Origin of the sequence: Micromonospora sp. WMMD723, assembly GCF_049863385.1 — a bacterium.
Taxonomy (GTDB): domain Bacteria; phylum Actinomycetota; class Actinomycetes; order Mycobacteriales; family Micromonosporaceae; genus Micromonospora; species Micromonospora wenchangensis.
Genome location: NZ_JBMKNR010000001.1, coordinates 517,731 through 630,612, shown reverse-complemented (window position 1 = coordinate 630,612; position 112,882 = coordinate 517,731). Strand labels below are relative to the sequence as shown.

At 72.8% G+C, this 112,882-nt stretch carries 104 protein-coding genes, 3 tRNA genes, 2 rRNA genes and 4 pseudogenes (2 of these 113 only partly in view); 60 read left to right on the top strand and 53 right to left on the bottom strand.

Going from position 1 to position 112,882, the window contains the following annotated elements:
- A protein-coding gene (locus tag ACN261_RS02885) for a SpoIIE family protein phosphatase (protein WP_425848265.1) crosses the window boundary here: on the bottom strand, nt 1-179 show its beginning. The gene continues 1,498 nt to the left of window position 1, outside the view; the window shows 179 of its 1,677 coding nt (coding positions 1-179); its start codon is at nt 177-179; its stop codon lies beyond the left edge, outside the window.
- A gap of 129 nt (nt 180-308) precedes the next feature.
- Nucleotides 309-1,571: an ROK family protein gene (locus tag ACN261_RS02880; protein WP_357927961.1), complete on the bottom strand. Its 1,263-nt coding sequence runs from the start codon at nt 1,569-1,571 to the stop codon at nt 309-311.
- Between the two features lie 73 nt (nt 1,572-1,644).
- On the opposite strand from ACN261_RS02880, the gene xylA reads away from it, so the two are divergent.
- The 3 genes from xylA to ACN261_RS02865 all read left to right on the top strand — a co-directional run bounded on the left by xylA (nt 1,645) and on the right by ACN261_RS02865 (nt 5,868).
- The gene (gene xylA, locus ACN261_RS02875) at nt 1,645-2,832 is read left to right on the top strand and encodes a xylose isomerase (protein ID WP_282267598.1); all 1,188 of its coding nucleotides are present in this window, start codon (nt 1,645-1,647) and stop codon (nt 2,830-2,832) included.
- Nucleotides 2,833-2,843: 11 nt separating this feature from the next.
- Nucleotides 2,844-4,304, top strand: coding sequence for a xylulokinase (gene xylB, locus ACN261_RS02870; protein ID WP_421483835.1), 1,461 nt, complete (start codon nt 2,844-2,846; stop codon nt 4,302-4,304).
- 151 nt (nt 4,305-4,455) lie between these two features.
- A complete protein-coding gene (locus tag ACN261_RS02865; protein WP_421483834.1) occupies nt 4,456-5,868 on the top strand; it encodes an MFS transporter in 1,413 nt (470 codons plus the stop codon).
- A 663-nt stretch (nt 5,869-6,531) separates the two neighbouring features.
- Here ACN261_RS02865 and ACN261_RS02860 read toward each other — a convergent pair.
- The 5 genes from ACN261_RS02860 to ACN261_RS02840 form a co-directional block, all read right to left on the bottom strand.
- On the bottom strand, nt 6,532-8,205 hold the full coding sequence (locus ACN261_RS02860; protein ID WP_421486907.1) for a glycoside hydrolase family 13 protein: 1,674 nt from the start codon (nt 8,203-8,205) through the stop codon (nt 6,532-6,534).
- A gap of 47 nt (nt 8,206-8,252) precedes the next feature.
- Nucleotides 8,253-9,326, bottom strand: coding sequence for a LacI family DNA-binding transcriptional regulator (locus ACN261_RS02855; protein WP_421483833.1), 1,074 nt, complete (start codon nt 9,324-9,326; stop codon nt 8,253-8,255).
- Between the two features lie 69 nt (nt 9,327-9,395).
- Nucleotides 9,396-10,361, bottom strand: a complete 966-nt coding sequence (locus ACN261_RS02850) for a carbohydrate ABC transporter permease (RefSeq protein ID WP_422754885.1) — start codon at nt 10,359-10,361, stop codon at nt 9,396-9,398.
- A 1-nt stretch (nt 10,362) separates the two neighbouring features.
- A complete protein-coding gene (locus tag ACN261_RS02845; protein WP_425848261.1) occupies nt 10,363-11,412 on the bottom strand; it encodes a carbohydrate ABC transporter permease in 1,050 nt (349 codons plus the stop codon).
- A gap of 76 nt (nt 11,413-11,488) precedes the next feature.
- On the bottom strand, nt 11,489-12,829 hold the full coding sequence (locus tag ACN261_RS02840; RefSeq protein ID WP_204928095.1) for an ABC transporter substrate-binding protein: 1,341 nt from the start codon (nt 12,827-12,829) through the stop codon (nt 11,489-11,491).
- Nucleotides 12,830-13,105: 276 nt separating this feature from the next.
- Here ACN261_RS02840 and ACN261_RS02835 point away from each other — a divergent pair, with 276 nt between their 5' ends.
- Nucleotides 13,106-13,876 (top strand): peptidoglycan DD-metalloendopeptidase family protein, encoded by a 771-nt coding sequence (locus tag ACN261_RS02835; RefSeq protein ID WP_425848258.1) that lies wholly within the window; start codon nt 13,106-13,108, stop codon nt 13,874-13,876.
- A gap of 37 nt (nt 13,877-13,913) precedes the next feature.
- Here the strand turns inward: ACN261_RS02835 and ACN261_RS02830 are convergent, their stop codons facing one another.
- The 5 genes from ACN261_RS02830 to ACN261_RS02810 form a co-directional block, all read right to left on the bottom strand.
- Nucleotides 13,914-14,408: a TspO/MBR family protein gene (locus tag ACN261_RS02830; protein WP_421483830.1), complete on the bottom strand. Its 495-nt coding sequence runs from the start codon at nt 14,406-14,408 to the stop codon at nt 13,914-13,916.
- Between the two features lie 149 nt (nt 14,409-14,557).
- A complete protein-coding gene (locus ACN261_RS02825; protein WP_007464364.1) occupies nt 14,558-14,701 on the bottom strand; it encodes a GPGG-motif small membrane protein in 144 nt (47 codons plus the stop codon).
- A 42-nt stretch (nt 14,702-14,743) separates the two neighbouring features.
- The gene (locus ACN261_RS02820; RefSeq protein WP_357927978.1) at nt 14,744-15,469 is read right to left on the bottom strand and encodes a metallophosphoesterase family protein; all 726 of its coding nucleotides are present in this window, start codon (nt 15,467-15,469) and stop codon (nt 14,744-14,746) included.
- A 10-nt stretch (nt 15,470-15,479) separates the two neighbouring features.
- Nucleotides 15,480-15,746 carry a hypothetical protein gene (locus ACN261_RS02815; RefSeq protein WP_204928092.1) on the bottom strand — a complete coding sequence of 89 codons (267 nt, stop codon included), beginning with the start codon at nt 15,744-15,746 and terminating at the stop codon, nt 15,480-15,482.
- A complete protein-coding gene (locus ACN261_RS02810) occupies nt 15,743-16,348 on the bottom strand; it encodes a nucleotidyltransferase (RefSeq protein ID WP_421483829.1) in 606 nt (201 codons plus the stop codon). The genes ACN261_RS02815 and ACN261_RS02810 overlap by 4 nt, the downstream gene beginning before the upstream one ends.
- 154 nt (nt 16,349-16,502) lie before the next feature.
- Here ACN261_RS02810 and ACN261_RS02805 point away from each other — a divergent pair, with 154 nt between their 5' ends.
- The 4 genes from ACN261_RS02805 (at nt 16,503) to ACN261_RS02790 (ending at nt 20,735) form a co-directional block, all read left to right on the top strand.
- Nucleotides 16,503-17,243 carry a dTMP kinase gene (locus ACN261_RS02805; protein ID WP_425848253.1) on the top strand — a complete coding sequence of 247 codons (741 nt, stop codon included), beginning with the start codon at nt 16,503-16,505 and terminating at the stop codon, nt 17,241-17,243.
- Nucleotides 17,244-17,391: 148 nt separating this feature from the next.
- Nucleotides 17,392-18,306, top strand: coding sequence for a MurR/RpiR family transcriptional regulator (locus ACN261_RS02800; protein ID WP_204928089.1), 915 nt, complete (start codon nt 17,392-17,394; stop codon nt 18,304-18,306).
- The gene (gene murQ, locus ACN261_RS02795) at nt 18,303-19,277 is read left to right on the top strand and encodes an N-acetylmuramic acid 6-phosphate etherase (RefSeq protein ID WP_421483827.1); all 975 of its coding nucleotides are present in this window, start codon (nt 18,303-18,305) and stop codon (nt 19,275-19,277) included. The genes ACN261_RS02800 and murQ overlap by 4 nt, the downstream gene beginning before the upstream one ends.
- A 468-nt stretch (nt 19,278-19,745) precedes the next feature.
- On the top strand, nt 19,746-20,735 hold the full coding sequence (locus ACN261_RS02790) for a sigma-70 family RNA polymerase sigma factor (RefSeq protein ID WP_211291410.1): 990 nt from the start codon (nt 19,746-19,748) through the stop codon (nt 20,733-20,735).
- A 96-nt stretch (nt 20,736-20,831) separates the two neighbouring features.
- Here ACN261_RS02790 and ACN261_RS02785 read toward each other — a convergent pair whose 3' ends face one another.
- Nucleotides 20,832-21,815: an NlpC/P60 family protein gene (locus ACN261_RS02785; protein WP_425848250.1), complete on the bottom strand. Its 984-nt coding sequence runs from the start codon at nt 21,813-21,815 to the stop codon at nt 20,832-20,834.
- A 482-nt stretch (nt 21,816-22,297) separates the two neighbouring features.
- Here ACN261_RS02785 and ACN261_RS02780 point away from each other — a divergent pair, with 482 nt between their 5' ends.
- Complete coding sequence (locus ACN261_RS02780) at nt 22,298-22,813, top strand: DUF6232 family protein (protein ID WP_421483825.1); 516 nt, start codon at nt 22,298-22,300, stop codon at nt 22,811-22,813.
- Nucleotides 22,814-22,893: 80 nt separating this feature from the next.
- On the opposite strand, the gene ACN261_RS02775 is transcribed toward ACN261_RS02780, so the two are convergent.
- Complete coding sequence (locus tag ACN261_RS02775; RefSeq protein WP_425848247.1) at nt 22,894-23,223, bottom strand: DUF3817 domain-containing protein; 330 nt, start codon at nt 23,221-23,223, stop codon at nt 22,894-22,896.
- A 24-nt stretch (nt 23,224-23,247) separates the two neighbouring features.
- Nucleotides 23,248-23,667 (bottom strand): hypothetical protein, encoded by a 420-nt coding sequence (locus ACN261_RS02770; protein ID WP_421483823.1) that lies wholly within the window; start codon nt 23,665-23,667, stop codon nt 23,248-23,250.
- Nucleotides 23,668-23,821: 154 nt separating this feature from the next.
- On the opposite strand from ACN261_RS02770, the gene ACN261_RS02765 reads away from it, so the two are divergent.
- The 3 genes from ACN261_RS02765 (at nt 23,822) to ACN261_RS02755 (ending at nt 25,063) form a co-directional block, all read left to right on the top strand.
- Complete coding sequence (locus ACN261_RS02765; RefSeq protein WP_421483822.1) at nt 23,822-24,142, top strand: DUF6158 family protein; 321 nt, start codon at nt 23,822-23,824, stop codon at nt 24,140-24,142.
- Nucleotides 24,142-24,459 (top strand): hypothetical protein, encoded by a 318-nt coding sequence (locus ACN261_RS02760; protein WP_421483821.1) that lies wholly within the window; start codon nt 24,142-24,144, stop codon nt 24,457-24,459. The genes ACN261_RS02765 and ACN261_RS02760 overlap by 1 nt, the downstream gene beginning before the upstream one ends.
- A gap of 61 nt (nt 24,460-24,520) precedes the next feature.
- A complete protein-coding gene (locus ACN261_RS02755; RefSeq protein ID WP_421483820.1) occupies nt 24,521-25,063 on the top strand; it encodes a DUF1360 domain-containing protein in 543 nt (180 codons plus the stop codon).
- Nucleotides 25,064-25,129: 66 nt separating this feature from the next.
- Here ACN261_RS02755 and ACN261_RS02750 read toward each other — a convergent pair whose 3' ends face one another.
- Genes ACN261_RS02750 through ACN261_RS02740 form a run of 3 tightly spaced genes read right to left on the bottom strand, consistent with a single transcriptional unit; the run spans nt 25,130 to nt 26,751 of the window.
- Entirely contained in the window at nt 25,130-25,339 is a 210-nt protein-coding gene (locus ACN261_RS02750) for a hypothetical protein (RefSeq protein WP_421483819.1), read from the bottom strand.
- A gap of 28 nt (nt 25,340-25,367) precedes the next feature.
- A complete protein-coding gene (locus ACN261_RS02745; RefSeq protein ID WP_421483818.1) occupies nt 25,368-25,610 on the bottom strand; it encodes a hypothetical protein in 243 nt (80 codons plus the stop codon).
- A 37-nt stretch (nt 25,611-25,647) separates the two neighbouring features.
- Entirely contained in the window at nt 25,648-26,751 is a 1,104-nt protein-coding gene (locus tag ACN261_RS02740) for a 3-deoxy-7-phosphoheptulonate synthase (protein ID WP_421483817.1), read from the bottom strand.
- 314 nt (nt 26,752-27,065) lie between these two features.
- Between ACN261_RS02740 and ACN261_RS02735 the strand changes: the two are divergent.
- The 9 genes and pseudogenes from ACN261_RS02735 (at nt 27,066) to ACN261_RS02695 (ending at nt 36,122) form a co-directional block, all read left to right on the top strand.
- Nucleotides 27,066-27,958: pseudogene (locus ACN261_RS02735) on the top strand (alkaline phosphatase PhoX).
- 62 nt (nt 27,959-28,020) lie between these two features.
- Nucleotides 28,021-28,236, top strand: coding sequence for a hypothetical protein (locus ACN261_RS02730; protein ID WP_425848241.1), 216 nt, complete (start codon nt 28,021-28,023; stop codon nt 28,234-28,236).
- Nucleotides 28,237-28,314: 78 nt separating this feature from the next.
- Nucleotides 28,315-29,607, top strand: a complete 1,293-nt coding sequence (locus ACN261_RS02725) for a M16 family metallopeptidase (RefSeq protein WP_421483814.1) — start codon at nt 28,315-28,317, stop codon at nt 29,605-29,607.
- Complete coding sequence (locus ACN261_RS02720; protein WP_421483813.1) at nt 29,604-30,950, top strand: M16 family metallopeptidase; 1,347 nt, start codon at nt 29,604-29,606, stop codon at nt 30,948-30,950. Before ACN261_RS02725 ends, ACN261_RS02720 begins: the two co-directional genes overlap by 4 nt.
- 247 nt (nt 30,951-31,197) lie before the next feature.
- On the top strand, nt 31,198-32,223 hold the full coding sequence (locus ACN261_RS02715) for an aspartate-semialdehyde dehydrogenase (protein WP_088642711.1): 1,026 nt from the start codon (nt 31,198-31,200) through the stop codon (nt 32,221-32,223).
- 64 nt (nt 32,224-32,287) lie between these two features.
- Nucleotides 32,288-32,704, top strand: a complete 417-nt coding sequence (locus tag ACN261_RS02710) for a CBS domain-containing protein (protein ID WP_421483812.1) — start codon at nt 32,288-32,290, stop codon at nt 32,702-32,704.
- A gap of 160 nt (nt 32,705-32,864) precedes the next feature.
- A complete protein-coding gene (locus ACN261_RS02705; RefSeq protein ID WP_421483811.1) occupies nt 32,865-33,236 on the top strand; it encodes an SCP2 sterol-binding domain-containing protein in 372 nt (123 codons plus the stop codon).
- Nucleotides 33,236-35,296: a glycogen debranching N-terminal domain-containing protein gene (locus tag ACN261_RS02700; RefSeq protein ID WP_421483810.1), complete on the top strand. Its 2,061-nt coding sequence runs from the start codon at nt 33,236-33,238 to the stop codon at nt 35,294-35,296. Before ACN261_RS02705 ends, ACN261_RS02700 begins: the two co-directional genes overlap by 1 nt.
- A gap of 76 nt (nt 35,297-35,372) precedes the next feature.
- On the top strand, nt 35,373-36,122 hold the full coding sequence (locus ACN261_RS02695) for a lysophospholipid acyltransferase family protein (RefSeq protein ID WP_421483809.1): 750 nt from the start codon (nt 35,373-35,375) through the stop codon (nt 36,120-36,122).
- Nucleotides 36,123-36,623: 501 nt separating this feature from the next.
- Here ACN261_RS02695 and ACN261_RS02690 read toward each other — a convergent pair.
- The 8 genes from ACN261_RS02690 to ACN261_RS02655 form a co-directional block, all read right to left on the bottom strand.
- Nucleotides 36,624-37,352 carry a hypothetical protein gene (locus ACN261_RS02690; RefSeq protein ID WP_421483808.1) on the bottom strand — a complete coding sequence of 243 codons (729 nt, stop codon included), beginning with the start codon at nt 37,350-37,352 and terminating at the stop codon, nt 36,624-36,626.
- A 75-nt stretch (nt 37,353-37,427) separates the two neighbouring features.
- On the bottom strand, nt 37,428-38,144 hold the full coding sequence (locus ACN261_RS02685) for a response regulator (RefSeq protein WP_421483807.1): 717 nt from the start codon (nt 38,142-38,144) through the stop codon (nt 37,428-37,430).
- Complete coding sequence (locus ACN261_RS02680; RefSeq protein ID WP_425848233.1) at nt 38,114-39,367, bottom strand: hypothetical protein; 1,254 nt, start codon at nt 39,365-39,367, stop codon at nt 38,114-38,116. The genes ACN261_RS02685 and ACN261_RS02680 overlap by 31 nt, the downstream gene beginning before the upstream one ends.
- Nucleotides 39,357-40,550 carry a sensor histidine kinase gene (locus tag ACN261_RS02675; protein ID WP_425848230.1) on the bottom strand — a complete coding sequence of 398 codons (1,194 nt, stop codon included), beginning with the start codon at nt 40,548-40,550 and terminating at the stop codon, nt 39,357-39,359. The genes ACN261_RS02680 and ACN261_RS02675 overlap by 11 nt, the downstream gene beginning before the upstream one ends.
- A 155-nt stretch (nt 40,551-40,705) precedes the next feature.
- Nucleotides 40,706-41,554, bottom strand: a complete 849-nt coding sequence (locus ACN261_RS02670) for an alpha/beta fold hydrolase (RefSeq protein WP_421483804.1) — start codon at nt 41,552-41,554, stop codon at nt 40,706-40,708.
- Nucleotides 41,551-42,090, bottom strand: a complete 540-nt coding sequence (locus tag ACN261_RS02665; protein ID WP_425848228.1) for a DUF4240 domain-containing protein — start codon at nt 42,088-42,090, stop codon at nt 41,551-41,553. Before ACN261_RS02665 ends, ACN261_RS02670 begins: the two co-directional genes overlap by 4 nt.
- A 121-nt stretch (nt 42,091-42,211) precedes the next feature.
- The gene (locus ACN261_RS02660) at nt 42,212-42,409 is read right to left on the bottom strand and encodes a DUF397 domain-containing protein (RefSeq protein WP_425848225.1); all 198 of its coding nucleotides are present in this window, start codon (nt 42,407-42,409) and stop codon (nt 42,212-42,214) included.
- The gene (locus tag ACN261_RS02655) at nt 42,406-43,290 is read right to left on the bottom strand and encodes a helix-turn-helix domain-containing protein (RefSeq protein WP_425848223.1); all 885 of its coding nucleotides are present in this window, start codon (nt 43,288-43,290) and stop codon (nt 42,406-42,408) included. The genes ACN261_RS02660 and ACN261_RS02655 overlap by 4 nt, the downstream gene beginning before the upstream one ends.
- Nucleotides 43,291-43,587: 297 nt before the next feature.
- On the opposite strand from ACN261_RS02655, the gene ACN261_RS02650 reads away from it, so the two are divergent.
- A complete protein-coding gene (locus tag ACN261_RS02650; protein WP_421483800.1) occupies nt 43,588-43,764 on the top strand; it encodes a hypothetical protein in 177 nt (58 codons plus the stop codon).
- Between the two features lie 5 nt (nt 43,765-43,769).
- Nucleotides 43,770-44,057: pseudogene (locus ACN261_RS02645) on the top strand (hypothetical protein); the annotation flags it as partial.
- Nucleotides 44,058-44,189: 132 nt separating this feature from the next.
- On the opposite strand, the gene ACN261_RS02640 reads toward ACN261_RS02645, so the two are convergent.
- On the bottom strand, nt 44,190-45,143 hold the full coding sequence (locus ACN261_RS02640) for a ketopantoate reductase family protein (protein ID WP_425848222.1): 954 nt from the start codon (nt 45,141-45,143) through the stop codon (nt 44,190-44,192).
- Nucleotides 45,144-45,220: 77 nt separating this feature from the next.
- Here ACN261_RS02640 and ACN261_RS02635 point away from each other — a divergent pair, with 77 nt between their 5' ends.
- The gene (locus tag ACN261_RS02635) at nt 45,221-45,790 is read left to right on the top strand and encodes a TetR/AcrR family transcriptional regulator (protein ID WP_421483798.1); all 570 of its coding nucleotides are present in this window, start codon (nt 45,221-45,223) and stop codon (nt 45,788-45,790) included.
- Nucleotides 45,791-45,956: 166 nt separating this feature from the next.
- On the opposite strand, the gene ACN261_RS02630 is transcribed toward ACN261_RS02635, so the two are convergent.
- Both ACN261_RS02630 and ACN261_RS02625 read right to left on the bottom strand, forming a co-directional pair.
- Nucleotides 45,957-47,378: a hypothetical protein gene (locus tag ACN261_RS02630; RefSeq protein ID WP_425848221.1), complete on the bottom strand. Its 1,422-nt coding sequence runs from the start codon at nt 47,376-47,378 to the stop codon at nt 45,957-45,959.
- A 201-nt stretch (nt 47,379-47,579) separates the two neighbouring features.
- Nucleotides 47,580-47,652 (bottom strand) — tRNA-Arg (locus tag ACN261_RS02625).
- A gap of 151 nt (nt 47,653-47,803) precedes the next feature.
- On the opposite strand from ACN261_RS02625, the gene ACN261_RS02620 reads away from it, so the two are divergent.
- The gene (locus ACN261_RS02620; RefSeq protein ID WP_425848218.1) at nt 47,804-48,577 is read left to right on the top strand and encodes a hypothetical protein; all 774 of its coding nucleotides are present in this window, start codon (nt 47,804-47,806) and stop codon (nt 48,575-48,577) included.
- Nucleotides 48,578-48,669: 92 nt separating this feature from the next.
- On the opposite strand, the gene ACN261_RS02615 is transcribed toward ACN261_RS02620, so the two are convergent.
- Together ACN261_RS02615 and ACN261_RS02610 are read right to left on the bottom strand one after the other, a co-directional pair.
- Complete coding sequence (locus ACN261_RS02615; protein WP_425848217.1) at nt 48,670-49,737, bottom strand: alpha/beta hydrolase; 1,068 nt, start codon at nt 49,735-49,737, stop codon at nt 48,670-48,672.
- Between the two features lie 162 nt (nt 49,738-49,899).
- Complete coding sequence (locus ACN261_RS02610) at nt 49,900-50,322, bottom strand: HPF/RaiA family ribosome-associated protein (protein ID WP_421483793.1); 423 nt, start codon at nt 50,320-50,322, stop codon at nt 49,900-49,902.
- Between the two features lie 396 nt (nt 50,323-50,718).
- On the opposite strand from ACN261_RS02610, the gene ACN261_RS02605 reads away from it, so the two are divergent.
- The 3 genes from ACN261_RS02605 (at nt 50,719) to ACN261_RS02595 (ending at nt 54,456) form a co-directional block, all read left to right on the top strand.
- A complete protein-coding gene (locus ACN261_RS02605; RefSeq protein WP_425848214.1) occupies nt 50,719-51,627 on the top strand; it encodes a single-stranded DNA-binding protein in 909 nt (302 codons plus the stop codon).
- Between the two features lie 160 nt (nt 51,628-51,787).
- Nucleotides 51,788-52,915 (top strand): cobalamin biosynthesis protein, encoded by a 1,128-nt coding sequence (locus ACN261_RS02600; protein WP_425848212.1) that lies wholly within the window; start codon nt 51,788-51,790, stop codon nt 52,913-52,915.
- Nucleotides 52,912-54,456: a cobyric acid synthase gene (locus ACN261_RS02595; protein WP_421483791.1), complete on the top strand. Its 1,545-nt coding sequence runs from the start codon at nt 52,912-52,914 to the stop codon at nt 54,454-54,456. The genes ACN261_RS02600 and ACN261_RS02595 overlap by 4 nt, the downstream gene beginning before the upstream one ends.
- Nucleotides 54,457-54,675: 219 nt before the next feature.
- Here the strand turns inward: ACN261_RS02595 and ACN261_RS02590 are convergent, their stop codons facing one another.
- Nucleotides 54,676-55,077 (bottom strand): rhodanese-like domain-containing protein, encoded by a 402-nt coding sequence (locus ACN261_RS02590; RefSeq protein ID WP_421483790.1) that lies wholly within the window; start codon nt 55,075-55,077, stop codon nt 54,676-54,678.
- Between ACN261_RS02590 and ACN261_RS02585 the strand changes: the two are divergent.
- The 4 genes and pseudogenes from ACN261_RS02585 to ACN261_RS02570 form a co-directional block, all read left to right on the top strand.
- Nucleotides 55,076-55,814: pseudogene (locus ACN261_RS02585) on the top strand (uridine kinase family protein); the annotation flags it as partial. The gene ACN261_RS02590 and the pseudogene ACN261_RS02585 sit on opposite strands and share 2 nt — an antisense overlap.
- 134 nt (nt 55,815-55,948) lie before the next feature.
- On the top strand, nt 55,949-57,301 hold the full coding sequence (locus ACN261_RS02580) for a dipeptidase (RefSeq protein ID WP_421486906.1): 1,353 nt from the start codon (nt 55,949-55,951) through the stop codon (nt 57,299-57,301).
- A gap of 129 nt (nt 57,302-57,430) precedes the next feature.
- Nucleotides 57,431-57,637, top strand: a complete 207-nt coding sequence (locus ACN261_RS02575; protein WP_088646578.1) for a hypothetical protein — start codon at nt 57,431-57,433, stop codon at nt 57,635-57,637.
- A 101-nt stretch (nt 57,638-57,738) separates the two neighbouring features.
- Nucleotides 57,739-59,322, top strand: coding sequence for an ATP-dependent DNA ligase (locus ACN261_RS02570; RefSeq protein WP_425848210.1), 1,584 nt, complete (start codon nt 57,739-57,741; stop codon nt 59,320-59,322).
- A 22-nt stretch (nt 59,323-59,344) separates the two neighbouring features.
- On the opposite strand, the gene ACN261_RS02565 is transcribed toward ACN261_RS02570, so the two are convergent.
- Nucleotides 59,345-60,211: a hypothetical protein gene (locus tag ACN261_RS02565; RefSeq protein ID WP_425848208.1), complete on the bottom strand. Its 867-nt coding sequence runs from the start codon at nt 60,209-60,211 to the stop codon at nt 59,345-59,347.
- 508 nt (nt 60,212-60,719) lie between these two features.
- A complete protein-coding gene (locus tag ACN261_RS02560) occupies nt 60,720-61,535 on the bottom strand; it encodes an SURF1 family cytochrome oxidase biogenesis protein (RefSeq protein ID WP_421483787.1) in 816 nt (271 codons plus the stop codon).
- 129 nt (nt 61,536-61,664) lie between these two features.
- Between ACN261_RS02560 and ACN261_RS02555 the strand changes: the two genes are divergently transcribed.
- On the top strand, nt 61,665-63,095 hold the full coding sequence (locus ACN261_RS02555) for a cobyrinate a,c-diamide synthase (protein WP_421483786.1): 1,431 nt from the start codon (nt 61,665-61,667) through the stop codon (nt 63,093-63,095).
- 42 nt (nt 63,096-63,137) lie between these two features.
- Here the strand turns inward: ACN261_RS02555 and ACN261_RS02550 are convergent, their stop codons facing one another.
- Complete coding sequence (locus tag ACN261_RS02550) at nt 63,138-65,270, bottom strand: transglycosylase domain-containing protein (protein WP_425848205.1); 2,133 nt, start codon at nt 65,268-65,270, stop codon at nt 63,138-63,140.
- Nucleotides 65,271-65,437: 167 nt separating this feature from the next.
- On the opposite strand from ACN261_RS02550, the gene cobC reads away from it, so the two are divergent.
- From cobC to cobA, 3 genes are read left to right on the top strand one after another with little or no spacing between them, the layout of a single operon-like run.
- On the top strand, nt 65,438-66,571 hold the full coding sequence (gene cobC / locus ACN261_RS02545; protein WP_421483784.1) for an Rv2231c family pyridoxal phosphate-dependent protein CobC: 1,134 nt from the start codon (nt 65,438-65,440) through the stop codon (nt 66,569-66,571).
- Nucleotides 66,571-67,740, top strand: a complete 1,170-nt coding sequence (locus tag ACN261_RS02540; RefSeq protein WP_425853554.1) for a nicotinate-nucleotide--dimethylbenzimidazole phosphoribosyltransferase — start codon at nt 66,571-66,573, stop codon at nt 67,738-67,740. Before cobC ends, ACN261_RS02540 begins: the two co-directional genes overlap by 1 nt.
- Nucleotides 67,737-69,056 carry a uroporphyrinogen-III C-methyltransferase gene (cobA, locus tag ACN261_RS02535; RefSeq protein WP_421483783.1) on the top strand — a complete coding sequence of 440 codons (1,320 nt, stop codon included), beginning with the start codon at nt 67,737-67,739 and terminating at the stop codon, nt 69,054-69,056. The genes ACN261_RS02540 and cobA overlap by 4 nt, the downstream gene beginning before the upstream one ends.
- Nucleotides 69,057-69,152: 96 nt before the next feature.
- On the opposite strand, the gene otsB is transcribed toward cobA, so the two are convergent.
- Together otsB and ACN261_RS02525 are read right to left on the bottom strand one after the other, a co-directional pair.
- Nucleotides 69,153-71,714 (bottom strand): trehalose-phosphatase, encoded by a 2,562-nt coding sequence (gene otsB, locus ACN261_RS02530; RefSeq protein ID WP_421486904.1) that lies wholly within the window; start codon nt 71,712-71,714, stop codon nt 69,153-69,155.
- Nucleotides 71,715-71,755: 41 nt separating this feature from the next.
- A complete protein-coding gene (locus ACN261_RS02525) occupies nt 71,756-73,156 on the bottom strand; it encodes an alpha,alpha-trehalose-phosphate synthase (UDP-forming) (RefSeq protein WP_088646585.1) in 1,401 nt (466 codons plus the stop codon).
- Nucleotides 73,157-73,498: 342 nt separating this feature from the next.
- Between ACN261_RS02525 and ettA the strand changes: the two genes are divergently transcribed.
- The 4 genes from ettA (at nt 73,499) to ACN261_RS02505 (ending at nt 77,029) form a co-directional block, all read left to right on the top strand.
- Nucleotides 73,499-75,175 (top strand): energy-dependent translational throttle protein EttA, encoded by a 1,677-nt coding sequence (gene ettA, locus ACN261_RS02520; protein WP_425848201.1) that lies wholly within the window; start codon nt 73,499-73,501, stop codon nt 75,173-75,175.
- A 2-nt stretch (nt 75,176-75,177) separates the two neighbouring features.
- Nucleotides 75,178-75,624, top strand: coding sequence for an acyl-CoA thioesterase (locus ACN261_RS02515; RefSeq protein ID WP_421483781.1), 447 nt, complete (start codon nt 75,178-75,180; stop codon nt 75,622-75,624).
- Complete coding sequence (locus tag ACN261_RS02510) at nt 75,621-76,316, top strand: hypothetical protein (RefSeq protein WP_421483780.1); 696 nt, start codon at nt 75,621-75,623, stop codon at nt 76,314-76,316. Before ACN261_RS02515 ends, ACN261_RS02510 begins: the two co-directional genes overlap by 4 nt.
- A 131-nt stretch (nt 76,317-76,447) precedes the next feature.
- A complete protein-coding gene (locus ACN261_RS02505; RefSeq protein WP_421483779.1) occupies nt 76,448-77,029 on the top strand; it encodes a YbjN domain-containing protein in 582 nt (193 codons plus the stop codon).
- 39 nt (nt 77,030-77,068) lie between these two features.
- On the opposite strand, the gene ACN261_RS02500 is transcribed toward ACN261_RS02505, so the two are convergent.
- The 3 genes and pseudogenes from ACN261_RS02500 to ACN261_RS02490 all read right to left on the bottom strand — a co-directional run.
- Complete coding sequence (locus ACN261_RS02500; RefSeq protein ID WP_421483778.1) at nt 77,069-77,491, bottom strand: globin; 423 nt, start codon at nt 77,489-77,491, stop codon at nt 77,069-77,071.
- A 51-nt stretch (nt 77,492-77,542) separates the two neighbouring features.
- Nucleotides 77,543-78,910, bottom strand: coding sequence for an MFS transporter (locus ACN261_RS02495; RefSeq protein ID WP_421483777.1), 1,368 nt, complete (start codon nt 78,908-78,910; stop codon nt 77,543-77,545).
- Between the two features lie 511 nt (nt 78,911-79,421).
- Nucleotides 79,422-80,357 (bottom strand): annotated as a pseudogene (locus ACN261_RS02490) (mechanosensitive ion channel family protein); the annotation flags it as partial.
- A 376-nt stretch (nt 80,358-80,733) separates the two neighbouring features.
- Between ACN261_RS02490 and ACN261_RS02485 the strand changes: the two are divergent.
- Nucleotides 80,734-81,279, top strand: coding sequence for an HNH endonuclease (locus ACN261_RS02485; protein ID WP_088646592.1), 546 nt, complete (start codon nt 80,734-80,736; stop codon nt 81,277-81,279).
- A gap of 131 nt (nt 81,280-81,410) precedes the next feature.
- Here the strand turns inward: ACN261_RS02485 and ACN261_RS02480 are convergent, their stop codons facing one another.
- The 3 genes from ACN261_RS02480 to ACN261_RS02470 all read right to left on the bottom strand — a co-directional run bounded on the left by ACN261_RS02480 (nt 81,411) and on the right by ACN261_RS02470 (nt 83,355).
- The gene (locus ACN261_RS02480; protein ID WP_425853553.1) at nt 81,411-82,235 is read right to left on the bottom strand and encodes a class F sortase; all 825 of its coding nucleotides are present in this window, start codon (nt 82,233-82,235) and stop codon (nt 81,411-81,413) included.
- 48 nt (nt 82,236-82,283) lie between these two features.
- Nucleotides 82,284-82,808, bottom strand: coding sequence for a hypothetical protein (locus ACN261_RS02475; RefSeq protein WP_425848196.1), 525 nt, complete (start codon nt 82,806-82,808; stop codon nt 82,284-82,286).
- Between the two features lie 103 nt (nt 82,809-82,911).
- Nucleotides 82,912-83,355: an Lrp/AsnC family transcriptional regulator gene (locus ACN261_RS02470; RefSeq protein WP_422754960.1), complete on the bottom strand. Its 444-nt coding sequence runs from the start codon at nt 83,353-83,355 to the stop codon at nt 82,912-82,914.
- A gap of 147 nt (nt 83,356-83,502) precedes the next feature.
- On the opposite strand from ACN261_RS02470, the gene ACN261_RS02465 reads away from it, so the two are divergent.
- Nucleotides 83,503-84,405 (top strand): tryptophan 2,3-dioxygenase, encoded by a 903-nt coding sequence (locus ACN261_RS02465; protein ID WP_421483775.1) that lies wholly within the window; start codon nt 83,503-83,505, stop codon nt 84,403-84,405.
- A 97-nt stretch (nt 84,406-84,502) separates the two neighbouring features.
- On the opposite strand, the gene ACN261_RS02460 is transcribed toward ACN261_RS02465, so the two are convergent.
- The gene (locus ACN261_RS02460; RefSeq protein WP_425853552.1) at nt 84,503-85,441 is read right to left on the bottom strand and encodes an alpha/beta hydrolase; all 939 of its coding nucleotides are present in this window, start codon (nt 85,439-85,441) and stop codon (nt 84,503-84,505) included.
- Nucleotides 85,442-85,846: 405 nt separating this feature from the next.
- On the opposite strand from ACN261_RS02460, the gene ACN261_RS02455 reads away from it, so the two are divergent.
- Nucleotides 85,847-86,131: an aa3-type cytochrome oxidase subunit CtaJ gene (locus tag ACN261_RS02455; RefSeq protein ID WP_088646597.1), complete on the top strand. Its 285-nt coding sequence runs from the start codon at nt 85,847-85,849 to the stop codon at nt 86,129-86,131.
- Nucleotides 86,118-86,531: a DUF5130 family protein gene (locus tag ACN261_RS02450; RefSeq protein ID WP_219464342.1), complete on the top strand. Its 414-nt coding sequence runs from the start codon at nt 86,118-86,120 to the stop codon at nt 86,529-86,531. Before ACN261_RS02455 ends, ACN261_RS02450 begins: the two co-directional genes overlap by 14 nt.
- Before the next feature lie 105 nt (nt 86,532-86,636).
- Here the strand turns inward: ACN261_RS02450 and ACN261_RS02445 are convergent, their stop codons facing one another.
- Entirely contained in the window at nt 86,637-87,200 is a 564-nt protein-coding gene (locus tag ACN261_RS02445) for a Uma2 family endonuclease (RefSeq protein WP_425848193.1), read from the bottom strand.
- A gap of 84 nt (nt 87,201-87,284) precedes the next feature.
- On the bottom strand, nt 87,285-89,831 hold the full coding sequence (pepN, locus tag ACN261_RS02440; RefSeq protein ID WP_425853551.1) for an aminopeptidase N: 2,547 nt from the start codon (nt 89,829-89,831) through the stop codon (nt 87,285-87,287).
- Nucleotides 89,832-90,053: 222 nt separating this feature from the next.
- Between pepN and ACN261_RS02435 the strand changes: the two genes are divergently transcribed.
- The 3 genes from ACN261_RS02435 to ACN261_RS02425 all read left to right on the top strand — a co-directional run bounded on the left by ACN261_RS02435 (nt 90,054) and on the right by ACN261_RS02425 (nt 92,552).
- A complete protein-coding gene (locus ACN261_RS02435) occupies nt 90,054-90,677 on the top strand; it encodes a DsbA family protein (RefSeq protein ID WP_357928069.1) in 624 nt (207 codons plus the stop codon).
- 113 nt (nt 90,678-90,790) lie between these two features.
- On the top strand, nt 90,791-91,993 hold the full coding sequence (locus tag ACN261_RS02430; RefSeq protein WP_421483771.1) for a DUF1015 family protein: 1,203 nt from the start codon (nt 90,791-90,793) through the stop codon (nt 91,991-91,993).
- A gap of 73 nt (nt 91,994-92,066) precedes the next feature.
- Complete coding sequence (locus ACN261_RS02425) at nt 92,067-92,552, top strand: ribose-5-phosphate isomerase (RefSeq protein ID WP_088647123.1); 486 nt, start codon at nt 92,067-92,069, stop codon at nt 92,550-92,552.
- A gap of 63 nt (nt 92,553-92,615) precedes the next feature.
- On the opposite strand, the gene ACN261_RS02420 is transcribed toward ACN261_RS02425, so the two are convergent.
- A complete protein-coding gene (locus ACN261_RS02420; protein ID WP_421483770.1) occupies nt 92,616-92,945 on the bottom strand; it encodes a hypothetical protein in 330 nt (109 codons plus the stop codon).
- A 123-nt stretch (nt 92,946-93,068) separates the two neighbouring features.
- On the opposite strand from ACN261_RS02420, the gene ACN261_RS02415 reads away from it, so the two are divergent.
- Both ACN261_RS02415 and ACN261_RS02410 read left to right on the top strand, forming a co-directional pair.
- Nucleotides 93,069-93,608 (top strand): hypothetical protein, encoded by a 540-nt coding sequence (locus ACN261_RS02415; protein WP_421483769.1) that lies wholly within the window; start codon nt 93,069-93,071, stop codon nt 93,606-93,608.
- A 277-nt stretch (nt 93,609-93,885) separates the two neighbouring features.
- Nucleotides 93,886-94,683 (top strand): serine protease, encoded by a 798-nt coding sequence (locus tag ACN261_RS02410; protein ID WP_421483768.1) that lies wholly within the window; start codon nt 93,886-93,888, stop codon nt 94,681-94,683.
- Between the two features lie 129 nt (nt 94,684-94,812).
- On the opposite strand, the gene ACN261_RS02405 is transcribed toward ACN261_RS02410, so the two are convergent.
- Entirely contained in the window at nt 94,813-97,851 is a 3,039-nt protein-coding gene (locus ACN261_RS02405; RefSeq protein WP_425848189.1) for an Hsp70 family protein, read from the bottom strand.
- Nucleotides 97,852-98,009: 158 nt separating this feature from the next.
- On the bottom strand, nt 98,010-98,849 hold the full coding sequence (locus ACN261_RS02400; protein ID WP_425848187.1) for a DUF3152 domain-containing protein: 840 nt from the start codon (nt 98,847-98,849) through the stop codon (nt 98,010-98,012).
- Between the two features lie 140 nt (nt 98,850-98,989).
- Between ACN261_RS02400 and ACN261_RS02395 the strand changes: the two genes are divergently transcribed.
- The 3 genes from ACN261_RS02395 (at nt 98,990) to ACN261_RS02385 (ending at nt 101,053) form a co-directional block, all read left to right on the top strand.
- Nucleotides 98,990-99,487: a SigE family RNA polymerase sigma factor gene (locus tag ACN261_RS02395; RefSeq protein WP_421483765.1), complete on the top strand. Its 498-nt coding sequence runs from the start codon at nt 98,990-98,992 to the stop codon at nt 99,485-99,487.
- Nucleotides 99,484-100,230 carry a hypothetical protein gene (locus ACN261_RS02390; RefSeq protein ID WP_425848184.1) on the top strand — a complete coding sequence of 249 codons (747 nt, stop codon included), beginning with the start codon at nt 99,484-99,486 and terminating at the stop codon, nt 100,228-100,230. The genes ACN261_RS02395 and ACN261_RS02390 overlap by 4 nt, the downstream gene beginning before the upstream one ends.
- A 151-nt stretch (nt 100,231-100,381) precedes the next feature.
- Nucleotides 100,382-101,053 (top strand): SMI1/KNR4 family protein, encoded by a 672-nt coding sequence (locus ACN261_RS02385; protein WP_425848182.1) that lies wholly within the window; start codon nt 100,382-100,384, stop codon nt 101,051-101,053.
- Between the two features lie 103 nt (nt 101,054-101,156).
- Here the strand turns inward: ACN261_RS02385 and ACN261_RS02380 are convergent, their stop codons facing one another.
- The 3 genes from ACN261_RS02380 to ACN261_RS02370 all read right to left on the bottom strand — a co-directional run bounded on the left by ACN261_RS02380 (nt 101,157) and on the right by ACN261_RS02370 (nt 102,293).
- Nucleotides 101,157-101,504 carry a hypothetical protein gene (locus tag ACN261_RS02380; RefSeq protein ID WP_425848179.1) on the bottom strand — a complete coding sequence of 116 codons (348 nt, stop codon included), beginning with the start codon at nt 101,502-101,504 and terminating at the stop codon, nt 101,157-101,159.
- Nucleotides 101,505-101,665: 161 nt separating this feature from the next.
- Entirely contained in the window at nt 101,666-102,130 is a 465-nt protein-coding gene (locus tag ACN261_RS02375) for a hypothetical protein (protein WP_425848178.1), read from the bottom strand.
- Between the two features lie 89 nt (nt 102,131-102,219).
- Nucleotides 102,220-102,293: transfer RNA gene (locus ACN261_RS02370), tRNA-Gly, on the bottom strand.
- Between the two features lie 290 nt (nt 102,294-102,583).
- Between ACN261_RS02370 and ACN261_RS02365 the strand changes: the two genes are divergently transcribed.
- From ACN261_RS02365 to ACN261_RS02340, 6 genes are all read left to right on the top strand, one after another.
- Nucleotides 102,584-102,657, top strand: a tRNA-Pro gene (locus ACN261_RS02365).
- 155 nt (nt 102,658-102,812) lie between these two features.
- Nucleotides 102,813-104,165 carry a trigger factor gene (gene tig / locus ACN261_RS02360; protein ID WP_421483760.1) on the top strand — a complete coding sequence of 451 codons (1,353 nt, stop codon included), beginning with the start codon at nt 102,813-102,815 and terminating at the stop codon, nt 104,163-104,165.
- 171 nt (nt 104,166-104,336) lie between these two features.
- Nucleotides 104,337-104,978, top strand: coding sequence for an ATP-dependent Clp protease proteolytic subunit (locus ACN261_RS02355; protein WP_067310650.1), 642 nt, complete (start codon nt 104,337-104,339; stop codon nt 104,976-104,978).
- 10 nt (nt 104,979-104,988) lie between these two features.
- Nucleotides 104,989-105,651, top strand: a complete 663-nt coding sequence (locus tag ACN261_RS02350) for an ATP-dependent Clp protease proteolytic subunit (RefSeq protein WP_030333536.1) — start codon at nt 104,989-104,991, stop codon at nt 105,649-105,651.
- A gap of 214 nt (nt 105,652-105,865) precedes the next feature.
- Nucleotides 105,866-107,161 (top strand): ATP-dependent Clp protease ATP-binding subunit ClpX, encoded by a 1,296-nt coding sequence (gene clpX / locus ACN261_RS02345; protein WP_357928115.1) that lies wholly within the window; start codon nt 105,866-105,868, stop codon nt 107,159-107,161.
- Nucleotides 107,162-107,452: 291 nt separating this feature from the next.
- On the top strand, nt 107,453-108,250 hold the full coding sequence (locus tag ACN261_RS02340; protein WP_421483759.1) for a carbon-nitrogen hydrolase family protein: 798 nt from the start codon (nt 107,453-107,455) through the stop codon (nt 108,248-108,250).
- A 22-nt stretch (nt 108,251-108,272) separates the two neighbouring features.
- Here ACN261_RS02340 and ACN261_RS02335 read toward each other — a convergent pair whose 3' ends face one another.
- Nucleotides 108,273-108,497 (bottom strand): hypothetical protein, encoded by a 225-nt coding sequence (locus ACN261_RS02335; RefSeq protein ID WP_421483758.1) that lies wholly within the window; start codon nt 108,495-108,497, stop codon nt 108,273-108,275.
- Between the two features lie 671 nt (nt 108,498-109,168).
- Here ACN261_RS02335 and ACN261_RS02330 point away from each other — a divergent pair.
- Together ACN261_RS02330 and ACN261_RS02325 are read left to right on the top strand one after the other, a co-directional pair.
- Nucleotides 109,169-110,683, top strand: a 16S ribosomal RNA gene (locus ACN261_RS02330).
- A 390-nt stretch (nt 110,684-111,073) separates the two neighbouring features.
- Nucleotides 111,074-112,882, top strand: a 23S ribosomal RNA gene (locus tag ACN261_RS02325); it runs 1,304 nt beyond the window's last position.
- The 16S and 23S rRNA genes sit together here, the layout of an rRNA operon.

Below are 112,882 nucleotides of genomic sequence, written 5' to 3'. Positions count from 1 at the left end.
GTGACCCGCCCGGCCCGGTCGGTGGTGACCACCGCCTCGGCGAGCCCGTCGAGCAGTTCCCGGGCGAGCTGCGGGTCGGCCGGCAGCGGGCCGTCCGGCGACGGGTGGGCCGGGGCGGGGGAGACCTGTCCGCCTCCGCTCACCGGGCCGGCGTGCCCGTCCCGGTGGGTCGTCGTCACCGCCGGTCGCCGGGCGCGTCGGTCTGTCGACCTCTGCGCATGCTGGGAGTGCTCTCCTCGGTAGGAATTCGTTGCCTCAGGGAAAGCGTACCGAGGTGGGCCGACGATCGGCCAGCGCGGAACCGGGGGTCATCCCGGGCGGGAGAGCCAGCCGGACGGCCGGGCGATGATCCGGCGTACCACCGCGCCGGCCCCGCCGACGGCGGCGGACTCGGCCCCGAGCGCCGCCGGACGGACGGTCACCGGGGACCACCCGCTGGTGAGCACCCGGGCGTCGAGTTCGGCCAGCACCGGCGGGCACAGCCACTGCGCTAGGGTCGCGTATCCGCCGCCGAGCACGACAGTGTCCAGGTCGAGCAGGTTCACCACCCCGGAGACGGCCACCCCGAGCGCCGTGCCGGCGGCGTGCAGCGCATCGAGCGCGGCCGGGTCGCCGGAGCAGGCCAGGTCGGCCAGCCGGCGGGCGGCGGTATCGGCCGGCAGGTCCACCCCGGCCAGCCCGGCCGCGACCAGCACGGCCTCCTGCCCGGCGTACGTCTCCAGGCAGCCGCGTGCCCCGCAGCGGCAGGTGGGGCCGCCCGGATCGACAGGTACGTGACCCAGTTCGCCGCTCCACCCCCGGGAGCCCCGGAACAGCGCCCCGTCGAGCACGATCCCGGCGCCGATGCCGATCTCGCCGGAGACGTGCAGGAAGCTCTGCGGGCCGCCGGGGCGGGCGTGCAGCTCACCCAGTGCGGCGAGGTTCGCCTCGTTCTCCACCACCAGCGGCGGCACCCCGTCGACCGGGTCGGTGAGGGCGGGGTGGTCGGCGAGCAGGGCCGGCACGTCGACGTCGCGCCAGCCGAGGTTGGGGGCGAGCCGGACCAGGCCGCGCGCGTCGACCAGCCCCGGCACGGCCAGCGCCGCCCCGGCCAGGCCGAGCCCGGCGGCGTCGGCGGCGGTTCGCGCCCGGCGGGCCAGGGCGACCAGGTCGGTGAGCGCGTCGGCGGGGGAGAGGGGGCGCAGGTCGACCCGGCGCACCTCGTGGTGCCGGACGGCGCCGGTGAGGTCGACCACGCAGGCGGCGAGGTAGTCGACGTTGACCTCCAGGCCGAGCCCCGCCGGCCCGGTGTCGCCGAGCAGCAGTCCCCGGGCGGGGCGGCCGGCGCCGGTGCGGGGCGCGGGGTCGGCCTCGGTGACCAGCCGGCCGGCGATCAGGTCGTCGACGACGGCCGACACGGTGGCCCGAGTCAGGCCGGTGTCGGCGGCGATCTCGGCCCGCGACGGCGGCCGGCCGGTGCTGGCGATCCGCCGCAGCACCACGGCGAGGTTGAGTTCGCGCAGGCTTCCCTGGCGGACCGCGCCGACGGTCCGGGTCTCGGTCACCCCTTGACAGTGCCACAGCACGGCCATTTAATTCAACCACTGAACAAATTGCGGGCGACACACCCACCGCCACCACCATCATCACCACCGGAGGTCTGCCATGGCACCCCGTCCCACCCCCGCCGACAAGTTCTCCTTCGGGCTCTGGACGGTGGGGTGGCAGGCCCGTGACCCGTTCGGCGACGCCACCCGCCCCGAACTGGACGCCGTCGAGGCCGTGCACCGGCTCGCCGAGCTGGGCGCGTACGGCATCACGTTCCACGACGACGACCTGATCCCGTTCGGCGCCGACAACGCCGCCCGGGAGGCGCAGCTCGCCCGGTTCCGCAAGGCCCTCGACGAGACCGGCCTGGTCGTGCCGATGGTCACCACCAACCTCTTCACCCACCCGGTGTTCAAGGACGGCGGCTTCACCAGCAACGACCGTGACGTCCGCCGCTACGCGCTGCGCAAGGTGCTGCGCAACGTCGACCTCGCCGCCGACCTGGGCGCCAAGACCTTCGTCATGTGGGGCGGCCGGGAAGGCTCCGAGTACGACGTCGCCAAGGACATCCGGGCCGCGCTGGACCGCTACCGCGAGGCCGTCGACGTGCTCTGCCAGTACGTCGTCGACCAGGGCTACGACCTGCGGTTCGCCATCGAGCCCAAGCCGAACGAGCCGCGCGGCGACATCCTGCTCCCCACCGTCGGGCACGCCCTGGCGTTCATCTCCGAGCTGGCCCGCCCCGAGATGGTCGGCCTCAACCCGGAGGTCGGGCACGAGCAGATGGCCGGCCTCAACTACGCCCACGGCATCGCCCAGGCGCTCTGGCAGGGCAAGCTGTTCCACCTCGACCTCAACGGCCAGCGCGGCATCAAGTACGACCAGGACCTGGTCTTCGGCCACGGCGACCTGATGAACGCGTTCGCCCTGGTCGACCTGCTGGAGAACGGCGGCCCCAACGGTGGTCCGGCGTACGACGGCCCGCGTCACTTCGACTACAAGCCCTCCCGCACCGAGGACATCGCCGGGGTGTGGGCGTCGGCCGAGGCCAACATGGCGACCTACCTGCTGCTCAAGGAGCGGGCGGCGGCGTTCCGGGCCGACCCGGAGGTGGTCGAGGCGCTCGCCGCCAGCAAGGTCGGCGAGCTGGCCAGCCCGACGCTGGGCGAGGGTGAGGGCTACGCCGGGCTGCTCGCCGACCGGTCCGCGTTCGAGGAGTTCGACGTGGACGCGACGGCCGCGAAGGGCTTCGCCTTCGTCCGGCTCAACCAGCTCGCCGTCGAGCACCTGCTCGGCGCGCGCTGAGGCGGCCCGGCATGCCGCTCGTCGCCGGGGTGGACTCGTCCACCCAGTCCTGCAAGGTGGTGATCCGGGACGCGGAGACCGGCGCGCTGGTCCGTGAGGGCCGCGCGCCGCACCCGGACGGCACCGAGGTCGACCCACGGGCCTGGTGGGATGCCCTGCTGGCCGCCGTCGAGGCGGCCGGCGGGCTGGCCGACGTGGCGGCCGTGTCGGTCGCCGGTCAGCAGCACGGCATGGTCTGCCTCGACGAGGTGGGCGAGGTCGTCCGGCCGGCGCTGCTGTGGAACGACACCCGGTCCGCCGACGCGGCCCGGGACCTGATCGCCGAGGCCGGCGGTGGGGAGACCGGCCGCCGGTTCTGGGCCGACGCGGTGGGGCTGGTCCCGGTGGCCAGCTTCACCGCCACCAAGCTGCGCTGGCTGGCCCGGCACGAGCCGGAGCACGCCGCCCGGGTCGCCGCCGTCTGCCTGCCGCACGACTGGCTGACCTGGCGGTTGGCGGGTGCCCCCGGCCTGGCGGCGCTGCGCACCGACCGGGGTGACGCCAGCGGCACCGGCTACTGGTCCCCGGTGACCGGGCAGTACCGTCCCGACCTGCTGGAGAAGGCGTTCGGTCGGGTCGTCGAGGTGCCCACGGTGCTCGGTCCGGCCGCGCAGGCCGGCGTGCTCGACCCGGCCGTGCTCGGCGACGGCCGGGCGGTGCCGGGCGGGGACGTCCTGCTCGGCCCCGGCACCGGGGACAATGCCGCCGCCGCGCTGGGGGTCGGTGCCGGTCCGGGCGACGTGGTCGTCTCGATCGGCACCTCGGGCACGGTCTTCGCGGTGGCGGACACGCCGGCCGCCGACGCCGGTGGCGCGGTGGCCGGGTTCGCCGACGCGACCGGCCGGTTCCTGCCGCTGGTCTGCACGCTCAACGCGGCCCGGGTGCTCGACTCGGCGGCGACGCTGCTCGGCGTCGACCTCGACACCCTGTCCGAGCTGGCGTTGAGCGCCCCGCCCGGGGCCGACGGCCTGGTCATGGTGCCCTACCTGGAGGGTGAGCGGACCCCGGACCGCCCCACCGCCACCGGCTCGGTGCACGGCCTCACCCTGCGTACCGCCACCCCGGCGCACCTGGCCCGGGCGGCGGTGGAGGGGATGCTCTGTGCGCTGGCCGACGGACTCGACGCGCTGGTCGCCCAGGGCGCGACGGTCGAGCGGGTGATCCTGGTCGGCGGCGGCGCCCGCTCGGCGGCGGTCCGCCGGATCGCGCCGCAGGTCTTCGGCCGTCCCGTGGTGGTGCCCCCGCCCGGGGAGTACGTCGCCGACGGCGCGGCCCGCCAGGCCGCCTGGGTCGCCCTGGGCGGCGCGACGCCGCCCACCTGGGAGCCGAAGGACACCGAGGAGTACGCGGCGGAGCCCGTCCCCGCCATCCGCCAGCGGTATGCCGAGGCCCGCGACCACACCCTCGACCGGGTGGCCGTGCCGGGGGAGTGACCCACCCGACCGACGATGTCGGCCGGTGACCGGCGCACGGGGGCCGGTCACCGGCCGACGGCCGGTCCCGCCCCGCGTGGCCCGGCCCGCGTGGCCCCGCCCGGCGGGGGTGCCCGTCGGGTCGGGAGGCGCACCTGGTTGGCTGCCGGACATGACCGGCAGCAGGATCTCCCGGCGCGGGAACGCGGCGCACCGCCTCTACAGCGTCGTGGTGTTCGTGGTGCTCGCCTCCCTGGACAACGTGGCGATCGGCCTGGTGCCCCCGCTGTACGGGCCGATCTCCGGGGCGCTGGGCGTACCGCAGCGGATGCTCGGCCTGGTCACGGCGGTGAGCTTCCTGGTCAGTGCGGTCGCGGCGGTGGCCTGGGCGTACGTCGGCGACCGGACCAACCGCAAGCCGCTGCTGATGGTCGGCACGCTGGTCTGGGCGGCCGGCACCGGGGGCAGCGCGTTCGCCACCGGCTTCCCGACGTTCCTCGCCGCGCAACTGGTGGCCGCGGTCGGGTTGGGCGCGGTCGGCTCGGTCGGGTTCTCCGTGGTCACCGACCTGATCTCCCCGCGCCGCCGGGGGCTGGTGATGAGCTTCTGGGGGCTGTCGCAGGGGGTCGGCACCCTGGCCGGGACGCTCACCGGCGGGCTGCTCGGCGCGACCGACTGGCGACGCCCGTTCCTGCTGCTCACCGTCGTCGGTCTGGGCGCGACGGTCGCCTATCTGCTGACCTACGACATCCGGCGCGGGCAGAGCGAACCGGAGCTGGCCGCGGCGATCGAGGCCGGCGTCGAGTACGACTACCGGATCACCCGCTCCGACCTGCCGCGCATCCTGGGCCGACGGACCAACCGGTGGCTGATCCTGCAGGGCCTCACCGCGCAGGCGGCGTTCGGTTCGCTGGTGTGGCTGCCGGTGCTGTTCGCCGAGCGGGCGCAGGAGCAGGGCTACTCGACGGCGACGGCGGTCGTGGTGGGCAGCGTCTTCGCCACCCTGTTCCAGCTCGGTGGGGTGTTCTCCATCGTCGGCGGGCTGGCCGGGGACGCGCTGCAACGGCGTACCCCCCGGGGCAGGGCGCTGGTCGCGGCGGTCGGCGTGCTCGCGGCGCTGCCGTTCTACCTGGTGTTGTTCTTCGTGCCGATCCGGATCGACGTGCCCGACGGCGGCGGCACCGGTGCGGTGGTGGGTGCCGTGCTGGCCAGCGTGGTGACCGAGCCGACGGTCGGGCTGAGCCTGCTCACCGCCGTCGTCGCGTTGGCGTTGACCTCGGCGAACTCGCCGAACTGGTTCGCCCTGATCGCCGACGTCAACCCGCCGGAGCACCGGGGCACCGTCTACAGCCTGGGCAACCTGGTCAACGGGGTCGGCCGGGCCGCCGGCAACGGGCTGGTCGGCGCGGCCTTCCACGCGCTGCGGGCGGCCTTCCCGCCGCCGCTCAACTACGCCGTCGGGCTGGCCGCGTTCCAGCTCTTCTTCATCCCCACCGGGCTGATGTACTGGCTGGCCTCCCGCACGTCGCCCGGCGACATCGCCGCCGTGGGTGACCTGCTGCACGACCGCGCCGACCGCCACTGACCTGCTGGTGCCGGCCCCGCCCCGGGCTGGTTCTGCGCCGGTTGGTCTCGCGTCGGTTGGTCTGACGTCGGGTGGGTGTCGTACCGGGCTGCCCGTTCCCGCATCGACGGTCGCCATGCGGGCGTCCGTGCTGTCAGCGCCTGTCGCCTGTGCGCAAGCTCCTTGTGCCGCCCCCGTCCGGCGCAACTGGTAGCTGTCGCTGTCGGGGATGGATACCTCGGTCGGGTCCTTTCGAGCTGATGACGCCAACGAATCACCGCCAGGGGCGGGATCGGGTACGACCGAACCACCGCCCCGGGGAGACGGCTCGCCGCAGATCCGGGTCGCCGGTGACCTCACCCCGTGAATCGTTGACGCCATCAGCTCGAAAGGACGCGAAGAGCATTACCAAGGTCGCCGTGTCCCTCCGGGGCCTGCCGCCAGCCTCACACCGGTCCCGGCACGCCCCCGGCATCAGCATCAGGAACCCCGCCACCCCGCCACCCCTGCCACCAGGCCACCCCTGCCACCCCGGCCCGGTCCGGTCCGAAGTCCGGTCTGAACCGACCCTCGGTCCGAACTCCACCCCGGCCCGGTCCGAACCCACCCCGGCCCGGGTCCGAACTCCGGCCCCGGACCGGCTGGGCGCCGGGGCCGGGGCCGGAGTTCAGGGCCGGGGGTGGGTCAGGAGTGCCGCACCCAGACCGTGACGTCGGTGGGGACCCGACCGTCGGCGTCCAGCGGCGCGCTGCTGTGCAGCAGCTCCCCGGCCGGCGGCGGCACCGCGGCCGTGCCGAAGTTGGTCAGCACGGTCAGCCCGCCGTTGCGGAAACTCAGCACCTCGTCGCCCGAGGAGAGCCACTCCAGCGTCCCCCGACCCAGGGCGTGCTCGCGGCGCAGCCGCAACGCGGTCCGGTAGGTCTCGTACGTCGAACCGGGCACCCCCCGCTGCCGGTCCAGGGCGTACTCGGCCCACAGCGGCGGCTGCGGCAGCCAACTGGCGTCGGCCGGGCCGAAGCCGTACGACGGGGCGTCGGCCTCCCACGGGATCGGCACCCGGCAGCCGTCCCGACCGCGCTGGGTGTGGCCGCTGCGTTCCCAGGTCGGGTCCTGCCGGGACTCGTCGGGCAGCGTGGTGTGCTCCGGCAGCCCCAACTCCTCACCCTGGTAGAGGTAGGCCGAGCCGGGCAGGGCGAGCATCAGCAGGGTGGCCGCCCGGCCCCGGCGCAGGCCCAGCGCGGCGTCCGGCTGGGGGTCGCCGATGCCGATGCCGTTGGGCCGCCCGCCCTGGGCGGACAGCCCCAGCCGGGAGGCGTGCCGGATGACGTCGTGGTTGGACAGCACCCAGGTGGTGGGGGCCCCGACCGCGTCGGTGGCCTCCAGCGAGCGGGTGATCACCGCATACTGGGCGGGAGCCGTCCAGGCGGCGAGCAGGTACTCGAAGTTGAACGCCTGGTGCATCTCGTCGGGGCGGACGTAGCGGGCGATCCGTTCGGCCGGCTCCACCCACGCCTCGGCGACAAGGATCCGGTCGCCGTCGTAGGAGTCCAGCACCCGCCGCCACTCGCGGTAGACCTCGTGGACGCCGTCCTGGTCCCACATCGGCGGGCGCGGCTTGTCCGCCTCGTTGCCGGAGAGGATCTCCTGCGGCTCCTCCCAGTTGGCCAGGTCGGCCTGCTTGATCAGGCCGTGCGCCACGTCCACCCGGAAACCGTCGACGCCCCGGTCCAGCCAGAACCGGAGCACGTCGAGGAACTCGGCGCGGATCTCCGGGTTGTCCCAGTTGAGGTCCGGCTGGGCGGTGTCGAACAGGTGCAGGTACCACTGGCCGGGCCGGCCGTCGGGCTCGACGAGCCGGGTCCAGGCGGGGCCGCCGAAGACGCTCTGCCAGTCGTTGGGGGGCTCCGCACCGTCCGGGCCGAGACCGTCGCGGAAGATGTACCGGCCCCGCTCGGGGCTGCCGGGGGCGGCGGCGACGGCGGCCCGGAACCACCGGTGCGCCGACGAGGTGTGGTTGGGGACCAGGTCGACGATGACCCTGAGACCCTTCGTGCGGGCTTCGGCGATCAACCTGTCGGCGTCGGCCAGGCTGCCGAACAGCGGGTCGACGTCACGGTAGTCGGCGACGTCGTAGCCCGCGTCGGCCTGCGGCGACGGGTAGAACGGCGACAGCCAGACGGCGTCGACACCCAGCTCGGCCAGGTGACCGAGCCGGGCGGTGATGCCGGGCAGGTCACCGATGCCGTCACCGTCGGAGTCGGCGAAGGAACGCGGATAGATCTGGTAGATGACGGCCTCGGTCCACCATCCGGGTGCCACGCCCACGGACTGTTCCTGCTGCCTCGCGTCGGTGTTCAGAGCCTTCTCCCTGTGTCGAGCCGGTCGAGCCGTGCGGTCGAATCCGTTCAGTTTGCCCGGGGCGGGCCGGTCGATTCCCGTACCACCAGGCGAGTGGGCAGGATCACCGGCGGGTGCGGCGCGGGGGCGTCCGCCCCGGCTGCGCGCGGGGCCGGCACCCGGCCGGCGTCCGGCTCGGCGGCGGCGACGCCCAGCGGGTCGAGCAGCATCCGGGCGGCGAGCCGGCCCTGCTCGGCGGCGGGTTGGGCGATGGTGGTCAACCCGAGCACGGCGGACAGGTCGTGGTCGTCCACGCCGATCACGCTGACGTCCTGCGGGACGCGCAGCCCGGCGTCGCGCAGCGCGGTCATCGCGCCCATCGCGATCTCGTCGCAGGCGGCGAAGATCGCCGTCGGTGGTTCGCCCCGGGCCAGCAGCTCGACGGTGGCCCGGTTGCCGCCGTCGATGGTGAACTGCGACTCCATGTCCAGGCGGGGGTCGGGGCGTAGCCCGGCGCGGCGCAGCGCCTCCTGGTAGCCCCGGCGGCGGTCGGTGTGGGTGGTGAAGGCCAGCTCGTCGTCGGGGTCGCCGGAGATGTGGGCGATCCGTCGGTGGCCCAGGTCGAGCAGGTGCCGGGTGGCCGTCCGCGCCGCGGCCACGTCGTCGATCCGCACGCAGGGCCAGCCGGGGACGGTGCTACCGGAGCTGATCGTGATGCCGGGCAGGTGCAACTCGGCCAGGGCGGTCAGGTCGGCCGGGCGCAGCGGGGTGGCGACCAGCATGATCGCGTCCACCCGCTTGTGCAGGTTGGCGGTGCGCAGCACCCGTTGCCGCACCTGCTCGCGCCCGCCGAGGTTGTAGAGCAGCAGGTCGTAGCCGGACTGGTGGAGGAAGTCCTCGACCGCCTCGACGACGGTGCCGAAGAACCACCTGGTGATCCGGGGCACCACCACGGCGACCGTGCCGGTGCGGCCACCGGCCAGCCGGGAGGCGCTCGGTGAGACCGCGTACTGGAGCTGTTCGGCGGCGGCGAGCACCCGGCGGCGGGTCGCGGCCGACACCGTCGGCAGGCCGCGCAACGCCCGGGAGACCGTGGCCGTGGAGACCCCGGCCAGCCGGGCCACGTCGTCGATTCTCGTCACGCTGTCGTTCCCCCGCTCCGCGCCGACCCCCGTCGCCGCCCGGCAGCACCGGGCGGCGACGGACGGCCGTCAACCCTTGACGCTCCCGGCGAGCAGGCCACGCACGAAGAAGCGCTGCAACGACAGGAACACCACCAGCGGTACGACGATCGAGACGAACGCGCCGGCGGTGAGCCGCTGCCACTCGTTGCCCCGGGTGCCGGCCATCTCGGCCAGGCGCACGGTGAGCGGGGCGGTCTCGTTGCCGCCACCGGCGAAGATCAGCGCGACCAGCAGGTCGTTCCAGACCCAGAGGAACTGGAAGATGCCGAACGCCGCCAGCGCCGGGGTGATCAGCGGCAGCACGATGGTGCGGAAGATCTTGGGGTGGGTGGCCCCGTCGACCCGGGCCGCCTCCATCAGGTCCCGGGGGAGCTGCGAGATGAAGTTGTGCAGCAGGAACACCGCGAAGGGCAGGGCGAAGCAGGTGTGCGCGAACCACACCTGGGCGAACTTCTGCTCGTCCACCAGGTTCCAGGCCGGCATGAGCTGGACGCCGGCGAGGGTGACCCCGGTGGAGAAGAACTTCAGCAGCGGCACCAGGGCCATCTGCAACGGCACGATCTGCATCGCGAAGATCGCGATGTAGAGCCAGTCCCGTCCCCGGAAGTTGATCCAGGCCAACGCGTACGCGGCGAGTGAGGCGAACGCCAGCGGGAAGAGCACCGACGGGATGGTGATGGCCAGCGAGTTGATGAAGTAGCTGGCCAGCTGACCCGACGACGAGGAGGAGCCGAACAGGACGTCCTGGTAGTTCTCCAGGGTGAACTGCGGGTCGGTGAAGAAGGTCCACCACCCGGTGGACTTGATCTCGGCCTCGGGCCGGAACGAGGAGACGAACAGGCCGAACGTCGGGATCGTCCAGAGCAGCGCGATGACGATCGAGACCAGGGTGGCCGTACGGCTGTTGAGCCGGCTACGGACCCGGCCGGCGGCGCTCGTCGGCTTCCCGGTGGCCTGGGCCCCGGCTCCGACGGTGGGCGTGGCGGTGGTCATCTCAGCCCTCCCGCTGTTGACGCAGGTTGCGGATCTGGTAGATCACGATCGGGATCACCAGGATGAAGAGGAAGACCGCCAGGGCGGAGCCCTGCCCGTTCTCGCCGTACCGGAACGCCTGGTTGTACATCTCGTTGGCGATCACGCTGGTGTCGTAGTTGCCGTTGGTGGCGGTCCGGACGATGTCGAAGACCTTCAGCGTGGCGATCGACAGGGTCACCACGACCACGATCAGCGCGGGCCGGATGCTCGGCATGGTGATCTGCCAGAACATCTGCCACGGGCTGACCCCGTCGAGGCGGGCCGCTTCGACGATGTCCGCCGGGATCGCCTTGATCGCGGCGGAGAGCACGACCATGGCGAAACCGGCCTGGATCCACACCATGATCACGATGAGCAGGAAGGTGTTCAGCGGTGAGTCGAGCAGCCACTGCCGGGGTTCACCGCCGAGGCTGACCACGATCTGGTTGAGCAGGCCGATCTGGTCCTGCTCCTCGCTGCGGTAGGCGTAGACGAACTTCCAGATGATGCTGGCCCCGACGAACGAGATCGCCATCGGCAGGAAGATCAGTGACTTGGCGATGGACTCGAACCGGGCCTTGTCCACCATCACGGCGTAGAGCAGGCCGAACGTGGTGGCCACCAGCGGCACCAGCAGCACCCAGATCAGGGTGTTGAGCAGCACCCGGACGATCGAGTCCTCGGAGAACATCCAGCCGTAGTTGCGCAGCCCCACCCAGTCGTTGCTGCCGGCGTCCATGAAGGAGAGCAGCACGGTGCGCAGCGCCGGCACCACCAGCCCGACGGAGAGCAGCAGCAGCGTCGGCAGCAGGAAGAAGAGCGCGAACAGGCCCTCCCTCGGCTTGCGTCGGCGGGGCAGGGGGCCGCCACCGGTCGAGGCGGCGACCAGCTGCGCCTCCCGACGGCGGGTGAACCAGGCCGGCACCACGTCGAGGAGCAGGAGCAGACCGCCCACCACCGCGACGAAAGCGATCAGCCCGTACATCAGCATGAGGAACTTCGGCTGTTCCTCAGCGAAGTCGAACTCCATCGACCCTCCCTCTCAAGGGTTCGTATCCGACGGGTGGCCCGGTCCGCACCGTGCGGACCGGGCCACCCGTCTCAGATCACTTCCAGCTGTTCTCGATGCCGTTCAGCACCGTGGTGGTGTCCTTGCCGTTGATCCAGTCGACCATGCCCTTCCAGAAGGTGCCGTTGCCGACCGCGGCCGGCATCAGGTCGGAGCCGTCGAAGCGGAAGACGGTCTTCGGGTCCTGGAGGATGCCCACGGAGAGCTTGTCCACCGGGTTCGGGACGTTGGCCAGGTCGAGCTTCTTGTTCGCCGACACCCAGTCACCGATCTTGGCGCGGCTGTTGGCGTACTCGCCGGAGGCGAGGTAGGTCTGCACCGCCTGGACCTCGGGACGGTCGGTGAAGGCCGCGACGAACTCGCCGCCACCCAGCACCGGCTTGCCCTTGGCCGCGTCGATCGACGGGAAGTAGAACGCGAAGACGTCGCCGTCCTCGGCCACCTTGGTGCCCTCGGGCCACTGGTTGGCGTAGAAGGACGCCTGCCGGTGCAGGGCGCACTTGCCGGTGGTGATCGGCACGCCGGCCTCCTGGAAGGAGGTGGTGGCGATGCTCTTCACGCCGCCGAAGCCGCCGTTGACGTACTTGTCGTTCTTGAGGATGGTGCCGGCCCGGTTGAGGGCGTCGGCGACCTGCGGGCTGTTGAACGGGATGCCGTGGGTGGTCCACTGGTCGTAGACCTCGGGCCCGGCCGTACGCAGCAGCACGTCCTCGATCCAGTCGGTGGCCGGCCAGCCGGTGGCGTCACCGGACTCGATGCCGGCGCACCACGGCTTGGTGCCGCTGGCCGCGATCGTGTCGGAGAGCTTGATCAGCTCGTCCCAGGTGGTCGGGACCGCCCAGCCCTTCTCCTTGAAGGTCTTCGGCGAGTACCAGACGAACGACTTGACGTTCGAGCCCAGCGGGGCGCCGTAGAACTGGCCGTTGATGGTGGTGTACTTCAGCCAGTCGGGGGAGAAGTTCGCCTCGGCCTCGGTCTTGGTGGCGGCGGCGACGGGCTTGAGGTTGCCGCCGTCGACGAACCGCTTGACCAGGCCCGGCTGCGGGATGAAGGCCAGGTCGGGCGCGTTGCCGCCCTGCACCCGGACGGGGAGCTGGGCCTCGAACTCGCCGGAGCCCTCGTGGTCGATCTCGATGCCGGTGCAGTCCTCGAACTGCTTCCAGGACTGGGCCAGCCGGTCGGCCTCGATGTCCCGGATCGACGAGTAGATCGTGACCTTCTTGCCGTCGTTGTCACCGTACTTCTCGTATGCGGCGCATTCGGCCGAACCCGCGTTGCTGCTCTTCTTGTCGTTGCCGGTGCCACAGGCGGCGGCGCCGAGCGCCAGCCCCAGCACGCCGGCGATCGCGAGAGCCTGGCGTGATCTGGCAAACGCCATGCCGTTCTCCTTCCTTGCCGGCGCGCCCACAGGTGGGGGAACCCGACGCCGGTCCGATGAGTCGTCCCCACATGTAAGCGCTTGCATGCCGATCGGTCCACCCCCTGGCGGACACGGCCCGGTAACAATCCCGAAATCCCCTCATCGCAGGTGGAGGCGCTCCCACCCGTGCTCACCGAGTAGGGGTCGACAGGGGTAGGCGCGGGTTGGCATCGATGGCGATATCTGCCACCCTCAACGCAAGACATTGAAGGATCTCGACATCGGAGGTGTGCGGTGCGCAGACGGTGGAGCCTGCTGGCGGCGGCCCTGTTGGTCACCGGGACCCTGGTCCCGGCCGGTCCGGCCTGGGCCGCGCCCACGTTCAAGGTGCCCTTCCCCTGCAACCAGTCCTGGTCGGGTCAGACCCGGTCGGACCACAGCCCGGCGAACGCGATCGACTTCAACCGCACCGACGACCAGGGCGATCCGGTGGTCGCCAGTGCCCCGGGCACCGTCGACCGGGTCACCGACCTCGGTGGCACGAGCTACGGCAAGTACGTCCGGATCGACCACGGCGGCGGCTACACGACCTACTACGCCCACCTCAACGGCTTCAACGTCTCGGTCGGCCAGAAGGTCGGCTACGGCAAGGTGATCGGCTGGGTCGGTAGCACCGGCGGCTCCACCGGCCCGCACCTGCACTACGAGCAGCGCCTCAACGGCGACGACATCAAGGTCAAGTTCAACGGCACGCTCGCGCTGTACTGGGGCACCAAGACGTACACCAGCGGCAACGGCTGCTCCAGCGGCACCGGGTCGGGCACGGTCGACACCGCCGGCTCCCCGCTGACCGTGCGTTCCGGGCCGGGCACCGGCTACGCGTCGGTCGGCACGGTCGCCGACGGCGCCACGGTCACCATCGGCTGCCAGACCAGCGGCACCACGGTCACCGGCACCTTCGGCACCAGCTCGATCTGGGACCGGATCGGCTCCGGCCGGTTCATCGCCGACGCCTACGTCTACACCGGCCACGACGGCTACATCCCCAACGTGCCCCGCTGCTGACCCCGTCGGGCACCGGGCCGCCGGGCCCGGTGCCCGGTCAGCCGTTGAGCCGCCAGATCGAGAAGTTCAACGCGGCGGCGAAGGTGACCCAGGCCCAGTAGGGCAGCAGCAGGGCCGCCGCCGGCCGCCGGACCCGCCAGAAGGCGACCACCGTCACCGCGATCGCCAGCCACATCAGCACGATCTCGGCGAAGGCCAGGCCGTAGCGTCCCGCGCCGAAGAACAGCGGGGTCCAGATCGCGTTGAGCACCAGCTGGACCGTCCACGCCCACAGCGCCGGGCCGAAGCCGACCCGCCGCCAGACCAGCCAGCCGGCGACCGCGATCAGCGCGTACAACACGGTCCAGACCGGGCCGAACAGCCAACCCGGCGGGGCCCAGGCCGGCTGCTGGAGCGAGGCGTACTCGTCGCGGGTGCCGGACACCCCCAACCCGCCGATCGCGGCGGCGACCGCGACGGCCGCGCCGAAGCCGAGCAGCACCCACCAGGTTCGCGCCGTGCCGGTCCGCCGGTCGCTCCGGGTTATCTCCATGGTCAAGATATTTCCCGGGTACGCGATCCCAAACCCGTTGCGGCCCCCGGACAGCACAGCGCCGGGGTCGTCGGTGCCGGACGCTCCTGTCTGGGAGGACGGAGCTTCCGGGGGCGACGACCCCGGCGGGTCAGGTGCGGGTACCGGCGTCAATTGAAGATGCTGACACCACCCGGGCCGACCAGAAGGCCGACGACGATGAGGACGATGCCCCACAGGATCTGCCGGCGGAACAGCGCGAGGATGCCGGCGACCACGAGTACGACTGCGAGAATCCAGAGAATCAGCTCCATGGCTGCTGAATACCCGGCGTCCCGATTCCGAAAACCTGCTTCTCAGTCGATCTGATCACCGCCGAGGTGGAAGACGCTGTACGCCTGTTTGATCACCGGATGGGCGACGTTGCGTACGCGTACCCCGCCCGGGGTGACACCACGTTCGCTGCCGGCGTGCGCGTGCCCGTGCAGGGCGAGCGCGGTCGGCGCCGAGTCGATCGCCTGACCGAGCTGGTACGACCCGAGGAACGGGTAGATCTCCAGCGGCTCGCCGGCCAGGGTGTCCGGCACCGGGGCGTAGTGGGTCAGCGCGACGAGCAGGTCGCAGTCCAGCCCGCGCAGCGCCTCGCCCAACGCCGCCGCGCTCTCGTTGCTGGTCCGGACGAACGACTTCATCTCCGGCTCGCCGAAGTCGCTGGCGCACCGCCCGGCGAACCCGCCGCCGAAGCCCTTGACGCCGGCCACCCCGAGCCGGCCGCCGGGGCACTCCAGCACCGTCCCGGTCCCCTCCAGCACGGTGATCCCGGCATCCTCCAGCACCTTGACCACCTGCGGCACCTGGTCGCACTGGTGGTCGTGGTTGCCCAGCACGGTGACCACCGGCACCCCGAGCCCGCCGAACTCCTCGGCGACGCAGCGCGCCTCGGCCTCGGTGCCGTGCCGGGTCAGGTCGCCGGCGAGCAGCAGCACGTCGGCGCAGTCGGGCAGCTCCTCCAGGGCCGGGCGGAACCGGCCCAGCACGTCGGCGTCCAGGTGCACGTCGCCGACCGCGGCGATCCGGATCATCGGGTCCTCCTCACGGCAGCTCCTCGACCTGCACCGGCGCCTGGGTGCGGATCACCCCGATGTCGCTGGTGATCGCCTCGTCGGGGAACCGTTCGGCCACCCGGCGCAGGATCTCCGCCCGGCGCTGCGGGCTCTCCACCTCGCCGGTGAGGACCAGTCCCGGTTCCCGGCGGACCACGGTGATGCCCTGCTCGGCGACGTCCGGGTCCTCGGTCAGCAGCCGTTGGATCTCCGCCTCGACGTAGGCGTCCGGCGGGCCGGCGCTGTGCTCGGTCACGGGGTCTCCCTTCCCTCGGGGATGCGGGCGTACGGCACCGGCGTGCCGCCGTACGGGACGACGTCGAGCCGGTCCAGCAGCATCAGGAACGCTTCGGCGTACGGCGAGTGCTGGGTCTCCTTGCGTACCCGCTCCCAGTCGATCTGTTCGCGCAGCGACCGGGCCAGCGGCAGCCCCCGGGCGAAGTCGCAGTAGTGCTGGGAGAAGCTGAGCAGCTTGTGCACCATCAGCCGGGTCGCCGAGAGCACCGGCATGCGGATGGCGTCCACCGGGCGGACCACCGTGTCGGCGAGGGTCTCGCGGGTCACCGGGGTCTCCACCGGCCGGTGGATCAGGTCCACCATCCGCCCGTCGTCGTAGACCTTGACCAGCCAGTCCTCCGGCGGGCGCTCGGCGGTGAAGCCCTCGTCGGTCAGCGCCTGCAGGGCCCGCTCGACGTCCGCCTCCTGGAGCAGGAAGTCCACGTCGTGCTCGCTGGAGTGGCCGCCGTGGGCGTAGACGGCGAAGCTGCCGCCGAGGGCGAAGGGGATCTCGTTCTGCTTGAGCACGGCGGCGACCCGCTTGAGGGTGTGCAGGAGGCTGACGTCCCCGCGCTCGGCCATCTGGTCTCTCCCGTCGTGAACGGTCGGTGGGAAATGACGTTGCGTACCCGGCGGTCCGCCCGCCCACACCTGCCGGGCGTGCCGGTCCGGTCATCGCGCCCGTCCGGGCATCGACCGGACGGGCGGGATGCGCCCGTCGGATATCCTGGGCAGGGTGGCCAGATCGCGGCGCGCGACCGACGGTGGGACCCGACTGCGGCGCGTCGCGCTGATCGGCATCGACGGTTCCGGCAAGACCACCCAGGCGTACCGGCTCGCCGCCGCCCTCACCTCGGCCGGGCGACCCGCCACCTACCACCGCAACGCGGGCGGCCGGCGCTGGCTGGGCCGGCTCGCCGCCCGGTTCGGCCGGGCCGACGCGCAGCTGCTGGTGGGCCGGGACGGGATGCTCGCGGTGGAGTCCGTGCTGCGCTGGCTGGCGATCGCCGCCGCGCTGCTCAGTTGCCTGGTGACCGGCCGTACCGCCGTGATGGACCGCTACTCCGCCTGCCAGTACGCCAGCATCCGGGCGCACGGTGGGCAGCGGTGGGAGCGGCTGGCCCGGGCCGGCTACCGGGTCTTCCCCGCACCACAGGTCACCTTCCTGCTCGCGGTCGACCCGGTCGAGGCGTACCGGCGGATCGAGCGGCGGGGCGAGGACCACGAGACGATGGGTTGGCTGACCGCCGCCGACGCGGCCTACCGGTCGCTGCCCGAGTACCCGGGTTTCGTGGTGGTCGATGCCGGCGGCGGGCCCGACGAGGTGTCCCGGCGGATCCGCGCGCACCTGGCGCGCTGGTTGCCGCCGGAGGAGGCCGGGCCGGTCGTCGATGATCCGCCGGACGGCACCGGGCCGTCCACCCCGCAGGCCGCCGGCGGGCCCCGCGAGCCGGTCGCCGCGCAGACCCGCCCGTAGACCGAGCCGATTCCACCGGACCGGCCGAGGCGCGTCAGGCTGCGCAACTGGGAGTCTGGGCCGGCACGCCCCCGGAGCGGGGGATACTTCCTGTCGGATACGCGCGGTCGTGGTTGACGCTCGCGGCTCATGAAAGTAAGTTTCATCCGTGGCGAAAAGTCCGAAGATTTCCGCGAGTCACGAGCCGGGTGGACTCATCGTCCACATCAGTGGCCTGCTCCCGTCGCTGTCCCCCGCCGAGCAGCGGGTCGCCCGACTGGTCGTCGCCGACCCGGCCGATGCCGCCCGACGGACGATCACCGACCTCGCCACCGCCGCCGAGACCTCCGAGGCCACCGTCATCCGGTTCTGCCGGTCCGTCGGCATGGACGGCTACCCGCAGTTGCGGATCCGGCTCGCCGCCGAGGCCGCGCGCCGCATCGAGCCGCCGGACGCCCGGGTGGTCGGCGGGGACATCCCGCCCGGTGCCGACCTGGCCCAGATCATCGCCACCATCTCCTTCAACGACGCGCGGGCCGTCGAGGAGACCGCCGAGCAGCTCGACCCGGCCGTCTGCGAGCAGGTCGTCGAGGCGATCGTCAGCGCCGGCCGGATCGAGGTCTACGGTGCCGGCGCGAGCGGGTTCGTCGCCTCGGACTTCCAGCAGAAGCTGCACCGCATCGGTCGGGTGGCGTTCTCCTTCCCCGACGTGCACACCGCGCTGACCTCCGCCGCCCTGCTCGGCAGGGGCGACGTGGCGATCGGCATCTCGCACAGCGGCACCACCTCCGACGTGATCGAGGTGCTCGAACAGGCCCGCTCCCGGGGGGCGGTCACCGTCGCGCTGACCAACTTCCCCCGCTCGCCGATCACCGAACGGGCCGACTTCGTCCTCACCACCGCCGCCCGCGAGACGACCTACCGGTCCGGGGCGATGGCCAGCCGGCTCGCCCAGCTCACCGTGGTGGACTGCCTCTTCGTCGGGGTGGCCGCCCGGAACCGGACCCGGACCCGGCGGGCGCTGGAGGTCACCGCCGAGGCGGTGCGAACACGCCGGGTCGGCGGCGGTCGGAGGCGCTCGTGACCGCCGGTCGGGTCGGGCCGGACGACGTGGTGGGGCAGCGGGGCGGCGAGGGCGTGGTCGACCTGCGGCCGGTGGTCCGCGTCGGGGCTCCGACCGAACAGCGCAACCCGCACAGCACCGACCTCGACCTGATGTCGACCCGGGACGTGCTCACCGTGATCAACGACGCCGACCGGCGGGTGCCGGCGGCGGTGGCCGCCGTCCTGGACGAGATCGCGGTGACCGTCGACCTCGCGGTGACCGCACTGCGCGGCGGTCACCGGGTGCACTACTTCGGGGCGGGCACGTCCGGCCGCCTCGGGGTGATCGACGCCGCCGAGCTGGCCCCCACCTTCAACTCCCCGCGCGGCTGGTTCTGCGCCCACCTGGCCGGCGGGCCGGACGCGATGTGGCAGGCCGTGGAGGACGCCGAGGACGACCTGGCCGGCGGGGCCGACGAGGCCGCCAGGTGCGTCACCGCCGGGGACCTGGTGGTGGGGCTGGCGGCGAGCGGACGCACCCCGTACGTCCTGGGCGCACTCGACGCGGCCCGGCAGCGGGGGGCCGCGACCGTGCTGCTGTGCGCCAATCCGGAGGTCCGGGCGGCGGCCGGGGTCGACGTGGTCATCGGGGTCGACACCGGTCCCGAGGTGGTGACCGGCTCGACCCGGATGAAGGCGGGCACCGCGCAGAAGCTGGTGCTGAACACCTTCTCCACGGCGGTGATGGTGCGGCTGGGGCGGGTCTACTCCAACCTCATGATCGATATGGTGGCCACCAACGCCAAGCTGCGGGGCCGGATGATCTCCATCCTGATCGAGGCGACCGGCTGCTCCGAGGAGGTCTCCCGGCGGGCTCTGCACGAGGCCGACGGCGACCTGAAGACGGCACTGGTCTCGCTGCTGTCCGGGGCCGGGACCGACGCGGCCCGCGCCGCGCTGGCCCGGACCGCGCACCAGGTCCGGGGTGCCATCGCCCTGCTCGCCTCCTGACCGCCCCGCCGGCCGACCCTGCCGAGGGTGCGCGGGGGTGTCACCCTGCGGGGGTGACACAGAACACCGTGTCGCCGGGACGTCCGCCACGCCACGGATTGTTGTTCGGGGCGTGGGGTAATCCAGGACCGCCTGGTGAACCGACCGGTCCACCGGCCCGTATCTGGCAGTGACTCCGGTCGCAGCCGGACGGTGACGAGGATCGCGGTTTACCGGGGCGCCGCAATGACGCGGGGCCCGGCGTACCACCGCCGACAACCGTGCCGACCAGCGGCGATCGCGCAGCCGGCAGCCGGCCCCACGGGGCCGCTGACAGCAAACGTGGACCGGGCTTTCAGCTGGTACTCAGGCATTCGTGACACTTTCGACTCACGACATGGAATCCCCGACCCGTCTCGACTGTTGTGCAGGTGTCAGCACCGGCGGGCAGCAGGGGCGTTGCACGGGGGAGGGCTGATGGACGTGGGGATGGCAAGGAACCGGGCAACCGGCGCGAGCGAGGGGACCGTGGACACCGTGGACAAGAACATCGGCATGCGAACCGACGAGGTCGCCGAGGAGCGTGACCTGGTCGGCGTCTACCTTCACGAGATCTCCCGGACGCCACTGCTGGACGCCGCCAAGGAGGTCGACCTCTCCAAGGCGATCGAGGCCGGCCTCTACGCCGAGCACCTGCTCGGCGAGGACCGCGTCCCCGCCGGGGTCGACCGGGACGACCTGGAGCGGCTGGTCGTCGAGGGGGAGCGGGCGAAGGATCTCTTCATCCGGGCCAACCTGCGACTGGTCGTCTCGATCGCCCGCCGGTACGTGCGCTCCGGGATGCCCATGCTGGACCTGATCCAGGAGGGCAACACCGGTCTGGTGCGCGCGGTCGAGAAGTTCGACTACGAGCGGGGCTACAAGTTCTCCACCTACGCCACCTGGTGGATCCGGCAGGCGATCAGCCGGGCCATCGCGCAGCAGGAACGCACCGTCCGGCTGCCCGTGCACTTGGTCGAGGACGTCAACCGGATGCGCAACGTGGCCCGGCAGCTCACCCGTGAGCTGGGTGGCGACCCGGAGCCGGAGCAGATCGCGGCCGCCCTCGGCGTCACCGTCGAGCGGGTCAACGAGCTGGTCCGCTGGTCGCAGGACACGGTGTCGCTGGACACCCCGGTCGGGGACGACGGCGACACCAACCTCGGTGACCTGGTCGCCGACAGCGACGCCCCGTCCCCGGAGGACATCGTCCTCACCGGGTTGGAGCGGCAGCGCATCGAGGGCCTGCTCAACCACCTCGACGACCGGTCCGCCGGCATCATGCGGGCCCGGTACGGCCTGGAGGACGGGCGGGAGCACTCGCTCACCGAGGTGGCGTCCCGCTTCTCGCTCTCCCGGGAGCGCATCCGCCAGCTGGAGATCCAGGCGCTCGGCCGGCTGCGTGAGCTGGCCCGCGCGGAGGGCCTCCAGGCGGCCTGAGCTGGCCGTCCCGCAGGTGACCTGAGCTGGTAGTAATGACGGCGAACGGCCGGCGTCCGATAGGGGGACGCCGGCCGTTCGCCGTTGTCGTGCCGGTCAGCGGACCCGGCCGTAGCCGGCGATGCTCATCATGTTCATCTTCCGCTTGAGCACGTTGCGCCCGGCACTCGGCGCGTCGATCACCTGACCGTCGCCGACGTAGAGCGCGACGTGTCCCAGCCCCGAATAGAAGACGAGGTCACCGGGGCGCAGCTCGCTACGGCTGACCCGGGAGGTGGCGTTCCACTGCATCGCCGCGTTGTGCGGCAGCCGCTTGCCGGCGGACCGCCAGGCGGCGAGCGTCAGGCCGGAGCAGTCGTACCCGCGGGGCCCTTCGGCCCCCCAGACGTACGGCTTGCCGATCGCCCCGTAGGCGTACCGGACGGCGGCCCCGGCACCGCCGGAGACGGCCGGCGTGTCGGAGGTGTCGGGTGGCGTCGCGCTCTTCGGCTTCTTGACCGGGGCCTCGGTCGCCCGACCGTACGCCGCCCGCCGCATGTCGTAGAGCTTCGACAGATCCTGCTCGATCCGCTTCTTGGTCTTGGTGAGCGCCTTCGACTGGGCGGCCTGCCTGGCGAGCGTCGCGTCCAGCTTGGCCTTCTGGTCGAGCAGCGCCCGCTGGTCGGCGGTGTACCCGTCGATCTGCTGTTGCCGGTGCCGGGTGAGCTGGTCGAGGGTGCCGAGCCGGTCGACCAGCGAGCCACCGGCCGGGTCGAGGATCGCCTCGGCCGTCCGCAACCCACCGGTCTTGTACGCGGTGGCCGCGATCTCGCCCACCGCCGCCCGGCTCTGGGCGGCCTGGGCCTCCAGGGGGCCGATCCGCGCGTGCAGTCCGGCCGCGGTGGCCTGGTTCGTCTTTATCTCCTCGTTGAGCTTGTTGTACGACTCGACGATCCGTTCCAGCTCGGCCGAGGACCGCTCGATCCGGGCGGTGAGGTCGGCGACCGAGGGCTCGGCCCGGACCGGGGCCGACGGGGCGATCAACGCGGCCGACAGGCCGGCGACCACCAGGGTGCGCAGCAGCATCCGTAAGGACGACAAGAGCGGAAGACTCCTCTCCCACCGGTCACCGGAGGATGCTGAGCCCCCGGCGACACCGGCCCGGGCCCGTCCGGATGGACGGCCGTGTACCGAGCCGGCCCGATCAACCTAACCTGTGGCGGGAGTGACGCGCAGACAAAGCAGCGGCGAATGTTGGCTGAGCGCTCCGGCGGGTCGTTGTGGCAGGTGACACCGCTGATGCGGGACGGACGGCCGGTGCCCGGGTTCTGCGAGGTGTGCGAGGAAGGTCTGATTCGTCGTTCCAGACGGATACCGGTGTGGAACGCGTGCTAATAGTCGGATAAAACCGGAATGGTGGTCAGATGCCGGCGACGCGGGGACGTCGCGCTCGCCGGATGTGTCGGAAATCGGAGAGCGGTCCGGGCGGGTCGGCACCAGACTGGAGCCCCGGCCGGGAATCCCGCCGTACGCAGGTGGCGTGGTGGTGGGGCGACCGGCTCCGTCGGCCCCGGGAGGACGCCGTGCAGGCAGACCGCGCCAGCACCCGACCGCCACACTGGTCCCGACCGACCACCCTGCTCTACGCCCGGCCCGGCATCGTGGTGACCACCGAACGGTTCACCGCCGGCCGCAGCAGCTACGCCGTCGCCGACCTCACCCACCTGCGTACCGGCCGCGGGCCGCACGACCGGCTCGCCGTCCGGGTCGTCACCTGCGCCGCCGTCGGGGCGGGCACCGTCGGCGTCCTGCTCGGTTTCACCGGCGGGCTGGAACGACTCACCGCCGGGGCCTACCTGGCGCTGGGTGTGGTGTGCCTGCTGCCGGTGCTGCTGGTGCTGCTCGGCGACCGCTGGCGGCCACCGGCGCACGAGCTGTACGGCCACTGCCACGGCACCGAGCTGCTGCTGTTCAGCAGCGACGACCGGGAGCAGTTCGAGCAGGTGGTCGACGCCCTGCACCGGGCCCGGGAGCAGCACCGCTACCCCGACGCGGACGACCCGTCACCCACGGCCACCTACTGGCGACCGGCCCGCTGAGGCGGCGGCCCGTGCCGCCCGGTACGGGCCGCCGCCTCAGCGGGCCGGCGTGGTCCGGTCGGGCGGCGGCCGGTTCCGGGTCAGCGGCCGACCGGCTCCGGCGTACGGGTCGGCGCGCTGGCCGCCAGTTCGCGGGTCACCTTGCGTTCCGCGACGAACGACACGAACGGCACCGTGCCGGCGAGCATCACCAGCAGCATCCGCTTGAGCGGCCAGTCCACCCGCCGGCCCAGGTCGAAGGTGGCGGCCAGGTAGAGCAGGTAGAGCCAGCCGTGCGCGGTGCCGACGACGGCCACCACGATCGGCTCGTCGAACGCGTACTTCAGCGGCATGCCGATCAGCACCAGCACGGCCAGCGCCACGCCCACGATCCAGGCGATCACGCGGTACCGGGTAAGGGCTCCGCCCACCGTCGTCCGTCCTTCCGACCGGCCTCAGCCGGGATAGTCGCCGGGCCTCGCGCCCGGATTGTCGTTCAACCAGGTCAGATAGCGGTTGTACGCGGCCAGGTCGGCGTCGTCCGCGCCGTCGACCGGGGCCGCCGGCACCCGGGCGACCCGCACCGGCCGCCGCACCACCGGGGTACCCGGCCCGGGGGTGGCCGGCTCGGCCGGTGCCGCCCCGGCCGGCGGGGGCGCGGCGGTGGGGGCGCGTAGCGCGTGCCGGACCTCCCGCCACCAGACGAAGACCACGAAACCGGCGAAGATCGGCCACTCCACCGCGTACGCCCAGCTCAGCGTGTTACCGGAAGCGGCCCGGCTGATCTGCCACCAGCCCAGCGCCAGGAATCCCGTGACCAGGACGACCAGGGCCACGTGGCGGACGATCCACGCCGGTGTCCAGAGCCGCTTCATGCCGTCGAGGGTACCGGGAGGACCCGGCGTCTCCGACGCGACGTCGTAGTCGCCGCGCCGTCGGGCGGTCCGCCGCCGCCGCGCCGCTGGTTTGGTGCCAGCCCGGCTGGGCAACCGTCTAGACAGCCAGACCAGTCGAACCCGAGGGGACGACATGACCGACTCAGCACACCGCTCCGACGACTCCAGCACCGAACAGCGCATGCCGCAATGGGACGGTGACCACGTCCACCGGGCCGCCACCGTGGTCACCGAGACCGACGGCGAGCTGCTCGGGGTGGACCCGGCGGAGCTCGCCGACGACGACCTGATCCGCGAGTTGCAGAGCCTGCACCGCACCCGGCTCGACACGCTGCGCCACGCCGCCGACTCGGCGCTCGCCAACCACCTGCGCCGCACCGCCGAGCTGGAGACCGAGTACCTGGCCCGGCACCCCGGCCGCGAGGTGGACCCGCACCGGCTGCGGGACGCCTGATGGGCACCCGCGCCGAGCGCGGCATGTCCGCGCCGCCCGAGGTGGTGTTCAGCACCGCCACCGACCCCGAGCGGATCGACGCCTGGCTGCCCGGGGCGCTGCGGACCGACGGCCCGACCCCGAGCAGCCGCTCCGACGACGAACTGCACGCCCGCTGGGACGGCCCCGACGGCACGGCCGAGCTACGGGTCGCCCCGGCCGACGCCGGTGGGGCCCGGGTCCGGCTGGACCTGCCCGCGGGCGCGGACGCCGGCCTGGCCGACGAGTCGCTTGCCAACCTCGAACGTGAGGTCGCCGAGAACCTGACCGCAGGTTGACCCCACCCGCCCACCCCGACGCGCCGCACCCGACGGTGCGGCCCACGAACGAGGAGAACCGGTGACCGACGGTGGTCTGAAGCAGAAGGTGGCGCGGCTGCGCCAGGCGTACGCGCCGCACGAGCACCGACCGCTGGGCGGCTACCTGGCGGCGATGGGCACGTACGCCGGGGTGACCGCCTCCATCGCGGCGCTGGTGAAGGCGACCGGCCGGCCGGTGCCCGAACGGCCCTCCCCGGGTGACGTGGTGCTGCTCGCCGTCGCCACCCACAAGCTGAGCCGGCTGCTGTCCAAGGACGCGGTGACCAGCCCGCTGCGGGCCCCGTTCACCCGCTACGACCGGCCGATCGGCAGCGGCGAGGTGATGGAACAGGTCCGCGACCAGGGCAGCTCCACCCGGCACGCGATCGGTGAGCTGCTGAGCTGCCCGTTCTGCCTGGCCGTCTGGGTGGCCACCGGGCTCACCGGCGGCCTGGTGCTGGCCCCCCGGCTGACCCGGCTGGTGGCGACCGCGCTGACCGCCGTCGCCGCGTCCGACTTCCTCCAGATGGGGTACGCGGTGGCGCAGCAGGCCGCCGAGGGTGGGCGGCACGACGAGGGGTGACCCGTACGCGGAAGGGGCCGGCGGATCGTGTCCGCCGGCCCCTTTCCGTCATCCGTCGCCGCCCGCTCAGGTGGGGGTGGTGCCGTGGTCCTCGCCGGCCCAGCCGCGCGACGCCTCCGGTTCCCGCTCGTCGGCGTCCGCGCCGGTGATCACGTCGCGGTCGACCGCCGTCTTGTCGTGCTCGTTGGCGAAGTCCGGTTCGGGCAGGGTGTCCAGCCCCTCGGGGGGTTGGCCGAGGGCGGGCATCCGCTCGTGGTGTTCTGTCTGGTCGGACATCTCGATCTCCTCTCGCCGGCGTCGCCGGTCAGCCCGCCGACCCGCCCAGCAGGTCGGCCACCTCGTCGACCGCGTACTCCCCCTCGGGGAGGGCGGCGACCCGGGTGAGCAGCTCCGCCGGCAGGTCCGCCCCCACCGCCGAGCGGTAGATGTCGGCCTGGCTGAGCCGTTCCTGGCCGTGGTAGATCTCATCCAGCAGCTCGTCGAGCTGCCGGAGGTCCGGCTGGGCGGTCCCGGGCAGGTCGTCGGGCGTGGCTGCGTCGTCGGTCACCCCGCCCTGCTACCCGGGGCCGAAACGGTCAAACCCGTCAGGCCGGGGTGGGCAGGGCGGCCCGGCGGGCCCGCACCGCGACGGCGAGCCGCTCCAGCACCTCTGCCGTGGTGTCCCAGCCGATGCAGGCGTCGGTGACCGACCGGCCGTAGGTCAGCTCCCGGGTCGGGTCGAGATCCTGGCGGCCCTCCAGCAGGAAACTCTCCAGCATGATGCCGACGATGCCGCGCTGCCCGGCGGCGAGCTGGGCGGCCACGTCGTCGGCCACCCTGGGCTGGTTGCGGTGGTCCTTGCCGCTGTTGGCGTGGCTGGCGTCGACCACCAGCCGCTCCGGCAGCCCGGCCGCCCGCAGTAGTTCCAACGCCCCGGCCACCGATTCGGCGTCGTAGTTGGGGCGGCCCCCGCCGCCGCGCAGCACCAGGTGCCCGTCGGCGTTGCCCCGGGTGTGCATGATCGCCGGGGTGCCCGAGACGTCGATGCCGGGGAAGACGTGCGGTACCCCGGCGGCCCGGATCGCGTCCACGGCGGTGCCGATGCTGCCGTCGGGGCGGTTCTTCATGCCGATCGGCATGGACAGGCCGGAGGCGAGCTGCCGGTGCACCTGGCTCTCCACCGTCCGGGCACCGATCGCGCCCCAGGCCACCGTGTCGGCGATGTACTGCGGGGTGATCGGGTCGAGGAACTCGCAGCCCACCGGGAGCCCCAGCCGGACCACGTCGCGCAGCAGCGCCCGCGCGGTGCGCAGGCCGGTGTTCACGTCGCCGGAACCGTCGAGCGCCGGATCGTTGATCAGGCCCTTCCAGCCGACCGTGGAGCGCGGCTTCTCGAAGTAGACCCGCATCACCACCAGCAGGTCGTCGGCGTGCCGGTCGGCGGCGGCGCGCAGCAGGTGCGCGTACTCCAGCGCCGCCGCCGGGTCGTGCACCGAGCACGGGCCGACCACCACCAGCAGACGGTCGTCGGCGCGGTCGAGCACCCGGCCGACGTCGCGCCGGCCGGCCAGCACGGCCGAGGCCAGCGGCGGGTCCAGGGGCAGCTCGTGCAGGAGCAGGGCGGGGGTGGTCAGCGGCACGACACGGTCGATCCGTTGGTCGATGACCGCGCCGTTGTCCGGGGTGGGCCCGTTGTCCGGGGTCGTCACGGTGGGAGTCCTTCCGCCGACCGTGCCCGGGGCCGGTGCCCGGGTCGAGCCGGCTGCTCGTAAACAGAAGGGCAGGAAGCTCGAAGGCTCCTGCCCGGCCGGCTCGAAACGCGGTGACGTCAGCTCATGGTGAGGTCACCGGCTCCGCAGCCGGCTGCCTAAACCATGGATACGTACGCGTCACGCCGGTAAGCGTACCCGAGGCGGAGGCAAGGACTCATCCGCCCGTCGGCCAACCCTCGCCTGACGTTCATCTCCGTCACTGCCACCGTCGGTAACTTCGGCGGCACCGCTCGCATCCCCCGGAGGTTCCGATGGACCGTCGTACCGTCCTGCGCGCCACCGTCGCCGGTGGGGCCGCCGTCTTCGCCGGCAGCCTCTGGTCCGGCGTCGCGTCGGCCGCACCGGCCCAACCCGGCACCGGTCCGGCACCAACCAGAACTGCGCCGGTGGCGCGATGCCGTGGGGCACCTGGCTCTCCTGCGAGGAGACCAGCCGGGGCTTCGTCTACGAGACCTACCCGCAGGGCGGCACCGCCGCGGTGCAGCGCCCGGCGCTGGGCCGGTTCAAGCACGAGGCGGCGGCCGACCCGGTCCGCCAGGTGGTCTACCTGACCGAGGACGAGACCGACGGTTGCTTCTACCGGTTCCGCCCCACCGTGTGGGGTGACCTCTCCGCAGGCACCCTGGAGGTGCTGGTCGCCGGCACCGCCACCAGCGGCGCGGTGAGCTGGGCCCGGGTGCCCGACCCGGACGGCTCGCCGACGGCGACCCGCAACCAGGTCGCCGGGGCGAAGCGGTTCACCGGCGGCGAGGGCTGCTGGTACGCCGACGGCACCTGCTGGTTCACCACCAAGGGCGACAACCGGGTCTGGGCGTACGACGCGGTCGGCCAGCGCATCGACCTGGCGTACGACGACTCGCTGGTGACCGGCGGCACCGCCCCGCTGACCGGGGTGGACAACATCACCGGCACCCGCTCCGGTGACCTCTACGTCGCCGAGGACGGCGGCGACATGGAGATCAACCTGATCACCCCGACCGGGGTGGTGACGCCGTTCCTGCGGATCACCGGGCAGTCCTCGTCGGAGATCACCGGCCCGGCGTTCTCCCCGGACGGCAGCCGGCTCTACTTCTCCTCCCAGCGTGGCACGGCCGGGATCTCCGCCGGGGGCATCACCTACGAGGTGCGCGGCCCGTTCCGCTGACCCGGTGGGTCGGCGGCGGTGGGTCGGCGTGACGGGCGGGGCGGCTGGGTAACAGGATGCGCATGACCCACGAGCAGAGCGATCAGGACCGGGTGGAGTCCCGGGCCCACCTGCTGCCCGAGGAGGCAGCGGTCGGCAGCGACGACCCGCAGGCCCAGGCCGAGGCGATCCTCGCCGAGTCGGACCTCCGCGAGGCCGACCAGGGGGCCGCCCCCGACACGGTGCTGGAGCACCGCACCTCCGAAGAGACCGTCCCCCCGATCGAACCCCCCGACTGACCCGTCCCGACCGCTGACCCGCAGGCCCCGGTGGCGACACGTCGCCACCGGGGCGTGGAGATCGGATAGCGTCGGGTCATGCCCGACAGCGGTTACCCCTGGCCCATCGAGACGACCCGACTGGACAACGGCCTGCGCGTGGTGGTGAGCGAGGACCGCACCGCACCGGCGGTCGCGGTCAACCTGTGGTACGACGTGGGCTCCCGGCACGAGCCGACGGGACAGACCGGCTTCGCCCACCTCTTCGAGCACCTGATGTTCGAGGGCTCAGTCAACGTCGCCAAGACCGAACACATGAAACTGATCCAGGGCGCCGGTGGCTCGCTCAACGCCACCACCAACCCGGACCGGACGAACTACTTCGAGACCGTCCCGGCCGAACACCTGGAACTGGCCCTGTGGCTGGAGGCCGACCGGATGGGCGGGCTGGTCCCCGCGCTCACCCAGGAGACGCTGGACAACCAGCGGGACGTGGTCAAGAACGAGCGGCGGCAACGCTACGAGAACGTCCCGTACGGCGACGCCTGGCTGCGGCTGCTCCCGCTGCTCTACCCGCCGGGGCACCCGTACCACCACGCGACGATCGGGTCGATGGCCGACCTGAACGCCGCCGACCTGGGCACCTTCCAGGCGTTCCACCAGACGTACTACGCGCCCGACAACGCCGTGCTGACCGTGGTCGGCGACGCCACCGCCGCCGAGGTGTTCACGCTGGCGCAGCGGTACTTCGGGGCGATCCCGGCCCGCGGTGACATCCCCGCCGCACCGGACGGGCACACCGTCGCCGGCACCGGCCGACCCGTCGTCGAGACGGTCACCGCCGACGTGCCGGCCGCCCGGGTCTACGTCGCGCACCGCACCCACCCGTTCGGCAGCCCCGGCTACGACGTGGCCACGGTGGCCGTCACGGTGCTCGGCAGCGGCCGGGGCAGCCGGCTCTACCAGCGCCTCGCCGACGGCGAACGGCTCGCCCAACCCGACCTGGTCGGGGCGTACGGGGTGGACCTGGCGCACGCCCCGGCACCGGTGATCGCCACCGCCACCGCCCGCCCCGGGGTGAGCGCCGAACAGCTCGCCGCCGGGGTCGCCGAGGTGGTCGACGAACTCGCCACCGTGCCGGTCACCGCCGCCGAACTCGACCGGGCCAAGGCGCTGCTCAGCACCGCCTGGTGGCGGCAGATGTCCACCGTGGACGGCCGGGCCGACGCGCTCGGTCGGTACGCCACCCAGTTCGGCGACCCGGCGAAGACCGCCGACCGGCTGCCCGGCTGGCTGTCGGTGACCGCCGGGCAGATCGCCGAGCTGGCCGCCGACCTGCTCACCCCCGCCGACCGGGTGACCCTGACCTACCTGCCGGAGGAGACCCGATGACGCTGATCACCACCCGGCCGGGTCCGGGCACCGCCCGCCCGTACCGGTTCCCGACCGTGGTCCGGCGGGACGTCGCCGGTGGCCGGGTGGTCGCCGCGCACCTGCCCGGCCAGAACCTCGCCGTCGCGCTGCTGCTGCTCGACGCGGGCGCCGGCCGGGAACCGGTGGGCAAGGAGGGTCTCGGTGCGGTGCTGGCCAAGGCGCTGGAGGAGGGCACCGCGCAGCGGGACGCCACCGGGTACGCCCTCGCCGTCGAGGGCCTCGGCACCGAACTGGCCACCGGGCTGGACTGGGACAGCTTCCAGGTCAGCGTCCAGGTGCCGGTGGACCGCCTCGGTGCGGCGGTGGAACTGCTCGCCGAGGCGGTACGGACGCCCCGGCTCGACCCCGACGACGTGCGCCGGGTCCGCGACGACGAGGCGACCGCGCTGCGGATGGACTGGGCCAACCCCGGCCCGCGCGCCGACGCGGTGCTGCGCGCCGACCTGTTCGGCGCGGACAACAGGTGGGGCCGCCCGCTCTACGGCGACCCCGGCTCAGTGGCCGGGCTCGACGTGGAGGACGTCACCGTCTTCCACTCCGAGTGGTTCCTGCGCCCCGGCACCCTGATCGTCGCCGGTGACCTGGACCGCCTCGACCTGGACGCGTTGGGCGCGGCGGCGTTCGCCGGCACCGGCGGCGGCCCCGCCGAGCGGGGCGGCCCGATCGAGGTGCCGCTGCCCGCCGGCCGGCGGATCATCCTGGTGGACCGGCCCGGGTCGGTGCAGTCCACGCTGCGGCTGGGCCACCCGGCACCGCACCGCGCCCACCCCGACCACGTGCCGATGACGCTCGCCGGCACCGTGCTGGGCGGGGCGTTCACCTCCCGGCTCAACCACCTGATCCGCGAGGTACGCGGCTACACGTACGGCATCCGGGGCGACTTCGCCTCGTCCCGCCGGTTCGGCCGGTTCGCGGTCAGCTCCGGCGTGCAGACGGCGGTGACCGCGCCGGCCCTGGTCGAGGCGGTCGGCGAGATCAGCCGTACCCGGGCCGGCGGGGTGACCGAGGACGAGCTGGCGGTGGCCCGGTCCTGGCGGGCCGGGCAGCTCTCGGTCGAGTTGCAGAGCCCCCGGGCGATCGCCTCGGCGTTGACCACCCTGGTCGTGCACGACCTGCCCGACGACTACCACGCCCGGCTGCGGGAGGCGCTGCTCGCCGCCGACGTCGAGCAGGTGTCGGCCGCCGCCGCCACCCACCTGCACCCGGAGGCGCTGACCCTGGTCGTCGAGGGCGACGCGGCGGCGATCCGGGACGAGCTGGTCGCCTCCGGGCTCGGCGAGGTGACCGACCACGTCGGCTGACCGGCGTCGGCGCGACCGGGGCGGTGTGATTCCGGTCGCGCCGCCCCGGGAGCGCCGGGTCGGACCGGCGGTGCGGATGCTGCGGCCGGACGGCCCGGCCACGGCCGATCTTCCGGGGCGTCGGGGCGTACCGTCGGGGGTTTCCGGTAGGGCGACCGGCACGGGCGGTGACCGGACGGGCGGGCCGTGACCCGGGCGGTGGGAAAGGCTTCCCGGTGTGGGCCTGCGGCTGGGTAGCCTCGCGGGCATGAGGATCGGCATTGTGGGAGCCACCGGCCAGGTCGGTGGGGTCATGCGGCAGGTGTTGGCGGAACGCGAGTTCCCGGCGGAGCAGGTGCGGTTGTTCGCCTCGGCCCGGTCGGCCGGGCGTGCCCTGCCCTGGCGGGACGGCGAGGTCACCGTGGAGGACGCGGCCACGGCCGACTACTCCGGGCTGGACATCGTGCTGTTCTCCGCCGGCAAGGGCACCGCGAAGGAGTTGGCCCCCCGGGTCGCCGCGACCGGCGCCGTGGTGATCGACAACTCGTCGGCGTTCCGTACCGACCCGCAGGTGCCACTGGTCGTCGCCGAGGTCAACCCGCACGCCCTGGCCGACCGGCCGAAGGGCATCGTCGCCAACCCGAACTGCACCACGATGGCCGCGATGCCGGTGCTGCGTCCGCTGCACGACGAGGCCGGCCTGGTCAGCCTGGTCGTCGCCACCTACCAGGCGGTCTCCGGGGCCGGCCTGGCCGGTGTCGCCGAGCTGGACGAGCAGGTCCGCAAGGTCGTCGAGGGGGCCACCGCGTTGACCCACGACGGGTCGGCCGTCGAGTTCCCCGCGCCGCGCTCGTTCGCCCGGCCGATCGCCTTCAACGTGCTCCCGCTGGCCGGTTCGATCGTCGACGACGGCTCGTTCGAGACCGACGAGGAGCAGAAGCTGCGCAACGAGAGCCGCAAGATCCTGGAGATCCCCGAGCTGAAGGTCTCCGGCACCTGCGTCCGGGTGCCCGTGTTCACCGGCCACTCGTTGCAGATCAACGCCCGGTTCGCCAGGCCGATCACCCCGCAGCGGGCCCGGGAACTGCTCGACGGCGCGCCGGGGGTGGCGCTGTCGGACGTCCCGACGCCGTTGCAGGCGGCCGGCCAGGACCCGACGTACGTCGGTCGGCTGCGCGCCGACGAGACCGTCGAGCACGGCCTCGCGCTGTTCTGCGCCAACGACAACCTGCGCAAGGGTGCCGCGCTGAACGCCGTGCAGCTCGCCGAGCTGGTCGCCGCCGAACTGCGCTGAGCGGGGTGTTACCTGCTCGGGGCCGGCGGGTAGACCGCCGTGCCGACACCGAGAGGGGAGCACCATGACAACGGTCGGAGAGTTCATGACGACCCGGTTGGTGACGATGGACGGCAACGACACCCTCGCCGCCGCCGCGCAGGAGATGCGGGACAGCGCGATCGGCGACGTGGTGGTGACCAGCGGCGACGACGTCGTCGGAATCGTGACGGACCGGGACATCACCGTCCGAGGCGTCGCCGAGGACCTCGACCCGAACCGCACCCGGCTCCAGGAGATCACCAGCCGGGACGTCATCACGATCAGCCAGTACGACGACGCGGTCGCCGCCGCCGAGCTGATGCGCACCTACGCCGTACGCCGGCTGCCGGTGGTCGACGACGGTCGGCTGGTGGGCCTGGTGTCGGTGGGTGACCTCGCGGTGGAACGGGAACCCCAGTCGGTGCTCGCGGACATCAGCGCCGACGACCCCAACAACTGACGTCCGCCCCACCGACGCCGGCCCCCGGAACTCGTCCGGGGGCCGGCGTCGTCGTGCGCACCGGTCGGGTTCACCCGATCCGGGCGAGGTTGACGCCGGGCGGGGCGGGGACCCCGTGCGGGTACCGGCAGATCGAGGCGACGACGGGGGAGAGGGCCCGATGGTGGACGCGACCACGAGGTTCTTCGAGAGCCTGAACCGGCGGGATCACGAGCCGCTGCTGGACAAGGCGGCCGGGACACTGCGTTTCGATCTGCACGAGGGGGCGCAGACCACCCACTGGCTGCTACGGGTGGACCGGGGGAAGCTCACGGTCAGCCAGGAGGACCGGGAGGCCGACACCGTCATCGGCACCACGCCGGCGCTGTTCGAGGAGATCGCCGCGGGGCGGGAGAACGGCCTGGCGGCGGTGCTGCGCGGCGACATGACGGTGACCGGTGACGCCCGGCTGGTGGTGCAGATCGAACGGATCTTCCCCGGTTCCCCGGACGCGCAGGGGCCGCGCCGGCTCCACCATCGGGAGGTGCGGTGATGGGACAGAGCAACACGATCCGGATCCTGGACGGCAACACGTTCGTCGTCTCCGAGGAGACCGGTGACATCGAGGCGACGCCGACCGAGCCGACCGGGCTGTTCTCCCTGGACATGCGGTTCCTGTCCCGTTGGGTGCTGACCATCAACGGGGAACGGCTCAACGCGTTGTCCTACGACGACCTCCAGTACTACGAGGCGCGGTTCTTCCTGGTGCCGGGGATGGCCACCCACTACGTCGACGCCAAGCTGTCGATCATCCGGGAGCGCGCGGTCGGCGGCAGCTTCCGCGAGAAGCTGACCATCCTCAACCACGACGAGAAGGCGGTCGACCTGGAGATCCGGATGGACGCCGGGGCCGACTTCGCCGACCTCTTCCAGGTCAAGGACGAGATCCTGAACAAGAAGGGCGAGCTGTACGCCGAGGCCGGGTCCGACCGGCTGCGGCTGGGCTACCGGCGGGGCAACTTCGTGCGGGAGACGGTCATCTCGTCGTCCCGGCCGGCCCGCTACGACCGCAACGGGTTCGCGTACTCGGTGCACCTGGAGCCCAACGAGCAGTGGAACGCCGAGATCGACGTGCAGACCTTCGCGGTCGGCCCCGGGGGGCGTGACCTGCGGCTCGGGGTGACGGCGCACGGCCACGAACGGCTCGCCCTCCAGCACGACCTCCAGGAGTGGATCGCCAAGGCCCCCAAGGTCAACAGTGAGCACGACCGGGTGGCCGCCACCTACCGGCGCAGCCTGATCGACCTGGCGGCGCTGCGGTTCGCGCCGCTGTCGCTGGGCGGCCAGACCCTGCCCGCCGCCGGCCTGCCCTGGTTCATGACCATGTTCGGCCGGGACAGCATCCTGACCTGCCTGCAGGTGTTGCCGTTCGCCCCGGAGCTGTCCAAGACCACGCTGCGCATCCTGGCGTCGCTGCAGGGCAGCCGGTTCGACGACTTCCGCGACGAGGACCCGGGCCGCATCCTGCACGAGATGCGCTACGGCGAGACGGCCGCGTTCGAGGAGCAGCCGCACTCGCCGTACTACGGCTCGGTGGACGCCACCCCGCTGTTCGTCGTCCTGCTCGACGAGTACGAGCGGTGGAGCGGTGACGTCGCCCTGGTCAAGGAGTTGGAACGGGAGTGCCGGGCCGCGCTGAAGTGGATCGACGACTACGCCGACCTGGCCGGAAACGGCTACATCTGGTACGAGCGGCGCAACACCGAGACCGGCCTGGAGAACCAGTGCTGGAAGGACTCCTGGGACTCCATCTCGTACGCCGACGGCAGCCTGCCGCCGTTCCCCCGGGCCACCTGCGAGGTGCAGGGGTACGCGTACGACGCCAAGCTGCGGGCGGCCCGGATGGCCCGGGAGTTCTGGGGTGACCCGGCGTTCGCCGACCGGCTGGAGCAGGAGGCGGCGGCGCTCAAGGAGCGCTTCAACCGGGACTGGTGGGTGGCCGACGGGGAGTTCTACGCGCTGGCCCTCGACCCGGACGGCCGGCAGTGCGACGTGCTCAGCTCCAACATCGGGCACCTGCTGTGGAGCGGGATCGTCGACCACGACCGGGCCGAGAAGATCGCCAGGCACATGGTCGGGCCCCGGCTGTTCACCGGTTGGGGCGTGCGCACCCTCGCCGAGGGGGAGGTGCGGTACAACCCGATCGGCTACCACAACGGCACCATCTGGCCGTTCGACAACTCGTTCATCGCCTGGGGGCTGCGGCGGTACGGCTTCGCCGAGGAGGCCGCCACCATCGCCAGCGGCATCCTCGACGCGGCGACGTACTTCGACGGGCGGCTGCCCGAGGCGTTCGGCGGCTACCCCCGGGAGCAGACCAAGTTCCCGGTCGAGTACCCGACGGCGTGCAGCCCGCAGGCCTGGTCGACGGGGGCGCCGCTGCTGCTGCTGCGCACCATGCTCGGGTTGGAGCCGCACGAGGGGCACCTGGCGGTGGAGCCGGTGCTGCCGGTCGGGATGGGACGCATCGAGGTGTTGGACATCCCGGGCCGCTGGGGACGGGTGGACGCCTTCGCCCGGGGCCGCCTCGATCTGCACCAACTGGCCGACTGACGGTGCGTCGGGCGGGCGCCACGGTGGGTCGAATCCGCCCCACGGCCGGGTAACCTACGCGGGGTAAAGTACGTGGATGCCGGAACTCGTGTACCCGCCCGTGATCGCCACCGCCAAGACGCTGTTCCGGGTCCTCGACCTGCGCCTGACCGTCGACGGTGACCACCACGTCCCGCGTACCGGTGGGGCGGTGCTGGCCAGCAACCACGTCAGCTACCTCGATTTCATCTTCTGCGGGTACGGGGCGCACCCGTCCCGGCGGCTGGTGCGGTTCATGGCCAAGCACGACGTCTTCGCGCACAAGGTGTCCGGCCCGCTGATGCGCGGCATGAAGCACATCCCGGTGAACCGGGCGGCGGGGGTCGGCTCGTACAACACGGCGGTGGACGCGCTGCGGCGCGGCGAGGTGGTGGGCGTCTTCCCCGAGGCGACGATCAGCCGCTCGTTCACGGTGAAGGAGCTGAAGAGCGGGGCGGCCCGGATGGCGCAGGCGGCGGAGGTGCCGCTGGTGCCGGTGGCGCTGTGGGGGACGCAGCGGCTCTGGACCAAGGGCCGGCCGAAGACGCTGACCCGGCGGCACACCCCGATCACCATCCTGCTGGGCGAGCCGATGGACCCGGCGGCGTACCCGGACGCCAACACGATGACGGCGGAGCTGAAGACCCGGCTGACCGCGCTCGTCGACCGGGCCCAGCAGGAGTACCCCGACAAGCCGGCCGGCCCGGACGACTCCTGGTGGCAGCCGGCGCACCTGGGCGGCACCGCGCCCACCCTCCAGGAGGCAGCCGAGCTGGACCGCCGCCCCCGCCGCTCGACCGCATCCTGACGTTCGTTCCCGTCGTCGTGCCCGCTGCTTGCTGCCCGCTGCCCGCTGCACGCTGCGTGCTCGGCTCCCGGTCGGGGGCGGAGCGGGCATTTCTGGAATTTCGGGCGCGGCTGGAGTGTCGGGCGGCCTGGTGCTCCTGCCCGGCGGCGGGGACAGGATGGTGGGTTCGCATCCTTTCGACCTGATGACGTGAGCGATTCAGGGGTGCCCGGTCCGATGTCGGCCCACGGGGAACGGCCGTCCTGAGAAACGGCCGTCCCGGGGAATAGCCGTCCCGGGGAATAGCCGTCCCGGGGAACGGCCGTCCCGGGTGATTCGTCGACGTCATCAGGTCGAAAGGACGCTGAGGGGTATACCTACCCAGGCCGCCGGTCCGCGCCGTCCGCGCCCCGACTGCGCGCCTCCGCGCGCTGACCCGCGTCGCGCTCCACGCCCTGATCCGCGTCGCGACCAGGGCCGCGCCTCCGCGCCGCGATCAGCGACCTGCCGGTCGGGGCGGTCTCAGCTGCCGACCGCGTCGCGACTACTACCGGGTTCGGGAACCCGGTAGTAGTCGTCGCGGGAGAGGAACTCCACCGGCAGCGACCCGGGCAGGGTCACCCGCGCCTCACCGGTCAGCGGCGGGGCGGTCGCCCGGCGGATGAGCACGTCGCGCTCCGGCGGTGCCAGCTCGACCAGCTCGGGGTGGGTGACCCGGAAGCAGGCCACCGTCCGGCGGATCAGCCGGGCCAGCTCGGTCACCGGGCCCACCGCGCCGCCCAGCGCCAGGGCCGGCTGCTGGATCGTCCGCAGCGCGTCGCAGACCACCAGCAGTTCCGCCTCGGCGGTGCCCTGTGCCGTGGGCCGGCCGGTGGTACGCAGCTCCAGCCGGGACGGCCACTGCCAGCGAACCTGCCCGCTGACCAGGCGCGGCAGCCGGACGTTGCGCCGGTGCCGGACCCCCGTCGCGTCGATCTTCCCGGCGACCAGGGCCAGGTCGCCGGCGAGGCAGACGTAGGCGAGCCGGCGGTCGGTGACGGTGATCGAGGCGGGGCCGGGCAGCACCCAGTGCCGCCGGGCCCCGGTCGGGCTGATCAGGCAGCCGGCCACCGACGTCGGATACCGGCCGAGCACCCGTTCGCCGGGCTCGGGGACGAGTTCGTAACGCCTGTCGAGCACGGGAGCGGAATCGTTCTCCGGCGCATCGAACCGGTGCGGTGCGATGAAGAACGGGGACATGTTCTCGCGCATCGTCACGACCTCCCCCGCGCAGTGGTCTTCTGGCGTCCAGCCTCGCCGAGGCGTGACGGGCTGTCATGACACCCGTTAGGGGGTCGGCCGGTCGTACGACGCCTGCGACCGGTAGATGCCGATCTCCTCCGGCCGGATGAGACCGTCCTCGATCGCCCGGGCCAGTAACGCCGCCTTCGTGGCGGCCGGTCTACCCGCCCGGGTGTACTTGATCCGGGCCCGGTCCACATACTGTTTGACGGTGTGCTCGCTGATCTGCATCCGGCGGGCCACCGACGCCTTCGACATCGACTGGAACCACAGCAGCAGCGCTTCCCGCTCCTTGTCCGACAGGGCCGGACGGTCCGGGCGCGGATCGCCCACCATCGCCCCGGCCAGGGCCGGCGGCACGTACGGGCGGTCGCTGGCGGCGGCCAGCACCGTGGCCACGCAGTGTTCCCGCCCCTCGTGCTTGGCCAGGAAGGCGGTCGCCCCGGCGTCGAGCGCGGTGAGCATGGTCGCCGGGTCGGTGTGCTCGGAGTAGACCACCACCCGCCGGCCGTCGGCGCTCAGCTCGGCCAGCTTGTCCAGCACCATCCGCCCGCGCAGCCGCAGATCCAGCAGGATCACGTCGGCCTCCGGGGCGGCCCGCAGCACCAGGTCCGGGTCGTCGCCGGTGGCGAGCACCCGCAGCCGGGGCTCGGTGGACAGCCAGGCCCGCACACCGTCGATCACCACCGGATGGTCGTCGACTATCGACACACCGACCGGGCGCTCCCCGCTCATGGCCTGCGCCATCGGGTCTGCGTCCACCTGATCTCCCCGTCCCGCTCATGTACGTGTTCCACCTGGTCGTCGTCGCCGGCCCGGGGGGCCGGCGGATCGGCCGCCTCCGGGCCCTGCCCGTCCGGGGTGACCAGACTGACCGCCACCTCGTCGGGGCCGGCCACCACGGTCAGCCGGGCCCAACCAGTGGCATCGGCCAGGGCGGCGGCCAGCGGGTCGGCCAGCCGTCGACGGACCTCCACGGGCAGCGGCGGCGGCGTGCCGATGGCGATCAGCTCGATCGGCAGCCCGTTGCGTTCGGCCAGGTCGGCGGCGGCCCGCAACTCGTGCAACAACGGGTCCGGCACGTCGTCGGACTCGGCGATCAGGCGACGTAGCCGGGTCGCGGCGAGCACGCACCGCCGTTGCACGAACGGGTCGCCCGGGTCGGCGCGACCGTCGGCCAGTTCCGCCAACACCTGCTCGGCGGCACCGCCGACCAGCGCCAGCCGGGCCCGCCGGTCCGCCCAGGCCCGTTCGGCGGCGTCCCGTTCGGCGCGGACGGCGAGGGTCGCCGTGGCGGTGTCGGCGCGTTCCCGGGCGAGGGTGGCGATCACCGCCGCACCGGTGAAGACCGCCACCGGCAGCGACGAGGTGCCGTAGACGTACATCGTGAAGCGGGTCAGGTCGGCGGGGGCGGTCGCCCCGTGACCGACCAGCGCGGCGAGCGCGATCGCCGCGTGCCCGGCCAGCAGGACGATCATCCAGCGGATCGGTCGACCCCAGAGCACCACCACGAAGAACCAGGCCAGCCCCGTCCATGCCCAGTTCGCGGCGGCGAAGAGCTGCTCCCGGCCGGCCGCCGCGAAGACCGCCGCGTCGACCGCCAGCAGGGCCGCCGCCAGTGGCAGCGCCGGTGGCGGCACGCCGCGCAGCAGCCGGTGTGCGGCGTACCCGCCGAGGGCACAGGTGGCCAGCCAGCCGGCCGCGACCACCGTGGGGGCGGCCAGCGTCGGCCAGGCGCCGAGCACCGCCGGCAGCCCGATCGCGAGGTGCCACACCAGGGCGATGGCGACCGCCGCGATCCGGGCCCCCCGGTCCGAGGCCCGGCCCACGTCCACCGCCGGGCCGTCGGCCGCCGCAGCGTCCGCCGTCCCGGGCACCGGCCGGGGTACGCGGACCGGCGCGGTCGCGCCGAGACCGGTGGTGTCGAGACCGTTCGCGCCGAGACGGTTCGCGCTGAGGTCGGTCGCGCTGAGGTCAGTCGACATGCGGCCACTCCAGCCTGATCCGGGTGCCCACGCCAGGGGCGGAAGTCACCACCGCCCGGCCGCCGACCTCGGCCATCCGGCCCCGGATCGACTCGCGTACCCCGTAGCGGTGCAGGGGGACGGCGGCCGGGTCGAAACCGGGACCGTCGTCGACCACCTCGACCACGATGCCGCCGTGGTCGCGGCCGAGCCGCACGGTCACGGCGGCGTCCGGCGCGTGCCGGGCCACGTTGGCCAGCGCGGCGGCGGTGGCGTCGACCAGGGCGGCGGTCACCCCCGACGGTGCCGCGCAGGGCGGCAGCGTGGCCGTCACCCGTAGCTGCGGGTGGGTGGCGAGCAGCGCGCGCAGGCCGGCGTCGACGTCGACCGGGCCGGTGTCGGCCGGCTCGCCCGCCGGGGCGGACCGGGCGTGCGCGAGGCGGACCAGGGTACGCAGGTCGGCGGCGGCCCGGTCCCGCAACGCCGCCGAGCCGGCCGGCAGGGCACCCAGCCCGACCATGGTGAGGGTGGCCAGGACGGTGTCGTGCAGGTCCCGGTTCTGCCGCCGTTCCACCTCGCGGGCCGTGCGGGCCAGCACCGCGTCCCGGCGCAGGCGCTGGAAGTCGGCGAAGGAGGTGTCGGCCCGGCCGATCCAGCGGCGCATCACCGCCGCCATCATCGCCGCGCAGGCCGTCTGCATGAGCAGGGTCGCCGCGTGCGCGCCGGCCTCGACCGTGTTGCCGGCGGCCGAGGTGCCGACCGCGTAGCCGGCGGTGACCAGCAGGCCCGCCGGCACCGACCAGCGGGCCGGTGCGGTGGCCTGCGCGTTGATCACGGTGGTGCTGGCCAGCACCGCGAGCCAGCTACCCTCGCCGGGCAGCACCTCCGGGGCGACCAGCACCGGGGCCAGCAGGCTCGCCGCGACGGTGACCGTGACGTCCCCGGCGACGAGCCCCGGGCCGATGCCGACCCGCAGGGCCCGCGCCGCGTACCACAGCGACCAGCCGGTGAGTGCGGCCACGGCGGCCAGCAGCAGCGGCACCCGCACCGGTGGGGTACGCACCGCGAGCGCGGTCACCGCACCGAACAGCCCGCAGGTCAGCCGCAGCAGTGCCGGCAGGGTGGTGAAGATGAGCTGGAGCGCGCCACCGGCCGGCCGCTCCAGTAACGACGGTGACGAGGTCGGAGCGGGTAGGGCCGACATCGGGGGGAGTGCGTCCTTCGGGCGGTGACCCGTCCGGGTCTGCTCGGCGGTGCATCGAAGCCGGAGAATAGCATGAGCTGCCCTAACTGTTCACCTTTGGTGTGCGGCGTGTCGCGTTGCGTTCGGTGAACGAATCGGGCAGGGCCCGGCGTCGATCAGCGGCGGAGCCACTCCAGGGCGGCCGGTGCGCCGCCGAGCACCGACAGGTGCCCGTCGTCGTCGGTGATCCGCAGCTCGGCCGCCGGGCAGACCCCGGCCAGCCAGCGGCTGTGGCTGGCCGGCACCACCCGGTCGCGCCCGCCGTGCAGCAGCAGCACCGGGACGGTCACCCGGGCCGGGTCGAAGCCCCACGGGGTGACGTAGGCGAGGTCGTCGTCGACCAGGCCGTCCGGGCCGCCCCGCACCGCCGGACCCACCACCTCGTCGAGCCAGGCCCACGGCCCGGCCAGGGTGGCCAGGTCGGCCGGGGTGAACTCCGGGTCGTAGTCGGTGTCGGACGCGGCGTGCCGCTCCTTGACCGCCCGGCCCTGCGTGGCGGCCCGCAGCGACGCCTGCCCGGACGGCGTCATCCCGGCGAACCAGTCCAGCCCGGCCGCATCGTAGGGGGCGAGGCCGGCGACGGCGACGACGGCGACCACCCGGTCGGGGTGCACCGCGCCGCTGGCCAGCGCGTGCGGCGCACCGCCGGAGTGACCCACGGTGGCGTACCGGTCCAGGCCCAGCGCGTCGGCGACCCGGGCGACGTCGGCGGCGGCCGAGGCCACGTCCCGCCCGGGGCGTCGGGTCGAACCGCCGTAGCCGGGCCGGTCATAGGACACCCAGCGCAGGCCGAGCCGGTCGGCGGCGGCGAACAGCGGGGCCGGCGGTGCGCCGATGTTGGGGGTGCCGTGGTGCCAGACGACCGGCAGCCGGCCGGTGCCGTCGTCGCCGGTGTCGTAGACGTGCAGGGTGCCGCCGTCCGGCAGCGGCACGTCGCGTTCGCTCGGCCCGGTCGGGCGGCTCACTGGTCGACCCAGCCCGTCGGGTTGCTGAACGACTCGCGGGAGATGCCGGAGCCGGTGCGGGGCCAGTCGCCGAACCGCCTGTCGTGCAGGTGGGCGAAGAAGTAGCAGATGCCCTGGAGGTGGGCGTCGGGCACCGCCCGGGTCGGGTCGGCCCGGACCGCCTCGTAGAACTCCCGACCGAGCGCCACCACGTGGCCCCGGGCGTAGAGGAAACCGTCGTCGGAGCCGTCGACCACCGCGTGCACGTCGGCCCGGTCGATGTCGTACAGCTTGCGTTCGACGACCCGGTCGAGGGCGGTCAGCTCGGGGCTGGACAGGTCGGCGCAGAGCTGGCCCAACTGGTCGAGGAAGGCGTCCCGCCAGCCGTCGAACGCGTACGCGTCGTCGTCGGAGGCGGACCGGTCGCGGGTGAGCAGCGCCCGGCGCAGCGCGGCCGGCTCGGGGCCGAGCCGTTCCCAGGCGGCCTCCACCAGGGCCCAGAACCGGGCCTCCTCCTCGGCCGTGGGCAGCCGGTTCGCGGTTTCCGTGTCGCTCATGGGCAGCACCGTAGCGGGACGCCCCGACGTTCTGCGGGCACCCCGCGCGCGGGTGGCGCGGATGTCGGGGCCGCCCACCCGGGTGGGCGGCCCCGACGGGGTTCAGCGCGGCCGACGGGGTTCAGCGCGGCCGGCGAGGTAGCGCGCGGACGAAGGCGGACCAGGCGGCCGGGCCGAACCGTAACGCCGGGCCGGCCGTGTCCTTGCTGTCCCGAACGCCGATCAGGCCGGGCAGGTTGTCGGCCACCTCGACGCAGTCGCCGCCGCTCCCGCCGCTGCGGGTGCTCTTGCGCCAGACGGCACCGGCCAGGTCAGTCATGCCCACTCCTCGATGATCGCAGTGATCAGCTTCTCGGTTGCCGCCTCGTCCGCCGCGAGCGTCTCCAGGTCGGCCCAGACGCGGTCGTAGGCGGCGACCTCCGCCGGCTTGTCCAGATAGAGCGCGCCGGTGATGTTCTCCAGGTAGACGGTAGTCGGCTCCGTCGATGCCCGCCCGAACGCCTGCGGGAAGTCCAGCAGGACGAAGGTGCCCGTCTCGCTGGCCAGCGGCGGGCCGGCGGTGAACGGCAGGACGCGCAGGCTCACGTTGGGCAGGGTGGCCATGTCGAGCAGGTGCCGCAGCTGCCCGGCCATCGCCCGCCGGTCGGGGAGGGTGCGCCGCAGCACCGCCTCGCTCAGCACCACCCTGAGGGTGGGCGCGCTGGGCAGCCGGCGGGTCAGGACGTGCTGGCGCTGCATGCGGACCTCGACGAGCTTTTCGCGATCCGCCGGGCTCATGGTGGGATTCTTGCGGAGAAACAGTTCTGCCGCGTACTCGCGGGTCTGGAGCAGACCCGGGATCAGTTCCGAATCGTATCGGCGCATGAGAGCGGCCGACGATTCGAGGCCGACGTAGAGCGAGAACCAGGACGGGACCACGTCGCCGTAGGAATGCCACCAGCCCTTGGCGCGGGTCTCCCGGGCGAGCCCGGTGACGATGGACGTCATCTCCTCGGGCACCCGGTACATCGCACACATGGCGCGGGCGTCCACCACCCGCACCGGCACCAGGCCCTTCTCGATGCGCCACACCTTCTGCCGGGAGCAGTCCAGCCCCTCGGCCGCGCGGTCCAGGGAGACCGAGGCGTCCTCGCGGAGCTGGGTGAGCAGCCGGCCGAGCTGTCGCCGGGGGACGGTTGAACCGCTTGTTTCCTCCGTCATGCAACATCACCGCACCCCTGGTGCAACAACAATTGTTTCCCCTGCGCCATTTCCGTCCTCCGTCCCTCGCGCGTCAAATCGACACGACATTAGGGGGAGGGGGAGTTGTTGCGCAAGGTGTCGGTCGTGTCGCAGGCTGTGAATTACCGGACGGTGATCCGGGCGCCAAAAATGGCGTCGACAATAGCCCGCTGTCCCGCTCGTAGCGAATAGCGCGCGGGCGGGGCGGCGCTATTTCCGGAAAGGACACCCGATGTGTGCCACCTGCGAGCGCGGAGCCCCGCCCGGGGTGGCGTCGTGACCGCCCGCCGCGAGGTGCCGCTGCTGGTCCGGCTCGCCTGGGACTGCCTGGACCAGCACCGGCGCGGTCGCTGCGGGAGGTGCGCCGAGGCCGGGTTCTGCCCGGTGGTGGAGGCCGCCCGGCACCGGATCAGGCAGTGGCGCAGGTTCCGGCACGTCTGGGGGCGGCGGTGAGCACGCTGCCGCCGAAGGCGGGTGACCTGGTGGACGTCGGCCGGGCGGCCAGTGTGCAGTTCGTCAGGCCGATCAGGTGCCGGGTGATCCGGGTGCTCGACTGGATCACCTACGACGGGTGGTGCTGGCTCGACGTCTACCAACTCGACGCCAGGGGGGACGCGGTGCTCCGGCGCTCGATCTTCGTACGGCCGGCGGGGTTGGTGATGGTGCGGCCCGCGCCGGTGCCGCGTGCGCCGAGCCGGGCGGGGGTGACGCCGAACATGCGGCGGGGGCCCCGGCCGGCGGGGGTGCCGCCGGCGGACGGTGGACGGGGCGCGGCCGGTGCGTCGCCCGAGCGCCGGCCGGCGGGCGGTGAGCGGGGTGCGTCGCCGGAGCGCCGGCCGGCGGGCGGACGGGGTGCGGCCGGCGGCGGATGACGGGAGTCAGGGCGTCGTGGTGGCGGCGAAGTAGGGCTCGGCCGCCTCCAGCCGGGGGACCCGGATGCCCCGGCTGCGGGCCTCGGCCAGGGTGTCGCGGCAGACCGCGCGCAGCTCCTCGGGGTTCGCGTGCGCCCGGGTCACCCGGCGCATCGGCGGGAAGCGGTTGAGCAGCAGGGACATCGCCGGTGCCGCCAGCCACGGGGGCGCGGTGAAGGGCAGCAGCTCGGCGCGGTGCCGCCGCAGGTCGACGCCGCGCGCCTCGACCAGCGGCAGCAGCTCGCGGGTGGCGAGGATCGCCTCGCGGAGGTCGCCGGTGGTCAGGGTGGACAGTGCGCCCCGCCGCAGGCTCTGCGTGTGCAGCCCGGCATTCTGCACGAAGTGGACCGACAGCCAGCCACGGAAGTCGGCGTTCTCCCGGACCCGGAACCCGGCGGCGCGGAACACCCGGCGCACGGCCTGCTCGCGGTCGGTCGGCGGCCGGTCGAGCGTGCCGAGGAAGACCACGGGCAGCAGGGACGCGCGCAGCACGCCGTCGTCGCCGAACCCGCCGCCGGCCCCGGGGAAGCCCCAGGCCACCTGGTCGGCGGGGAGGTCGGCGGTCGCGGTCAGCGGCTCCACCCACAGGTTGTTGAAGACGAGGACCGTGGCTCGGCCCACCCGGGGCCCGAGGAAGGCCGCCGCCTCGGCGAAGTTGTAGTGCTGCACGCTCAGCACGATCAGGTCGAAGTCGTGGTCGGGCTCCAGCGTCTCGCGGTAGCGCACCGGCCACGTCCCGGCGACCCGCCGGCCCCACGGCCGCCGCCGGGCGTCGAGCAGGTCGAGGTCGATCGCCTCCCCGTACGCCGCCGCCCGCCCCGGGCGGACGTAGAACTCCACCTGGTGGCCCGCCCGTTCCAGGGCCCACCCGTAGGTCGCGCTGATCACGCCACGGCCGAACATCAGAATCTTCACGCGCACCTCGGAGGCTATAATCGGAGACCATCTCCATTTCCAAAATATGGAGACAGTCTCCACTTGTCAACGCGAGGCCCCCCATGACCGACGCCAAGCCGCTGCGCGCCGACGCCCGCCGCAACCGCGACGCCCTGCTCGCCAAGGCCCGCGAACTGTTCGCCGAGGGTCGCTACGACCTGCGCTTCGACGACTTCGCCAAGCTGGCCGGGGTCGGCACCGGCACGCTCTACCGGCACTTCCCCACCCGGGAAGCCCTGGCCGAGGCGGTCTACCGGGAAGAACTCGCCGCCATGTGCGACCGGGCCCGCGAGGCGCAGACCACCCTTCCCCCCGACGAGGCGCTGGAGTCCTTCCTGCGGGGATTCGTGGCCCACCTGCACGACCACGAGGGCCTCGCCCGCACCCTGTCCACGCTGATGGCCGCCCGCTCCGGCGCGCTGGCCGAGGGCGCCGAAGCCCTCGGCCGGGCCGTCACCGACCTGCTGGCCGCCGCCGTCCGGGCCGGGAAGATCCGCGACGACGTGGGAGCCGGCGCGGTCATGATGGCCCTCCAGGGCATCTGCGCGGCCTACGGCCACCCGGCCTACCGGCCCGACGCGGACGGGGTGATCACCCTCGTCCTCGCCGGCCTGCGCCGGCCGGCACGATGAGCGCGGCCCGCGCCTCCACCGCCGGTGGCGGGGGAACGCGGGCCGCGCGGGAGGCCGGGGCGGGGTACGGGCCGCTCGTGGCTGCCCGTACCCCGCCGGTGGCTGCCCGTATCTTGCTGGTGGCTGCCCGTATCTTGCCGGTGGCTGCCCGTATCCCGCCGGTGGCTCAGGTGTCGTAGCGGCAGGTGCCGCCGGTGTTCGCCGTACAGTCGTTGAGCTGGAGGCTGTCCAGGTTGATGGCCTGGTTGCCGGTGGTGGACTGCGGCGGCACGTTCACGGTGATCCGCACGCTTGCGGCGTTCGCCGGGGCGGTGGCGGTCGTCCGGTACTCCAGCCAGTTGCTGGCGAGCGTGTCGGTCGCTCCGGTGCTGGTCGACAGCAGGGTGCCGCCCGAGTTGTACCAGGCGAGCTGGAGCTGAGTGTTCACCGCCGTGCCGCTGCGCAACCGGGTGAACAGCTTGTACGTCCGGCCGGCGGTGACCGTGGCCCGGTTCGTCAGCGAGATCGACGACGTGTTGGACGGCCCGGTGTAGGTGTTGAGCTGGACCGACCGACGACCGTCGAAGTAGGTGCAGGAGTTCGTCGAGATGCCGCAGGCGGGCGTCACCTGGTGCCAGCCGCCCGACGTGGTGAACGTCGACGTGCTGCTGCTGGGGGTGGCGGCCTCGACCGTACGCTGCTCGGCGGTGAGCAGGTCGTTGTTCGCGCCCACGTCGCAGCAGACCGGGGTGGTCAGCATCGGGTGGTTCGCCACGTTCACCTTCGCCGTCGACGGGCTCGGGTCGATGTAGAAGCTGGCCGACAGCTCACTCGGGTCGTAGTAGCTGCGGAACCCCGGATCGGTGTTCCAGTTGTCCCACCAGCCGTACATGATGTCCGGCACGTAGGAGGCCCCCGTCTCGGCCATCCAGGCGTGCCCCGCGCCGAGCACGTGCAGCAGCTCGTGTCCGGCCACGCCGGTCGTCCACGACTCGGTCACCGCCGAGCAGTGCACGCCGCTGGAGTTCCCGCCGGACGGGCACTGGTAGGCGTCGGAGTTCGACGCGAAATCGGTGAACACCAGGTAGATCCGGTTGCTGTCCTGGTATCCGGCGGAGACCAGGTCACTGCGGACCGTGCTGGCGGGGGTGTTCGGGTTCGCCCCGGCGTCGATCTTCTCGGGCACGACCAGGGACCTGGCGTAGCCGGCGTACGTGCTGGTGTCGTAGCCCGTACGGCAGCTGAAGTTGTAGTGCTGGTCGTAGTTGGTCGACTCGTCGAGCGCCCAGTCGATCCGGTCCACCACCTTGGCGATGTACTCGACGTTGGCCTCGTAGTTGTTGCCGACACCGTCGTGCCAGGCGTAGATCACCTGGACGGCGGGGGTCGCGCCGGTCGGTGCGGCCGGGTTGGCGACGGTGGACTGGCAGCCGCGCTTGGGCACCGTGGGCATGCTCGGCTGCGCGTACGGCTGGGCCGGCTCGGTGCCGGGCCCCCAGGCCAGGGCGGCGGTCGGGGCGGAGAGCACCGCGAGAGCGGTGGCCAGGGTGGCGGCGGCGACGGCGGTCAGGGTGCGCGGTCGTCGGGTCCGGAACGGGGACCGGGGCAAGGATGCTCCTCGGTTGGTGGTGGACACCGCCGGTTGACGGTGCGTGTCCATCCAAACGAGCTGCGTGACATTCATCAACATTGATCGATGGTGAAGAACATCTCTCCCAGGTCCTGGATAAACGCTTGCCCTGTGACGAGTAACCTGTAGTGACAGATCAGTCACGTGTGGTGGGTGGATTGGTTCGGGGGTCGGCGTGGGTGCGCCCGGCAGGATTCGAACCTGCGGCCTTGGGATTAGAAGTCCCCTGCTCTATCCGCTGAGCTACGGGCGCGCGGCGTACGTGTCGCGCCAAGAGGGTACCGCCGACCCCCCGCCGTACGGCGGAACGGGTCGCATCCGGACACGCGTGATCAGCGTCGCACGGCACCCCCGATCCGGGCACCCCTCTTCCGCCCGGCGCGGCGGGCCGTACCCTCGGGTCCGTGCTGCTGGAACCCGACGCCGAAGACGAGGTCGCCTACGAGCTGTGCCAGCTCCTGGGCCGGGCCATCCTGCCGGTCGACACGGCCGGCGACCCGGGCACCGCCTTCTTCCTCGGCCATCCGGCCGGCGAGTTCCTGCTCACCGCCGACACGGTCGCCGGGCGGGCGCAGCGGCTCGGCCTGCGGCCCAGTGTCACCGAGCCGGCCGGCGTGGCGGGCGCGTCGCTGCCGCTGGCGGATCTGTCGGCGGGCTGGAGCCGGGACGCACGGCTCGGCGTGGCGGCCCTGCCCACCGGCGAGCTGCACGGGTACGCCGCCGGGCAGGGCTGGCGGTGGCGGGTGCAGCCGGTGCCGGCCGCGGTCGCCGTGACGGCGGACGATCTCGACGCGTTCGGTGCCGGGCCGGTCACCGCGATCGTGCTGGCCCTCGGCGTCGGCGACGACGGTAGCCGACCGCTGGAGGTCGCCGTCGAGCGGGCCGTCCGCGACGGCGACCGGCTGCGGATCACCGCCGTGCTCCCCGCCGGCTACGTCGGCGCTCCCGTCTTCGGGGTACGTTCCGACGCCGCCGGGGAGGTCGGCCTGCGCTGCCTCGGCGTGCTCCTACCCGCCGACGACGCGCCCGCCGACGACGCGCCCAACGGCGACGCGCCCGCCGACGACGCGCCCAACGGCGACGCGCCCGCCGGCGACGCGCCCGCCGGCGACGCGCCCGGAGGCGGCCACCCGGTGGCGACCCTCGACCGCGTGCTCGCCGCCCTGCCCACCTCCTGAACGCCCCTCCGCCTCCCGGCCACCGCCGGGCTGCCTACCCCGACGGCTTGATCGACTCAAGTGGGCCGATGTGGCGGCATCCCGCGTGCCGGTTACCGCTGCATCGGCCCACTTGAGTCGATCCTCGACCCGGAGGAGGCCCCGGGCTCAGGTCCGGGGGTCGGTGGGGCAGCGGGCGCGGGCGGGGGCGGATCGGCGTCCGGCAGGGTGGGGCCGGCACCGAGGAACGCGTCGGCCCACCGGCCGACCTCGGTGAAGACCCGTTCGCGTACGGCGGGGCCGGAGAGGACCAGGTCGTGCTTGCCGCCGTCGAAGCGGGCCACTGTCACGTGCCGGCCGAGCCGGGGCGCCCAGCGGACCATGTGCTCCACGTCCAGCACCGCGTCGGCCAGGGCCGCCGAGTCGTGCCAGCGGGTGCCCCGGAAACTCCGGGTCGAGCAGGCCACCAGCACGGGGACGGGAATGTCCAGCCCGGCGCGGAGCTGCCGCTGGGCGGTGCGGATGGCGGTCAGCCAGCCGGCCCGGACGGGGAACCCGGCGAGCGGCTTCCAGGCCAGGTCGTACGTCCACTCGCCCCGATGGTCGGCGTGCAGGCTCTCGCCGTACACGGTGCCCAGGCCGAAGGGGAGGATGCGGTGCGGCGCGCGACGGCCCAGCCGGGAGACGGCGGCCGCGAGGGGGCGACGGACCAGCCAGGGGGCGTTGAGGTCGAAGAAGGGGCTGTTCAGGACGAGCCCGTCGACCGCTGCGGCGTCGCGGCGGGCGTGTGCCCACAGCGAGATGATCAGGCCGCCGGTGGAGTGGCCCATGGCGAGCAGGGTGTCGTGCCCGTCGTCGTCGCGGATGATCTTCGCGGCGGCGTCCAGCTCGGGGAAGTAGTCGCTCAGGTCGCGGCAGAAGTTCGGGGTCTGGTGCGGTAGCAGACTGCGGCCGTACTTGCGCAGGTCGAGGGCGTAGAAGTCCCAGCCGCGCTCGGCGTAGAAGTCGGCCAGGTGGGTCTGGAAGAAGTAGTCGACGAAGCCGTGCACGTAGAGCACCGCCCGGCCGGTCGGGCGGTCGGCGCGCCGCCGGACCAGGGTCGCGACCACCGGACCCTCGTCGTCGATGCCCAGGTCGATCGTCTGCCGCTCGTACGGCGGCCCCAGCACGTCCTGTTCCACGACCGCGACGCTACGCCCCGCAGGCTACCGGGCGGTAGCCCCGGGTCGGACGTCGTGCTGGAGGGCGTCGGCGCGGCCGATCGCCCGCTGCCCGGACGGTGGCGGGCCGCCCGAGCCGGGCCGTTCCCCTCCGGCGGGGGAGGGGAACGGCCCGGTGTCAGGTCAGGCGGTCTCGGCGTCCACCCGGTCGAGGTTCCCGTCAGCGTCGAGTTCCGGGGCGGGGGTGGGCTGGGCCATCTCCCGGATGTGCTTGTTGTGCCGGGGCTCCTGCCTGGTCTTGGCGTCGTTGAGCTTGCGGCGCAGGTCGTCCCGGGCGTCGTTGAGGGCGGCCCGCAGGTCCTCCTCGCTCGACGTGGTGACGATCTTCTGCCGGCCGGCGATCCAGCACTCCAGGGTGACCTTCTGCCCGCGCGCCTCCCGGTCCTTGACCGACACCTCCAGCTCGGTGGCGTCGGCGTGGAAGGCGGCCAGCCGGGCGTCCAGGGTGCCGAACTGCTCGACGATCCAGTTCCGGTCGCCCTGGGAGAAGCCCGCGCCCATCCGCAGGCACTCGGCCACGGTCGCCGGGTTCGCCACCGCGCTCATCGCCGCACCTCCCGCTCGGTGCGGACGGAACCGGTCGTACGCAACGGGGTCCGAATCATCAGCGTTGCCTTTCTCGTCGGACGTCGTGCCTGGTGGTGCCTGGGTGATCAACTCTTTACCCAGCCGGGGTCGACCTCACTCCGGGTGACGCCACCTTCCCCTGACGTCGTGACCCGGGGGGTGGGATCGGCTCCGCCCCCTGATCCTCGCCCCGGCCGGTCGGGCCACCCCAGGGCCTGATGGCCTAGCACACCGGGACCTTGATCAGGTGGCCGTCCACAGGCGCTCCGGTTGTCCACAGGACCGGGGTCGGGGCCTCGCGTCGCCGGGCCGTACCGGCCAGGCTCGGTCCCGAGTCGACTCGCCATTGCATCCACAGGCCCCTGGGAGGGGACGATGTTCGATACCTACGTCACGGTCGTCGGCAACGTGCTGACCGCGCCGGAATGGCGTCGTACGGCGCAGAGCAACACCCTGGTCGCCAACTTCAAGGTGGCCTCGACCGCCCGCCGCCTCAACCGCGACAGCGGCCGGTGGGTGGACGGCAACAGCCTGCGCGTCCGGGTCAACTGCTGGCGCAAGCTGGCCGAGGGGGTGGCCGCCTCGGTCATGGTCGGCGACCCGGTGGTGGTCGCGGGACGGCTCTACACCCGCGACTGGACCGACGACGCCGGCAACCACCGGGTGCTCTACGAGTTGGAGGCGGTCGCGGTCGGGCACGACCTGTCCCGGGGCCGGTCCCGCTTCCTGCGCAACCGGCCGAGCATGGCCACCAGCACAGTGGAGGACGCGGCGGCGGCCCAGCGGGTGCACGGCGAGCCGACCGAGCCGGTGCCGGCCGACCAGGCGCCCGCCGCGCCGGACGACCGCCCCCTCGACGACGACTTCGACCTGTCCGGCTTCGGTTTCCCGCGCGCCGGCCACGACCTGCCGGGCGGCGGGTACGTCCCGCCGGCCGACCCGTTCGACGACGAACCCGACGACGACCTGGCCCCGCTGCCCGACGACGAACCGGCGATGCCGTCCGGCGGCGGGGACCGGCCGGGCGACGGGGACGGCCCGGCCGGTGGGGGCGGTCCGGGCGGTGAGGGCGGTCCGGGCGGTGAGGGCGGTCCGGGCGGTGAGGGCGGTCCGGGCGGTGAGGGCGGTCCGGGCGGCGGGAACCGGCCGGAGGGGGAGAGCGGCCCCGGCGACGAGGGGTCGGCCGGTGCGCAGGGCGCGGTCGTCCCGACCCCGGGCGAGGTGGCGCTCGGTCCGGCGGGCCGGGGTCGGCGTGGCCGGGGGCGGGTGCCGGTGCCGGCCTGAGAAACACCCCACGGGTGCCCGCACCGGGTGGGGGCGCGCTCCGGAACCCGTGCCGGGGAAGGGGCACGGGTTCCGGTTCGTACGGAACGGGGGCGGGGTGGCGACGGCGACGTGGTCACCCCGCCGTACGACTAGGCTGGCCGGCCGGAGGTGGTGACGGGTGGGGCGACGCACAGCGACGGCGGACACGGTCGGGCTGCTGGCCGGGTACGCGCTGGACAGCCTGCTCGGCGATCCTCGGCGTTGGCATCCGGTGGCCGGCTTCGGCCGGGCCGCCGGTGCCCTGGAACGGCGGGTCTACCGCGCCGACCGCCGGGCGGGAGCGTTGTTCACCGCCGTCGCGGTGGGCGGGCCGGTGCTGCTCGGGGCAGCGGTCAGCCGGGCCACCCGGCGACACCCGGTGGCCCGCGCCCTGGCCGTGGCCGCCGGCACCTGGACGGTGCTCGGCGGGCGGACCCTGCGCCACGAGGCGACGGTGATGGGCGCGGCCCTGCGTGCCGGTGACCTGCCGGCCGCCCGGCACCGGCTCGGGCACCTCTGCGGCCGGGACCCGTCCCGGCTCGACGAGGGCGAGCTGGCCCGCGCCACCGTCGAGTCGGTGGCCGAGAACACCTCCGACGCGGTCGTCGCGCCGCTGGTCTGGGGCGCGCTCGCCGGGCTGCCCGGCCTGCTCGGCTACCGGGCGGCCAACACCCTCGACGCGATGGTCGGGCACCGCTCACCGCGCTACGCCCGGTTCGGCACCCCGGCCGCCCGCCTCGACGACCTGCTCAACCTGATGCCGGCCCGACTGACCGGACTGCTCACCGTGGCCGCCGCGCCCACCGTGCACGGCGACCGGGAACGGGCCTGGCAGGTCTGGCGTCGGGACCGCAACGACCACCCCAGCCCCAACGCCGGGCAGTGCGAGGCGGCGATGGCCGGTGCGCTGGGCGTCCGGCTCGGCGGCCGCAACGTCTACTTCGGGCGGTCCGAGGTACGGCCGTTCCTCGGCGACGGCCCACGCCCCGAGGCACGGCACCTCAAGCGGGCCGCCCGGCTCTCCGGCACGGTCGGGCTGGCCGCCCTCGCGCTGGCTGCCGCCTGGCCGACGACCGGGGGCCGGCTGGTCGCCGCCGGTGGCGCGCTGTGCGGTCGCCCACTGCGTCGGCTCACCGGATGGTCGGCAGCGGCGGCCGGGCGCGGTCGGGCCGCCGGGGTACGGCGGCCGGCGTGGGCGTCCGGGCCCGCCGGGGCCCTCCGCGTACCGGCCGTCGCCGGAGTCGGTGAGCGGGGGCGCGGGCGGTGAGCGGCGGGCTGCTCGTCGCAGGGACCACCTCCGACGCGGGCAAGAGCGTGCTCACCGCCGGCATCTGCCGGTGGCTGCACCGGGCCGGCGTCGCCGTGGCCCCGTTCAAGGCGCAGAACATGTCCAACAACTCCGCCGTGGTGGTCGGCCCGGACGGGCGGGGCGGCGAGATCGGGCGGGCCCAGGCGATGCAGGCCGCCGCCTGCGGGCTCGTTCCCGACCTGCGGTTCAACCCGGTGCTGCTCAAGCCCGGCAGCGACCTGGCCAGTCAGGTGGTGCTGCTCGGCGAGGCCGTCGACACGGTCACCGCCGGCAACTTCCGCACCCTGCGTCCGAAGCTCGCCGAGACGGCGTACGCGGCCCTGGCCGAGCTGCGGACGACCTACGACGTGGTGATCTGCGAGGGCGCGGGCAGCCCCGCCGAGATCAACCTGCGGGCCGGCGACTACGTCAACATGGGGCTCGCCCGGCACGCCGGTCTGCCCACGATCGTGGTCGGCGACATCGACCGGGGCGGCGTGTTCGCCTCGATGTTCGGCACGGTGGCCCTGCTCGACCCCGCCGACCAGGCGCTGGTCGCCGGCTTCGTGATCAACAAGTTCCGGGGTGACCTCGGCCTGCTCCGTCCCGGGCTCGACATGCTGCACCGGGTGACCGGCCGGCCCACCTACGGGGTGCTGCCCTGGCACCTCGACCTGTGGCTCGACGCGGAGGACTCGCTCGCCTACGGCCGGGTGCTCGGCCGGCCCGCCGCCCCGCACGGCACCGACTGGCTCGACGTCGCCGTGGTCCGACTGCCCCGGATCAGCAACGCCACCGACGTGGAGGCCCTCGCCACCGAACCGGGCGTGCGGGTCCGGCTCACCGTCGAGCCGGCCGAGCTGGCCGCCGCCGACCTGGTCGTCCTGCCCGGCTCGAAGTCCACCGTCGCCGACCTGGCCTGGCTGCGCGAGACCGGGCTCGCCGAGGCGGTCACCGCGCACGCCGCCGCCGGCCGGCCGCTGCTGGGCATCTGCGGCGGCTTCCAGATGCTGGCGACCGCCATCCACGATCCGGTGGAGAGCCGCCGGGGCAGCGTCCCCGGGCTGGGCCTGCTCCCCATCGAGATCACCTTCGACCCGGTGAAGACCGTCCGTCCCGCCGTCGGCACCGCCGCGCCGGACGTCCCGGTACGCGGCTACGAGATCCACCACGGGTACGTCTCCACCGCCGACGCGGACCTGCCGCCGCTGCTGCACCACGCCGACGGCCGGCCCGAGGGCGCGCGGCTCGGCGCGGTGCACGGCACCCACTGGCACGGCGCGTTCGAGTCCGACGAGTTCCGCCGCCGGTTCCTGACCGAGGTGGCCCGGTCGGCCGGCCGGCACGGCTTCACCGTCGCACCGGGCACCAGCTTCGACGCCGTCCGCGAGCGCTCCCTCGACCTGCTCGGCGACCTGGTCGAGGAGCACCTCGACACCGCCGCGCTGTGGCGGCTCATCGAGAGCGGCGCTCCCGCCGACCTGCCGTTCATCCCACCCGGCGCACCACCGGCGACCTGACCCTCCCGCCCGCCCCGGCCGGACACCCGGTCAGTGCCAGCCCCGGCCGGACACCCGGTCGATGCCCGCACCGGTTGGGCACCCGGTCAGTGCCAGCCCCGGCCGGACACCCGGTCAGTGCCCGCCCCGGCCGGACACCGGCCCCGTGCCCGCGTCGGCCGGGCAGATGGTCGGGGGCCGGGCAGATTGGTCGGGCCATCGTCGTGCCGGGCCCGGTCGTCAGCGGCGCACGTCGGCGGGCTGGTCGGACAGCGGCAACCCGGCCTCCAGCCACGCCTGCACGCCGCCGGTCATGTCGGTGGCGTTGCGCAGGCCCAACGCCTGCAGGCTCGCCGCCGCCAGGCTGGAGCTGAACCCGTGCCGGCAGACCACCACGATCTCCCGGTCGTAGCCGGTCGCCTCGGGGATGCTCCACTCGCTGGCCGGGTCCAGCCGCCACTCCAGCACCGTCCGGTCGATGACGACCGCGCCGGGCAGGTCCCCCTGCTCCCGGCGTTGCCCCTCGGTACGCGTGTCGACCAGCAGCGCACCCGCCCGTACCGCCTCGACCGTCTGGTGAGGACTCAACCGGCGCAGCCCGGCCCGGGCCTGTTCCAGCAGAGCGTCCACGCCGGGACTCATCACGTCATTGAGCACGTCCAGATCATGCCCCGGCACCAATCGCGTCGCCCGACGAACCTCACTCCCCACGGCGGAACCAGGCTCACGGGGGACACCCACTAGCGTCACCTGTGTGACGGTGGCCCTGGTCGAGGCGTACGCGACGCTGGCCCGGCGGGTGCTCGCCGGGCCGGCGCGGTTGGGGCGTACCCGACTGGTGGCCGTCGACGGGCCCAGCGGCGCGGGCAAGAGCGTCTTCACCGCGCGCCTCGCGGACGCCCTGGCCGGCCTGCCCGACGGCGGACGGCCACCGGTGGTGCACACCGACGACCTGCTCGACGGCTGGGACGACCAGTTCACCTTCTGGACCCGGCTGGAGGAACGGGTGCTCACCCCGCTGCGGGACGGGCGACCGGGCTGCTACCGACGGTACAGCTGGGTACGCCGGGCGTTCCTGCCCCGCGAGGTGCCGGTGCCGGTCGCGCCGGTGCTGCTGCTGGAGGGGGTGAGCGCCGCGCGGGCGGCGATCCGTCCGGAGCTGACCCTGTCGGTGCAGGTCACCGCCCCGGGTCCGGTGCGGTTGCGGCGCGCGCTGGACCGCGACGGCGCGCACCTGCTGGCGGAGCTGCGGCGCTGGCACGCGGGGGAGGAGGCCCACTTCGCCGCCGACCGGACCGCCGACGCCGTCGACCTGGTGGTCGACGGCGCGCCGACCCTGCCGCACGACCCGGACCACTACTACGTCCGCCGCCCGGCACCCGCCGGTGCTCCCGGCCCGGCCGTCGGGCCGGCGGCTGCGGCCGGTCGCCGGTCCGGCCCGACCGCGGGTTCCGGCTCGCCGGGTGGCCCGCGGTAAGGCCGGCATACGATGCCGGTCATGACCTCACCGATCATGTCCGAGTCCGAGGTAAGGGCCGCCGTCGCGCGGGAACTGCCCGGGGTCCGTGCCGACCTGGAACGTCTCGTCCGCATCCCCGGCATCGCGTTCGAGGGGTTCGACCACTCGCACGTCGAGCGCTCCGCCGAGGCGGTCGCCGAGTTGCTGCGCGGCTGCGGTCTCGACGTGCGGATCGTGCGGTCGGGCGGTCAGCCCGCCGTGATCGGGACGAGGGCCGCCCCGCCCGGCGCACCCACCGTGCTCATGTACGCCCACCACGACGTGCAGCCCGTCGGCGACCTGTCGCTGTGGGAGTCCGAGCCGTTCGAGCCGGTCGAGCGGGACGGCCGTCTCTACGGGCGCGGCGCGGCCGACGACAAGGCCGGCATCATGGCGCACGTCGCCGCCCTGCGCGCCTTCGGCGACCGGCTCCCGGTCGGCGTGGTGCTGTTCATCGAGGGCGAGGAGGAGTACGGCTCGGACTCGCTGGAGCGGCTGCTCGCCGAGCACCGCGAGGAGATCGCCTCGGACGTCATCGTGATCGCCGACTCCACCAACTGGGACGTGGGCGTGCCGGCCCTGACCACCTCGCTGCGCGGCGTGGTCAACCTGTTCGTCGAGCTGCGCACCCTGGACCACGCGGTGCACAGCGGCATGTTCGGCGGGGCCGTGCCGGACGCGTTGACCGCGCTGGTCCGCCTGCTGGCGACCCTGCACGACGACGCCGGGGACGTGGCCGTCGAGGGCCTGACCGGCCGGGCGGGGGCCGAAGTCGACTACCCGGAGGACCGGTTCCGGGCCGAGGCCGGGCTGGTCGAGGGGGTCGCGCTGATCGGCACCGGCCGGATCACCGAGCGGCTCTGGACCCGGCCGGCGGTGGCGGTGCTCGGCATCGACGCGCCGGCCACCGGCGAGGCGCCCAACGCGCTGGTCCCGGCGGCGAAGGCCAAGCTGAGCGTACGGCTGGCGCCGGGCGACGACCCCAAGCGGGCGTACGACGCGGTGCGTACCCACCTGGAACGGCACGCGCCGTGGGGTGCCCGGGTGACGGTGACCCTGGAGCACGACGGCGACCCGTGTGTCATCGACGCGTCGGGGCCGATGTTCGACGCCGCCCGCGCCGCCTTCCGGGTCGCCTGGGACGGCACCGAGCCGGTGGACATCGGCGTCGGGGGTTCGATCCCGTTCATCGCCACCTTCCAGGAGATGTTCCCGCAGGCGGCGATCCTGGTGACCGGGGTGGAGGACCCGCACGCGCGGGCACACGGCCCCAACGAGAGCCTGCACCTCGGCGAGTTCGCCCGGGTCTGCCTGGCCGAGGCGTTGCTGCTGGCGAACGTGGCCGGGCAGGGGCGACGGGCCGGTTAGGGGCGACGGCCGGTCAGGGGCGACGGCCGGTCAGGGGCGACGGTTCGGCTAGGTCGCGGAACCATAACGTCGGGGTCGATGTCGCAGTTTGCGGCGTGTCGTACGCGCACCTGGTATAGCCTTTCGAACATGCGTACGAACGACGTGATGACGCGGCTGGAAGCCGCCGTGAGCGCTCTGGGGGACGTCGACGTCTCCGCGTGGCCCGAGGACACGCTCAAGGAACAGCTCGGCGAGCTCTCGGCCGTGCTGGTCGCCCTGGACGGCGTGCTGTCCCGGGTCGCCGACGGCGTCCGCGCCCGTGGGCTGCGCATAGAGGAACCCGTCTCGGTCTGAGCCGTGGTCCGGGTGGTCACACCCGGCACCTGGGGAGGACGGCCGGATCGGGACGGCCCGGGTACGGCAATACCCGGGCGATGTCGGGGGTGGCTGGCAGGATGAGGTGCGTGCGGTTCCTCGACCTGGCAGCCACCTCCGCGGCCGTCGCGGCCACCACCGGCCGGCGGGCCAAGGTGGAGCTGCTGGCCGACGCGCTGCGGGCGCTCGACCTGTCCGAGGTGTCGGTCGGCTCCGGCTACCTCGCCGGTGAGCTGCGCCAGCGGCAGACCGGCGTGGGCTGGGCCACTCTGCGTGACCTGCCGCCGCCGGCCGCCGAGCCGACCCTGACCGTGACCGCCGTCGACGCGGCGATCGACGAGATCGCCGCCGTGCACGGGCCGGGTTCCCAGGCCCGTCGCCGGCACCTGCTCGCCGCCCTCCTCGGTGCCGCCACCGCCGACGAGCAGCGGTTGCTGGTCGCACTCTTCCGCGGCGAGCTGCGTCAGGGTGCCCAGGCGGGCCTGCTCGCCGACGCCATCGCCAAGGCCGCCGAGGTCCCCGTGACGGCGGTCCGTCGCGCCCTGCTGCTCGCCGGTGACCTGCGGTCCGTCGCGCTGGCCGCCCGCACCGGTGGGGCCGCCGCGCTGGCCGGGTTCGGGCTCCAGGTGGGCCGCCCGCTCGCGCCGATGCTGGCCCAGAGCGCCCCCTCGGTCGACGCCGCGCTCCAGGCGACCGGGGTGCCGGCCGTGGTCGACGTCAAACTCGACGGCATCCGCATCCAGGTGCACCGCTCCGGCGACGACGTCGCGGTCTTCACCCGCAGCCTCGACGAGATCACCGCCCGGCTGCCCGGGGTGGTCGCCGCCGTACGCGCCCTGCCGGTCCGCGACGTGGTGCTCGACGGCGAGGCGATCGGGCTGGACACCGCCGGCCGCCCGCTGCCGTTCCCGCAGACCTCCAGCCGGGCGGCCCGGCGGGCCACCGCCACCGGGGTCACCTCCGCCAGCGGTGCGGCCGACGTGGCCCCGCTGGCCGAGGCGACCGCGCTCACGCCGTACTTCTTCGACCTGCTGCACCTCGACGGCGACGACCTGATCGACCTGCCGGGCCGGCAGCGGTGGGCCCGGCTCGCCGATGTGGTCGACGGGTCGCTGCTGGTCGGCCGGGCCGAGGTGGCCGACCCCGAGCAGGCCGGCGCGGTGTTCGCCGCCGCGCTCGACGCCGGTCAGGAGGGGGTGGTGATCAAGTCGCCGGACGCGCCCTACGATGCCGGCCGACGGGGCACCGCCTGGGTGAAGGTCAAGCCCCGGCACACCCTCGACCTGGTCGTGCTGGCGGTCGAGTGGGGCAGCGGCCGGCGGGAGGGGTGGCTGTCCAACCTCCACCTCGGTGCCCGCGATCCGCGCACCGGCGAGTTCGTCATGCTCGGCAAGACCTTCAAGGGCCTCACCGACGACCTGCTGCGCTGGCAGACCGAACGCTTCCTCGGGCTGGCCGTGGAGCGCGGTGACTGGGTGGTGCGGGTCCGCCCCGAGCAGGTGGTCGAGATCGCTTTCGACGGGGTGCTCGCCAGCACCCGTTACCCGGGCGGGGTGGCGCTCCGGTTCGCCCGGGTGCTGCGCTACCGCGACGACAAGTCGGCCGCCGAGGCGGACACCATCGACACGGTCCGGGCGCTGCACGCCGGGCGACCCACCGACTGAGCCGTCCCGGCGGGACGGCCGGTCAGACCGTGGACAGCGACCGGGCGTAGTTGACCTGGTTGTTGATCTGCTGCACCTGGCCCTGGTCGACCACCGGGATACGGGCCACGTACTGGTGGCCGCCGCTGGTCACCGTCACCTGCACCATGCCGTGGTACCGGGTCTCCTTGATCAGCAGGAAGAGCAGGCTGAAGATGGTGAGGCAGAAGAAGCCGAGGATGGCGCAGACGAGCGCCCAACTGGCGATCTTCTCCTCCCGCTGCCAGTGGTCGGTGACGTACCAGGTGGCGCCGGCCAGGGGCAGCACCCCCGTCGGGGTGTGGATGACCGGCGGACTCACCATGATTTCGCCGATCTGCACCGCCGCCGGCTGCTGACCACCCGCGATCCCCGGCGTCGGGGTGAACTGCGGCGGGTACGGTCCCGGCTGGCCCACCGGCGCGGCGTACGGATCGACCCCGGCCGGTGCCGGGAACCCCGCCGGCGGCGTCGAGAACGGCACCGGTGGTGCGGAGAACTGCGCGGGCGGTGCGGAGAACTGCGCGGGCGGTGCGGAGAACTGGGCCGGCGGTGCCGGGTACGGCCCGGTGGTCGACGGGGTGGAGGGGTCGACCGGTACCGCCGGGGGAGGCGTGGTCGGGAACGGGGCCGTGGGGGGCGTCTGCTGCGTCGGTGCCGGGGGGAACACCGCCGGGGTCGCCGGGAAGGCCGCCGGGGGCGCGGGGAACGCCGTCGACGCCGGTGGCACGTCCGGCGACGGGGCCCAGGGATCGTAGGCGGGGCTCGCCTGCGTGGGCGGACCGGACGGCGTGGGCGGACCGGACGGGGCTGGCGGACCGGACGGGTACGACGGATCGGACGGGTACGACGGGGCGGGGTCGGCGGTCACCGCGACACCTCACGCGCGTTGGACATCCTGCGGACCATACAGCGTCCGACGTCGCCCCGCGTCCCGGCGTTCACCCGGCCCGGAGCGCGCCGGTCCGCCGGAGGCCCGCCGGGTGCCGCTACCGCCAGCCCGGAACAGCACCGTGAGCCGCCGCTCGGCCCCGATGGGTTCGAGTCCGTCGTGCAGGCCGGGCAGGTGCCTGTCGTGGGCCCTGTCGAGGTGATGACGACAGCGAGTCACGGCCGAGCGGGAGTGGTGGGCCGAGCCCGCGCGGTCCCGGCAGCACCGGTTGATGCCGTGACGTCATCAGCTCGAAAGGACGCGCACCCATGGTGCGACGCCGCCCGGTGCGCGCCCGCGACGCCCGCACCAGCTCGCCGCCCCGGGGGTACCGGGCCGGTGGGGCGGCGCGGACGGGCCAGCCGGGCGGGCCAGGGCAGGCCGCCGGGCGGGCCAGGGCGGGCCGGGCGGGCCAGGGCGGGCCGGGCGGCCAGGGCAGGCCGGGCGGTCAGGCGGAGGGGGCCGGTTCGGCGGCCCGGTCCACGGGCGGCTTCGGCGCGTCCAGGCCGGCGGCCCGTCGGGCCTCCCGCCGGGCCACCCAGCCGTAGCCGAAGAGCGTCATCGCGGCGAACAACCACCACTGGACGACGTAGCCGAAGTTCTGCCAGTTGTTCGTGTGCCCGATCGGCACCGCCCGGAACGCCGGGTCGTTCGCCGGGGTCTGCTCGTCGAGCAGCAGGTACGCCCCGTGCAGCGGGTACGGCAGTTCCCGGGCCAGCTTGTCCACGGTCACCCGACGGGTCTCCAACCGGCCGTCGCGCCGGTCCACGCCGTTGCCGCCGCTCTCGGTGGGGTGCACCCGGCCGACGACGGTCACCTGACCGGTCGGCAGTGCCGGCACCTCGGGCATGGCCAGCGCGCCGCCGGGTGCCGGGGGGACCCAGCCCCGGTCGACCAGCACGGCCGTGCCGTCGTCGAGGACCAGCGGGACGAGCACCTCGAAGCCGACCCTGCTCTCCACCGTCCGGCCCCGGACCAGGATGACGTTCGTGGCGTCGTACCGGCCGGTGGCGGTGACCCGGCTCCACTCGGCCTGCGCGGCGGGGGCCGCACCGACGGTGCCCGCGCCGCCGGTGGGGGCCGGCAGCGTCGAGCGCAGCGGCGCGGGGGTGCCGGCGGTGCCGGCGTCGATCCGCTCGTTGACGGCGGTACGTTCCCGGTAGCGGTCCAGCTGCCAGTTGCCGAGCAGCACCATGACGGCGGCGGCGACCAGGGTCAGCGCGAGGATGCCCAGCCAGCGTGGGGTCAGCAGGAACCGGTACACAGCACGAGGCTACCCGTATGACCGACGCCACCCTGCGCGACGGCCCGGCACCGGCCCGTACGGTGTGCGGATCGGCGGTCTCCACCTGTCGCCGGGGGCGGGTATGGTCACGCCTGCGGATCGCCGCCGGTGTTCCTCCCGGCCGTCCGCGAGCCACCGCCCGTCGCCACCGAGGAGTCGATGATGACCGCCGTGCCGCGCCTCGTGTTCAGCGCGCCGTCCTCCGGTCACGGCACCAACGCGCTGTCCGTCGGTCTGCTCGCCGCGCTCGCCGACCGGGGGCTCGACGTCGCCGGGTTCAAGGTCGGCCCGGACCACGTCGACGCCGCCTACCTCGGCCTGGCCGCCGGCCGTCCCGGCCGTACCCTCGACCCCCGGCTGATCGGTGGCGACCGGCTCGGGCCCCTCTTCGCGTACGGCGCGCAGGGTGCCGCGTTGGCCCTGGTCCAGGGCACCATGGGGCTGTACGACTCGGTCGGGGGCCGCCCCGAGGCGGAGTCCACGGCCGCCGTGGCGACCGCGCTGCGCAGCCCCGTCGTGCTGGTGATCGACGTGGCGGCGATGGGCCAGTCGGTGGCCGCACTGGTGCACGGCTTCCGTTCGTACGACGAGCAGCTCTGGTTGGGCGGGGTGATCCTCACCCAGGTCGCCTCCGGCCGGCACGAGGCCATGCTCCGGGAGGCGCTCGACGACGTCGGGATGCCCGTCTACGGCGCGTTGCGCCGGCACGAACTGCCCCCGGTGCTGCCCGCCCGCCGGCACGGCGTGACGCCGGTCCTCGGCCGCGACGCCGAGGCGGCCCGGGCGGTGCGTCGGCTCGGCGAGGCGGTCGCCGGGACGGTCGACCTGGAACGCCTGCTCGGGTTGGCCCGTTCCGCCCCGGCGCTGTCCGTCCCGGCCTGGTCGCCGGTGTCCGACGCCCCGGTGTCCGACGCGCCGGTGGTGGCGCTCGCCGGTGGCCCCGGCGGCAGCTACAGCCACCCGGAGACCGCCGAGCTGCTGCGGGCCGCCGGGGCCCAGGTGGTCACCGTCGACCCGCTGCGCGACGAGGCGCTGCCCGCCGGCACCCGCGCGCTGGTCGTCGGGGGCGCGCTGCCCGAGTCGTACGCGCGGGACCTGTCGGCCAACCGGCGGTTGTGCATCGCGGTGGCCGAGCTGGCCCGCACCGGCCGTCCGGTGATCGCCGAGGGCACCGGCCTGCTGTGGCTGGCCCGGGAGCTGGACGGGCTGCCGATGTGCGGGGTGCTGGACGCGATCGGCGCGAGCCGGGACGGCCTGGTGGTCGGTTACCGGGAGGCGACCGCCCTGTCCGACAGCGCGGTCGCCCGTACCGGTGCGACGGTGGTGGGCTACAAGCAGCACGGCGCGGTGCTCACCCCCCGGGCCGGGCAGCGGGCCGCCTGGGGTTGGGAGGGCGGCACGCCCGAGGGCTTCGTCTGGCGGGGGGTGCACGCCTCCCAGCTCGGCCTGCACTGGGCGGCGTACCCCGAGATCGCGACCCGGTTGGTGACGGCGGCGGCGCTGCCCTCGCCGGTCGAGGGCGTCGCCGCGCCGGCCTGACCGGCCCTGTTGCCTGACCGGCCCGGCAGCCACCGGCCCGCCTCAGCCGACGATGGCGTCCGACGGTGGGGTGAACTGGCGGATCGGGGTGCCCTTGAGGCCGTCGCGCAGGGTCTGGGCGACGGCGTTGACCGGGACCTGGGACTGCCCGTCACCGACGGCGTTGAACGGGTTGTCCGGGTCGGCGATGAAGCTCGCCGCCGCCAGCTCCGGGGTGTAGCCGACGAACCAGGCCGACCGGGTGCTGTCCGTGGTGCCGGTCTTGCCGGCGACCGGGCGGCCCACGGTGCGACGCACGCTGTCCGCCGTCGACCAGCCGCCGCAGCTTCCCTTGGCCGGGGTGTCGCCGGTGGGGCAGCGGGCGGCGTCGGTGGCGGCGCGGGCGGCGTCGGCGTTGACCACCTGCCGGCACCGGGGCTTGGCGACCTCCCGTTCGATGCCACCGGCGGTCCGGTAGGTGGCCGGGGTCCCGTCCCGGTTGGTGATCGAGTTGACCGGCATCGCCTCGCAGTACCGCCCGTCGGCGGCGATCGCGGCGTACGCGTTGGCCATCTCCAGCGGGGTGGCGTCGGAGACGCCCAGAGTGAACGCGCCCCACTTCTTCGCCTTCGCGGGTGACGCCTGCTCCTTGTCGACGTCGGTACGCCAGCGCAGGCCCAACTGTTCCGCGAGGTGCACCCCCCGGTCCGCGCCGATCTTCTCCTCCAGTTGGACGAAGTAGGTGTTCACCGACTTGCCGAACCCGGACCACATGGTCTGCCGGCCGGTCATCGCCCCGCTGGCGTTGGACGGGGACCACCCGTCGTAGACGGCCGAGCGGTACCGGTACGGCGAGTCGAACGCGGTGGACAGCGGCATCCCGGCGTCCAGGGCGGCCAGCATCGGGAACATCTTGAACGTCGAGCCCGCCTGGTAGCCCGGGAGGGTGCCGCCGCCGAGCAGCGGGGCGACCGTGTTCGGGTAGTTCGCCTTGGTCTTCGGGTCGGCCTCGGGGTTGGAGCTGGGGCCGTTCTCGCCGACGTCGAGCGAGTACGTGCGGTTCACCGCCATCGCCTTGATCCGTCCGGTGCCCGGTTCGGCGACCACGATCCCGTTGGCGAAGGGACTGTCGACGCCTTCCTTGGCGCGGACGTTCTTCTCGGCGGCGGCCTGGACCCTCGGGTCGAGGCTGAGCACGATCCGGTAGCCGCCCCGGCGCAGCTTGTCCATCCGTTCCAGCCGGTTCTCCCCGAACGCGGGCTGCGCGCTCCACCAGTTCTTCACGTAGTCGCAGGCGAAGCCCCAGGCGTTGTACGCGCCGGGGATCGCGGCGCAGTCGTTGGCGGGGGTGGTGGGCCGGGTCCGGATGGGTTCGCTCTTGGCCACCGCCGCGGCGTCCGGGGACAGGTAGCCGAGCTGGGTCATCTTGTCGAGCACGTAGTTGCGCCGGCCGGTGGCCTCCTTCTGGTCGGAGCTGAGCGGGTCGTACTCGGAGGGGGACTTGACCAGGCCGGCGAGGGTGGCGGCCTCGACCGGGGTGAGCGTGGCCGGGGTCTTGGAGAAGAAGATCTGCGCGGCGGCGTAGATGCCGTACGCCCGGTGGCCGAAGTACGCCGAGTTGAGGTAGCGCTCCAGGATCTGGTCCTTGGTCAACTCCTTCTCGATGTCCAGCGCCATCCGCATCTCCTTGACCTTGCGCAGGCTGGTCTGCTGGATGGCCTCCTGGACCTCCTGCGGCGTCTGCGCGCTGTCCCGCAGCGCCATCCGGACGTACTGCATCGTCAGGGTGGAGGCGCCCTGGGAGACGCCGCTGGAGCGGGTGTTGGCCACGAAGGCGCGGGCGACGCCCTTCGGGTCGACGCCCCGGTGCTGGTAGAAGCGGTTGTCTTCGGCGGCGACGATGGCCTGCTGGATGTTCGGCGACATGTCCGACAACTTGGTGTACTGCCGGTACTCCTCGTAGAACATCGTCAGGATCGTCTTGCCGTCTGGCGCGTAGAGGTAGGACGTCTCGGCGGGCAGGGCGGTGCGCAGGATGTTCGTCTTGTGCTCCACGGCGTGCGCGGTGGCCTTGGCACCCAGGCCGGTCACGGCGGCCAGCGGGTACGCCACGGCGGCGAGGACGATGCCGGCGATCAGCCCGGCACGCAGGAGAGGGACGGAACGACCAACGGCAGCAAGGGGTCGATTGCTCACCTGGTCAAGTTATGACATTTCCGATTCGTACATGAGAAGAATTCATGAACGCTCGGGCGTTCCCCGGCCGGGACCGGCGACCGTGGGTGAAGCGTCCGGTGTGCCGTGATGTGGACCACCCCGGGATCGACTGTCCCCTGCGCCGGCTTCCCGGCAGGATCGCGGACATGCATGGGCAACTGACCGGCGTCGAGCCGTCGACCGGCCCGGGAGCCGCCGTCGGGTCGGCGACCGCGCCCGGGGCGGCCGTCGACGCCGAACCGGATCTCGCCCACCACGGGGACGCCGAGGCCACCCCCGGCCTGGTCGACCTGGCCGTCAACGTGCGTCGCGACCCGATGCCGGACTGGCTGGCCGACCCGCTCACCGCCGCTCTCGCCGACCTGGCCGGCTACCCCGACCCCCGGCCGGCCCGCGCCGCCGTCGCCGCCCGGCACGGCCGCCCGGAGGCGGAGGTGCTGCTCACCGCCGGTGCCGCCGAGGGCTTCGTGCTGCTCGCCCGCGCCCTGGTCGGGGTACGCCGCCCGGTGGTGGTGCACCCGCAGTTCACCGAACCGGAGGCAGCGCTGCGGGCCGCCGGCCACCGGGTCGAACGGCTCCTGCTCGACCCGGACGACGGCTTCCGGCTCGACCCCGCGCGGGTGCCGGCCGACGCCGACCTGGTCATGATCGGCAACCCGACCAACCCGACCTCGGTGCTGCACCCCGCCACCGCCCTGGCCGCCCTGGCCCGACCCGGCCGGGTGCTCGTCGTCGACGAGGCGTTCGCCGACACCACAGGCGTCGACGGCGTCGACGGCGAACCCGAGTCGCTCGCCGCCCGCCGGGACCTGCCCGGCCTGGTGGTGGTGCGCAGCCTCACCAAGACCTGGGGACTGGCCGGGCTGCGGATCGGCTACCTGCTCGGCGAGGCAGCCCTGCTGCAGCGGTTGGCCGCCGCCCAGCCGCTGTGGGCCGTGTCCACCCCGGCGCTGGCCGCCGCCACCGCCGTCGCGTCACCGACCGGCGTCGCCGCCGAGCGCGCCATCGCCGCCCGGCTCGCCACCGACCGCGACCACCTGGTGCGCCGCCTGTCTGCCCTGCCCGGGGTACGCGTCGCGGGCCGCCCGGCCAGCGCCTTCGTCCTGGTCCACCGGCCCGGCGCCGACCGGGTACGCCAGGCGTTGCGCGACCGGGGCTGGGCCGTACGACGTGGCGACACCTTCCCCGGGCTCGGGCCGGACTGGCTGCGGATCGCCGTCCGCGACCCGGCCACCACGGACGCGTTCATCGAGGTACTGGCGGAGATCCTGGAGGCATGATGCTGGAGACGACGATCGCGGAGATCGGCCCGCCCGATCCGGTGGCGATGACGGCCGCCCGGGACCTCCAGGCCCGGCTGACCAAGCCGGCCGGCTCGCTCGGCGCGCTGGAGGAGCTGTCCGTACGCCTGGCCGGCCTGGCCGGGGTCTGCCCGCCGCCGTTGCCCGATCCGGCGGCGGTGGCGATCTTCGCCGGTGACCACGGCGTGCACGCCCAGCGGGTCACCCCGTGGCCGCAGGAGGTCACCGCCCAGATGATCGGGAACTTCCTGGCCGGCGGTGCGGTCGTCAACGCGTTCGCCCGGCAGGCCGGCGCCTCGGTCACCGTGGTCGACGTCGGCGTGGCCGCGCCACTGCCGTTTCCGCCCACCGACGCCCCGTCCGCCGAGGTCCTGTCCGGCGACGACCTGTCCACCGACGCCCCGTCCGCCGCAGTCCTGTCCGGCGACGCCGTGCCCGCCCCGGCCGGCACCAGCCCGGCACCGCCGCGCCTGCTCGACGCGAACGTGCGGCGCGGCACCCGGGACATGACGGTCACCGCCGCACTCACCCGGGACGAGGCGCGGGCGGCGGTCGAGACCGGCATCCGGGTCGCCGGCGAGCTGATCGACGCCGGGGCGGGTGTGCTGCTCACCGGCGACATGGGGATCGCCAACACCACGCCGGCCGCCGCGCTGGTCGCCGCGTTCACCGGGGTCACCGCGGAGGCGGCCACCGGCCGGGGCACCGGGGTGGACGACGGGACGTACCGGCACAAGGTCGACGTGGTGCGCACGGCGCTGGACCGGCACCGGCCCGACCCGGCCGATCCGCTGGGGGTGCTGGCCGCCGTCGGTGGCCTGGAGCACGCGGCGCTGGCCGGCCTGATCCTCGGCGCGGCGGCCCGCCGGGTGCCGGTGCTGCTCGACGGGGTGACCGCGGTCAGCGCCGCGCTGGCCGCCGCCGCCCTCGCCCCCGACGCGGTCGGTGCGATGGTCGCCGGGCACCGCTCCGCCGAGCCGGGCGCGACCGTGGCGCTGCGGCACCTCGGCCTCGACCCGCTCGTCGACCTCGGCCTGCGCCTCGGCGAGGGTACCGGGGCGCTGCTGGCCCTGCCGGTGGTCGTCGGCGCGGTCCGGGTGCTGCACGAGGTGGCCACCTTCGACGCGGCGGGGGTCTCCGAGAAGTGAGCGCCAGCCCCTACCCTCTCGGACTGCGGCTCGCCGGGCGGCGGGTGGTCGTGGTGGGCGGCGGTGCCGTGGCCAGCCGGCGGGTGCCCGCCCTGCTGGACGCCGGTGCCGACGTGCTGCTGGTCGCCCCCGAGGTGACCCCGGCCCTGCAAGCGCACGTCGACGCCGGACGGCTGCACTGGCGACCGCGCCGGTTCGCCCCCGACGACCTCGACGGGGCGTGGCTGGTCCAGGTCGCGGTGGACGATCCGCTCGCCGCCGCCTCGGTCAGCGCCGTCGCCGCCGAACGGCGGATCTTCTGCGTCCGGGCCGACGACCGGACGGCGGCCACCGCGTGGACCCCGGCGGTGACCCGGCACGGTCCGGTGACCGTGGCCGTGCTGGGCGGGGGAGACCCGCACCGGGCGATGGGTGTCCGCGACGCCGTCCGGGAGCTGCTCGCCGCCCGGACGGGCCCCCTCGTCGACCCCGGGGAAGTCGACCCGGGGGAAGCCGACCCGGGCGAACCGGTGGCGGACGCGCCCCTCGCGGGCCCGCCGGAGCCGACACCGGCCGGGTCCGGTGACGCCGCGACCCGGCCGGGTGGCCCGGTCGGTCGGGTGTCGCTGGTCGGCGCGGGGCCGGGCGATCCGGAGCTGATCACGGTGAAGGGGTGGCGGCTGCTCACCGAGGCGGAGGTGGTGGTCGCCGACCGGCTGGTGCCCGGGTTGCTCCTGGACGAGTTGCGCCCCGACGTCGAGCTGGTCGACGCCGCGAAGATCCCCTACGGGCCGTCGCGCGCCCAGGAGGAGATCAACCGCATCCTGGTCGACCGGGCGCTCGCCGGCAAGGTGGTGGTACGCCTCAAGGGTGGCGACCCGTACGTCTTCGGGCGTGGCGGGGAGGAGCTGCTGGCCTGCGCGGCGGCGGGCGTACCGGTGACCGTGGTGCCCGGGGTGACCAGCGCCGTGGCCGTGCCGGCGTCGGCCGGTGTCCCGGTCACCCACCGGGCGGTGGCGCACGAGTTCACGGTGGTCTCCGGCCACGTCGCCCCGGACTCGCCGGTCTCCCTGGTGCGCTGGGAGGCCCTCGCCGGCCTGCGGGGCACCCTGGTGGTGCTGATGGGGCTCAAGAACCTGGCCGCCATCGCCGACACCCTGACCCGGCACGGCCGGGACGCGGCCACCCCGGTCGCGGTGATCCAGGAGGGCACCACGGGTGGTCAGCGCAGCCTGCGGTCGACGCTCGGTGCGGTGGCGGCCGACGTGGTCGCGGCGGGGCTGCGGCCCCCGGCCATCGTGGTGATCGGCGACGTGGTCGACGCCCTGACGCCCTGACCCTGCCGGGCCGTCCGGCTTGATCCACCCCTTGTGGGCCGATGTAGCGGTATCCCGTGTCGCGGATACCGCTACATCGGCCCAACTGGAGTCGAGCTACTGCTTGAGCATGTTGTCCAGCAGCAGGGCGCAGCGGATCAGGCCGAGGTGGCTGTACGCCTGCGGGTGGTTGCCCAGCCCGCGCTCGGCCAGCGGGTCGTACTGCTCGGGGAGCAGCCCGGTCGGGCCGGCGGTGTCGACCATCTGGGCGAACAGCTCCTCGGCGTCGGTACGCCGACCGGTGCGCAGGTACGCCTCGATCAGCCACGCCGTGCAGATGTGGAAGCCACCCTCCCGGCCCGGCAGCCCGTCGTCCCAGTGGTACCGGTAGACGACCGGGCCGCTGCGCAGATCCGCCTCGATCTTGAGCACGGTGGAGAGGAAACGCGGGTCGTCGCCCGGGAGCAGGCCGGACAGCCCGATCCAGAGCGAGGAGGCGTCCATGTCCTCGTCGCCGTACGCGACGCTGTACGCCTCGACCTCCTCGTGCCAGCCGTTCTCCAGCACGTTGGCGCCGATCCGGTCGCGCAGCTCGACCCACTCCGGCTTGTCCTCGCCACCGTGCTGACGCACGACGTGCAGGGCCCGGTCGACGGTCATCCAGCACATCACCTTGGAGAAGATGTGGTGCCGGGGTGGGAGGCGGGCCTCCCAGATGCCGTGGTCGGGCTCGTGCCAGCGGCGGCGGACCGCCTCGACCATGTTGTCCAGCACCCGCCACTCGTCGTCGCGCACCGAACCGCGGGCGTCGGCGACGGCCGCGATCAGGTCGGCGATCGGGCCGAACACGTCGAGCTGGAGCTGGTGGTTGGCGAGGTTGCCGACCCGGACCGGCCGGGAGCCGGCGTACCCGGGCAGGGTGTCGATGACCGCCTCGGCACCCAGCTCGTAGCCGTCGACCGTGTAGAGCGGGTGCAGCCGCTCGGGGTGCCCGCCGGTGCGCTCGATGCAGCCGTCCACCCAGCGCAGCAGCGCCTCGGCCTCCTCGATCGAGCCGAGGTCGACCAGGGCCCGCGCGGTCATCGCCGCGTCCCGCAGCCAGCAGTACCGGTAGTCCCAGTTGCGGACGCCGCCCAGCTCCTCCGGCAACGAGGTGGTCGCCGCCGCCAGGATCGAGCCGGTCGCCTCGTGGCAGAGCCCACGCAGGGTGAGCGCGCTGCGGGCGACCAGGTCCCGGGCGGTGGCGGGCAGCCGCAGTGAGGCCACCCACTCCTTCCAGGGCTGCTCGGCGCTGGCCTGCCGGTCGTGGATGGCGACCGCGTGGTCCTCCAGGCTGTGCGTGCCGAAGCGCAGCTCCAGCACCACCTGGCCGCCGGTGGCGGAGAGGTCGACCACGGCGTGCGCGGTCTCGTACCCGCCGTCGTTGCGGACCTGCCAGGCCACCCCGGGGGAGTAGAGCGCGACCGGCTCGTTGGAGCCGAGCACCAGCAGGCCGTTGTCCATCGGCTGGAGCTGGGTGGCGACCTGACCGAACTCCGGGCGCGGGGCGAACTCGATCCGGGCCCGGCCGGAGCCGGTGAGCACCCGGACCAGCGTGGAGTCGCCGGTGATGACGGCCGGACCGTCCGGGGTGGTCTCCCGGGCCGGCAGGTCCAGCCAGTCGGTGACGGTGAGCCCCGACCAGCGGGTCTCCACGGTCATCGTGCCGTTGCGGTAGCGCTGGCCCAGCGGGATGCCGCCGCGCTCCGGGCCGACGGTGAAGTGCCCGGCCGGGCTGCCGCCGACCAGGTCGGCGAAGATCGCCGCCGAGTCGGGCTTGGGGTGGCAGAGCCAGCTCACCTTGGCCTCGGGGGTGAGCAGCGCGACGGTACGCCCGTTGGCCAGCATCGAGTGCCGTTCGATCGGCACCGCCCGCTCGCCGAAGAGCCAGTGCCGGCGGGTCTCCAGCAGCAGGCCCAGCGCGCGGGCCGCCTCGATCGGCTCGGCCACCCGGTGGTGCGCCTGGGTGTCCCCGGGGCCGATCTTGATGCCCAGGTCGGGGCCGCGCAGGGTGCCGAAGGCGTTCTCGTCGGTGACGTCGTCGCCGATGAAGAGCACCGCGCTGGCCGAGAGCTGGGTGCGGAGCTGGTCGACCGCGGTGCCCTTGTGGGTGGCGACCACCGACAGCTCGATGACCTCCTTGCCCTGGGTGACGGTGACGTCGTCCCACGTCGCCGGCCCGTTGCGGACGGCCTCGACGGCGGCGGCGGCGACCTGCGGGTCGACCCCGCGGGTGTGCACCGCGACGCTGGCCGGCTTGCGTTCCAGCCGGACCCCCGGGTGGGACTGGGCGATCTCGCGCAGCGCGTCGCGCAGCCGGGTGCGCACGGCGACCAGCTCGGGGGAGAGCCGCTCGACGAAGCCGATGTCGAACTCGGAGCCGTGGCTGCCGACGAGGTGGATCTCGTTGGGCAGCCGGGACAACGCGGCCAGGTCGCGCAGCGCCCGTCCGGAGACCACCGCGACGGTGGTCTGCGGCAGCGAGGCCAGCGCCCGGACGGCGGCGACCGACTCGGGCAGCGGCACGGCCTTGCTCGGGTCCTCCACGATCGGCGCGAGGGTGCCGTCGTAGTCGCAGGCGACCAGGAGCTGTGGTACGCGGGCGATGCGTCCGATCGCGGCGAGCAGTTCCGGGTCCATCGTCCCGGCGGCGGGGGTGATGATCTCGGCGGTGGGGGCGTTCACTCGGCCTCCGTCCCCGGTGCGCCCAACTCGGTCAGAAAGGACTTCGCCCAGTGCCCCACATCGTGGGTGCGCAGATGACGTTGCATGATCCGCATGCGTCGACGGGCCTCCGGCTTCTCTACGTGTACAGCCCGCAGGAGGGCGTCCTTGACGGCGTCGGGGTCGTGCGGATTGCACAGGAACGCCTGGCGCAGCTCGGTGGCGGCGCCGGCGAACTCACTGAGCACGAGCGCACCGCCCTGGTCGGCGCGCGATGCGACGTACTCCTTGGCCACCAGGTTCATTCCGTCTCGCAGCGGGGTCACCATCATCACGTCGGCCGCGACGTACATCGCGGCCAGTTCGCTGCGACTGTACGACTGATGCAGATAATGCACCGCCGGCACGCCGACCCTGCCGAATTCGCCGTTAATCCGACCAACCTCGCGTTCCACCTTGACCCGAAGTGCCTGGTAGTGCTCCACGCGCTCCCGGCTGGGGGTGGCCACCTGCACCATAACCGCGTCCGGAACTGTCAACTTTCCGTCAGCAAGGAGTTCCCGGAAGGCCTTGAGTCGAAGTTCGATGCCCTTCGTGTAGTCCAGCCGGTCGACGCCCAGGATGATCGTCTTCGGGTTGCCCAGCTCCTCGCGGATCTGCTTGGCCCGGGCCTGGATCGCCGGGTCCTCGGCCAGCCGCTCCATCTCCTTGGTCTCGATGGAGATCGGGAACGCGCCGGCCTTCACCTGCCGCCCGTCGACCTGGATCATCTGCCCCTCGTAGCGCAGCCCGAGCAGGTGCCGGGCCAGCCGGACGAAGTTCTGCGCGGCCAGCCGCTGCTGGAAGCCGACCAGGTCGCTGCCGAGCAGACCGCGCAGGATCTCGGTGCGGAACGGCATCTGCATGAACAGCTCGATCGGCGGGAACGGGATGTGCAGGAAGAAGCCGATCTTCAGATCCGGCCGCAGCTCGCGCAGCATCGCCGGGACGAGCTGGAGCTGGTAGTCCTGCACCCAGACGGTCGCGCCCTCGGCCGCGACGTCCGCCGCCGCCTCCGCGAACCTGGCGTTGACCAGCCGGTACGCCTCCCGCCAGCGGCGCTTGTAGGCGGGGGTCTCGACCGCGTCGTGATAGAGCGGCCAGATGGTCGCGTTGGACTGGCCCTCGTAGTAACGTTCCAACTCCTCGGCGCTCAACGGCACCGGGTGCAGCCGGATGCCCTCCAGATCGAACGGCTCCGGGGCGGCGCCGGTGCCACCGGCCCAGCCGACCCAGGTGCCCCGGTGCTCGGCGAGGACGGGGTGCAGCGCGGTGACCAGCCCGCCTGGGCTGCGCCGCCACTGTCGTCCCTCGGGTGTGCTCACCTCGTCGACCGGCAGTCGGTTGGCCACAACGACAAAGGAGCTACGGACGGTCACGATCGGCCACCTCCGGGTGCTGACGGGTCCACCGCGATGAGCGTACTGAGCGTAGCTGCGGCGTCTGGGACCCCGTGCCGGACTTACCTACCCGTCCCACGGCCGCTGAACCCGTACCGTGATCTTGTCAACATCACCAGCTCAGCGGTGGCGGACCCGGCGCGGACCGGACCGGGCGGGGTGATGTGGGCGCGGCCGGCCGTACCTGTCAGGATTGACGACGGCGTGCGCGTGGCCGGCTCCCGGCCGGCGGCGGGTGGAGGTCGGAGCCCGCGCCGACGCACCCGCGAGCCCGCGACCGTAACCGACGCGCGACAGTAACCGACGGAGGTACCCCGCACCGTGGCCCAGTTCATCTACGTCCTGGAAAAGGCGCGCAAGGCGCACGGCGACAAGGTCGTGCTCGACAACGTGACGCTGAACTTCCTGCCGGGGGCCAAGATCGGTGTGGTCGGCCCGAACGGCGCCGGTAAGTCCAGCCTCCTCAAGATCATGGCAGGGCTGGACAAGCCGAGCAACGGCGAGGCCCGGCTGATGCCCGGCTACACCGTCGGGATGCTCGCCCAGGAGCCCCCGCTCAACGACGCGAAGACCGTGCTCGGCAACGTCGAGGAGGCGGTCGCCGAGACCAAGACCAAGCTGGAGCGGTTCAACGCCATCGCCGAACAGATGGCCACCGACTACTCCGACGAGCTGATGGAGGAGATGGGCAGGCTCCAGGAGGAGCTGGACCACCTCGACGCCTGGGACATCGACTCCAAGCTCGAACTGGCCATGGACGCGCTGCGCTGCCCGCCGCCGGACGCCGACGTCACCCAGCTCTCCGGTGGGGAGCGCCGCCGGGTGGCCCTGTGCAAGCTGCTGCTGGAGGCGCCCGACCTGCTGCTGCTCGACGAGCCCACCAACCACCTGGACGCGGAGAGCGTCTCCTGGCTGGAGCAGCACCTGGCCAAGTACGCCGGCACCGTCATGGCGATCACCCACGACCGGTACTTCCTCGACAACGTGGCCAACTGGATCCTGGAGCTGGACCGCGGCCGGACGTACCCGTACGAGGGCAACTACTCCACCTACCTGGAGAAGAAGGCCGCCCGGCTGGCCGTCGAGGGCCGCCGCGACGCCAAGATGAAGAAGCGGCTCACCGAGGAGCTGGAGTGGGTCCGCTCCAACGCCAAGGCCCGGCAGACCAAGTCCAAGGCCCGGCTCGACCGCTACGACGAGATGGCCGCCGAGGCGGAGAAGACCCGCAAGCTGGACTTCGAGGAGATCCAGATCCCGCCGGGCCCGCGCCTGGGCAGCACGGTCATCGAGGCCAACCACCTCAGCAAGGGCTTCGGCGACCGGCTGCTCATCGACGACCTGTCGTTCTCGCTGCCGCGCAACGGCATCGTCGGCATCATCGGCCCGAACGGCGTCGGCAAGACCACCCTGTTCAAGACCATCGTCGGGTTGGAGCAGCCGACCGGCGGCGAGGTCCGGGTCGGCCCCACCGTCTCGCTGTCGTACGTCGACCAGAACCGGGAGGGCCTCAACGGCGACAAGACCGTCTGGGAGGTCGTCTCGGACGGTCTCGACTACCTGATGGTGGGCAAGGTCGAGATGCCGTCCCGGGCGTACATCGCGGCGTTCGGCTTCAAGGGGCCGGACCAGCAGAAGCCGACCAAGGTGCTCTCCGGTGGCGAGCGCAACCGGCTCAACCTGGCGCTGACCCTCAAGATCGGCGGCAACGTCATCCTGCTCGACGAGCCGACCAACGACCTCGACGTCGAGACGCTGTCCAGCCTGGAGAACGCGCTGCTGGAGTTCCCCGGCTGCGCCGTGGTCATCTCCCACGACCGGATGTTCCTCGACCGGGTCGCCACCCACATCCTGGCCTGGGAGGGCGACGACGAGAACCCGGCGAAGTGGTTCTGGTTCGAGGGCAACTTCGACGCGTACGAGAAGAACAAGGTCGACCGGCTCGGGGCGGAGGCGGCCCGGCCGCACCGGGTGACCTACCGCAAGCTGACCCGCGACTGAGCATGGCGGACCGTTTCGTCTACCACTGCACCCTGCGCTGGTCCGACCTGGACGCGTACGGCCACGTCAACAACTCGCGCTTCCTCACCCTGTACGAGGAGGCGCGGGTGGCGTTGATGTTCGCCGGTGGCAAGGCGTGGGGGGTCGGCTCGTTCGCCGACGGGGTCGTCATCCGCCGGCACGAGGTCGACTACCTGCGCCCGGTCGACTACGCGCTCGGCCGGGCCACCGCCCAGGCCGCGCCGACGGTCCGGATCGAACTGTGGGTGGAACGCATCCGGGCCGCCTCGTTCACCGTCGCCTACGAGCTGTACGACGGTGACGTGCTGGCCAGCACCGCCCGCTCGGTGCTGGTCCCGTTCGATCTGGTGGAGAAGCGACCCCGGCGGATCAGCGACGACGAACGGGCCTTCCTGGAGTCGTGGGCCCCGACCGGCGGAGCGGCGTGAACGGCGGCGCCACCGTCCGGCCGGAGCACGGGTTGGTGGGGGCGGACGACGCGGGGGCCTTCCTGGCCCGGCTGGTCCGCCTCGACCCGGCCACGGTGGTCCGGCTACGCCCGCTGCCCGGCGTCGGCCGTACCGCGCTCTGGGCCCGGCTGCCGTGGGACGTGCTGGTGGTCCGGACGGTGGCCGGGGCCGCCCCGGCCGACGTCACCGTGGAAGCGGCCGAGCTGCTGGCCCGGCTGGCCGACGCCGACACCGCGCTGCCGCCCGGCCGCGACGAGCGGTGGCGGTGGCCGCTGCCCCCGGTGGTGAGCCGCCCGGTCGAGGTGCTGCCCGCCGCCGAGCTGCGGCGCATCGCCGAGGCCGCGGCGGGCACCCTGCGCACCGCCGCCACCGAGGGGGTACGCGGGCGCGCGGTGGGCCAGCGGGTACTGCGGGACGCGCTGCTCGACCACGTGGCGGTGACCGTCACTCCCGACGCCGATCCGGCCGACCCGGTGGAGATCACCCAACGACTGGTGCAGGGGCTGGTCCGGATGGGGTTCCTCGGCCCGGCCGAGGTCACCGCGGCGGGGGAGGTCCAGGTCCGGGTGGCCGGCCGGTGGGTCGGTCTGGTGGGACCATACGGAGCCGCCTGGTCGCGGAAAGTTTCCGATCTCGCAATTCGTCCGGCGCGGGATCAGCCGAAAGTATGACCCCGGCTCATTCTTCCGGGCTGGGGCTGCCGTTGGGGGGGTGCCTCAACCCGGCTGTCCGGGTACCGTCCATCCTCGGATCCAACGCACCGTAGGCGATTGGATCCGCTGGGGAGTGAGGTGCGCGAGCGATGCCGTGGTGGTCATGGCGCCCTGGTCCCGCCGCTGGCGGCGAACCGGAAACTCGAAGCGGAGTCTCGGTGGACAGCATCCGGGTGGGGCCACCGCCGCCCCGGCAGCCGGCGGAGGACTGCCCCGGCACCGAGCGGCCCGTCGTGACCGACCGGCCGGCCTCCGTGGCCCCGGTCACCCTGGCCCGGGTGTGCGACGCGCTCGACCTGCTCGACGTGCGATACCTGGCCGACGGTGACGGCAACCTGCTGGCCATGTGGGAACGGCACGCGGTGCTGGTGACCCTCGAAGGCCCCGAGGACGAGATCCTGGTGATGCGGGCCCGCCCGCACGCCACCGTCCCGCCGGACTGGGCCGACCGGGCCTACCGGGTGGTCAACGAGTGGAACCACACCCGCCGGTTCTGCAAGGCGTACATCGGCGACCCGACCGAGCGCGGCCAGTTGCCCATCTACGCCGAGTTGCAGGTGCCGCTCGGCGCCGGGGCGCACGACGCGCTGCTGGTGGAGATGCTCGACTGCGGCGCGGCCGTGGCGACCACCTTCGTCGACTGGCTGCACGACGAGGGTGCCCTGCTCTGAGCCGCCCGACGCGCCGCCCGCGCCGTGGCGGCGGTGGGGTCAGCCGGCGGCCGGGTCCTCCATCACGTTGACCATGAAGTAGGCCGACCGCTCCAGGTAGTCCCAGAGGGTCGCCGCGAGGTCCGGCGGCAGGTCCAGGTCGTCCACCGCCCGGCGCATGTGGTGCAGCCAGGCGTCCCGCTCGGCCGCGCCGATCCGGAACGGCGCGTGCCGCATCCGCAGCCGGGGATGCCCCCGCTGGGCCGAATAGGTGTTCGGGCCGCCCCAGTACTGCATCAGGAACAGCGTCATCCGCTCGGTGGCCGGCCCGAGGTCGTCCTCCGGGTACATCGGGCGCAGCAGCGGATCGTCGGCGATGCCGGCGTAGAACCGGTCGACCAGCCGCCGGAAGGTGGGCTCACCACCGACCGCGTCGAAGAAGGTCGTCGACGGAACGGGCCGGAGGTCGCCTACGGAATCCACCGTTCCATCCTGCCAGGTACGGCGACGCCACGGCCGCCGCCCACCGGCCGATCACATCACAGCGTGCCGCCGAGAGGTCCGCTGTCCGGGCCGGGGCGACGCCGAACCGGGCCGGTCGCCCGCCGGGGGCCCGGTGCCGGCGTTGGCCAGGTCGGCGGCCTTCACGGCGGCGTCGACGGTGGCCCGGTCCGGCCAGCGCAGCGCGGTGACCAGCATCAGCAGCACCCCGGCGGCGCTCCACACCCCGACCACCACCGGCACCGAGAAGCGGTCGGCGAGCATGCCGGTGACCAGCACCGCACCACCCTGGATCACCTGGATGCCGGTGGCCATCACGCCGAAGGCACGGGCCCGGTAGCCGTTGGGCAGGGCCCGGACGAACAGACCGTTCGCCGTCGGGATCAGACCGGCGACCGCGAAGCCGCAGGCCGCCGCGAGCAGGGCGACCACCACGGGGGGCGGGTTCAGCAGCGCGGGCACCAGGGCCAGCGGGGCGAGCACCGCCAGCGGTCGCATCAGGGTGAGCCTGCCGGCGGGCGACACCAGCCGGCCGACCAGCAGGCCGCCGACGATGTACCCGACCGGGTTGGCCGCCATGATGACGGCCTGGGCGGCACCCGAGTCCAGACCGTTGCCGGAGCGTTCACCGGCCCACGCGGCGGCCAGTCCCTCCGGGACGATCGAGAAGAGCATGGCGCTGAACACCAGCAGGCTGATCGCCCGCAGCACGGGGGTGCCGAAGACGATCCGGAACCCCTCCCCGGTCTCCCGCAGCAGGTGGGTCCGGTGCGCCGCGCTCAGCGTCGGCTCCCGGTCGTGTACGCCGAGCTGGACGAACAGGGCGGACAGCCCGAAGGTGGCCGCGTTGAGCAGCAGCGCCGCCGTCGGGCTGACCGCGGCGACCGCCGCCCCGGCCAGGTAGCCGACCACCTGCGCGGCCTGGCTGGCGCTGGCGTTGAGCGACAGCCCGAGCACCAGCCGGTCGCCGGTGAGGATCGCCGGCAGCAACGCCGAGCGGGCCGCCTGGCTCGGCGGGTTGGCCAGGGTGGCGGCGAAGAGCAACGCGAGGATCGCCCAGACCGGCAGGCCGGGCAGCACGATCAGGACGGTCAGCAGCATCCGGATGACGTCGCAGGTCACCATCACCCGCCGGTGCCGGTACCGCTCGGCGAGCGCGGCGAGCAGCGGACCGCCGACCAGCCACGGCAGGTAGCTGACCGCGAACGCGGCGGCGGACAGGGCGACGGAGCGGCTCTCCTGGTAGACCAGCACGGTGACGGCGGCCTTGGCGACGTAGTCGCCCACCCAGGACAGGACACTGGCGGCGAAGACCGCCCGGAACTCCCCCTGCCCGAACACCTCGCGGAAGGTGGCCGGCCGGTCCGGGGCGGGTCGCTGGTCGGACACCGTCGCCTCCATCGTGCCCCGGCACCGGCCACTTGTGATGGCCCGGCGGGGCCCCGTCGTCAGATTCGCGGATCAGCGATGACGTGATCACGCTCCCGGGAACGCGTGCACCGGATTCTGCCCGATCGTCTGACAACTGACTAGGGCGAACGGATTGATCGTCGCATCCCCGACTGAACGAACGGACGATACCGGAGGGGCCGCCCGGCGCGCGAGCCCCGACCATCGGGCCGCATCGGACAGGTGGTGAGCTGCGGTTTCAGTTACCCCCGCCCCGCCCGGCGCCGGTGCCGCCGGTGCCCGCCGGGGTCCCCGGGGCCGTCGGACAGTTCGTGTCCGTCGGATCGTTCGTACCCGTCGGGGTGGCCGGACCCGTCGTAGCCGCCGGGCCGGCGGCGGCGGTGCCGGCGGTCGACGGGGCGGTCGGGCCCGACAGGCCGGAGGTGGCGGCGGTGCCGGTGGCCGACGGGGCGGCGGTGCCGGTGGCAGTCGGGGCGGCGGTGCCGGTGGCCATGCCTACCGGCGGCAGCCCCGGATAGAGCCGGGCCGCCGCGATCCGCGCGGTGATGCCGGAGTTCTCCAACGCCTCGGCGAGCCGGCGACGCAGCTCCCGGCCGACCGCGAACTGGCCGTCCGCCGTGGTCTTGACCACCGTCCGGATCACCGCGCCGTCGACGGTCATCTGCTCCACCCCGAGCACCTCGGGCGGCTCGACGATGTCGGCGGACAGCTCCGGGTCCACCGCCACCGAGGCGGCTGCCGTCCGCAGCACCGCGTTGGCCTCCTCGGTGCCGGCGAACCCGATCGGCAGGTCGACGACGACCAACGCCCAACCCTGGCTCTTGTTGCCCACCCGGATGATCTCGCCGTTGCGGATGTACCAGAGCACCCCGCGACCGTCGCGGACCGTGGTGACCCGCAGCCCCACCGACTCGACCACCCCGGTCGCCTCGCCCAGGTCGACCGTGTCGCCGACGCCGTACTGGTCCTCGATCAGCATGAACAGCCCGGCGATCAGGTCCTTCACCAGACTCTGCGCGCCGAAACCGAGCGCCACCCCGGCGATGCCGGCGCTGGCCAGCAGCGGGGCCAGGTCGAAGCTGAACTCGCGCAGGATCATCAGCAGCGCGATGCCGAAGACGAACGCGGTGACCATGCTGCGCAGCACCGAGCCGATCGCCTCGGCGCGCTGGCGACGCCGCTCGGGGACGAACTCGGTCGGGTCGAGGGTGGCGGTGGGCACCCGCTCGCGCAGCGGACGCAGCAGGGTGGGCACCGCCCCGTCGGTGGTGGTCCGGACCAGCCGGTTGATCGTCCGGTGCAGCGCCCAGCGGGCCACGAACGCCAGCAGCAGGATCAGCACGACCCGTAGCGGCTTGAGCAGGATCCAGTAGCTGCCCTCGGCGAACCAGGCCGACCCGGTCACCCGGTAGAGGTACTCGCAGGAGGTGCTGCCCAGACAGTCGGCACCCGAGCCGCCCCCGGCATCCGGGCTGCCACTCGGGGCCGGGCTCGGTGCGGCGGACAGGACGACGGTCGACAGGCTGAGGACGCTCACCCTGTCTTAGTACCGCAGCGGACGAGAGGGCCGACGGCCGGCCCACCGGGGAGTCCCGGGCCCGTGATCGTACGGCGCCGAACCGGACATCTTCCTACATCGTGCGGAGGGTTCCGCGGGTACCCCGGATTAGTGCGTGCATTACGGGGTCCGATCAGGGACGATTGGCGTCAACGGACGACGGTGATCCCGCCGGAGTCGGTCGTGGCCCTCGGCTGCCCGGGGATCGGCCGGCGCTGCCAGCGGTGGGAGCGGCTGGACCGGGAGGGTGAGCACGATGCCTGACATACGACCCACGGTGGGCTCCGGCGCGCTGGTCCTCAACGCCACCTACGAGCCGCTGTGTGTCGTGTCCGTGCGTCGCGCCGCGATCCTGGTGCTCTCCGCCAAGGCCGTCTGCGTCGCCGACGGCGACGGCATCCTGCACAGCGCCCACGACGCGCTCCCCGTCCCCTCGGTGGTGCGGCTGACCCGGTTCGTCCGGGTGCCCTACCGCACCCACGTCGGGCTCTCCCGCCGGGCGATCTTCGCCCGTGACGGCAACCGCTGCGCCTACTGCCGGGGCCCGGCCGAGACCATCGACCACGTCTTCCCGCGCAGCCGTGGGGGCCGGCACGCCTGGGAGAACGTGGTCGCCGCGTGCGCCCGGTGCAACCACACCAAGGGCGACAAGACGCCGGCCGAGCTGGGCTGGCGGCTGCACTGCCTGCCGGCGGCCCCGAAGGGCACCGCCTGGCGGGTGCTCGGCCACCGCGCGCCCGACCCACGCTGGGCGGACTGGCTCGACCTGCGGGAGCCGCTGCGCGAGGCCGAGGCCGCCTGACCGGGGGCCGAGCCGCCTGAGCGGGGGCCGGCCGAGCCGCCGCCGCGCGAAGTCGAGACCGCCTGACCGCCGCGTCGCCGGCGGGTGCGCCCGGGGCCGCAACGACCGCACGGGTCGGCTCCGGACAGGGGTCAGCGGGCCCGGACCAGGGTGGCGTACACCACGACGTTGTCGGCGTAGCCGGTCCCGCCGCCGACCCAGCGTCCACCGCAGGTGATCAGCCGCAGGTTGGGGCGGCTGAAGTCGCCGAAGATCTCGTCGACCGGCAACCGTTCCTTGCCGTACCGCTGCACCTGGTCGACCTCGAAGACGGCCACCCGGTGATCGGCGCGGGTCACCTCGATCTCGTCGCCGTCGCGCAGTTCCCGCAGCCCGTGGAAGACCGCCGGGCCGGTGGTGGTGTCCACGTGCCCGACGATCACCGCCGGGCCGTACTGGCCGGGCGTGGGGCCCTGGTCGTACCAGCCGGCCTCCTGGGCGCGGGCGGCGGCCGGGACGTCGATGCTGCCGTCCGGGGCGATGCCGACCTGGTGCACCGGGGCCCGCACGTCGATCCGGGAGATGGCGATCTGGGTCGGCGGGCTGCCCGACAGCACCGGGAACCGCTTCGGCGGCGGGCGCAGGCCGGCGACGAACCGGTCCGGCAGGACGCTGAGCCCGGTGACCCGCTCCACCCCGAGCATCGCCACGATCAGCAGCATCACCGCGGCGATCGCCAGCACCGGCAGGCCCGGCCCGGACCCGGCGAACCGGCCGCCGAACGCCGGCACCCGGGGCACCGGGCGTACCGGACGGGCCTGGGTGACCGGGTCGGCGGTGGTCACGCTGGCGGAGAAGGCCTGGCCGGCGACCCGGCGGAAACGCCGGGCGGCGCGGCGGGTGCGGGCGGCGATCCGGTGGGCGGCGCGCCGGCTGCCGGCGGCGACCCGGACCGTACGCCGGGCCGCCGCCCGCAACCGGTGGCCGGCCGGCCGCGAACGGGTGCGGGCCATGACGGCAGGCGGTCAGGCACCGGGCCGGGTCCGTCGGCGGTTGCCGCCGAAGACGCCGAGCCCGGCCGCCACGGCCGCCACGGCCAGGCCGCCGACCAGCAGCAGCGAACCGCTGCCCCGGTCACCCGCCGTCCCGCCGCCGCCGGTCGCCGGGCCCTTGCTCGGCTGGGCCATGTTCAGCACGGTCAGCATGGTCGAGGCGGTGTTGCCGTTGGCGCACCGCAGGTCGACCGGGTAGTCCCCGGGCTGCTTGTTGCCCGGGACGGTGACCGCACCGGTGAGGAAGCCGTTGCCGGGCCGCAGCACCACCCGCCCGAAGGCGTCCGAGTGCACGGTGGCCTGCTGGTTGTTGGCGTTGTCGCAACTCGCCCGGACGTTGACCCGGGTGCCGGCCTGCGCGGTGTTCGGCGTGACCTCGACGAAGGTGTTCTCCCCGGCGCGCGCCGGGGTGGCCGCGGCCAGGACGAACACCCCGACCAGGGTGAGCATCGCCAGTACGGCGTGGACGGCACGACGGTGCAGAGTGAGCCCCCGCATGGTTCCCCCCTCCCGGCGACGGTTCGCCGGAATCCTGCGACGGGTGTGCGGGGCTGCATTCCCGCTGGCCCGGGGGCAAACCCGGACTCGGGCCCGCCCGGGGTCAGGCGGGCGGCAGCGGGGTGACCGGATGCCACTGCAACGGGCTGGAGAGCACCATCGTGCTGGACGGCTGCCCGTACGGGGCGAGTCGGTCGATCACCGCCTCGAACTGCCCGATCGAGCCGGCGGCGACCTTGAGCATGCTGCACGCGTCCCCGGTGATCCGGTGGATCTCCTGGATCTCCGGCCAGTCGACGACGTCCGGGTCGTGCAGGATGCACCGTGGGCCGTAACAGGACATCCGGATCAGCGCCACCATCGGACGACCGGCGCGGGCCAGGTCGACGTGCGCGTGGTAGCCGGTGATCACCCCGGACTCCTCCAGCCGGCGGACCCGTTCGGCGACCGCCGGCGGGGACAGGTGCACCCGCCGGGACAGCTCGCTGTACGACAGCCGCGCGTCGGCCTGCAACTCGCGTAGCAGGGCCCAGTCCATCTCGTCCACGCACCGACCTTATCTTCGGCAGGCCGATCCGCTGAAGCGCCTTTCGTTCGTGAAGTGAGAGCCGCTCAGCTCCATCGAAGCGGCATTCCACCACGGGTACGTGACGGGAGATCATGTTCGGACAGCCGAACCGGAGGAGGCGAGACGGTGGAACAGACGGACCTGCGGACGCACTCCCCGAACCCGGTGGTGCGCCCGTCCACCCCGCAGCAGCGGCGGGCCCGCGCCGCCCGCAACGGCGGTGAGCCCACCCTGGAGTTCGCCGACCGGACGCCCTACGACGCGTACGTGCACGCCAGCACCCTGCACACCCTCCAGCAGCCGCTGAGCAGCGACCCGGGCGAGATGTCCTTCCTGATGGTCAGCCAGATCATGGAGCTGTACTTCGGGCTGACCTGCCACGAGCTGCGCCAGGCCCAGCGTGACCTGCGGGCCGACCGGGTGTGGGCGGCGCTCGCCCCGCTGCGCCGGGCCGCCCTGCACCTGGAGGGGCTCAACGCCGCCTGGCGCGGGCTGCGCTGGATGACCCCCGCCGACTTCAACCGGTTCCGCAACCTGCTCGGCGAGGGCTCCGGCTTCCAGTCCGCGATGTACCGCCAGCTGGAGTTCCTGCTCGGGCTGCGCGACCCGGCGCTGATCCGCCCCTTCCGCCGCCAACCCGAGGTGTACGACGACCTGCGCGCCGCGCTGGCCACGCCGAGCCTCTGGGACGACGTGGTCGCCCTGCTCGGCCGGCACGGGCACGAACTGCCCGCCGAGCTGCGGGACCGGGACGTCGCCGACGAGCACCTGCCGCACCCCCGGGTCGAGGCGGCCTGGGTGGCGGTCTACGACGACGACGGGCCGGACAACCACCTGCGGCAGCTCGGCGACGCGCTGGCCGACGTGGCCGAGCAGTTCGGCGACTGGCGCTGGAACCACGTCAAGGCCGTGCAGCGCACCATGGGCGCCAAGGTGGGCAGCGGCGGGTCGGCCGGGCTGGCCTGGTTGCAGCGCAGCATGTCCCGGGTGGTCTTCCCCGAACTGTGGTCGGCCCGTACCGCGATGTGACCCCGGCGGCCCGCGCCCGCGGTGCGTGACGCCCCGGCACGCTGCCCACGGAACGGCCCCGCCGCCGGGCGGGGCGACGGGACCGGCCGGTACGCGGTCAGGAGTGCGGGCAGGTGTCCCGGTACTCCTGGATCGCGCTGCCCCGGGGTGCCGGGCAGAGGAACTGCTCGTAGCGGGTGTCGTCGTCGACGAACCGCTTCAGCCAGGAGATGCTGTACTTCGCCACGGTGACGTTCGGCGAGGTCGGCGCGGAGTGACCGGCCGCGTTCAACTCCAGGTACGCCTTGTCCAGGCTCGCCGGCAGGCTGGTGTAGAACGGCTCCGAGTGCGAGGCCACCGGGGCGGTCGAGTCGTTCTCCGCACCGATCACCAGCGTCGGCACCCGTACCGACGACCAGTTCTTGACGGTGTGCCAGCCGGTCAGCGGGATGGCGGCCTGCAACGCGGGCCGGGTGTTCGCCGCCGACAGGCTGCCACCGCCGCCCATCGAGTGCCCCATCACCGCGAGCCGGGTGCGGTCGATCCGGGTCCGCACCGCGCTGCTGCCGGTCAGGTAGTCCAACGCGGCGAGCAGTTGGGTGCCCCGGGAAGCCGGCTGGTCGTACACGGAGAGGGTGTCGATGGTGATGACCACGAAGCCCTGCGAGGCCAGTCGGGGACCGAGCCAGGCGACGCTGGACTGGCTGGCGGTGTAGCCGGGGGAGATCGCCACCGCGCCGAAGGTGCCCTCGGCGGTGCTGGTCGGGTAGTAGATCGTGCCACCCCGGAACCCGCTCACGGCGGACGCCGCGACGGTGCTCTGGGCGATGGCGAACGGGCCCCGGGTGGCCTCGATGCTGGCCGTCGTCGGGGCGGGGCCCCGCTCGTACGGGTTGGCGGCGACCGCCGCGACCGTCCGGTCGTCGACGGGCGCGGCGCTCGCCGCGGGTGCGGCGAGCGCGCTGCCGCCGACCAGGGCGAGCGCGAGCAGCGGCCGGGTGACCAGTCGGGGCCAGGGCCGGCGGGACCGGGCGGGGTGGGAGTGGAGGGCGGGCACGGGTTGCACGGGGGCTCCCTGCGGGTGGGCGGACCGGAATCGATCGAGAACGTCCGATCGGTACGGGCCATCCTCCGGGTCCCGGCACCGAGACCGGCAATCCCGGCCGGGTCATGTCAGCGGAATATGGGGCGGACGCCACACCCGGGCCGGTCGTGTCGTCCCGGCGCGATCGGGTACCGAACCGGCAGGATGGGACCGGGTGACCCGACTCGTCGCCGCCGTGGGGCCGCTGGAACACTGGAGTGACAGGTGGGATCGGCACCCCGCAGGCTCGCGGGGCGTCGGCTCCGCTAACGTGAATGGCAGCGGAGTCGGGAGCCGGTGTCACGATCGTCCACCCGACCCGGAAGCTCTGGTCTCTCTTACCGCCTGGGGGCGTTGGGATTGTCTGTCACTGACACGTTGCTGATCTTCGTCGGCATCCCGGCGGCGGTGGTGCTGGTGATCGTCGGGCTGGTCTTCGCCGCCAACCACGGCAGCGGCGGCGGCGCCAAGCGCTACCGGCCGGGCCGACGCTTCGACTTCACGCCGGTCTGGTTCCTGGGCCGCCCGGAGCAGTTGGCCGACTCGGCCGGCACCGCCCTGGCCGCCGGTGCCCAGGCGCCGGCGCTGACCAGCCACAAGCAGCAGCAGGCCGGCATCGAGGCGCCGGCCGGTGGAACCGGAGGCGCAAGTGACCGTTGGTGAGCAGGTCGACCAGGCCGGCACGGGCACCCCGCCCGAGGTGCTGGACGGGCCGTTCTCGACCCGGCAACTGCTGCGCATCGACGAGGCGCTGCGCCTGGCCGACCAGGGCAGCGGCCTGGTCTTCTCGGTCTACGTCGGCGGCCTCGACGAGCCGGTCCGGGAGCACGCCGAGCGGCTGCACCGCCAGCTCGCCGAGCCGGACAAGTCGGTGCTGATCGCCGTGTCGCCCAACCAGCGCCAGTTGGAGGTCGTCACCGGCCGGTACGCCCGCAAGCGCATCCCCGACACGTACGTCAAGCTGGCCGCGCTGTCCATGGTGGCGTCCTTCGGCGGCGGTGACCTGGCCGGCGGCATCATCCAGGGCCTCGACCAGCTCGCCAGCCACGCCGGTCGGGCCTGAGCCCCACCCGCACGTCCCGAACCGCCCGGAGCCCGGCCCGCACCACGCGGACCGGGCTCCGTCGCGTCCGTCACACCCGTCGGTGCCGAACCGGCCGGCTGCCGGTCAGCGGGGCCAGGTGCGGGGATCGAGTCGCATCGGCCACGGCTCGTCGACCGGCACCGGCTCGTCCGGACCGACGGTGCCGACGAGGTTGTAGTGCACCCCCTTGACCAGGCTGTACCGGTAGACGACGGGACCGAAGTCGCTCCGCTCCACCCGCCAGTAGGCGGGGATGCCGGACTCCGCGTAGAGCGCCGGTTTGGTCAGGCGGTCGTGACGGCGGCTGTTGGGCGATTCCACCTCGACGACCAGAGCGACGTCCGACGGGTCGGCCCACATCCGGTCCCGGGGGGCACCCGGCCGCAGCACGGTGACGTCCGGGATGAGGTTGCCGGCCGGCACCCGGACCCCGATCTCGCGGATCACCCGCCAGTCGGCCGGCGCGTTCTGCCGCAGCGCCATCCGGATGTCGTCCGCGAGCTCGTGATGGTACGGGCCGGCCGAAGGGGTCACGTGCAGACTCCCGTCGATGATCTCGTAGCGGTTCCCGTCCTCGGGCAGGTCGCGCAGGTCCTGTTCGCGCCAGTCCCGCTCGGGCGGCCGCCACTCGTACGTCGGCTGTGCCATCGCTCACCTCCTCGCCCCACGATAACGGCCCGGGGCCGGCGTGGGCTCGCACCCGTGCCGACCCCGGGCCGTGCCACCTCGACGTCAGCTGCTGTGGGCGTCCCGCGCGCGGGCCTTCAGCGCCCGGACCACCCCGTCGCGCCCCTCGGCCACCAGCCGGCGCAGCGGCGCCGGGTGGCCATCGCCGGCCAACCACGCGTCGGTCGCCGCCACCGTCTCCTCCTCGACCAGGTACGCCGGGTACGCCAACTGCACGAACTCCTGCGCCGGCTCGCTGTCACGCTGCGCCCACACCTGCGCCACCGTGGCGAAGTACCGCTCCCGGTACGGCGCGGTCAGCGCGACCTGCGTCGGGTGGGTGAGGCCCTGCAACAACGCCCGGTTACGCCAGTTCGGCAGCGCGTCCGGGCCGGTCAGCAGGGACCACACCGTCGCCTTGTTCTCCGCCGTCGGCACCAGCGCGTGCGCGTAGGCGGCCTCCCGCTCCCCGGAGGCCGTCCGGTCGCCGGCCAGTTCCGCCTCGATCTCGGCGGTGCCGGCCGCCCCCTTGGCCACCAGCGACTGCAGCACCGTCCACCGCAGCTCGGTGTCGATGGTCAGGCCCGCCGGCACGTCGGTGCCGGCCAGCCACCCGCGCAGCGTCGCCAGGTCCTCGTCGGCGCGGGCCGCCGAGGCGTACGCGCGGGCCCAGGCGAGCTGGAAGCCGCTGCCCGGCTCGGCCGCCGCCAGCGTGTCCCGGGCGGTGCGGGACAGTTCGGCCCAGCCGGTCGGCGCCCAGGCCGGGTCGGCGTAGAAGATCAGCGCGGTGCTGGCCTGCCGCAGGGTGGCGGTGACCAGGTTGATGTCGGTCTCGGCGGGCAGCCCGGCCAGCACCAGCGCGACGTAGTCGCGGGTGGACAGTTCGGCGTCGCGGACCATGTCCCAGGCGGCCGTCCAGCACAACGCGCGGGCCAGCGACGAGTCGAAGCCGGCGATGTGCTGCACCACGGTCGCCATGGACCGCTCGTCGAGCCGCAGCTTGGTGTAGGTCAGGTCGTCGTCGTTGAGCAGCAGCACGTCGGCGGCCGGCCGTCCGTGCAGCACCGACAGCTCGGTCACCTCGCCGGTGACGTCCACCTCGACGCGTTCGCGGCGGACCAGCCGGCCGTCGGTCAGGTCGTACAGGCCGACGCCGATGCGGTGGGTACGCAGCGTCGGGTGACCGGCCGGGGCCTCCTGCCGGACCAGCACCCGCTCGTAACCGCCGTCGGCGCCGATGGTCACCTCGGGGCGCAGGGTGTTGACCTGGGCGGTCTCCAGCCACTGGGCGGCGAACTTGCGCAGCTCCCGGCCGGAGGCCGTCTCCAGCTCCGACAGCAGGTCGTCGAAGGTGGCGTTGCCCCACGCGTGCTTGGCGAAGTACGCCCGCAGCCCGGCCAGGAACGGCTCCTCACCGACGTACGCCACGAGCTGCTTGAGCACGCTGGCGCCCTTGGCGTACGTGATGCCGTCGAAGTTGACCTCGACCGCCTCCAGGTCCGGCATCTCGCAGTAGACCGGGTGGGTGGAGGAGAGCTGGTCCTGCCGGTAGCCCCAGTTCTTGCGGATCGACAGGAACGTCGTCCACGCCTCGGAGAACCGGGTGGCGTGGGTGTTGCACCAGTGGCTCGCCCACTCGGCGAACGACTCGTTGAGCCACAGGTCGTTCCACCAGCGCATGGTGACCAGGTCGCCGAACCACATGTGGGCCAGCTCGTGCAGGATCGTGTTGGCCCGCTGCTCGTACTCGAAGTCGGTGACCTGCGAGCGGAACAGGTAGTGCGACTCGGCGTGGGTGACGCAGCCGAAGTTCTCCATCGCGCCGGCGTTGAAGTCGGGCACCCAGAGCTGGTCGTACTTCGGCAGCGGGTACCGCACCCCGAACTGCTCGTGGAAGAAGTCGAAGCCCTGCTTGGTGATCAGGAACAGGTCGTCGGCGTCCAGGTGGGGGGCCATCGAGGCCCGGCAGAAGACGCCCAGGTCGATGCCGTCGTGACTGTCCCGCACCTCGTGGTACGGCCCGGCGCACAGGGCGGTGATGTAGGTGCTCATCCGCGCCGAGGTGGCGAAGTGGACGGTCTTGAGCCCCTCGCCGGCCGGTTCCTCCCGCTCGACGGGCATGTTGGACACCACCCGCCAGTGCGCCGGGACGGTGGCGTGCCAGGTGTAGACGCTCTTCAGGTCGGGCTGGTCGAAGCAGGCGAACACCTTCTGCGCGTCGGCCGTCTCGAACTGGCTGTAGAGGTACGTCTCGCCGTCGACCGGGTCGACGGTGCGGTGCAGGCCCTGACCGCTGTTGGAGTAGCCGAAGTCGGCGTCCACCACGAGCACGTTCTCGGCGGCCAGCCCGGTCAGCGCCAGGCCCTTCTCGGCCGACCAGCCGGCGAGGTCCACCGGCTCGCCGTTGAGCGTGGCCGCGCGCACCGACTCGGCGGCCGTCTCGATGAAGGTGCCGGCACCGGGTTCGGCACAGCGGAACCTGACCTCGGTCACCGACCGGAACGTGCGGCCCTCGGCCTGCACCGCCGTTGACAGGTCGAGGTTGATGTCGTACCCGGTGACCTCCAGCAGGCGGGCCCGCTCGGTGGCCTCGACCTGGGTCAGGTTGCGCACTCCTGGCACTTTCGTCTCCATCCCACTCTCGCCGCCTTCCGGCTGCGCCAGCCCCTGCCGGCCGCTCGTGGCGGCGACCCGAGCCGAGTCTTCCATGCACCGACCCCGCGGTGGTCGACGTCACGCTCTCATTCCGCTACCGATCGATGCCGTGGGGGGTGAGGATCGAGGGAAACCGCGCCGGGTCCGCCGGCGTGTCTGACGTCACGAAGGGACTCCACCGTGACCGAACGTGTCGCCGTCGACATGTGGTTCGACCCGCTGTGCCCGTGGGCCTGGATCACCTCCCGTTGGCTCCTGGAGGTCGAGCAGGTCCGGGATGTGGACATCAGTTACCACGTGATGAGCCTCTCCGTCCTCAACGAGGGCCGGGAGCTGCCCGAGCAGTACCAGGAGATGATGAAGCTGGGCTGGGGGCCGGTACGGGTCTGCATCGCCGTGGAGCAGGCGCACGGCGGCGCGACGCTGGCGAAGCTCTACACCGCCATGGGCACCCGCATCCACCTCGGCAAGGAGCCGCTGGGTCGGGAGATGATCACTGCAGCGCTGGCCGACGTCGGGCTGGACCCGTCGTTCGCCGACGCCGCCGACTCCACCGAGTACGACGAGGCGCTGCGGGCCAGCCACGAGGCCGGGATGCGCCCGGTCGGCACCGACGTCGGCACCCCCGTGGTGCACGCCCCCGGCCCGGACGGCGAGAAGATCGCCTTCTTCGGCCCGGTCATCACCCCGTCGCCCAAGGGTGAGGCCGCCGGCCGGCTCTGGGACGGCGTCCTGCTGGTCGCCGGCACCCCCGGCTTCTACGAGCTGAAGCGCTCCCGCGAGCTGGGCCCGATCTTCGACTGACCGCCACCCCGGCGGGGCCCGGCCGGTCGGGCCCCGCCGGGGACGGTTCATCTGGTGGACCCGGCGCGGGGTCGGCGTCGCGCGGGCCGTCGTCGCCGGTAGCGTCAAGCCCCATGACGGTCGTGCATCCGATCGCCCGGGCCTGGATCACCACTGGCGGCACCGGCGCGCAGAACTACGACGAGTTCGCCGACGACGCGGAGATCACCGCGATCATCGAGGCGAACCCGCACAGTGCCCTCGGCATCGAGATGCCCCACCGGGCGCCGGAGAGCCTGGGGAAGTCCTTCTCCGACGCGCTCGGCGACGCGGTGGCCCGGCTCACCGAGGCCAAGGCCGACGGCAGCTACACCCCCGCCGAGCAGGTGGTGGTCCTCTACCGGATCAGCGCGCCGGGGGAGGAGCCGGCGTACGGGCTGTTCGCCATGGTCGACACCGACCAGATCTCCACCAGCGCCGACGAGCCCGGCCTGGTCATCCGCAACGAGGACGTCTTCATCGCCAAGGTGCGGGAGCGGGTCGCCCTGGCCGAGGCGCTGGGTCACCTACTCTCCCCCGTACTCCTGTTGCAGACCGGGCGCGGTGACGAGCTGCACGCCGCGCTCGCGACGGCGACCGACACGGCGGGCGCGCCGGCGGCCACCGACACCGACCAGGCCGGCCGCACGCACGCCATCTGGCTGCTCGGCCCCGGCCCCGAGCAGGACGCGCTGACCGCGCTGGCCGGCGGCGGCGAACTGGTGGTGGCCGACGGCAACCACCGCAGCCTGGCCGCGCAGACCGGCGGCTTCCCGCGCTTCCTCGCGGTGGTCACCACCCCCGCGTCGGTCGCCATCCAGCCCTACAACCGGCTGGTCAGCGAGCTGCCCTGCACCCCCGACGAGCTGCTCGACCGGCTGCGCGCCGCCGGCGCGCGGATCAGCCCGGTCGACGGCCCGGTCGAGGTCCCGGCGGCCGGCGGCACCGTGCACCTGCGGCTCGCCGGCCAGGGGTACGCGGTGACCCTGCCGCACGACGCGGCCGCCGCCCGGCTGGAGAACCTCGACCACGCCCTGGTGGAGCGGCTGCTGCTGCGCGACGCGCTCGGCCTCGACCCGGGCGACAAGCGGATCACCTACGTCGGCGGCGACTACCCGGCGAGCTGGCTCACCGGCGAGGTCGACGCCGGCCGGGCCGAACTCGCCGTCCTGATCGCCCCGGTGACCGTGGACGACTTCGTCGCGGTGAACCTGGCCCGGGAGAAGATGCCCCGCAAGAGCACCTGGTTCACCCCGAAGGCACGCGGCGGCCTGGTCGTCGCCGAGCTGCCCCGCTGAATCCTGTGACGAATCCGCCCCGGCACGCCGCCCCCACGGCGGGCCGGGGCGCGGCCCTGACAGACTGCCCGGTATGCGCGTCTACCTGGGATCCGATCACGCCGGTTTCGAGTTGAAGGTGCACCTGGCCAATCACCTGGCCAAGCAGGGCTACGAGCTGGTCGACGTCGGCCCGCACGCCTTCGACCCCGACGACGACTACCCGACCTTCTGCCTGCACACCGGTGACCGGGTGGTAGCCGACCCGGGCAGCCTGGGCGTGGTCATCGGCGGCTCCGGCAACGGCGAGCAGATCGCCGCCAACAAGGTCGCCGGCGTCCGGGCGGCGCTGGCCTGGAGCATCGAGACCGCCCAGCTCGGCCGGCAGCACAACGACGCCAACGTGGTGGCCGTCGGTGCCCGCCAGCACACCCTCGACGAGGCCGCCGCCATCGTCGAGGCGTTCCTCACCACCCCGTTCTCGGGCAACGAACGGCACGCCCGGCGGATCGCCCAGGTGGCCGAGTACGAGCGCACCCGCGAGCTGCCCGAGCTGCCCGCCCCCGCCGACCTGTCCTGACCGCCGCCCGCGCCGGGCTGCCGCCGGCGATCCGTCGACCGGGCCGGTCACCGGCCGGCCCGGTCACCGACCCGAACGGGGCAGGTCCTCCCGGGGGACCCAGTTCCGTCGGATGATCACCAGGCGTTCCTCGGCCTCGGCCAGATCCTGTTCGGTGGGGCGGGCCGCGTCCCGGGCGCGTAGCGCGGCCCGCACGCTGACCTGCGACGAGCCGGAACCGACCAGCCCGCGTAGCCCCCGCTCGCCGTCCTCGCCGCCCGGGGCCCGGCGGGCCCGTGGCGGTGGAGCCCCGTCGTGCACCTCGGCCGTCGCCGCCACCGGCGGCTCACCGCCGTCGGCCGTGGGCTCCGGCTGGTGCCGTAGCCGGCGTCGCCGTCGCTCCGCATCCACCATGTCCCGACCGTACCGTCCGGTGGCCCCCGTCGGGCCGGGCCGGGCGCGGCAGTTTGTCCGCTCGCTACCCTCGAAGACGGTGGACCGGTCGACGGCCGGCACCGGTCATGGGGAGGAACCAAGATGGCAGACCAGACACAGCCGTGGGCCGAGCGGACCGTCGAGGTGCCGCCCCAGCCCGGTGTCGGGGTGCCCCCGCAGCGGGAACCGTTCCGTCGGGGCGTCGCCTCGGTGGGGCAGCCCCGGGCTCCGCGTACCGAGCCGTTCCCGGTGGTCGAGCACGACCAGTCCGGCTGGTCCGAGCCCGCCGCGCCGCGCCGGCCGATGAGCTGGCACGTGGAGCAGTTGCGCCGGGGTGGCGAGTGGAGCGCGGCCGGCGCCCTCTTCGCCTTCGTCTGCTGGGGCATCTGGGCCATCTCCGGCCGGGGCGACCTGGGCGCTCCGCTGCTGACCTTCCTGCTCAGCCTGCTGGTGGCGGCCGGCCTGTTCGCGCTGTCCCGGCTACTCGGCCGGGTCATCCTGGAACGGCAGCTCGGCCGGGTACGCCGCAGTGCCCGGGGAGCGCACCTGGTGACCGGGATCTTCCTGGCCGGGGTGGGCATCGCCTACCTGCAGCAGACCCAGTGGGTGATGGACGCCTGGAACTTCGTCACCGGCAACTGAGCCACCCGACGTCGGTACGGCGGGCGGGCCGGGTGGTGACCCGGCCCGCCCGCGTCCGGTCGCGGGGTTGTCCGCGACACCGGTCGACACTCCTCCAGGCCGGAGGCTGGCATACCCCGCCGCCCCGGCTTCATCCCCGCCCGGCCGGGTGATCCCGCGCGTCGCGCCGCGATCGTATGACCCCAACAGGATGTTGATGCACGTCGATTCGTCGCTCTAGGCTCCCGCCATCGAACCGGCGCCCCCACGAGGCGCGCCGCCGAGGGTTGGAGGCCCCGTGAACCGTTGGCGCAGTCTCACCGGCCGGATGGCTGCCACGATCGTGGCGATCACCGCCGGGTCGCTCGTCCTGACCGCCCCGGCCACCGCCGCGCCCACCCCCGACGCGGCCCCGTCCGTCGTCGGTGGCACCCGGGCCGCGCAGGGCGAGTTCCCGTTCATGGTCCGGCTCTCCATGGGCTGCGGCGGGGCGCTCTACAGCCCCCGGCTGGTGCTCACCGCCGCCCACTGCGTGAACCGCACCGGCACGAACACCAGCATCACCGCGACCCTCGGCGCGGTCGACCTCCAGTCGAGCAGCCGCATCCAGGTCAAGTCCAACTACGTCTACCGGGCCCCCGGCTACAACGGCAGCGGCAAGGACTGGGCGCTCATCCGGCTCGCCACCCCGGTCACCTCGCAGGCCACCCTGCCCATCGCCACCACCACCGCGTACGACAACGGCACCTTCACCGTCGCCGGCTGGGGTGCCGCCCGGGAGGGCGGCGCGCAGCAGCGGTACCTGCTCAAGGCCACCGTGCCGTTCGTCAGCGACGCCAGCTGCTCGTCCTCGTACCCCGGCGAGCTGATCGCCGCCGAGGAGATCTGCGCCGGCTACGCCAGCGGTGGCACCGACACCTGCCAGGGTGACTCCGGCGGCCCGATGTTCCGCCGTGACGCCGCCAACGCCTGGATTCAGGTCGGCATCGTCAGCTGGGGCGACGGCTGCGCCCGGCCCAACGCCCCCGGCGTCTACACCCAGGTCAGCACGTTCGCCGCGTCGATCGCCTCGGCCGCCGCGAGCCTCGGCGGCTGACCCACCGACCGCCCCCCGGGCCGCTGCGCCACCGACCGCCCCCGTGGCAGCCGGTGGCGCAGTGGTGTCCGGCTGCTCAGTGGTGTCCGGCCGTCCAGTGGTGTCCGGCGGCTCAGCCGCCCCGGCCGTTCAGCCGTCCCCGGCGAACCGGTACAGCACGAAGTCCCGCTCCGCCCCGCAGATGATCACCGACGTGTTCCACGCACACGACTCGCTGCGGACGCCCTGCAGCTGCCCCATCTCGGTCAGCCCGCCGGACTTCGACACCCCGGCCAGGCTCCGGTCGTCCTCGACGCTGCTCGGCGTCTCGGCGAAGACCAGCAGGTTGCCGGCGTCGACCCGGGCCGCCGTGCCCTTGCGGTCGGTCAGCACCGCCTTCCCGTCCGGGTCGAACAGGCTCACCGAGGTCTTCGGCAGCTCCCGCCGTACGAGCAGGTGCTCACCCACCGGCACCAGGCCCTGGCCGCCGGGCGCCGCCCAGCGGCGACTGCCCTTGCCCTCGGTGGCCGCGACCACCTCCGTGCGATCGGCGTCGCCCTCCGGCACCTCCAACAGGCAGGCCCGGTGCTCGCCGCAGGCCACCAGCGCGGTGACCCGCCGCTGCTCACCGGCGCTGTAGAGCACCGTCGGCTCGGCGAAGCTGCCCAGGTCGTAACCGAGCAGCTTGTATCCCCGGTCCTCCGCCACCACGTACAACCGGTCTCCGTACGCGACCATCCGGTCGCTGACGTCGGCGACCCCGTCGCGGCGGCGCAGCACCTCGCCGCTGTCCATGGCGAGCACCCGCACCGACCGGTCGGCACCCACCTGCACCAACTGGTCGGCGTCACCGAGCCAGGGGGCATCGGACGCGCCGTCGAACCCGGCGGGACCGCCCACGCTCTGCGCGGTGCCCACCCGCAACACCGTGGTGCGGGTGTCGCCGTACTCGCTGCGGGGGTTGTCCAAGGTCCACTCCTGCCGGCCGTCACGCAGCCGCAGCCCGACCAGGCGGCTGCCGGCGCGGTCCACCCAGACCAGCCGCTCCGGGGTGACGTGCACCGCATCGTCGCCCTGCACCGGCAACCGCCACCGTTCCCTGCCGTCGCCGGCGTCGAGCACCACCACGTCGCGGGGGGTGCTGTCGCCGGCCGCGTCCGCCACGACCAGCACCGCCCCCGGCACCGCCCGGACCCCCTTCCACCGCTCGCCACCCGCTGCGACCGTGGTCCGCCACGCCTGCTTCCCGGTGCCGGCGTCGACGGCCACCACGGTGAGCCGGTCGTCGGAAAGCGCGTAGGCCAGGTAGGCGCGGTCACCGAGCACGGCGGTGAACATCGCCGTCGGCCGGTCCCCACCGGCGGCGGGCCGGGCCACCTCGGTGAGCGTGTGGAACTCCAACGCCGGGTAGCGGTCCCGGGTGAACCAGAGCGCCGCCGCGCCGAGCACGCCGAGCAGCGCCAGCCCCGCACCGATCCCGATCCACAGCCGGCGACGCCCGCGCCGCACCGGCGTCGAGGGGCCGGCACCGGTCCCCGGTGACGGCACCGCCCCCGCCGGTACGCCCGGCCAGCCCGTCGGATATCCGCCCTGCTCCGGCACGGTCCCGTCCGGCGGCAGCCCACCCGGGGTCGGCACCGGCGGCGCGCTTGATCCGACCACCGGTGGCCCACCGAACGCAGTGCCCGCCCCGGCCACCAGGGTCGCGCCGGGTCCCGCCGGCAGGGTCGCGTTCGGTTCCGGCGGGAGGAGGTGGCCCGGCCCCGGCGGGAGGGTGTGGCCCGGGCCGGCGGGCGCTGCGCCCCCCGGCAGGGTGGCGGCCACGCCGGCGGGTCGGCCGTCACCCGGACCGGCCGGGGCGGACGCGGTGTCGGATGCCCCCGGCGCGGCGTCGTGCACCGCAGCGGTCGACGCCTGTGCCGGTGCGGGCGAGGTCTGCACCGCGGCGGGCGACGGCTGTGCCGGGGCGGGCGACGGCTGTGCCGGGGCGGGCGACGGCTGTGCCGGGGCGGGCCCGGCCGCGCCGGCCGACCCGGGACGCCGGCCCGGCCGGGGCAGCGGCAGGTCGGTGAGCGCCCCCTCGGCCACCGGCAGCTCGGGCTGCTCCAGCACGGTCGGCGCGACCCCCAGCTCGGCGTGCAGCAGCCGGGCCACCAGCGGCACCCGGGACGAGCCGCCGACGAGGAACAACCCCGCGAGCCGGTCCGGAGTGAGGCCCGCCTCGGCGACCACCTCCCGGGTCCGGGCGACCGCCCGGGTCAGCAGGGGAGTGGCGAGCTGCTCCAGTTCGGCCCGGCTGAGCGGGACGGCGGTCTCCAGGCCGGGCACCGCGACCGGGGCCACGGCGACCCGGGACAGCATCTCCTTCGCGCCGCGCACGTTGTCCCAGAGCTGCTGCCGGTCCCGCCACTGCCCGGTCGTCTCCGGTCGGGTCAGCCGGGCCCAGAGCGCCGCCTGCCCGTCACCGACCAGCTCACCGACCCGGGCGAGCAGGGCCGCGTCCAGGTCCAGCCCGCCGAGGTCGGCCATCCCGCCGGTGGCGATCACCGTGAAACCCGAGTCGCCCCACGGGTCGGCGCCCTCGTTACGGACGACCGCCACGTCCAGGGTGCCGCCGCCGAAGTCGAACACCGCCACCGACTCGCCCACCGGCACCGGCCGCCGCAGCACCTCCGTGTAGTAGCGGGCCGCCGCCACCGGTTCCCGCAGCAGCCGGGTGCCCACCGGCACCGGACCGGACATGGTGTGCTCGGCCGCCGACGGCCAACCGGCCAGCGCCAACGCGTCGTGCAGCACCTGCCGCCGGGGAGCCTCCCAGGCGGCGGGATAGGTGAGCACCGCCGGGGGCAGGAACCCCACCGTCGCCACCGCCTGCTCGGCGACCGCCCACAGGGTCGCGGCGAGCAGCTCCGCCGGGGCGTACGACCGGTCGCCGAGGAGGACCGTCGGCTCGTCCACCAGGCGTTTCGGGTTCGGCTCGTACCGGGTCGGGTCCGCCTGGGCCAGCCGCTGGGCGTCCCGGCCGACGTGCAACCGGCCCTCGGTGTCGGCGTAGACCCCGGAGGGGAGGATCGGCTGCCCGTCGACCAGCAGCGGTCGGGTCCGCCCGTCCGGCCAGCGCAGCACGGCCACCGTGTTGGACGTGCCCAGGTCGACGCCGAGGGCGTATCCGTCCTGCTGGCCTGCCATCCGTCGCTACCTCCACCGGACGAGGGGATGCCCGGTCCCGCATGGTACGCAGCCCCCGCCGCCCCCGGCCGGTCCGGCCGCTGCGCCCTCGCTCCGACGCCCCCGGGGTCCGTAGCGGCCCTGGCGCAGCCGGGGGTCCGGCCCCGTCCCGGCGGCCGTCAGTCCCGGCGGCCCGGCTCGGGCGGGGGGACCCGGTCGGCGTACGCGCCGGGCGGCCCCGAGTAGCGCCTGCCGTTCCGGTACGGCGAGGCGTTGGCGGTGCACCCGTGCAGGCCCAGCGTCTGCTGCTGCATCACCGGGGCCGGCCGGCCCCGCCCCGGACACCGCTCGTGGCCGTGGCCGAGCCGGTGCCCGACCTCGTGGTTGACCACGTACCGCCGGTAGACGGCCAGGTCCGCGCCGTACCCCGGCACCCCCTTCACCCAGCGGGCCACGTTGATCACCACCCGGTCGCCGTTGCGGCACGAGGTGTACCCGTCCGCCGCGTCCCCGCACAGCTCGTCGCGGGTGCCCGGGGTGGCCAGGTGGACGGTGAAGTCGGCCGGCCCACCGGGGCCGACCCGCCACAGCCGCAGCGTCCCGCCCGTGGTCCATCCCTGCGGGGCGGTCAACGTCGCGCTGACCTCGGCGGCGAACTCCGCCGCCGGCAGCCCCCGGATGTCGCGCTCCACCGCCACCCGGTACCGCAGCAACCGGCCGGTGCCCCGGGGCGCCGTCGTCTCGCCGGCCGCGACCTGCCAGCGGTTGGTCCCGTCCGCCGGGTAGCCGACGGGGGCGGGCCCGGACCGGGCGGGCGTCTCGGCGACCGTTCCGACGGGTTGGGCGGACCCGTCCGTCCGGACGGACCCCGTCGGGGCGGGTGTCGCCGTCGCCCCGGCCGGGGAGGACGGTGCCGTCCCAGGCGGCCCCGCCGCCGGCAGCCCGCACCCGGTCAGCCAGGCCGCCATCAGCAACGCCGTCACCGGCCGCCCGTGCCGGGGGCTACCCTTCGTCGCCATGCTGCCTCCTCCACCCGCCGCCGGGCGGCGTCGGGCAGCGGGAAGGACGGGCGGACCGCCGGAACAGTTGATCCCGCCGGCACTCAACCTTTCGGTGCCCTCGCCCGTCCTGTCCGGCGTGGCAATGGGGAAGAGCGGGCATGGCCCGGGGTGACGCCGAGTTCGTCGAGTTCGCCCGGTCCGCCTCCGGGCGGCTCAGACACGCCGCGTTCCTGATGACCGGCAACCACCACCAGGCCGAGGACGCCGCGCAGACCGCCCTGGTCCGCACGTACGCGTCCTGGTCCCGGATCCGCGACGAGGATGCCTACGGGTACGCCCGCACGGTGCTGGTCAACCACCTCGTCGACGGGTGGCGGCGGCCGATCCGGGAGTACCCCACCGACGACCTGCCCGAGCAGCGGCGTGGCGACGTCGCCGACGACGTGGCCACCCGCCGTTGGCTGCTCGACATCCTCGGCGCGCTCAGCGCCCGCGAGCGGGCCATCGTCGTGCTCCGCCACTACTTCGACCTACCGGAGGCACAGGTGGCCCGCGAACTGGGCGTATCGCTCGGCACGGTGAAGAGCACCGGTTCCCGGGCATTGCAGAAGCTGCGCGCCACCGGGGTCCCGGCGACCCAGGGGACCGGCCGATGACCGAGTTGGAGCGGTTGCGCCGGGCGATGCGGGCGACCGAACGGCCGTACCCCGAGGATCTCGACCTGACCGTGATCATGCGGGACGGCCGGCGGCTGCGCCGACGCCGCCGGCTCGTCAACGTGGGCGCGACGGCACTGGTCACCGTGCTGGTGGCCGGCGGCGTGGGGCTCGGCGTGCGGTGGGCCGGTCCGCCGGCGGCGGACCGCCCACCTGCCCGCGCGGCCACCGTGCCCGACGCGACGCCCCCGGCGACGTCGTCGCCGACCCCCGGACCCACCCGGTGGGAGCCCCCCCGGAAGCCGATCGGCGAGGTGGTCGACACCGGCATCCGGTACGGCGTCGAGCAGCGGGTGTACTACCTGGTGGCGGTCGACGTGCCCGAGGCACCCAGGGTGCGGGTCGGGTTGATGGCCGGCCGTCGCACCCCTGCCGGCGAACTGATCGACGACATCGTCCTCAACGACGTGCAGGGCAGCGACCGGCGACCGGGCTTCCACGAGATCGGGTACGACGACACGACCCCCTCGGACGCCCGCCCGCCGGTGCCGACGTTCGGCTACTTCGTCGGGCCGGCGAGCCGGATCGTCGGCACCGTCGGGGGCCGGCAGGTCGACGCCCGGCTGGCCCGGTGGAGCACCGACCCGGAACTGGTGGTCTTCTGGTTCGATCCGGTCGACCTCACCCCCGGCGTACGACTCGACGGCATCGTCGCCCGCGACCGCTCCGGCCGCCTGCTCTGACCGGCGACGGGACGGCCGGGTGTTCCGGTCCGGCGGCGTGGCGGTGCGCACCCCGCAGGCGCGGACCTCGTGCCGCGCTCCGGTCCGTCGGGTGGCCACTGCGCAGCGGGACCCGTGGGCACGCTTCCCGCGTGCTTGTATCGTGCCGGGCGTGACGTGCACCGACTGGTCGGACATCCGTGGACGGCTCGCCCGGTTGGCCGCGACGCCCGACTCCGATGCGGTGTTCGGCGCCGGCGACCACGGGTGGGAGCTGGAACCACCACTGACCGCCGACGAGTTGACCGAGGTGCAGAAGCAGCTGCGGGTGGAGTTGCCCGCCGAGTACCTGTCGTTCCTGCGGGAGGCCGGTCGGGGCGGCGCGGGGCCGGCCTACGGGCTGTTCCCGATGCGTCGGCGCGACGGACGGTGGCAGTGGGAGGGCGACGGCGCGGACCTCACCACGCTGGCGGCGCTCGGGCGTCCGTTCGCCCACGTCGAGGCGTTCAACCCGGCCGACGGCCTGCCCGCCGAACCCGAGGAGGACGACTACGACTCGCCGGAGGCGTTCACCGCCGCGCACGACGCCTACTGGGAGCGGTACGAGAAGGTCGTCTACACGCCGCAGAACTCGATCGGCCTGCTGTACCTGTGCCATCTCGGCTGCGCGTTACGGGAGGCGCTCGTCGTCAGCGGTCCCACCCGGGGGCAGATGTGGGCGGACGACATCGCCGAGGGCGGCGGGTTCCGGCCGCTGTACGACGACGACGGGACGCCGCTGGGGTTCGCCCGCTGGTACCGGCGCTGGCTGGAGGCGGCCGAGCGCGAGGTCGCACCCGGCTAGCCGTCCGGGTCGACGGCGAACGGGCAAGCCGCGAAGCGGCGCGGCAGTCGAACGCCCCGGCATCGACGACGGCCGGCCACGCTGGCGCTCGTCACGGCCCAACTTACTGGTCACGACCAATCCGACGCGTGGCGCGATACTCAAGGAGCCAGTAGGTGGCCATGAGGACCGATGCCGCCAGCAACAGCCCGGCACCGATCCACCGGCCCGGAGCGCGCCAAACGCTGGGCGTGCCCTCCGTGAGATTCCCTAGCCCCAGGAGAGCGTAGAAGCCCATGCATGCCGCCCCTGCGGCCCACACGCGGGGGTAGTGCAGGGTCCGCCCGAGCAGCTGAACCGTTGACGTGCGCCGGCTGCGAACAACCACCCAAGCAGCGCACCCGACCAGGGCGACAGCAGCGCCGGCAAGCAGGATGTCCATGACCATCGCATCCGCCTCGTAGGTCGTCACGGCAGTGACGGTAGCGGTACCACACAGCTGCCGACCGCAGACATATGGACAGCCGTCGTCTGGTGCGGCGGGCGTCAGGTGACCCGATCATGGCATCGGTGCTGGTGGTGCCCGGTAGCCGTCACGAGATCGAAGACACCTACGCGCTGTCCTGACCCTGGTCAGGACCACACGTCGCCGTAGAAGTCCTCGTCATCGTCGGCTTGGGGCAGCGGGGTCCGCCACCACAGCTCGATGAGGAACTCCTGGGTGTCGGCCTGCCTGCGATGAACGCGAACGCCGTAGACGCCGGCTCCCTGCGAAGGGGTGACCTCCAGTGCCGCTCCGGAGGTGATCACCTCGACGATCAGCTCTCCGGTCGGGCAGTGCAGCTCAAGCTGTCGAGATTCGTCCCACAGGCCGCTGTCCGGCGCGGGCTCACTGGCCCACGTCCGGAGTTCAAGGCCCACCTTCAATGCGTCCGAGAGAACTCGAACGCAGATTTCGTACGTGGACGCGCCGGCTACCTGGCCCTCCGCGTCCTGGAGTGACTCGCCCTCGTCGCCGGCATCGCACCACACGTCCCGCAGGACGAAGTGGCCATAGTGGGGACCGAAGGTGGTGCGGTGCACCACGAGCGGCTTCATGGGTCCAGAGGGTGGCACCGCCGTCCGACATTCGAGTACGAGAACGGCCCAGGCTTGGCGAACACGCCGCTGACCTGGGCCGGAGGGTGTGGAGCGGGCGACGGGAATCGAACCCGCACCGTCAGTTTGGAAGACTGAAGCTCTGCCATTGAGCTACGCCCGCGTACGCCCGGAAACCGGACGCGCCGCAAGCCTACCCCCACCCCCGCACCCCGGGTATTCCCTCCCCCCGGCCCCGTGTCCTCGGTGATCAAGAGGTTCGCGTCACCCTCGACGATCTCCCTGACGCGAACCTCTTGATCACCGGGGTCATGCCGAGCGCGCACCGGGGATATACCGAGCGGACGCCGCGGACGTGTATCGCGCGCACGCCGGAACGCGAGTGGGGGACCGGCCGGTCGGGGACGCCCCGGCATACCGGGCGGGGCGCGACGGCATACACTTCTTTCGCCACGGGGTGTGGCGCAGCTTGGTAGCGCACTCGCTTTGGGAGCGAGGGGCCGTGGGTTCAAATCCCGCCACCCCGACTGCGTGCGCATCCCGGGATCATCCCCGGGAGGCGACGCCGATCCGTGCGGTTCGCCGGGCGCTGCCAGAGCAGCGTCCCGGCTCGCCTACACTCGATGCGCGCAATCACGCCCAGACCCAGACCCACCACTGAGATCCGTCAAGGAGTACGCCTGTGAAGAGCACCGTCGAGACTCTGAGCCCGACGCGCGTGCGGCTCGCCATCGAGGTGCCGTTCGTCGAGCTCGAGCCGAGCCTCAAGAAGGCGTACCGGGAGATCGGCCAGCAGGTCCAGGTTCCCGGCTTCCGTCGGGGCAAGATCCCGGCCGCCGTGATCGACCAGCGGGTGGGCCGGGGCACCGTGCTCAACGAGGCGGTGCAGGAGGCCATCCCGCAGAACATCCTCGCCGCGGTGCGTGAGCACGACCTCAAGACGCTCGGTCGTCCCGAGGTCGAGATCACCGAGTTCAACGACGGCGACTCGCTCAACTTCACCGCCGAGGTCGACGTCCGGCCCGAGCTGACCCTGCCGGACCCGGCCACCGTCGAGGTGACCGTCGACGAGCTGCAGATCGACGAGAGCGAGATCGACGAGCAGGTCAAGAACCTGCGCGAGCGGTTCGCCACGCTCAAGACCGTCGAGCGGGCCGCCGCCGAGGGCGACTACGTGCAGATCGACCTGAACGCGACCGTCGACGGCGAGGACGTGCCGGGCGGCTCGGCGAGCAACATCTCGCACGAGGTCGGCAGCAAGCAGCTCCTGCCGGGTCTGGACGAGGCCCTGGTCGGTCTCGCCGCCGGCGACGAGACCACCTTCACGACCCAGCTCGTGGGCGGCGACTTCGCCGGCCGGGACGCCGAGGTGGCGGTGACCGTCCGCACGGTCAAGGAGAAGGAGCTGCCGGAGCTGGACGACGACTTCGCCCAGATGGCCAGCGAGTTCGACACCATCGAGGAGCTGCGCGCCGACCTGCGGGAGAAGGTCACCCGGGGCAAGCGGGTCGAGCAGATCTACGCCGCCCGGGACAAGGCCCTGGAGCAGTTGGTCGCCGCCGCCGAGGTGCCGGCACCGGAGGGTGTCGTCCGCGAGGAGGTCGACAGCCGTAAGCAGGCGATGGTCGACCAGCTGGAGCGGATCGGCGCCTCGATGGAGGAGTACCTCGCCGCCGAGGAGAAGACCGAGGAGCAGATCGACGCCGAGCTGACCGAGGCGGCGACCGAGGGCGTCAAGATCCAGCTGTTGCTGGACACTCTGGCCGACGCCGAGGACACCCAGGTCTCCGACGACGAGTTCGGCCACGAGATCGTCCACCGGGCGCAGCGCGCCGGGATGGCCCCGCAGCAGTACTACGACCAGCTGGTCCGCTCCGGCGCCGCCGCCGCCGTCTTCGGTGACGTGCGGCGCGGCAAGGCGCTCGCCTCCGTGATGGAGAAGATCAAGATCAAGGACTCGGCTGGCAACGAGGTCACCCTCGACGCGCTGCGGGCCGAGAGCGAGCAGGCGCACGACCACGACCACGAGCACTGATCCGACCCGGTAGGCCGCCGTGCGCCCGTTGCGGCGCACGGCGGCCGAGCCCCTTTTCCGGGTACGTCCCGAGCCTGCTGCGCTGAGAGCGAACAGTGCCGCGAGCGGGAGTCGATCACCCGGTGGAGCGGTTAATGTCGGGTACGACGGTACGGAGAGCGAAGGGCTGCCATGACCGACATGCACATCCCAGCGAAGCCGCTCCGGGCGATCGAAGCCCGAGGTGGCGACACCATTGGCAACCTCGACGACTCGGTCTACAACCGGTTGCTCAAGGAGCGCATCATCTTCCTCGGCAGCGAGGTGAACGACCAGGTCGCCAACCGCATCTGCGCCCAGCTGCTGCTGCTCGCGGCGGAGGACCCGGACCGCGACATCTTCCTCTGGATCAACTCGCCGGGTGGCTCGGTCTACTCCGGCATGGCGATCTACGACACCATGCAGTACATCGACAACGACGTGTCGACCGTGGCGATGGGCATGGCCGCCTCGATGGGTCAGCTGCTGCTCTGCGCGGGCACCAAGGGCAAGCGGTACGCCCTGCCGCACGCGCGGATCATGATGCACCAGCCGTCCGGTGGCCTCGGCGGCACCGCGTCGGACATCGCGATCCAGGCCGAGCAGATGCTCTACACCAAGCGGATGTTCCAGGAGCGGGTCGCCCACCACACCGGGCAGAGCCAGGCGCAGATCGAGGCCGACTCGGACCGCGACCGCTGGTTCACCGCCCAGGAGGCCATGGACTACGGCTTCATCGACAAGGTGATCATCGGAGCCACCCAGGTTCCGGATGGCGCCGGGACCCTGAGCTGAGGAGCTGACGATGACCGATCTGAGCCTGCCGCCCCAGTTCGCGGCCGTGCACAACCGTTACGTCCTGCCGTCGTTCGTCGAGCGCACCTCGTACGGGGTCAAGGAGTCCAACCCGTACAACAAGCTCTTCGAGGACCGGATCATCTTCCTCGGCGTCCAGGTCGACGACGCGTCGGCCAACGACGTGATGGCGCAGCTGCTGACGCTCGAGGGCACCGACCCGGACCGCGACATCATCATGTACATCAACTCGCCAGGCGGTTCGTTCACCGCCATGACGGCGATCTACGACACCATGCAGTACGTCCGGCCGGACATCTCCACCGTCTGCCTGGGCCAGGCGGCCAGCGCGGCGGCGGTGCTGCTGTCGGCGGGCACCCCGGGCAAGCGGATGGCGCTGCCGAACTCGCGGATCATCATCCACCAGCCGGCCACCGAAGGCGGCTACGGGCAGGGCTCGGACATCGAGATCCAGGCCCGGGAGATCCTGCGGATGCGCACCCAGCTGGAGGACATGCTCTCCCGGCACTGCAACCGGCCGATCGAGCAGGTCCGCAAGGACATCGACCGTGACAAGATCATGACGGCCGAGGAGTCCAAGGAGTACGGGCTGGTCGACACGATCCTGACCAGCCGCAAGAAGGGCCTGCTGGCCGCCAACGCGGCCCGCTGAGCACCATCGTTCGGAGGTCGGTCGGGGCGAGCAGTTCCCGGCCGACCTCTGACACACCCGTTTTGGGGGTCGGAGAAACCCTCGCCAGCGGGTAACGTCGGGGCCGTACGGCGTGGCCGGGTCGGACCGGCGGAACGGATTTCACCACGGACGGGCGCTCCGGCGCCCGCGGTTCAGGGCCGGTCTCCGGTCGACGAGTGCAGGGAGAACGTAGGTGGCACGGATCGGTGACGGCGGCGACCTACTGAAGTGCTCGTTCTGCGGCAAGTCGCAGAAGCAGGTCAAGAAGCTCATCGCGGGCCCAGGGGTCTACATCTGCGACGAGTGCATCGACCTCTGCAACGAGATCATCGAGGAGGAGCTGGCTGAGTCCGGCGAGGTGAAGTGGGAAGAGCTTCCCAAGCCGATGGAGATCTGCCAGTTCCTCGACAACTACGTCGTCGGTCAGGACCAGGCCAAGAAGGCGCTCGCGGTGGCGGTCTACAACCACTACAAGCGCATCCAGGCCGAGGCGGCCAACGCCCCCGGCTCCGGTAGCGACGCCGTCGAGCTGGCCAAGTCCAACATCCTGCTGCTCGGCCCGACCGGCTGCGGCAAGACGCACCTCGCGCAGACCCTGGCCCGGATGCTCAACGTGCCCTTCGCGATCGCGGACGCCACCGCGCTGACCGAGGCGGGCTACGTCGGCGAGGACGTGGAGAACATCCTCCTCAAGCTGATCCAGGCCGCCGACTACGACATCAAGCGCGCCGAGACGGGCATCATCTACATCGACGAGGTCGACAAGATCGCCCGTAAGTCGGAGAACCCCTCGATCACCCGGGACGTCTCCGGTGAGGGGGTGCAGCAGGCCCTGCTCAAGATGCTGGAGGGCACGGTGTCGAACGTCCCGCCGCAGGGCGGACGCAAACACCCCCACCAGGAGTTCATCCAGATCGACACCACCAACGTGCTGTTCATCTGCGGTGGCGCCTTCGCCGGCCTCGACCAGATCATCGAGGCCCGCACCGGCTCCGGCGGCACCGGCTTCGGTGCCCGGCTCCGGTCGGTCTCCGAGCGTTCCACCGACGACATCTTCAGCCAGGTGATGCCGGAGGACATGCTCAAGTTCGGGCTGATCCCCGAGTTCATCGGCCGACTGCCGGTGATCACCAACGTGCGCAGCCTGGACCGTTCCGCCCTGGTGCGCATCCTCACCGAGCCGCGCAACGCCCTGGTCCGGCAGTACCAGCGGCTCTTCGAACTGGACGGCGTCGAGCTGGAGTTCGAGCCGGCGGCACTCGAGGCGATCGCCGACCAGGCGATGCTCCGGGGCACCGGCGCCCGTGGTCTGCGCGCCATCATGGAAGAGGTCCTCCTCTCCGTCATGTACGAGGTGCCGAGCAACCCGGACGCCGCGCGGGTGCTGATCACCCGCGAGGTCGTACTGGAGAACGTCAACCCGACCATCGTGCCGCGTGAGTTCACCGGTCGCCGGGCCCGTCGCGACCGCGAGGAGAAGTCGGCCTGACCGACACCCCGACCACCGTCGGAAGCACGGCCCCCGCCCGGGGCCGTGCTTCCGCGCGTACGGCGCCTGTGCCCTGACCGCCGTCTGAAGGCACCCGTCCATCCCGATCCACGCCCGCGGCTCGCGATCGGCTCTGGGCCGCGCTCAGGGTGTCCACGCGGTGCCCCCTGGTCGACGACAGGTGGCCGAGCGTCCGGTGTCCGGGGGCGAAGCCCTGGCGGGGGTCCGGGTTCCGCCCGTGCCGGGTCGCGTACTGTCCCGGCCTGCCGTCCGGCCCGTACGCTGGGCACCATGCGCGTCGCCGTCTGCCAGCTCAACTCCCGCGACGACCGGTCGGCCAACCTGGCCGCCGCCGAGGCTCTGCTCGTGCGGGCCGCGGCGGCCGGTGCCGACCTGGCGGTCCTCCCCGAGTACGTCGACTATCTCGGCCCCGCCGACGGGATGCCGCCGGCCGAGGGGGTGGACGGGACGGTGGGCACCTTCTTCGCCGAGGTGGCCCGCCGGTTGGGGATCTGGCTGGTGGCCGGCTCCTTCCACGAGGCCGGGCCGGACCCGGCGCACACCTGGAACACCTCGCTGGTCTTCGACCGGTCCGGCACCCTCGCCGCCAGCTATCGGAAGATCCACCTGTACGACGTGGAGATCCCCGGGCGGGTGTCCTACCGCGAGTCGGCCACCGTGGCCCCCGGAGCGGAACCGGTGGTGGTCGACGTGGAGGGCCTGCGGGTGGGCCTGACCATCTGCTACGACCTGCGCTTCCCGGAGCTGTACCGGCAACTCGCCACGGACGGGGGAGCGCACCTGCTCGTCGTGCCGGCGGCGTTCATGATGCACACCGGGCGGGACCACTGGGAGGTCCTGCTGCGGGCCCGGGCGATCGAGAACCAGTGTTTCGTGGCCGCCGCCGGGCAGACCGGTGACCACGACCCGGGCCGGACGTGCTTCGGCCGCAGCATGGTGGTCGACCCGTGGGGCACGGTGCTCGGCCAGGTGCCGGACGGACCGGGTCTCACCGTGGTCGACCTCGACCTGGACCGGCTGCGCACGATCCGCGCCGAACTGCCCAGTCTGGCCAACCGCCGCCTCTGACGGGCCAGGGGCCGGCCGTCGGTCAGCTCAGCAGCACCCCGACGACTGCCAGCGTGATGATCGCCGCCGCCGTCACCAGCAGGGCCGTTCCCATCCTGGAGGGCCCACGCCGGGCCAGCCGCACGACCGACAGTACGACGACGACGAGCACGACCGCTGCGATCACCAGCTGCCAGAAGGGCAGCAGGAGTCCCAGTAGGGCGTCGTCGGCGAGGGTGGCCGTGGGGGAGCGGGACGCCTCATCCATGGCAGCCACTCTGGCACGGATCGGCCACCTCGGCGTCGTTTCGGTGCGTGGGCGCAACACCGGCGGGGGCGCACGTCGGCAGGTGACGTCCGCCGGTGAGCCCAGTGACGATCATTGATTTGCCTTCTGTGGGGCGTCCGCGTAACTTTCTCTCTGCACGCGGGAGGCCGGACGAATCGGCCGAGAACGGGCACCAGGATCGTGGCGGAGACGCCGAGCGATGCTGAGGATCGGGCGGTGCGGGAGTCCCCGGAAGTTCCGGGTTGCGAACGCGAAGCCGACCGGGTAGAGTTCTGAAGCCGGCAGGGAGCCGGGCGGGCACCGCGAAAGCGGATGCCGGCCGGTCTGCTGATTCCCACGATCGCAACGACCACCGGAAACGGTGTGCGTGACAACGTGGATACGGCTGAACCAGGCTGACAGATCGCGACAGCGAATTTGACAGCGGAATTCAGTCCAAGTAACTTAGAGAAGTTGCCCCGGTCGGGTTGCCGTTGGTGCGGTGGTTTGGCTGGTGTGTGGTTGTTCTTTGAGAACTCAACAGGGTGCTTGTAAAGCCAGTGCCAATTGTTTTATACCCCGGACTGGCCGAATCCGAGTCTTCGGGTTTGGTTGGTTGGGATTCCTTTGGCAACATTTGTTTGTTGTCGGGATTGCTGTTCAACAGGTTTTTGTTGGAGAGTTTGATCCTGGCTCAGGACGAACGCTGGCGGCGTGCTTAACACATGCAAGTCGAGCGGAAAGGCCCTTCGGGGTACTCGAGCGGCGAACGGGTGAGTAACACGTGAGTAACCTGCCCTAGGCTTTGGGATAACCCTCGGAAACGGGGGCTAATACCGGATATGACCTTTCCCCGCATGGGGTTTGGTGGAAAGTTTTTCGGCCTGGGATGGGCTCGCGGCCTATCAGCTTGTTGGTGGGGTGATGGCCTACCAAGGCGACGACGGGTAGCCGGCCTGAGAGGGCGACCGGCCACACTGGGACTGAGACACGGCCCAGACTCCTACGGGAGGCAGCAGTGGGGAATATTGCACAATGGGCGGAAGCCTGATGCAGCGACGCCGCGTGAGGGATGACGGCCTTCGGGTTGTAAACCTCTTTCAGCAGGGACGAAGCGTAAGTGACGGTACCTGCAGAAGAAGCACCGGCCAACTACGTGCCAGCAGCCGCGGTAAGACGTAGGGTGCGAGCGTTGTCCGGATTTATTGGGCGTAAAGAGCTCGTAGGCGGCTTGTCGCGTCGACCGTGAAAACTTGGGGCTCAACCCCAAGCCTGCGGTCGATACGGGCAGGCTAGAGTTCGGTAGGGGAGACTGGAATTCCTGGTGTAGCGGTGAAATGCGCAGATATCAGGAGGAACACCGGTGGCGAAGGCGGGTCTCTGGGCCGATACTGACGCTGAGGAGCGAAAGCGTGGGGAGCGAACAGGATTAGATACCCTGGTAGTCCACGCTGTAAACGTTGGGCGCTAGGTGTGGGGGGCCTCTCCGGTTCCCTGTGCCGCAGCTAACGCATTAAGCGCCCCGCCTGGGGAGTACGGCCGCAAGGCTAAAACTCAAAGGAATTGACGGGGGCCCGCACAAGCGGCGGAGCATGCGGATTAATTCGATGCAACGCGAAGAACCTTACCTGGGTTTGACATGGCCGCAAAACTTCCAGAGATGGGAGGTCCTTCGGGGGCGGTCACAGGTGGTGCATGGCTGTCGTCAGCTCGTGTCGTGAGATGTTGGGTTAAGTCCCGCAACGAGCGCAACCCTCGTTCGATGTTGCCAGCGCGTTATGGCGGGGACTCATCGAAGACTGCCGGGGTCAACTCGGAGGAAGGTGGGGATGACGTCAAGTCATCATGCCCCTTATGTCCAGGGCTTCACGCATGCTACAATGGCCGGTACAATGGGTTGCGATACCGTGAGGTGGAGCGAATCCCAAAAAGCCGGTCTCAGTTCGGATCGGGGTCTGCAACTCGACCCCGTGAAGTCGGAGTCGCTAGTAATCGCAGATCAGCAACGCTGCGGTGAATACGTTCCCGGGCCTTGTACACACCGCCCGTCACGTCACGAAAGTCGGCAACACCCGAAGCCGGTGGCCCAACCCTTGTGGAGGGAGCCGTCGAAGGTGGGGCTGGCGATTGGGACGAAGTCGTAACAAGGTAGCCGTACCGGAAGGTGCGGCTGGATCACCTCCTTTCTAAGGAGCACCATCCACCGAAAGGTGGCATGGAGCCCGCACTGCCCGAATGTGGTGGTGGGGTGCTCAGATGGCGGAGACACTGGCGAGCTTTCCTCTGGCAACGGCCGGGATACCTAGTACAGCCACTTCGGTGGTGGGAACGGTTCCTCCTGGTGCGGCTGGTTGGGGGCGTATAGCACCCTGTTGGGTCCTGAAGGAACAACCTCAGGTTGTTGTTTCAGTGCCTTGTGGTGGGCGGGAGCCTGCTGGAGGTTGCCAGGCATGGCCTGGTCTCGCATACCGGATTCTGTCTCTGCTTGTGGGCGGGGTGGGGTTGCTGGTGTGGGGCTTTGGGGTTGTGGGTTGGTTGTTTGTTGAGAATTGCACAGTGGACGCGAGCATCTTTGTGGTCAAGTTGTCAAGGGCGAACGGTGGATGCCTTGGCACCAGGAGCCGATGAAGGACGTGGGAGGCCGCGATAGGCCTGGGGGAGCTGTCAACCAAGCTGTGATCCCAGGGTGTCCGAATGGGGAAACCTGGCACCAGTCATGTGGTGTCACCCGCACCTGAACACATAGGGTGTGTGGGGGGAACGCGGGGAAGTGAAACATCTCAGTACCCGTAGGAAGAGAAAACAATTTAGTGATTCCGTGAGTAGTGGCGAGCGAAAGCGGATTGAGGCTAAACCGGTTGCGTGTGATACCTGTCAGGGGTTGCGTGGTCGGGGTTGTGGGACCCTGCTGAACAAGCTGACACTTGTTCGAGGAGTTATAAAGTCAGTGGCTAGCCGAATGGTGTGGAAAAGCCAACCGTAGTCGGTGAGAGTCCGGTAGGTGAAAGTTGCTGATCTTCTGTGGGTGTTCCCGAGTAGCGGCGGACTCCTGAAATCTGCCGTGAATCTGCCAGGACCACCTGGTAAGCCTAAATACTTCCTGGTGACCGATAGCGGACGAGTACCGTGAGGGAATGGTGAAAAGTACCCCGGGAGGGGAGTGAAATAGTACCTGAAACCGTTCGCCTACAATCCGTCGGAGCCTTGCGGGGTGACGGCGTGCCTTTTGAAGAATGAGCCTGCGAGTTAGTGGCATGTGGCGAGGTTAACCCGTGTGGGGGAGCCGTAGCGAAAGCGAGTCTGAAGAGGGCGTTTGAGTCGCATGTTCTAGACCCGAAGCGGAGTGATCTAGCCATGGGCAGGCTGAAGCGCGGGTAAGACCGCGTGGAGGGCCGAACCCACCAACGTTGAAAAGTTGGGGGATGACCTGTGGTTAGGGGTGAAAGGCCAATCAAACTCCGTGATAGCTGGTTCTCCCCGAAATGCATTTAGGTGCAGCGTCGTGTGTTTCTTGCCGGAGGTAGAGCACTGGATGGTCTAGGGGGCCTACAAGCTTACCGAAATCAGCCAAACTCCGAATGCCGGTAAGTGAGAGCGCGGCAGTGAGACTGCGGGGGATAAGCTTCGTAGTCGAGAGGGAAACAGCCCAGATCACCAGCTAAGGCCCCTAAGCGTGTGCTAAGTGGAAAAGGATGTGGGGTCGCATAGACAACCAGGAGGTTGGCTTAGAAGCAGCCACCCTTTAAAGAGTGCGTAATAGCTCACTGGTCAAGTGGTTCCGCGCCGACAATGTAGCGGGGCTCAAGCACACCGCCGAAGCTGTGGCATTCACATTTTAACCACGCGTACCCTTGATGGTGCGTGCAGGTGTGTGGATGGGTAGGGGAGCGTCGTGCCGGGGGTGAAGCAGCGGGGTGACCCAGTTGTGGACGCGGCACGAGTGAGAATGCAGGCATGAGTAGCGAAAGAAGGGTGAGAAACCCTTCCGCCGGATGACCAAGGGTTCCAGGGCCAGGCTAATCCGCCCTGGGTGAGTCGGGACCTAAGGCGAGGCCGAGAGGCGTAGTCGATGGACAACGGGTTGATATTCCCGTACCCGCGAAGGAGCGTCCCTGATGAACCTCGTTGTGCTAACCACCCGAACCAGCCAAGACCTTCGGGTTGAGGTTGGGGAGCGTGGGAACCTGGCGGGTAGTAGTCAAGCGATGGGGTGACGCAGGAAGGTAGCTGAGCCCGGCCGGTGGTTGTGCCGGGGTAAGCGTGTAGGCCGTGGTGTAGGTAAATCCGCACCGCATGGAGGCTGAGACGTGATGCCGAGCCGATTCAGGTGAAGTCAGTGATCCTATGCTGCCGAGAAAAGCCTCTAGCGAGTTTCGAGCGGCCCG

Coding starts and splice junctions, on each gene's coding strand:
- ACN261_RS02880 (WP_357927961.1), bottom strand. CDS start 1,571: ATGGCCGTGCTGTGGCACTGTCAAGGGGTGACCGAGACCCGGACCGTC.
- xylA (WP_282267598.1), top strand. CDS start 1,645: ATGGCACCCCGTCCCACCCCCGCCGACAAGTTCTCCTTCGGGCTCTGG.
- xylB (WP_421483835.1), top strand. CDS start 2,844: ATGCCGCTCGTCGCCGGGGTGGACTCGTCCACCCAGTCCTGCAAGGTG.
- ACN261_RS02865 (WP_421483834.1), top strand. CDS start 4,456: ATGACCGGCAGCAGGATCTCCCGGCGCGGGAACGCGGCGCACCGCCTC.
- ACN261_RS02850 (WP_422754885.1), bottom strand. CDS start 10,361: ATGACCACCGCCACGCCCACCGTCGGAGCCGGGGCCCAGGCCACCGGG.
- ACN261_RS02845 (WP_425848261.1), bottom strand. CDS start 11,412: ATGGAGTTCGACTTCGCTGAGGAACAGCCGAAGTTCCTCATGCTGATG.
- ACN261_RS02840 (WP_204928095.1), bottom strand. CDS start 12,829: ATGGCGTTTGCCAGATCACGCCAGGCTCTCGCGATCGCCGGCGTGCTG.
- ACN261_RS02830 (WP_421483830.1), bottom strand. CDS start 14,408: ATGGAGATAACCCGGAGCGACCGGCGGACCGGCACGGCGCGAACCTGG.
- ACN261_RS02825 (WP_007464364.1), bottom strand. CDS start 14,701: ATGGAGCTGATTCTCTGGATTCTCGCAGTCGTACTCGTGGTCGCCGGC.
- ACN261_RS02820 (WP_357927978.1), bottom strand. CDS start 15,469: ATGATCCGGATCGCCGCGGTCGGCGACGTGCACCTGGACGCCGACGTG.
- ACN261_RS02810 (WP_421483829.1), bottom strand. CDS start 16,348: ATGGCCGAGCGCGGGGACGTCAGCCTCCTGCACACCCTCAAGCGGGTC.
- ACN261_RS02790 (WP_211291410.1), top strand. CDS start 19,746: ATGGCAAGGAACCGGGCAACCGGCGCGAGCGAGGGGACCGTGGACACC.
- ACN261_RS02770 (WP_421483823.1), bottom strand. CDS start 23,667: ATGAAGCGGCTCTGGACACCGGCGTGGATCGTCCGCCACGTGGCCCTG.
- ACN261_RS02765 (WP_421483822.1), top strand. CDS start 23,822: ATGACCGACTCAGCACACCGCTCCGACGACTCCAGCACCGAACAGCGC.
- ACN261_RS02760 (WP_421483821.1), top strand. CDS start 24,142: ATGGGCACCCGCGCCGAGCGCGGCATGTCCGCGCCGCCCGAGGTGGTG.
- ACN261_RS02750 (WP_421483819.1), bottom strand. CDS start 25,339: ATGTCCGACCAGACAGAACACCACGAGCGGATGCCCGCCCTCGGCCAA.
- ACN261_RS02730 (WP_425848241.1), top strand. CDS start 28,021: ATGACCCACGAGCAGAGCGATCAGGACCGGGTGGAGTCCCGGGCCCAC.
- ACN261_RS02725 (WP_421483814.1), top strand. CDS start 28,315: ATGCCCGACAGCGGTTACCCCTGGCCCATCGAGACGACCCGACTGGAC.
- ACN261_RS02720 (WP_421483813.1), top strand. CDS start 29,604: ATGACGCTGATCACCACCCGGCCGGGTCCGGGCACCGCCCGCCCGTAC.
- ACN261_RS02715 (WP_088642711.1), top strand. CDS start 31,198: ATGAGGATCGGCATTGTGGGAGCCACCGGCCAGGTCGGTGGGGTCATG.
- ACN261_RS02710 (WP_421483812.1), top strand. CDS start 32,288: ATGACAACGGTCGGAGAGTTCATGACGACCCGGTTGGTGACGATGGAC.
- ACN261_RS02705 (WP_421483811.1), top strand. CDS start 32,865: ATGGTGGACGCGACCACGAGGTTCTTCGAGAGCCTGAACCGGCGGGAT.
- ACN261_RS02700 (WP_421483810.1), top strand. CDS start 33,236: ATGGGACAGAGCAACACGATCCGGATCCTGGACGGCAACACGTTCGTC.
- ACN261_RS02695 (WP_421483809.1), top strand. CDS start 35,373: ATGCCGGAACTCGTGTACCCGCCCGTGATCGCCACCGCCAAGACGCTG.
- ACN261_RS02690 (WP_421483808.1), bottom strand. CDS start 37,352: ATGCGCGAGAACATGTCCCCGTTCTTCATCGCACCGCACCGGTTCGAT.
- ACN261_RS02680 (WP_425848233.1), bottom strand. CDS start 39,367: ATGTCGACTGACCTCAGCGCGACCGACCTCAGCGCGAACCGTCTCGGC.
- ACN261_RS02675 (WP_425848230.1), bottom strand. CDS start 40,550: ATGTCGGCCCTACCCGCTCCGACCTCGTCACCGTCGTTACTGGAGCGG.
- ACN261_RS02665 (WP_425848228.1), bottom strand. CDS start 42,090: ATGAGCGACACGGAAACCGCGAACCGGCTGCCCACGGCCGAGGAGGAG.
- ACN261_RS02660 (WP_425848225.1), bottom strand. CDS start 42,409: ATGACTGACCTGGCCGGTGCCGTCTGGCGCAAGAGCACCCGCAGCGGC.
- ACN261_RS02655 (WP_425848223.1), bottom strand. CDS start 43,290: ATGACGGAGGAAACAAGCGGTTCAACCGTCCCCCGGCGACAGCTCGGC.
- ACN261_RS02635 (WP_421483798.1), top strand. CDS start 45,221: ATGACCGACGCCAAGCCGCTGCGCGCCGACGCCCGCCGCAACCGCGAC.
- ACN261_RS02610 (WP_421483793.1), bottom strand. CDS start 50,322: ATGAGCGCGGTGGCGAACCCGGCGACCGTGGCCGAGTGCCTGCGGATG.
- ACN261_RS02605 (WP_425848214.1), top strand. CDS start 50,719: ATGTTCGATACCTACGTCACGGTCGTCGGCAACGTGCTGACCGCGCCG.
- ACN261_RS02590 (WP_421483790.1), bottom strand. CDS start 55,077: ATGAGTCCCGGCGTGGACGCTCTGCTGGAACAGGCCCGGGCCGGGCTG.
- ACN261_RS02580 (WP_421486906.1), top strand. CDS start 55,949: ATGTCCGAGTCCGAGGTAAGGGCCGCCGTCGCGCGGGAACTGCCCGGG.
- ACN261_RS02575 (WP_088646578.1), top strand. CDS start 57,431: ATGCGTACGAACGACGTGATGACGCGGCTGGAAGCCGCCGTGAGCGCT.
- ACN261_RS02570 (WP_425848210.1), top strand. CDS start 57,739: ATGAGGTGCGTGCGGTTCCTCGACCTGGCAGCCACCTCCGCGGCCGTC.
- cobC (WP_421483784.1), top strand. CDS start 65,438: ATGCATGGGCAACTGACCGGCGTCGAGCCGTCGACCGGCCCGGGAGCC.
- ACN261_RS02540 (WP_425853554.1), top strand. CDS start 66,571: ATGCTGGAGACGACGATCGCGGAGATCGGCCCGCCCGATCCGGTGGCG.
- otsB (WP_421486904.1), bottom strand. CDS start 71,714: ATGGACCCGGAACTGCTCGCCGCGATCGGACGCATCGCCCGCGTACCA.
- ACN261_RS02515 (WP_421483781.1), top strand. CDS start 75,178: ATGGCGGACCGTTTCGTCTACCACTGCACCCTGCGCTGGTCCGACCTG.
- ACN261_RS02505 (WP_421483779.1), top strand. CDS start 76,448: ATGCCGTGGTGGTCATGGCGCCCTGGTCCCGCCGCTGGCGGCGAACCG.
- ACN261_RS02495 (WP_421483777.1), bottom strand. CDS start 78,910: ATGGAGGCGACGGTGTCCGACCAGCGACCCGCCCCGGACCGGCCGGCC.
- ACN261_RS02485 (WP_088646592.1), top strand. CDS start 80,734: ATGCCTGACATACGACCCACGGTGGGCTCCGGCGCGCTGGTCCTCAAC.
- ACN261_RS02475 (WP_425848196.1), bottom strand. CDS start 82,808: ATGCGGGGGCTCACTCTGCACCGTCGTGCCGTCCACGCCGTACTGGCG.
- ACN261_RS02445 (WP_425848193.1), bottom strand. CDS start 87,200: ATGGCACAGCCGACGTACGAGTGGCGGCCGCCCGAGCGGGACTGGCGC.
- ACN261_RS02430 (WP_421483771.1), top strand. CDS start 90,791: ATGACGGTCGTGCATCCGATCGCCCGGGCCTGGATCACCACTGGCGGC.
- ACN261_RS02425 (WP_088647123.1), top strand. CDS start 92,067: ATGCGCGTCTACCTGGGATCCGATCACGCCGGTTTCGAGTTGAAGGTG.
- ACN261_RS02420 (WP_421483770.1), bottom strand. CDS start 92,945: ATGGTGGATGCGGAGCGACGGCGACGCCGGCTACGGCACCAGCCGGAG.
- ACN261_RS02415 (WP_421483769.1), top strand. CDS start 93,069: ATGGCAGACCAGACACAGCCGTGGGCCGAGCGGACCGTCGAGGTGCCG.
- ACN261_RS02405 (WP_425848189.1), bottom strand. CDS start 97,851: ATGGCAGGCCAGCAGGACGGATACGCCCTCGGCGTCGACCTGGGCACG.
- ACN261_RS02400 (WP_425848187.1), bottom strand. CDS start 98,849: ATGGCGACGAAGGGTAGCCCCCGGCACGGGCGGCCGGTGACGGCGTTG.
- ACN261_RS02395 (WP_421483765.1), top strand. CDS start 98,990: ATGGCCCGGGGTGACGCCGAGTTCGTCGAGTTCGCCCGGTCCGCCTCC.
- ACN261_RS02390 (WP_425848184.1), top strand. CDS start 99,484: ATGACCGAGTTGGAGCGGTTGCGCCGGGCGATGCGGGCGACCGAACGG.
- ACN261_RS02375 (WP_425848178.1), bottom strand. CDS start 102,130: ATGAAGCCGCTCGTGGTGCACCGCACCACCTTCGGTCCCCACTATGGC.
- ACN261_RS02355 (WP_067310650.1), top strand. CDS start 104,337: ATGACCGACATGCACATCCCAGCGAAGCCGCTCCGGGCGATCGAAGCC.
- ACN261_RS02350 (WP_030333536.1), top strand. CDS start 104,989: ATGACCGATCTGAGCCTGCCGCCCCAGTTCGCGGCCGTGCACAACCGT.
- ACN261_RS02340 (WP_421483759.1), top strand. CDS start 107,453: ATGCGCGTCGCCGTCTGCCAGCTCAACTCCCGCGACGACCGGTCGGCC.
- ACN261_RS02335 (WP_421483758.1), bottom strand. CDS start 108,497: ATGGATGAGGCGTCCCGCTCCCCCACGGCCACCCTCGCCGACGACGCC.